This is a genomic window from Aquibium pacificum, assembly GCF_040839445.1.
Taxonomy (GTDB): domain Bacteria; phylum Pseudomonadota; class Alphaproteobacteria; order Rhizobiales; family Rhizobiaceae; genus Aquibium; species Aquibium pacificus.
In genome coordinates this window covers 221,043-310,258 of sequence record NZ_JBDPGJ010000006.1, presented here as the reverse complement: position 1 = coordinate 310,258, position 89,216 = coordinate 221,043, and the positions used below count along the sequence as shown (strand labels likewise).

The 89,216-nt window shown below is 62.9% G+C and carries 85 protein-coding genes and 7 pseudogenes (1 of these 92 only partly in view); 50 read left to right on the top strand and 42 right to left on the bottom strand.

Annotated elements, in window-relative coordinates; genetic code table 11:
• From ABGN05_RS25035 to ABGN05_RS25015, 5 genes and pseudogenes are all read left to right on the top strand, one after another.
• Positions 1 to 297: AtuA-related protein (locus ABGN05_RS25035; protein ID WP_367956737.1), on the top strand; the 297-nt coding region annotated here is incomplete at its 5' end.
• A 12-nt stretch (positions 298 to 309) separates the two neighbouring features.
• A complete protein-coding gene (locus tag ABGN05_RS25030; RefSeq protein ID WP_367956736.1) occupies positions 310 to 1,779 on the top strand; it encodes an acetyl-CoA carboxylase biotin carboxylase subunit in 1,470 nt (489 codons plus the stop codon).
• Positions 1,767 to 2,282, top strand: a complete 516-nt coding sequence (locus tag ABGN05_RS25025) for an acyl-CoA carboxylase biotin carboxyl carrier protein subunit (RefSeq protein ID WP_367956735.1) — start codon at positions 1,767 to 1,769, stop codon at positions 2,280 to 2,282. The genes ABGN05_RS25030 and ABGN05_RS25025 overlap by 13 nt, the downstream gene beginning before the upstream one ends.
• 2 nt (positions 2,283 to 2,284) lie before the next feature.
• On the top strand, positions 2,285 to 3,892 hold the full coding sequence (locus ABGN05_RS25020; protein ID WP_252913168.1) for an acyl-CoA carboxylase subunit beta: 1,608 nt from the start codon (positions 2,285 to 2,287) through the stop codon (positions 3,890 to 3,892).
• Positions 3,893 to 4,172: 280 nt separating this feature from the next.
• Positions 4,173 to 4,456 (top strand): annotated as a pseudogene (locus tag ABGN05_RS25015) (transposase); the annotation flags it as partial.
• Positions 4,457 to 4,802: 346 nt separating this feature from the next.
• On the opposite strand, the gene ABGN05_RS25010 reads toward ABGN05_RS25015, so the two are convergent.
• The 4 genes from ABGN05_RS25010 to ABGN05_RS24995 form a co-directional block, all read right to left on the bottom strand.
• On the bottom strand, positions 4,803 to 5,291 hold the full coding sequence (locus ABGN05_RS25010) for a luciferase domain-containing protein (RefSeq protein ID WP_367956734.1): 489 nt from the start codon (positions 5,289 to 5,291) through the stop codon (positions 4,803 to 4,805).
• A gap of 23 nt (positions 5,292 to 5,314) precedes the next feature.
• Complete coding sequence (locus ABGN05_RS25005; protein ID WP_367956733.1) at positions 5,315 to 6,208, bottom strand: SDR family oxidoreductase; 894 nt, start codon at positions 6,206 to 6,208, stop codon at positions 5,315 to 5,317.
• 26 nt (positions 6,209 to 6,234) lie between these two features.
• On the bottom strand, positions 6,235 to 7,047 hold the full coding sequence (locus tag ABGN05_RS25000; RefSeq protein ID WP_367956732.1) for a DODA-type extradiol aromatic ring-opening family dioxygenase: 813 nt from the start codon (positions 7,045 to 7,047) through the stop codon (positions 6,235 to 6,237).
• 72 nt (positions 7,048 to 7,119) lie between these two features.
• Positions 7,120 to 7,650 (bottom strand): DoxX family protein, encoded by a 531-nt coding sequence (locus ABGN05_RS24995; protein ID WP_367956731.1) that lies wholly within the window; start codon positions 7,648 to 7,650, stop codon positions 7,120 to 7,122.
• Between ABGN05_RS24995 and ABGN05_RS24990 the strand changes: the two genes are divergently transcribed.
• The 23 genes from ABGN05_RS24990 (at position 7,643) to ABGN05_RS24880 (ending at position 32,527) form a co-directional block, all read left to right on the top strand.
• Positions 7,643 to 8,044: a winged helix-turn-helix transcriptional regulator gene (locus tag ABGN05_RS24990; RefSeq protein WP_367956730.1), complete on the top strand. Its 402-nt coding sequence runs from the start codon at positions 7,643 to 7,645 to the stop codon at positions 8,042 to 8,044. The genes ABGN05_RS24995 and ABGN05_RS24990 overlap by 8 nt on opposite strands.
• Positions 8,045 to 8,246: 202 nt before the next feature.
• Positions 8,247 to 9,431, top strand: coding sequence for a lipid-transfer protein (locus ABGN05_RS24985; RefSeq protein WP_173194949.1), 1,185 nt, complete (start codon positions 8,247 to 8,249; stop codon positions 9,429 to 9,431).
• A 24-nt stretch (positions 9,432 to 9,455) separates the two neighbouring features.
• Positions 9,456 to 10,286: an SDR family NAD(P)-dependent oxidoreductase gene (locus ABGN05_RS24980; RefSeq protein WP_367956729.1), complete on the top strand. Its 831-nt coding sequence runs from the start codon at positions 9,456 to 9,458 to the stop codon at positions 10,284 to 10,286.
• 185 nt (positions 10,287 to 10,471) lie between these two features.
• Positions 10,472 to 11,104: a TetR/AcrR family transcriptional regulator gene (locus ABGN05_RS24975; protein WP_367956728.1), complete on the top strand. Its 633-nt coding sequence runs from the start codon at positions 10,472 to 10,474 to the stop codon at positions 11,102 to 11,104.
• A 3-nt stretch (positions 11,105 to 11,107) separates the two neighbouring features.
• Positions 11,108 to 12,706: an acyl-CoA carboxylase subunit beta gene (locus ABGN05_RS24970; RefSeq protein WP_367956727.1), complete on the top strand. Its 1,599-nt coding sequence runs from the start codon at positions 11,108 to 11,110 to the stop codon at positions 12,704 to 12,706.
• A 9-nt stretch (positions 12,707 to 12,715) separates the two neighbouring features.
• On the top strand, positions 12,716 to 13,513 hold the full coding sequence (locus tag ABGN05_RS24965) for a crotonase/enoyl-CoA hydratase family protein (RefSeq protein ID WP_367956726.1): 798 nt from the start codon (positions 12,716 to 12,718) through the stop codon (positions 13,511 to 13,513).
• On the top strand, positions 13,498 to 15,513 hold the full coding sequence (locus tag ABGN05_RS24960) for an acetyl/propionyl/methylcrotonyl-CoA carboxylase subunit alpha (RefSeq protein ID WP_367956725.1): 2,016 nt from the start codon (positions 13,498 to 13,500) through the stop codon (positions 15,511 to 15,513). The genes ABGN05_RS24965 and ABGN05_RS24960 overlap by 16 nt, the downstream gene beginning before the upstream one ends.
• Positions 15,510 to 16,676: an acyl-CoA dehydrogenase family protein gene (locus ABGN05_RS24955; protein ID WP_367956724.1), complete on the top strand. Its 1,167-nt coding sequence runs from the start codon at positions 15,510 to 15,512 to the stop codon at positions 16,674 to 16,676. Before ABGN05_RS24960 ends, ABGN05_RS24955 begins: the two co-directional genes overlap by 4 nt.
• A 62-nt stretch (positions 16,677 to 16,738) precedes the next feature.
• A complete protein-coding gene (locus ABGN05_RS24950; protein WP_367956723.1) occupies positions 16,739 to 17,344 on the top strand; it encodes a biotin transporter BioY in 606 nt (201 codons plus the stop codon).
• A gap of 269 nt (positions 17,345 to 17,613) precedes the next feature.
• On the top strand, positions 17,614 to 18,831 hold the full coding sequence (locus ABGN05_RS24945) for a CaiB/BaiF CoA transferase family protein (protein ID WP_367956722.1): 1,218 nt from the start codon (positions 17,614 to 17,616) through the stop codon (positions 18,829 to 18,831).
• Positions 18,828 to 19,994, top strand: a complete 1,167-nt coding sequence (locus ABGN05_RS24940) for an acyl-CoA dehydrogenase family protein (RefSeq protein ID WP_367956721.1) — start codon at positions 18,828 to 18,830, stop codon at positions 19,992 to 19,994. The genes ABGN05_RS24945 and ABGN05_RS24940 overlap by 4 nt, the downstream gene beginning before the upstream one ends.
• Positions 19,995 to 20,104: 110 nt before the next feature.
• Entirely contained in the window at positions 20,105 to 20,959 is an 855-nt protein-coding gene (locus ABGN05_RS24935; protein WP_367956720.1) for an SDR family oxidoreductase, read from the top strand.
• A gap of 36 nt (positions 20,960 to 20,995) precedes the next feature.
• A complete protein-coding gene (locus ABGN05_RS24930) occupies positions 20,996 to 21,805 on the top strand; it encodes an ABC transporter ATP-binding protein (RefSeq protein ID WP_367956719.1) in 810 nt (269 codons plus the stop codon).
• Positions 21,798 to 23,717, top strand: a complete 1,920-nt coding sequence (locus ABGN05_RS24925; protein ID WP_367956718.1) for an AMP-dependent synthetase/ligase — start codon at positions 21,798 to 21,800, stop codon at positions 23,715 to 23,717. Before ABGN05_RS24930 ends, ABGN05_RS24925 begins: the two co-directional genes overlap by 8 nt.
• Positions 23,718 to 24,605 (top strand): branched-chain amino acid ABC transporter permease, encoded by an 888-nt coding sequence (locus tag ABGN05_RS24920; protein ID WP_367956717.1) that lies wholly within the window; start codon positions 23,718 to 23,720, stop codon positions 24,603 to 24,605.
• Complete coding sequence (locus tag ABGN05_RS24915; RefSeq protein ID WP_367956716.1) at positions 24,577 to 25,683, top strand: branched-chain amino acid ABC transporter permease; 1,107 nt, start codon at positions 24,577 to 24,579, stop codon at positions 25,681 to 25,683. The genes ABGN05_RS24920 and ABGN05_RS24915 overlap by 29 nt, the downstream gene beginning before the upstream one ends.
• A gap of 7 nt (positions 25,684 to 25,690) precedes the next feature.
• Positions 25,691 to 26,509, top strand: coding sequence for an ABC transporter ATP-binding protein (locus tag ABGN05_RS24910; protein WP_367956715.1), 819 nt, complete (start codon positions 25,691 to 25,693; stop codon positions 26,507 to 26,509).
• 33 nt (positions 26,510 to 26,542) lie between these two features.
• Positions 26,543 to 27,790, top strand: coding sequence for an ABC transporter substrate-binding protein (locus ABGN05_RS24905; RefSeq protein WP_367956714.1), 1,248 nt, complete (start codon positions 26,543 to 26,545; stop codon positions 27,788 to 27,790).
• Between the two features lie 97 nt (positions 27,791 to 27,887).
• Positions 27,888 to 29,138, top strand: coding sequence for an ABC transporter substrate-binding protein (locus ABGN05_RS24900; protein ID WP_367956713.1), 1,251 nt, complete (start codon positions 27,888 to 27,890; stop codon positions 29,136 to 29,138).
• Between the two features lie 86 nt (positions 29,139 to 29,224).
• Entirely contained in the window at positions 29,225 to 30,007 is a 783-nt protein-coding gene (locus tag ABGN05_RS24895) for an enoyl-CoA hydratase-related protein (RefSeq protein ID WP_367956712.1), read from the top strand.
• Between the two features lie 11 nt (positions 30,008 to 30,018).
• Complete coding sequence (locus tag ABGN05_RS24890) at positions 30,019 to 30,801, top strand: enoyl-CoA hydratase/isomerase family protein (RefSeq protein ID WP_367956711.1); 783 nt, start codon at positions 30,019 to 30,021, stop codon at positions 30,799 to 30,801.
• 41 nt (positions 30,802 to 30,842) lie between these two features.
• Positions 30,843 to 31,601 (top strand): electron transfer flavoprotein subunit beta/FixA family protein, encoded by a 759-nt coding sequence (locus tag ABGN05_RS24885; protein WP_367956710.1) that lies wholly within the window; start codon positions 30,843 to 30,845, stop codon positions 31,599 to 31,601.
• Entirely contained in the window at positions 31,601 to 32,527 is a 927-nt protein-coding gene (locus ABGN05_RS24880; RefSeq protein WP_367956709.1) for an electron transfer flavoprotein subunit alpha/FixB family protein, read from the top strand. Before ABGN05_RS24885 ends, ABGN05_RS24880 begins: the two co-directional genes overlap by 1 nt.
• A 148-nt stretch (positions 32,528 to 32,675) precedes the next feature.
• Here the strand turns inward: ABGN05_RS24880 and ABGN05_RS24875 are convergent.
• Positions 32,676 to 33,254 (bottom strand): annotated as a pseudogene (locus ABGN05_RS24875) (IS630 family transposase); the annotation flags it as partial.
• Positions 33,255 to 33,327: 73 nt separating this feature from the next.
• Between ABGN05_RS24875 and ABGN05_RS24870 the strand changes: the two are divergent.
• Entirely contained in the window at positions 33,328 to 34,356 is a 1,029-nt protein-coding gene (locus ABGN05_RS24870; protein ID WP_367956708.1) for an IS110 family RNA-guided transposase, read from the top strand.
• Positions 34,357 to 34,612: 256 nt separating this feature from the next.
• Here the strand turns inward: ABGN05_RS24870 and ABGN05_RS24865 are convergent.
• The 4 genes and pseudogenes from ABGN05_RS24865 to ABGN05_RS24850 all read right to left on the bottom strand — a co-directional run.
• A pseudogene (locus ABGN05_RS24865) lies at positions 34,613 to 35,113 on the bottom strand (helix-turn-helix domain-containing protein); the annotation flags it as partial.
• A gap of 277 nt (positions 35,114 to 35,390) precedes the next feature.
• Positions 35,391 to 36,440, bottom strand: a complete 1,050-nt coding sequence (locus ABGN05_RS24860) for a TRAP transporter substrate-binding protein (RefSeq protein ID WP_367956707.1) — start codon at positions 36,438 to 36,440, stop codon at positions 35,391 to 35,393.
• Between the two features lie 58 nt (positions 36,441 to 36,498).
• A complete protein-coding gene (locus ABGN05_RS24855; protein WP_367956706.1) occupies positions 36,499 to 37,785 on the bottom strand; it encodes a TRAP transporter large permease in 1,287 nt (428 codons plus the stop codon).
• Positions 37,782 to 38,339, bottom strand: a complete 558-nt coding sequence (locus ABGN05_RS24850) for a TRAP transporter small permease (protein WP_367956705.1) — start codon at positions 38,337 to 38,339, stop codon at positions 37,782 to 37,784. The genes ABGN05_RS24855 and ABGN05_RS24850 overlap by 4 nt, the downstream gene beginning before the upstream one ends.
• Positions 38,340 to 38,584: 245 nt before the next feature.
• On the opposite strand from ABGN05_RS24850, the gene ABGN05_RS24845 reads away from it, so the two are divergent.
• Genes ABGN05_RS24845 through ABGN05_RS24835 form a run of 3 tightly spaced genes read left to right on the top strand, consistent with a single transcriptional unit; the run spans position 38,585 to position 41,875 of the window.
• A complete protein-coding gene (locus ABGN05_RS24845; RefSeq protein ID WP_367956704.1) occupies positions 38,585 to 39,835 on the top strand; it encodes a CaiB/BaiF CoA transferase family protein in 1,251 nt (416 codons plus the stop codon).
• On the top strand, positions 39,832 to 40,692 hold the full coding sequence (locus tag ABGN05_RS24840) for a GntR family transcriptional regulator (RefSeq protein WP_367956703.1): 861 nt from the start codon (positions 39,832 to 39,834) through the stop codon (positions 40,690 to 40,692). The genes ABGN05_RS24845 and ABGN05_RS24840 overlap by 4 nt, the downstream gene beginning before the upstream one ends.
• Positions 40,693 to 40,711: 19 nt before the next feature.
• On the top strand, positions 40,712 to 41,875 hold the full coding sequence (locus ABGN05_RS24835) for an acyl-CoA dehydrogenase family protein (protein WP_257810493.1): 1,164 nt from the start codon (positions 40,712 to 40,714) through the stop codon (positions 41,873 to 41,875).
• Positions 41,876 to 41,991: 116 nt separating this feature from the next.
• On the opposite strand, the gene ABGN05_RS24830 is transcribed toward ABGN05_RS24835, so the two are convergent.
• From ABGN05_RS24830 to ABGN05_RS24820, 3 genes are all read right to left on the bottom strand, one after another.
• Positions 41,992 to 42,822, bottom strand: a complete 831-nt coding sequence (locus ABGN05_RS24830; RefSeq protein ID WP_367956702.1) for an HpcH/HpaI aldolase/citrate lyase family protein — start codon at positions 42,820 to 42,822, stop codon at positions 41,992 to 41,994.
• Positions 42,823 to 43,019: 197 nt separating this feature from the next.
• Positions 43,020 to 44,186, bottom strand: coding sequence for a CaiB/BaiF CoA transferase family protein (locus tag ABGN05_RS24825; protein WP_367956701.1), 1,167 nt, complete (start codon positions 44,184 to 44,186; stop codon positions 43,020 to 43,022).
• On the bottom strand, positions 44,183 to 45,346 hold the full coding sequence (locus tag ABGN05_RS24820) for a CaiB/BaiF CoA transferase family protein (RefSeq protein WP_367956700.1): 1,164 nt from the start codon (positions 45,344 to 45,346) through the stop codon (positions 44,183 to 44,185). The genes ABGN05_RS24825 and ABGN05_RS24820 overlap by 4 nt, the downstream gene beginning before the upstream one ends.
• A gap of 107 nt (positions 45,347 to 45,453) precedes the next feature.
• Here ABGN05_RS24820 and ABGN05_RS24815 point away from each other — a divergent pair, with 107 nt between their 5' ends.
• From ABGN05_RS24815 to ABGN05_RS24760, 12 genes are all read left to right on the top strand, one after another.
• Complete coding sequence (locus ABGN05_RS24815; protein ID WP_173194934.1) at positions 45,454 to 45,825, top strand: Zn-ribbon domain-containing OB-fold protein; 372 nt, start codon at positions 45,454 to 45,456, stop codon at positions 45,823 to 45,825.
• Entirely contained in the window at positions 45,770 to 46,981 is a 1,212-nt protein-coding gene (locus ABGN05_RS24810; RefSeq protein WP_367956699.1) for a thiolase family protein, read from the top strand. The genes ABGN05_RS24815 and ABGN05_RS24810 overlap by 56 nt, the downstream gene beginning before the upstream one ends.
• A 21-nt stretch (positions 46,982 to 47,002) precedes the next feature.
• Positions 47,003 to 47,860 (top strand): MaoC/PaaZ C-terminal domain-containing protein, encoded by an 858-nt coding sequence (locus tag ABGN05_RS24805; RefSeq protein WP_367956698.1) that lies wholly within the window; start codon positions 47,003 to 47,005, stop codon positions 47,858 to 47,860.
• Positions 47,861 to 47,871: 11 nt separating this feature from the next.
• The gene (locus ABGN05_RS24800; RefSeq protein ID WP_367956697.1) at positions 47,872 to 48,999 is read left to right on the top strand and encodes a CaiB/BaiF CoA transferase family protein; all 1,128 of its coding nucleotides are present in this window, start codon (positions 47,872 to 47,874) and stop codon (positions 48,997 to 48,999) included.
• An 89-nt stretch (positions 49,000 to 49,088) separates the two neighbouring features.
• On the top strand, positions 49,089 to 49,814 hold the full coding sequence (locus ABGN05_RS24795) for a transglutaminase-like domain-containing protein (RefSeq protein ID WP_367956696.1): 726 nt from the start codon (positions 49,089 to 49,091) through the stop codon (positions 49,812 to 49,814).
• Positions 49,811 to 50,260 carry a MaoC/PaaZ C-terminal domain-containing protein gene (locus tag ABGN05_RS24790; RefSeq protein WP_367956695.1) on the top strand — a complete coding sequence of 150 codons (450 nt, stop codon included), beginning with the start codon at positions 49,811 to 49,813 and terminating at the stop codon, positions 50,258 to 50,260. The genes ABGN05_RS24795 and ABGN05_RS24790 overlap by 4 nt, the downstream gene beginning before the upstream one ends.
• On the top strand, positions 50,257 to 51,375 hold the full coding sequence (locus ABGN05_RS24785) for an acyl-CoA dehydrogenase family protein (RefSeq protein WP_367956694.1): 1,119 nt from the start codon (positions 50,257 to 50,259) through the stop codon (positions 51,373 to 51,375). Before ABGN05_RS24790 ends, ABGN05_RS24785 begins: the two co-directional genes overlap by 4 nt.
• Positions 51,376 to 51,389: 14 nt before the next feature.
• Complete coding sequence (locus ABGN05_RS24780) at positions 51,390 to 52,523, top strand: acyl-CoA dehydrogenase family protein (RefSeq protein ID WP_367956693.1); 1,134 nt, start codon at positions 51,390 to 51,392, stop codon at positions 52,521 to 52,523.
• Positions 52,524 to 52,542: 19 nt separating this feature from the next.
• Positions 52,543 to 53,352: an enoyl-CoA hydratase/isomerase family protein gene (locus ABGN05_RS24775; protein ID WP_252913193.1), complete on the top strand. Its 810-nt coding sequence runs from the start codon at positions 52,543 to 52,545 to the stop codon at positions 53,350 to 53,352.
• Positions 53,353 to 53,382: 30 nt separating this feature from the next.
• Positions 53,383 to 54,579, top strand: coding sequence for a phenylacetate--CoA ligase family protein (locus ABGN05_RS24770; protein ID WP_367956692.1), 1,197 nt, complete (start codon positions 53,383 to 53,385; stop codon positions 54,577 to 54,579).
• A 206-nt stretch (positions 54,580 to 54,785) separates the two neighbouring features.
• The gene (locus ABGN05_RS24765) at positions 54,786 to 55,805 is read left to right on the top strand and encodes an MBL fold metallo-hydrolase (RefSeq protein WP_252913195.1); all 1,020 of its coding nucleotides are present in this window, start codon (positions 54,786 to 54,788) and stop codon (positions 55,803 to 55,805) included.
• Positions 55,792 to 56,052, top strand: a complete 261-nt coding sequence (locus ABGN05_RS24760; RefSeq protein WP_367956691.1) for a hypothetical protein — start codon at positions 55,792 to 55,794, stop codon at positions 56,050 to 56,052. The genes ABGN05_RS24765 and ABGN05_RS24760 overlap by 14 nt, the downstream gene beginning before the upstream one ends.
• 475 nt (positions 56,053 to 56,527) lie before the next feature.
• On the opposite strand, the pseudogene ABGN05_RS24755 reads toward ABGN05_RS24760, so the two are convergent.
• The 9 genes and pseudogenes from ABGN05_RS24755 to ABGN05_RS24715 form a co-directional block, all read right to left on the bottom strand.
• A pseudogene (locus ABGN05_RS24755) lies at positions 56,528 to 57,301 on the bottom strand (MFS transporter); the annotation flags it as partial.
• Between the two features lie 7 nt (positions 57,302 to 57,308).
• Entirely contained in the window at positions 57,309 to 59,081 is a 1,773-nt protein-coding gene (locus tag ABGN05_RS24750) for a SulP family inorganic anion transporter (protein WP_367956690.1), read from the bottom strand.
• A gap of 28 nt (positions 59,082 to 59,109) precedes the next feature.
• The gene (locus ABGN05_RS24745; protein WP_367956689.1) at positions 59,110 to 59,541 is read right to left on the bottom strand and encodes a DUF6691 family protein; all 432 of its coding nucleotides are present in this window, start codon (positions 59,539 to 59,541) and stop codon (positions 59,110 to 59,112) included.
• A 2-nt stretch (positions 59,542 to 59,543) separates the two neighbouring features.
• Complete coding sequence (locus ABGN05_RS24740) at positions 59,544 to 59,972, bottom strand: YeeE/YedE family protein (protein WP_367956688.1); 429 nt, start codon at positions 59,970 to 59,972, stop codon at positions 59,544 to 59,546.
• 92 nt (positions 59,973 to 60,064) lie between these two features.
• Positions 60,065 to 60,382 (bottom strand): annotated as a pseudogene (locus ABGN05_RS24735) (ArsR/SmtB family transcription factor); the annotation flags it as partial.
• Between the two features lie 6 nt (positions 60,383 to 60,388).
• Entirely contained in the window at positions 60,389 to 61,276 is an 888-nt protein-coding gene (locus tag ABGN05_RS24730) for an MBL fold metallo-hydrolase (protein WP_367956687.1), read from the bottom strand.
• Between the two features lie 83 nt (positions 61,277 to 61,359).
• Positions 61,360 to 61,779, bottom strand: coding sequence for a protein tyrosine phosphatase family protein (locus ABGN05_RS24725; protein ID WP_367956686.1), 420 nt, complete (start codon positions 61,777 to 61,779; stop codon positions 61,360 to 61,362).
• A gap of 539 nt (positions 61,780 to 62,318) precedes the next feature.
• The gene (locus tag ABGN05_RS24720) at positions 62,319 to 62,846 is read right to left on the bottom strand and encodes a DsbA family protein (RefSeq protein ID WP_367956685.1); all 528 of its coding nucleotides are present in this window, start codon (positions 62,844 to 62,846) and stop codon (positions 62,319 to 62,321) included.
• Between the two features lie 59 nt (positions 62,847 to 62,905).
• The gene (locus tag ABGN05_RS24715) at positions 62,906 to 64,306 is read right to left on the bottom strand and encodes an ISKra4 family transposase (protein ID WP_367956684.1); all 1,401 of its coding nucleotides are present in this window, start codon (positions 64,304 to 64,306) and stop codon (positions 62,906 to 62,908) included.
• A gap of 145 nt (positions 64,307 to 64,451) precedes the next feature.
• Between ABGN05_RS24715 and ABGN05_RS24710 the strand changes: the two genes are divergently transcribed.
• Positions 64,452 to 65,264 carry a tyrosine-type recombinase/integrase gene (locus ABGN05_RS24710; RefSeq protein WP_367956683.1) on the top strand — a complete coding sequence of 271 codons (813 nt, stop codon included), beginning with the start codon at positions 64,452 to 64,454 and terminating at the stop codon, positions 65,262 to 65,264.
• Here the strand turns inward: ABGN05_RS24710 and ABGN05_RS24705 are convergent.
• Positions 65,245 to 65,883, bottom strand: coding sequence for a plasmid pRiA4b ORF-3 family protein (locus tag ABGN05_RS24705; RefSeq protein WP_367956751.1), 639 nt, complete (start codon positions 65,881 to 65,883; stop codon positions 65,245 to 65,247). The two genes, ABGN05_RS24710 and ABGN05_RS24705, sit on opposite strands and share 20 nt — an antisense overlap.
• Before the next feature lie 180 nt (positions 65,884 to 66,063).
• A complete protein-coding gene (locus ABGN05_RS24700) occupies positions 66,064 to 66,564 on the bottom strand; it encodes a transposase (RefSeq protein WP_373695978.1) in 501 nt (166 codons plus the stop codon).
• Between ABGN05_RS24700 and ABGN05_RS24695 the strand changes: the two are divergent.
• Positions 66,563 to 66,661 (top strand): annotated as a pseudogene (locus ABGN05_RS24695) (transposase); the annotation flags it as partial. The gene ABGN05_RS24700 and the pseudogene ABGN05_RS24695 sit on opposite strands and share 2 nt — an antisense overlap.
• A gap of 476 nt (positions 66,662 to 67,137) precedes the next feature.
• Here the strand turns inward: ABGN05_RS24695 and ABGN05_RS24690 are convergent.
• From ABGN05_RS24690 to ABGN05_RS24620, 15 genes and pseudogenes are all read right to left on the bottom strand, one after another.
• Positions 67,138 to 67,329, bottom strand: a complete 192-nt coding sequence (locus ABGN05_RS24690; protein ID WP_367956682.1) for a hypothetical protein — start codon at positions 67,327 to 67,329, stop codon at positions 67,138 to 67,140.
• The gene (locus ABGN05_RS24685) at positions 67,322 to 67,534 is read right to left on the bottom strand and encodes a hypothetical protein (RefSeq protein WP_367956681.1); all 213 of its coding nucleotides are present in this window, start codon (positions 67,532 to 67,534) and stop codon (positions 67,322 to 67,324) included. Before ABGN05_RS24685 ends, ABGN05_RS24690 begins: the two co-directional genes overlap by 8 nt.
• A pseudogene (locus ABGN05_RS24680) lies at positions 67,531 to 67,970 on the bottom strand (YqaA family protein). The gene ABGN05_RS24685 and the pseudogene ABGN05_RS24680 overlap by 4 nt, the downstream one beginning before the upstream one ends.
• Before the next feature lie 29 nt (positions 67,971 to 67,999).
• Positions 68,000 to 69,319 (bottom strand): MFS transporter, encoded by a 1,320-nt coding sequence (locus ABGN05_RS24675; protein WP_367956680.1) that lies wholly within the window; start codon positions 69,317 to 69,319, stop codon positions 68,000 to 68,002.
• A gap of 11 nt (positions 69,320 to 69,330) precedes the next feature.
• On the bottom strand, positions 69,331 to 69,738 hold the full coding sequence (locus ABGN05_RS24670; protein WP_367956679.1) for a YkvA family protein: 408 nt from the start codon (positions 69,736 to 69,738) through the stop codon (positions 69,331 to 69,333).
• The gene (locus tag ABGN05_RS24665) at positions 69,738 to 69,980 is read right to left on the bottom strand and encodes a metal-sensing transcriptional repressor (RefSeq protein ID WP_367956749.1); all 243 of its coding nucleotides are present in this window, start codon (positions 69,978 to 69,980) and stop codon (positions 69,738 to 69,740) included. Before ABGN05_RS24665 ends, ABGN05_RS24670 begins: the two co-directional genes overlap by 1 nt.
• A gap of 179 nt (positions 69,981 to 70,159) precedes the next feature.
• The gene (locus ABGN05_RS24660) at positions 70,160 to 70,447 is read right to left on the bottom strand and encodes a copper-binding protein (protein WP_367956678.1); all 288 of its coding nucleotides are present in this window, start codon (positions 70,445 to 70,447) and stop codon (positions 70,160 to 70,162) included.
• 26 nt (positions 70,448 to 70,473) lie between these two features.
• Positions 70,474 to 70,956 carry a cupredoxin domain-containing protein gene (locus ABGN05_RS24655; RefSeq protein WP_367956677.1) on the bottom strand — a complete coding sequence of 161 codons (483 nt, stop codon included), beginning with the start codon at positions 70,954 to 70,956 and terminating at the stop codon, positions 70,474 to 70,476.
• Positions 70,957 to 70,985: 29 nt separating this feature from the next.
• The gene (locus ABGN05_RS24650) at positions 70,986 to 72,344 is read right to left on the bottom strand and encodes a multicopper oxidase family protein (protein WP_367956676.1); all 1,359 of its coding nucleotides are present in this window, start codon (positions 72,342 to 72,344) and stop codon (positions 70,986 to 70,988) included.
• A gap of 13 nt (positions 72,345 to 72,357) precedes the next feature.
• The gene (locus tag ABGN05_RS24645; RefSeq protein ID WP_367956675.1) at positions 72,358 to 73,818 is read right to left on the bottom strand and encodes a TolC family protein; all 1,461 of its coding nucleotides are present in this window, start codon (positions 73,816 to 73,818) and stop codon (positions 72,358 to 72,360) included.
• The gene (locus ABGN05_RS24640) at positions 73,815 to 74,051 is read right to left on the bottom strand and encodes a hypothetical protein (RefSeq protein ID WP_367956674.1); all 237 of its coding nucleotides are present in this window, start codon (positions 74,049 to 74,051) and stop codon (positions 73,815 to 73,817) included. Before ABGN05_RS24640 ends, ABGN05_RS24645 begins: the two co-directional genes overlap by 4 nt.
• A gap of 93 nt (positions 74,052 to 74,144) precedes the next feature.
• Positions 74,145 to 74,531, bottom strand: coding sequence for a hypothetical protein (locus ABGN05_RS24635; protein ID WP_367956673.1), 387 nt, complete (start codon positions 74,529 to 74,531; stop codon positions 74,145 to 74,147).
• Positions 74,532 to 74,701: 170 nt separating this feature from the next.
• On the bottom strand, positions 74,702 to 75,490 hold the full coding sequence (locus ABGN05_RS24630) for a formyl transferase (protein WP_367956672.1): 789 nt from the start codon (positions 75,488 to 75,490) through the stop codon (positions 74,702 to 74,704).
• A gap of 9 nt (positions 75,491 to 75,499) precedes the next feature.
• On the bottom strand, positions 75,500 to 75,898 hold the full coding sequence (gene cueR / locus ABGN05_RS24625; RefSeq protein ID WP_367956671.1) for a Cu(I)-responsive transcriptional regulator: 399 nt from the start codon (positions 75,896 to 75,898) through the stop codon (positions 75,500 to 75,502).
• A 27-nt stretch (positions 75,899 to 75,925) separates the two neighbouring features.
• A complete protein-coding gene (locus tag ABGN05_RS24620) occupies positions 75,926 to 78,412 on the bottom strand; it encodes a heavy metal translocating P-type ATPase (protein ID WP_367956670.1) in 2,487 nt (828 codons plus the stop codon).
• Positions 78,413 to 78,566: 154 nt separating this feature from the next.
• Between ABGN05_RS24620 and ABGN05_RS24615 the strand changes: the two genes are divergently transcribed.
• A complete protein-coding gene (locus tag ABGN05_RS24615; RefSeq protein WP_367956669.1) occupies positions 78,567 to 78,974 on the top strand; it encodes a DUF305 domain-containing protein in 408 nt (135 codons plus the stop codon).
• 616 nt (positions 78,975 to 79,590) lie between these two features.
• Here the strand turns inward: ABGN05_RS24615 and ABGN05_RS24610 are convergent.
• From ABGN05_RS24610 to ABGN05_RS24600, 3 genes are read right to left on the bottom strand one after another with little or no spacing between them, the layout of a single operon-like run.
• On the bottom strand, positions 79,591 to 82,761 hold the full coding sequence (locus ABGN05_RS24610) for an efflux RND transporter permease subunit (RefSeq protein WP_367956668.1): 3,171 nt from the start codon (positions 82,759 to 82,761) through the stop codon (positions 79,591 to 79,593).
• Positions 82,758 to 84,230 (bottom strand): efflux RND transporter periplasmic adaptor subunit, encoded by a 1,473-nt coding sequence (locus tag ABGN05_RS24605; protein ID WP_367956667.1) that lies wholly within the window; start codon positions 84,228 to 84,230, stop codon positions 82,758 to 82,760. The genes ABGN05_RS24610 and ABGN05_RS24605 overlap by 4 nt, the downstream gene beginning before the upstream one ends.
• Positions 84,227 to 84,625, bottom strand: a complete 399-nt coding sequence (locus tag ABGN05_RS24600; protein ID WP_367956666.1) for a FixH family protein — start codon at positions 84,623 to 84,625, stop codon at positions 84,227 to 84,229. The genes ABGN05_RS24605 and ABGN05_RS24600 overlap by 4 nt, the downstream gene beginning before the upstream one ends.
• A 1,047-nt stretch (positions 84,626 to 85,672) precedes the next feature.
• Here ABGN05_RS24600 and msrP point away from each other — a divergent pair.
• Together msrP and msrQ are read left to right on the top strand one after the other, a co-directional pair.
• Positions 85,673 to 86,623, top strand: a complete 951-nt coding sequence (msrP, locus tag ABGN05_RS24595; protein ID WP_367956665.1) for a protein-methionine-sulfoxide reductase catalytic subunit MsrP — start codon at positions 85,673 to 85,675, stop codon at positions 86,621 to 86,623.
• Positions 86,562 to 87,275 carry a protein-methionine-sulfoxide reductase heme-binding subunit MsrQ gene (gene msrQ, locus ABGN05_RS24590; protein WP_367956664.1) on the top strand — a complete coding sequence of 238 codons (714 nt, stop codon included), beginning with the start codon at positions 86,562 to 86,564 and terminating at the stop codon, positions 87,273 to 87,275. The genes msrP and msrQ overlap by 62 nt, the downstream gene beginning before the upstream one ends.
• 594 nt (positions 87,276 to 87,869) lie before the next feature.
• On the opposite strand, the gene ABGN05_RS24585 is transcribed toward msrQ, so the two are convergent.
• Entirely contained in the window at positions 87,870 to 88,079 is a 210-nt protein-coding gene (locus tag ABGN05_RS24585; protein ID WP_367956663.1) for a hypothetical protein, read from the bottom strand.
• A 175-nt stretch (positions 88,080 to 88,254) separates the two neighbouring features.
• Between ABGN05_RS24585 and ABGN05_RS24580 the strand changes: the two genes are divergently transcribed.
• A protein-coding gene (locus ABGN05_RS24580; protein ID WP_367956662.1) for an SPW repeat domain-containing protein crosses the window boundary here: on the top strand, positions 88,255 to 89,216 show its start. Its footprint extends 1,579 nt past the window's final position; the window shows 962 of its 2,541 coding nt (coding positions 1-962); its start codon is at positions 88,255 to 88,257; its stop codon lies off the right edge, out of view.

The window sequence follows — 89,216 nt, the reverse complement described above, 5'->3', positions numbered from 1 at the left end:
ATCGGCGTGATCGCGCGCAAGCCCGAGTATTTGCCCTATATCCGCTCGGCGCTGACCGAAGAAACCGTGAAGGACTACTTTGCGCATCTCTGCAACGGACCGGTCGAGCGGTTCGAACTGCCCGGCACTCATGCGCTGAACTTCCTGCTGCACGACTCGCTGGGCGGCGGCGGCATCGCATCGGTCAGGATCGACCCGCAGGGCAAGGGCTTCGCACAGATGCTCCTCGATATCCAAATACCTGTGCCGGCCGATCTGGCCGCGCGCGACGGGCTGAACGCCTCGAACCCCAGCTGAGATGACAAGCCCATGACCATTTCAAAACTTCTGGTCGCCAATCGGGGCGAGATCGCGGCGCGCGTCCTGCGCACCGCCAAGGCACGCGGCCTCGAGACCGCCGTGCTGCGCCATGCATCCGAGCAGGAGGGGCCAGCCCATGCCATCGCGGATGAGGTTGTGACCATCGATGGGCCCACGCCCGTGGCCGCCTATCTCGACATCCCGCAGATTGTCGAGGTTGCAAAACGGATCGGCGCGGACGCGGTGCATCCCGGCTACGGTTTTCTGTCGGAAAACGCGGGCTTCGTGGCCGCGCTGGAAAAAACGGGAGTGACCTTCGTCGGCCCGACCTCCGATGTCATCGATCTGATGGGCGACAAGGTACGCGCACGGGCCTTTGTCGAAGAGCGCGGATTTCCCGTCGCCCCGTCGGCCATTGAGGATGACGGCCCCGCGACCTTTCTCGAACGCGCCCGTGCCGTGGGCTATCCACTGCTGATCAAGCCTTCGGCAGGCGGCGGCGGAAAAGGAATGCGCGTGGTGCGCGAGGATGCCGCGCTGGAGGCGGAGATCGAGGCCGCACGGCGCGAGGGCAAGCGCTATTTCGGAGATGGCCGGCTGTTTGTCGAACGGTATATCGAACGCCCGCGCCATATCGAGGTGCAGGTGATGGGGGACGGGAAGGGCAATGTGGTCCACTTCTGGGAGCGCGAATGCTCGATCCAGCGCCGATTCCAGAAGATCATAGAGGAAACGCCGTCTCCGGCGCTTTCGCCCGAACAACGCCTGGACATCTGCGAAACCGCCGCCGGGATTGCCCGCGCCGTCAACTACCGCGGTGCCGGGACGGTCGAGTTCATCTATGCTCAGGACGGTGCCTTCTATTTCCTGGAAATGAACACCCGCCTTCAGGTCGAACATCCCGTGACCGAGATGGTGACGGGCTTCGACCTGGTCGCCGAGCAGCTACGCATTGCGGCGGGAGAGGGGCTGACCGGCACCCAAGCCGACATTCCGCAGACGGGCCACTCCATCGAGCTGCGCATCTGCGCCGAGGATGCAACGGCCGATTTCCGCCCCTCGATCGGGAATATCCTGCTGCTGGACGAACCGCGGGGCGAGGGGGTTCGCGTCGACAGCGGCATCCTGGACGGCGGTAAGGTGACGACCGATTTCGACCCGATGCTGTCCAAGCTGATCGCGCATGGATCGGATCGTGCGCAGGCCATCGCCCGTGCGCGTCACGCGGTGCAAAACTACGTGATCCTCGGTGTAACGACCAACACCGGCTACCTGGATGCGATCCTGGCCCATCCCGATTTCGCGTCGGGCGACGTCTCGACCGGTTTCCTGGCCGAGCAGGCGGATGCATTGACCGCGCCGGGCGAGAATGTGGACGACCTGCTGATGGCGGTCGCGGCCCTGTCGGACGAAAGGCTGGTGGCCGAAGTGATGCAGATATCGGATATGCACCGCAAGATGGGTGGTTGGAGAAACTGATGCGGAGGATATTTCAGATCGGCGGCGAAGAGACCGAATGCTGGCTCGCCCATGACGGCAGCCGATTTGTACTGAATACCCCCGAGGGCGTGCTGCCCTGCCGATTGGACCCGACGACTTCGCCGGGCGGTTTTGTCTTGCGGGCGAGGGGCCTTGTCCGCGACGTCCGTCTAGCCGCTGGCCCCGAGGCGACATTTGTGCACATGGACGGTCGTACCTACGAAGTCGGGCGGGTCGATCCCGCCGAGCGTCTTGCCGGAAGCGATGGCGGCGCGAGCGACGATCGGCTTGTGGCGCCGATGCCGGGGGTCGTCGTCTCGGTGGCGGTCAAACCGGGAGACATCGTTGCCGCGGGCCAGCCGCTTCTGGTCATCGAAAGCATGAAGCTTGAAACCACCCTTGCCGCGCCGCGCGACGGTGTGGTTGCCGAAATCCCGTTTGCCGCGGGCGACAGTTTCGGGCTGAAGGACGTCCTTGCCCAGTTGGCTCCGGAGGAGGACTGACCATGCGCCGGATCGAAAGCCAGATCGACACGAACGCCCCCGACTACAAGGCAAACTTCGCCGCCATGTCCGCACGGCTGAAGGAGTTTCACACCCGCCAGCACGCGGCGCGTTTCGAGCGGCCCCAACGGGACAACGACCGCCTGGCACGCCAGAACAAACTGGGCGTGCGTGAGCGGCTGAAGCTGCTGCTGGACCCCGGCACGCCGTTCCTGGAGTTTTCCACCCTCGCCGCATGTCGCGAATATGACGGGGCGGTGCCCGGTGCCGCCGTGGTGACGGGCATCGGTATCGTACAAGGGCGCGAAGTCGCCATTCATGCCAACGATGCCAGCGTCAAGGGCGGGGCCTGGTATCCGCTGACCGTGAAGAAGATCGTGCGGCTTCTGGATGTCGCGCTGGAGAACCGCCTGCCGGTCATCCACATCTGCGACAGCGCCGGCGGCTTCCTGCCGCTCCAACACGGCGTGTTCCCGGACAGGTATCTGGGCGGTCGGGTGTTTCGCAACCAGGTCAAGCTGAGCCAGGCCAACATCCCCCAGATCGCAGTGGTTGGGGGGCATTGCACCGCAGGCGGCGCCTATGTGCCAACGCTGAGCGATTACAACATCATCATCGAGGGCACAGGCGCCATCTTTCTGGGCGGTCCGCCGCTGGTCAAGGCAGCCACCGGCGAAGTAGTCGGCGTTCAGGAACTTGGCGGGGCAGTCATGCACACCTCGGTCTCGGGCACGGGCGATTATCGCGCTGCAACCGAACAGCACGCCTTTTCTCTGGCACGCGAGATTGTCAGCCAGTGGAAGCGGATGCCCAAGACGATCATCGAGACCGCGCCTTGCGAAGAGCCGTACTACGATCCGAAGGAGCTCTATGGGATCATCCCCAAGGATCGGAAAACCCAGTTCGACATGCGCGAGGTGCTGGCGCGGATCGTGGACGGCTCACGCTTTCACGAATACCAGCCCGATTACGGCACCACGCTTGTCTGCGGCTTTGCCCATATCTGGGGCTACAAGGTGGGAATCCTGGCCAACAACGGGGTGTTGTTCAACGACAGCTCGCTTAAGGCTGCGCATTTCATGCAACTTTGCAACCAGAACCGCACGCCGCTGGTCTTCTTCCAGAACATCACCGGCTACATGGTGGGCCGCGAGTATGAAGAGCGCGGTATCGCCAAGGACGGCGCCAAGATGCTCATGGCGCAGGGCGGCTCGGTCGTGCCGAAATTCACAGTGATCGCCAATGCCTCGTACGGGGCGGGTAATTACGGCATGTGCGGGCGGGCCTGGGATGCGCGTACGCTGTTCATGTGGCCGCAGGCCGAAATCGGCGTGATGGGTGCCGACCAGGCCGCCAACACTATGGCCGACGTCAAGATCCGGCAGCTTCAACGCGAAGGCAAAGAACTGACCGACGAGGAGATCGCCGCGATCCGAGAACCGGTGCTGGAGCGCTACAAGCGCGACGTGGAGGCCTATACCTCGACCTCCGAGATTTGGGATGACGGCATCCTCGATCCCGTCGACACCAGAAATGCTTTGGCGATGTCGATCTCTGCCGCACTTAATGCTCCGATTGACGATCCGCACTACGGGATATTCCGCCTGTGACACGATAGCCGGTGCGATGAAAACCCATCTCGCTCAAATATGCACGCCTGTGGGATGGAACAGCCACCTTCATAAGCGGCCACGCACGAAAATAATCCGATCGGACAGCTGGTTTGTTCCGCCGCTTCAGGATCTGCCAGTACCGCTGCACATTGATTGGTGTCGGGTTGGGAACATCAGCGTAAGATTGATACATCCTCGGGTTCGACGAGCATCTCGATCCTGCGCGCGACGCCGGCGTCCGCCGAATGAGCCGCATCAAAGGATGCCAGCTCGACCCTTAGGGGCCAACCAACTGCGCCTCTCGCTTGCCTCCTTTACCCATGTCCTGATCTGTGCCCTACGCCGCCTCGGCCTTGCCCAGACGCCGCTGGCCCGGGCCACCGAACCATCCTCCTGGAACTCCTAAAGACCGGCGCACAGGTTCGCGTCTCGGAGCCCGCATCAAGGTGGCGATGGCGTCAGCTTGCCCCCTATGCCGACGTATTTGCCCTGGCGCATGCCCGAATACGCACCGCGCCCCCACTGACGTCTCCGGACTCCGGACCTGAACCTTTCCCGTAACCAGAACAGGAGACGTCGCCGAACAAACACCGCCGCTCAACGCGGCGCCGATGGCGCTTGTGCCCGAATGAGGCCAACCCTCCCTCGTCGTCCTGATAAAAACTATAAGGTGCCTGAACTCTCGACGCAGTGAGAGGATCGCGCTAGTGGGTCGAACTCAGCCAAGGCGAGCGCAGCGTGCGAACACACAGCCTTTCTCAGCGGCGGCAAGCATTCGGTCCGTCCGCACAAGCGGCGCAGATCCTACTGGCTACCAACACTGGCGCCGGCGACAAGGAGATCGAAAGGACCGTCGGCGCAAGCGGATCGACGATCTATCTTAGCAAGCGCCGCTCGGTTCTTTCCGTCAAAGAACGACGCTGTCGACCCGCCCGAGCTTGCCACAGGCAAAGTCATAGGACAGGCGCAGGAGTTCGAGAACCGTTTCGATCTCCACCTCGTTTCGGGGGCCGTAGACCATAACTGCGGTTGACGGGATCATGCCGGCCGCCGCCATCGGATGCGGCTCCGCCCAGCCCAGATCGACGATCTGCGGCACGGCCTCCTCCGGCAGCATCATGTGCAGGCTGCCGTCCTGCGGCGGATGGACATGGGCGAACTCATTGCCGATCATGAACGCCTTGCGGCAACCGCGGCCGTGCCCGTGTTTGAGGCACAGCGCCTCGGCGCCCGGGACAGAGATCATCGAAGGCTGGCGCGTGACAAAAGGAAAATCGAAAGCCCTGTCCTTGAACGCCCGATGGAACCGTGCATCCGGGTTCTGGCTGATCTGCGTATGCGGGGCGCAAGGCGTGGTCTTGGGCCTTGGCCCCTCGCGTGGGGGTATCTTCAGCACGACAGAGCCTCCGTAAGTGTCGTTTATCCCTGACCGATCAGAACGGCCTTGTTGGCAAGCAGAAAATCCCGCACCGACTGCCCGCCTTGGCCGGTCAGGTCTTGCACGTCGTTCGAGGTGACGTCCAGGTATCCTTCGGCGATGGCGACGTCGAAGGACGAGAAGACATCCGCTACGGAGTCTGGCATGCCCTTCTCTGTCATGGCGGCGACCAAGGCGTCCCGCGTGATCGGGACATAGGGGATCTCTTTCCCGGTGGCCTCGGACAAGATCACCGCAATTTCGGCCTGGCTGACGGCCGCGGGCCCGGTGATATCGCGGACCGAGGAACCGGTCTCGGTCAATAGGGCCGCGGCAGCCGCGCGGGCGCAATCGGCACGGGTGACATAACCCGCCTTGCCGTCACCCGCCGCAGAATAAAGGGCGCCCGCGCCGACAGCTTGTTGGCCGTTCATCAGCAAGAGATCGGCGTAAAGGCAGTTCCGCAGGATCGTATGGGAGATTCCGGTATCCTTGATTGACACCTCGGTCTCGCGGTGGTCCCTCGCAAATCCGATCGGGTTGCCCTCGTCCGGATTGGTGAGCGAGGTGTAGACGATGTGCGAAACACCTGCCTCTTTGGCGGCGGCTACGGCATTGCTGTGCGCGGCGAAGCGTTTGCCCGGGGCAAGGTCGTCCGTCGAAATGATCAGCAGCCGTCCGCCGCCGGCGAAAGCCGGCCCAAGCGTGGCCGGGTCATTGAAGTCTCCCGCCCGGATCTCGACGCCGCGCGCCCCAAGCGCCTCGAGCTTCTCCGGCGAGCGCGTGACCGCGACAAGGGGTTCGGCTCCTTCCTCAAGAAGGGCTTCGATGACCTGGCTGCCGAGATGACCGGATGCGCCGGTCACGATGAAGGGGCCCTTGATGGTGTTGGACATTTCGTGGTGTTCCTTTCCTTTTCCTGTCAACCGAACCGAAAGGCGCTTTCGACGGCACCAAGAACGTGATCTTCCAGGGTTTTCCGGCCGATATCAGCGCCCGCCGCGCCGGCGATGACATGCAGCGGGATTAGGTGCTCTTCTCTGGGATGTGCATCGCGGCCGCCCGGGGCTTTGGACCAGTACGTCAGCCTGCGGTTTCGTTCCCCGGCATCCGGGCAGGTCACCGCCTTGGTCAGCCAGGCGTCGAACGTGCCGCCGACAGTGTCCCCCCGTGGTCCGCCGCGCAGGCTGCGCATCATCACACCCATGTTGTGATAGGTGTTGCCGCTGCCGATGATCAGCACGCCCTCGTCGCGCAGGGGCGCCAAGGCTTGACCCAGCGCGATGTGGCGTCCGGGATCGAGATCGCTGGCAAGCGACAGTTGAACACAGGGGAAATCGGCATCGGGAAAGGCGACCTTGAGCGGCACGAACGCGCCGTGGTCAAAGCCGCGCGCGGCGTCTTTCGCCGCCGGTAGACCGGCGGCACGGATCAGATGATGAACACGGTCGGCCAGCACAGGATCACCGGGGGCGGGCCAACTCAGTTCATAGGTGTGAGGCGGGAAACCGCCATAGTCGAACAGAAGCGGCGGGGCGGGGTTGGTCTGAACGGTGAACGCACGCTCCTCCCAATGACCCGAGATCACCAAGAGCGCCTTCGGACGCTCGGGCAACGTGCCGGGCAGGCTCTGCAGGAACTGGCGGTGCCGGTCCCATTCATCCGGCGGGTTCCAATCCATGAAAAAGCAGGGACCGCCTCCATGAGGGATGAACACCGTTGGCATGCGAGTCATATCTGATTGTCCCTCCCGGCCTGACGGAAATGCTGAAGTTCGAGGCGCAAGACTGTGCAGCCGGAGCGCCTGTCAGGCCTGTTGTCCTCTCATCACATTGCCATGAGGCGATTTGACCGCGCGGACGCGGTTTTGTGTCAGGAAGGAAACCACAAGCGCGAACAGAGCCAAGAGAGCAGGGGGCCAGCCGGGATCGCCCGCGCTCACATGCGCCGATACCGCCAGAAGAAGGTGCCAGAACATCGCGCCATAAGCGAAGTCAGTCAGAAAAGCCGAGGGACGCCAGAGTATCACGATCGCGGCCACGATCTTCACAGCGGCAAGTGGCCAGATCAGGTAGGTCGGGTAGCCAAGCACGCTCTCGTACATCCCCGTCACCATGTCATTGGCCGTGACGTAGAAGATCGCCCCTCCCAGATAGACCAGGGCGACGAACCCTGTTGCAATCCAATAAGTGATACGCACCGTCCTGTCGCTCATGCCATCTTCCCGTTGCCTGCTTTGAATGTTGCCCGCTTGGTCGAGAATAGTTGAGTTACGGCGGAAATCAAAGTAGGAACGGAAAAGTAACTGCAGCAACAGGGAGTGGACACCGATGTCCAAGACGCCGCCACAGTGCCCGATGGACTCGATCCTGCGTCTGCTCATGGGGCCGTGGACGACCTACATCATCTGGGTTCTGAGTGACAAAGGGCCGCAACGATTCGGAGCGCTGAGACGCTCCGTGCCGGGGATATCGACGCGAATGCTGACCGAACGCCTGCGGATGCTCGAAGGCGCCGGGGTCATATGGCGGGAACAGGCGGAGACGATCCCGCCTGCGGTGACCTATGGCTTGACGCAGCGTGGTGACGACCTGCGAAGCGTTCTGGACTCGCTCGGAGAAATCGCGGATCGGTGGAAGGCTGAAGGGGTCTTTGAAGGGGCAATGGACCGGATGTCGCTTAAAATGGACAAATCCGGCAAGCGAGCCTTGTCTGCAAGCCCCGACGGGTGATGGGAAGCCGGGCAAGAGATCGTTCGTAAGTTAGCGATACCTCCGCTCGCTTGCCGCGATTGATCTCGGATGGGTGCCGGGGACGTCTCCCTCACCAGCGATGTTGACAGGCGTGCGTTCCAGTGTGTTAAAATCTAACAACTGGTAGAAAATGGTCCGGCGTCGGCGTTGGAACGTGGCGGATGGAAAGCGGGAGAGAGACATGAACGGCAAAGCCTATGTCACCGGCGTTGGAATGGTGGCCTTTCAGAAACCGGGCAAGTCTGAAAGCTACGACGTGATGGCTGCGAAGGCGGCGCGCACGGCGCTGGAGGACGCCGGACTCGACTACGACAAGGTTCAGCAGGCCTATGCCGGCTATGTCTATGGCGACAGCACCTGCGGCCAGCGCGCGCTCTACCGGGTTGGGATGACCGGAATACCCGTCATCAACGTCAACAACAACTGCTCGACCGGCTCGACCGCGCTGTTCCTGGCGCGCCAGGCGGTCGAAAGCGGCGCGGTGGACTGTGCTCTGGCGCTGGGTTTCGAACAGATGCAACCCGGCGCCATCGGCGCGATGTTCAGCGATCGGGTCAGCCCTTTTGCAGCTTTTGACGAAGAAACCGACAACCTGGTGGGCAATGCCGGCATCCCGCTTGCGCTACGGTATTTCGGTGGTGCGGGCAAAGCGCATATGGAAGAGTTCGGCACCACACTGGAGACCTTCGCCAAGATCCGCGCCAAGGCCAGTCGGCATGCGGCCAAGAACCCGGTTGCCCTGTTCCGGCAGGAAGTGACGCCGGAAGACGTCATGGCAGCTCAGGTCGTCTGGCCCGGCGTGATGACCAAGCTGATGGCCTGCCCACCGACCTGTGGCGCGGCCGCGGCAATCATCTGTTCCAAGGAATTTGCAGATAAGCACGGTCTCGACAGCTCGGTCCGCATTGCAGCGCAGGCCATGACAACGGACGGCCGGGAAACCTTCAACGCCCATGACATGCGTGAGGTCGTCGGGTACTCGATGGCCAAGCGCGCTGCCGATCAAGTCTACGAGGCCGCCGGCATCGGCCCCGACGATGTGGACGTCGTCGAACTGCACGACTGCTTTGCCCATAACGAGCTGATCACCTACGAAGCGCTTGGCCTCTGCGGGCGCGGTGAGGCTGCGAAGTTTGTCGATGATGGCGACAACACCTATGGCGGCAAATACGTGACCAACCCGTCGGGCGGTCTGTTGTCCAAGGGCCATCCGCTTGGGGCGACCGGCCTTGCCCAATGCACCGAGCTTGTCCAGCAGTTGCGTGGTCAGGCCGAGGCGCGCCAGGTCGACGGCGCGCGCTTGGCGCTTCAGCACAATCTGGGCCTCGGCGGTGCCTGTGTGACAACACTTTATGAAAAGGCCTGAGGCGGGCGAACGGGAGGAGACGACATGGCGCGAAAACTCAGAGGCCGCGTGGCTTTGGTTTCGGGTTCGGGCCGTGGCATCGGACGCGAAATCGCGCTGAAGCTGGCATCAGAAGGCGCGCGCGTTGTGGTGAACGATCTCGACGCCGACCCCGCCAACGAAACCGCCGAGGCGGTCCGCGCCGCCGGGGGCGAGGCCGTGGTCTGCGCCGGAAGCGTGACAGAGGACAGCTTTGCAGAGCGTTTCATCAAGACGGGCATGGACAGCTTTGGCGGGCTGGACATCATCGTGAACAACGCAGGCTACACCTGGGACAGCGTCGTTCAGAAGATGACGGATGAACAGTGGCAGGCGATCATCGACGTTCACCTGACCGCGCCCTTCAGGATCCTGCGCGCCGCCCAGCCGGTGATCAGCGCCAAGGCCAAGGAAGAGGCGGCCGTCGGGCAGGAGGTGTTCCGCAAGGTGGTGAACATCTCCTCGATCGCCGGCACCGGAGGCAATGCCGGCCAGATCAACTATTCCGCCGCCAAGGCCGGAATCCTGGGCATGACCCGGGCAATGGCGAAGGAATGGGGGCGCTACAAAGTGAACGTCAACGCAGTGGTCTTTGGACCGATCCGCACCCGTCTGACCGAGGGCAGCGCCGACGGCGGCAACACGATCACGGTCGGGAACAGGGACATCAAGGTCGGCGTCAACCCGGACCTGCTCAGCCAAATGGAGCGGATGATCCCGCTGGGCCGGGTCGGCACGCCCGAAGAGGCGGCTGGTGCCGTCTATCTTTTCTGCTCGCCCGAATCGAACTTCATCTCGGGCCAGTATGTGATCTGCGGGGGCGGCTTCACCATCTGACCTATGCGGTCGCAAGCCCGCATGGCGGGGTTTGAACACCGCGGACATTGTGGCCGGGCGGTGCGCATATCGGCTATTTCCTTGAAAGGCTGATGCAAAATGAGCCCTTGAAGCGCGGTTGACACTTCCATGGAAGTAACCTAACAAGTGTTAGTTATGCAAGGAGCTTGAGTTGGATTCCTTCCGTGGCCGAGTGCGCTTCAACAACAGCTTCAGCTGCTTCCGTTCGCAGGCCAGTCGGGCGCGACGGCATACTGGATGTCGCGGCGCGGCTTTTCCGCGAACAGGGCTATGGGCCGGTTACGCTCAGAAAGATCGCGGAGGCGGCGGGCATCAAGGCGGGTAGCATCTATTATCATTTCGGCTCGAAGGACGAGATTGTCGTGGCCATTCTGGATGCGGGTATCAGGGCCGTCCACGAAAAGATGCGCCAAGCTGTTTTGGGGCATCCCGATGACTCCGTTGCCGCCGCCATTCTGCGGGCCGCGATCAGGGCACATCTGCGCGCGTTGCTGGATGTCAGTGACTACTCTTCGGCCAATGTGCGGATTTTCGGGCAGGTGCCGCAATCCGTCCGCGATGCCAATCTGCCGACGCGCCGGGCCTACGAGGCCGAGTGGGATAATCTGTTGACCCGGCTCCAGAGGGACGGCGCCTTGCGGCGCAACGTCGATATCCGCCGGCTGCGCCTGATGCTTATCGGCGCGCTGAATGCAACGCTGGAGTGGTTCGACCCCGAACGCGGCAGCGTCGAGGCACTGGCCTCGACGTATGCCGACGTCTTTCTCAATGGAATGCTGGAACAGCGGGAAGTCTGATTCATGGCTGAACTCACGTCGGCCGTATTGGCCGGCTCGGAAACCTTCAGGGGCAATCACGATGCACAGACAGCCCGCGTCGAGACCTTGCGTGCGCGGATCGCCGCAGCAACCGCAGGCGGGCGCCCCGACATGGTCGAACGCCACCGCAGCCGCGGCAAGCTTCTGGTCCGCGAACGAATCGACCTGCTGGTGGATCCCGGCACCGCCTTCATGGAGCTTTCTTCGCTGGCGGCCTACGGACAATACGGCGGAGACGTGCCCGGCGCCGGGATCGTCACGGGCATTGGCATCGTGCACGCTCTGCCCTGCATGATCATCGCCAATGATGCCACGGTGAAAGGTGGATCATTTTACCACGAAACCGTCAAGAAGCACATCCGCGCGCAGGAGATTGCGGCGGAAAACCGCCTGCCCTGTCTTTACCTCGTCGATTGCGGCGGCGCCTATCTGCCCGAGCAGGACAGGGTCTTCCCCGATGCCCGGCATTTCGGCAATTCCTTTTACCGCCAGACCAATATGTCGGCCTCCGGCCTGCCGCAGATCTCGGCCGTCTTCGGCGGCTGCACGGCGGGAGGTGCCTACATTCCGGCGCTCTCGGACGAGGTCATCATGGTGCGCGGCAATGCGCGCATCCATCTTGGCGGCCCTTCCATCGTCAAGGTGGCGATCAATGAAGAGGTGGACGGCGAAACGCTGGGCGGGGCCGAGATGCATACCCGCATCTCGGGCGTCAACGACCATCTGGCCGAAGACGAATATCATGCGCTGGCGCTAATGCGCGACATCGTCGGCAATCTGGGCCTCACGCGACCGATGGCCCCGGATGCACCCGCCGCCGCGCCCCTGCACGATCCCGAAGAGCTGTTGGGGGTTATCAGCGCCGACCGCAAGCAGCCCTATGATGTACGAGAGCTTCTGCTGCGCATGATCGATGCGGGCGAGTTCCGCGAATTCAAGCCGAACTGGGGCGAGACGCTTGTCTGCGGCACCGCCCGCGTCCACGGCTACCGCGTCGGAATCCTCGGCAACAACGGCGCGCTGCTCTCCGACAGCTCGCTCAAGGGCGCGCAGTTCGTGTCGATGTGCGACCAGCGCAACATTCCGCTTCTGTTCCTGCACAACGTTTCCGGCTTCATGGTCGGCACCGAGGCCGAGCGCGGCGGCATCGCCAAGGATAGCGCCAAGCTGGTCTACGCCATGTCGGTGGCCAAGGTGCCCCGGCTGTCGGTAATTGTGGGCGGATCCTACGGGGCCGGCAACTACGGCATGTGCGGCCGGGGGTTTGCGCCGCGCTTTCTCTTCGCCTGGCCCACAGCGGAGTTGGCCACCATGTCGGCCGACATCGCCTCGAATGTGATGCAGGAACTGCGCCGCGGGAAGGGCGGAGACCCGGCGAAGGTGCAGGCCGATCTGGAACGCATCGTGGCCGAGGTGCGCGCGCAATATGCCAAACAGTCCGACCCCTATTACGCCACATCGCGGCTCTGGGACGATGGCCTGATCGAGCCTGGCCAGACTCGCGACATCCTGGGCCTGTGCCTGGCCATAGTGACCTCGGTTCCGGACACGGGGCGTCACACGCCCGTCTTCAGAATGTAAGGATAGGCAATGGCTTACGATCGCTATGAAACGCTGCGGATCGAACTGGACGCGCGCGGCGTCGCCACCGTGATCCTCAATCGCCCCGACAAGCACAATGCGCTCAACGCGGCGCTGATCTCGGAACTCGCCGATGCGGCGGCGGCGCTTGCCGAGGACGGGGCGGTGCGCATCGTGGTGCTGACCGGGGCGGGCAGGAGCTTCTGCGCGGGGGGCGACTTCAACTGGTTCGCCTCGTACGTGCAAAAGAGCCGCGCGGAACGGGTGGAACAGAGCGCCACGCTCGCTCGGCTCTTGCGCCGGCTCGACACACTGCCAAAGCCGCTGATCGGGCGAATCAACGGGGCGGCCTATGGCGGGGGCGTCGGCCTGATATCGGTGTGCGACTACGCCATCGGCGCCGAGGGCGCGACGTTCGGCCTGACCGAGGTGCGGCTCGGCCTCCTGCCCGCCAACATCTCACCCTATGTGGTGGCGCGCATCGGCGAGGCGGCGTCGCGCGAGACGATGCTGTCCGGTGCCCTGTTCGACACGGCGCGGGCCGAACGGATCGGACTGCTGACCGAGGTGGTCGCGCCCGATGCGCTGGACGAGGCGGTGGAGCGCGTCGTCCAGGCCCATCTGCAGGCCGCGCCCGGGGCAGTGGCCGACACCAAGCGGCTGATCGCCTATGTCGCGAGCCACGGGCTCGAAGACAGCATGATCTATACCGCCGACCGCCTGGCCGACGCCTGGGAGACCGAGGAAGGCATCGAGGGGATCAACAGCTTCCTGAACAAGGACACGCCGTCATGGCGGGTGAGTTGAGCTTCACCCGCGTCCTGATCGCCAACCGCGGCGAGATCGCCCGCCGGATCCAGCGCGCCTGCCGGAAGCTGGGGCTGGAAGCCGTGGCCGTCTTCTCCGAGGCTGATCGCGACACACCCTTCGTCGCCGAGGCCGATTACGCCGTCTGCATCGGCCCGGCCGCCCCGGCGGAAAGCTACCTGAAGGTCGACGCCATCCTTGAGGCGGCGCGCGCCACCGGGGCAGGCGCCATCCATCCCGGCTATGGGTTTCTATCGGAGAATGCCGAATTCGCGGCGCGCGTGGAAGAAGCCGGATTGGTCTTCATCGGGCCTTCGCCCGAGGCCATTGCGCGTATGGGATCGAAGATCGAGGCCAAGGCCACGGCCGAGGCCGCCGGCGTGCCGGTGCTGCCCGGCTATCGCGGCGCCGACCAGTCCGACGACCGGCTTCTTGAGGAGGCGCAGGCGCTCGGCGCGCCCTTCCTGGTCAAGGCCAGCGCCGGCGGCGGCGGGCGCGGAATGCGGCTTGTCACCGATCCCGGCGCAGCAGGCGAGGCCATCGCCGCCGCGCGGGCCGAGGCGAAGGGCGCCTTTGGCGATCCGACGGTGTTCCTGGAGCGCTACGCGCCGCGCGCCCGCCACGTCGAGGTGCAGGTGCTGGGCGACGCGTATGGCCATGTGCTGCATCTGGGCGATCGCGACTGCTCGCTCCAGCGCAACCACCAGAAGCTGATCGAGGAAGCGCCCGCCCCGGATATTCCCGACGCTTTGCGCTCGGCCATGCGCGATGCCGCAGTGCGGCTGGCGCGGGCCATTGGCTACCGCTCGGCGGGCACGGTGGAATATCTGTACGACCCCACGCGGGCCGAATTCTACTTTCTGGAGATGAACACCCGCCTCCAGGTGGAGCATCCAGTGACCGAGGCCATCACCGGTATCGACCTGGTGGAGTGGCAGTTGCGTATCGCGCGTGGCGAGGCGCTGGGGTTTGCGCAAGAGGACGTTTCGTTTGACGGCCACGCCATCGAGGTCCGCGTTGCCGCCGAGAACCCGGCCGAGAATTTCCGTCCCGAAACCGGGACGATTACGCTATGGGCGCCGCCGGGGATCGTGCGACTGGACAGCGGGGTGGAAGAAGCATCGGTCGTAGGACATCACTACGATTCGATGCTTGCCAAGTTGATCGTCCACGGTGCGGACCGTGACGAGGCGATCCGCAAGGCGGTCGCGGCGCTCGATGAATTTGCGGTCGGCGGAGTGGGAGTGAACCTGGCGTTTCAGCGAGCGCTGATTACGCATCCCGACTTCGTCGCCATGGCGCACTATACGGCCAGTCTGGCCGAGATGTTCCCCTGCGGCTGGACCGCCCCCGTACCCGACGACGAAACCCGCGCTCTGGCCGCGCTGGCCCTGCACCTGCATCTTGCGCCCGCGCCGGACACGCCTTGGCAGAGCCTCGCCGCCTGGCGGCTGACAGAGGCTGCGGGGCGGGCGGGCGCGGCCTGCTACTGGAGCGATGACGCCGATGCGCCGATCAGGGTCGCGGGGCAGGGCGCGCGGCTAAAGGTGATACTGCCCGACGGCACCGCCCTTGGCGTCGAGGCTGCGCGCCTGACCGCGCAGCGTCTGACCGGGCGGATGGACGGCGCGCCCTTCACCCGCCGGGCCCATGTGCTGCGGTCGGGCGACCGCTGGCAGGTGCATCTTTCCGCGCCGGAAGGCATGACGATGGTGCCACTTCGTACGCTCGAGGACCGGCACCTGCAGCGCGCCTCCGGCGCCGTGGGCGGTGCCGACACCGTGCGCGCGCCCATGCCCGGCGCGGTGGTCGAGATCCGGGTGGCGCCCGGCGAGCGGGTGAGCAAGGGCAAGACGCTGGTGGTGCTCGAAGCGATGAAACTCTTGCAAAGCCTGCCCGCGCCCGTCGCGGGCTTGGTAGCCGAGATCTACTGCGCGCCGGGCGACACGGTCGCCGGCGGCGCGCCCCTGGTGAGGCTCGATCCGGAGGACAGGACGTGACCCGACACGAGACCATCGACGCGGCCACCGGCCCGTTCGGCGAGGATATCCAAATGATCCGAGCTCAGCTGCGGCGCTTCATCGAAACCGAGGTGAAGCCCAAGGGCGAAGCCTGGGAAGAGAAGGGCATGGTTTCGCGTGAGGTGCTACGCCAGATGGGCGCGCTCGGCGTTCTCGGCATGCGCTATGACGAACAGTATGGCGGCGCCGGGCTCGATGTCATGTCGAGCGTGATGCTGGCCGAGGAGGTCGGCCGGTCCACCTTCGGCGGGTTCTCGGCCACGGTGCTGGTGCATACCGATATGGCCTCGCCGCACCTGGAAAACGCCGGCACACCCGAGCAGAAGGCGCGCTGGTTGCCCGGCATCACCGCGGGCGAGACGATCACCGCCGTCGCCGTGACCGAACCGGGCGCGGGCTCGGACGTTGCGGGGATGCGCACCCGCGCCGTGCAGCATGGGTCGGATTGGGTGTTGAACGGCACCAAGATGTTCATCACCAACGGTGTGCATGGCGATCTCTACTTTGTTGGCGCCAAGACCGACCCCGACGCCAAGGGCTCGCGCGGGATCACCATGTTCGCCATCGAAAAGGGCACACCGGGCTTTTCGGTCGGCCGGGCGCTGAACAAGACCGGCTGGCTGTGTTCGGACACGGCCGAGCTGATTTTCGAGGATGTCCGCGTGCCGGCCGAGAACGTCCTGGGCGAGGTGAACAGAGGCTTCTACGCGGTGATGAAAAATTTCCAGAACGAGCGGATCGTGCTGGGCGCGATGGTCTGCGCCGAGGCGCAGACCGCGCTGGACATGACCGTGGACTATGTCAAGCAGCGCAAGGCTTTCGGCGGCGTTTTGTGGAACAAGCAGGTCGTCCGTCAGCGTCTTGCGGACTGCCAGACACAGATCGAGGCGGGCCGGCAGCTCGTCTATTACGCCGCGCGGCTCGACGCGGCTGGCATTGAATGCGTGCGCGAGGTGTCAATAGTGAAGGCTTATTGCGGCGAGCTGGCCAACAGCGTGCTCTATGACTGCGTGCAGTTCCATGGCGGCATGGGCTACATGCGCGAAAACCCGGTCGAGCGCATGTCGCGCGACGTTCGTGTGCAGGCGATCGGCGGGGGCGCGACCGAGGTGATGCTTGAAGAAGTCGCCAAGCGCATGTGAACCCCAACCTCTCAAGAAAACTCTCTAAAGATCTAGCCAAAATCATGAAAGGAGTCAGAAAGATGTATAGCAACAAGGTATTTGCGGGACGGAATATCGGCGCAACATTGCTCGGCGAGGCGCTCATCCTGATCGCCGGTACGATAATTCTGACGGCGTCTGCGAAGGCGCAAGTTCCGTTCTATCCAGTTCCGATGACGTTGCAGACCCTGGTGGTCGTCGCGCTTGGCCTGTTCCTCGGGCCTGTCCGTGGTTCAGGCATCGTCATTGCCTATATCCTGCAGGGGCTGGCAGGCTATCCGATCTTCGCCGGCACGCCACCGGCGCCTTCTGGCCTGGCATATGTTGCCGGGCCGACGGGCGGCTACCTTGCGGGCTTTGCGATATCGGCCTTTGCGGCTGGATGGCTGGCAAGAAAAGGATATGCCAGGACAATCCCGGGGGCGGTCACAGTTGCCGTCGTCGCAAGTGCGCTGATCTACGCTCCAGGGCTTGCGTGGCTGGGTGTCTTCACCGGCTATGGGGAGCGCCTCCTCACGGCCGGCTTCTATCCGTTTCTGTTGGGTGACTTGGTTAAATCGGTTATCGCCGGTCTGCTCTTCATTGGCGCATCCGCGGTCGTTCCGGGACTTGGACACATGTCGGGAGAAAAGCCCGAGAAGAAATAATGGAGTGTCCCTTCTCGAGCGCGAACGATGCGGAGACCAAAGACGGTGTCCGCGTTTCGAGGGCGATGGCTTTCGCCTTGTGGCGTCCTGGCCGAAATGCCGCCGCACGGCTTCATTCAGCCGGCGAGGCGACCTATCGAGCGAACGGGCGATCCGGGACTCGCCCGCTTCGCCCCATCACTTTCTTGCGGCCTTCGCGTAGACTCCCTCCTTCAAATCTAACATATGTTAGATTATGCTTGCTTTCGTGAGTACCAGGGAGGGCTGACATGGCGATGCCGCTCGGCGATATTCGGATCATTGAACTTGGCCATGTGATCGCAGGGCCGCTGGCGGCAGCACTCCTTTCGGATTTCGGTGCCGAGGTGATCAAGATCGAAGCCCCCGGCCGAGGCGACATGATGCGCGAACTGGGCCCGAAGGCGCAGGACGGGGTCGGCGTCTGGTGGAAGACCCTTGCCCGCAACAAGCGAATCCTCGCGCTCGACTGGAAAAGCGATGCGGGACGCGAGGTCCTGGCAAAGCTGGTCGAAGGTGCCGATGTTCTGGTGGAGAATTTTCGTCCCGGCGTGCTCGAGCGGGCCGGGATCGGGCCAGAGGTCCTGCATCAATGGAACCCCGACCTGGTGATCTTGCGGGTGTCGGGCTACGGCCAGGATGGGCCGATGCGCAAGACGCCGGCCTTCGGGCGCGCCGCCGAGGCAATGAGCGGCCTGACGCACCTCACGGGCTTCGCCGATGGCTCGCCCATGCATCCCGGCTTCCCGGCCGCCGATAGCACTACGGGGCTGATGGGAGCCCTGGGCATCATGATCGCCCTTTTCGCCCGCGAGAGGGGCAGGGTTCGCGGTCAGATCGTCGATCTGGCGGTATTCGAAGCCCTGTTGCGGCTAATCGATTATCATATTCCCGCTCTGACCGGAGCAGGTGTCTCGCCGATGCGCAACGGGCTGCGTCAGCCGATGGATTTTGCGCCGGGCGGCACATTCCGCACCAAGGACGGTGTCTGGGTGACCGTCTCGGCCGGGGGCGCGGAGACGGCCAGACGGCTGTTGCGCGCGGTGGGCGGGGACAGTTTTGCCGGGGATCCGCGCTTTGCCACGATGGAGGGAATCTCGGCGCATATGAGCGAGATCTTTGACCGGCTCAACGAATTCGTCACCGCAAGGGAGTTTTCCGAGGTCGAGGCGGAATTCGCGCTCCACGACGCGGTGGCCGCGCCAGTGCTGAGCGCCGAGAACATCGTGGCCCACCCGCAGATCGCCCATCGCGGCGATATCGTATCGGTCGAAGGCGATGCGACGAAGGTGGTCGGCCCAGTGCCGCGTCTGAGTGATACGCCGGGCAGCGTTCGCTGGTTGGGGCGGCGGCCGGGCGCGGACACTGCTGAAATCATGCAGGAGCTCGGCTGCGACCTGGCGACGATCGAAAGGTTGGTGGAGGCAGGCCTGATCGCAGTTAGCCCTGCCGGGGAGGAAACGGCATGAGTTTCAGGCTGACCGAACACCAGCAGGACATCCGCGATACGATCCTGAGGATCTGTGCGGCCTTCGACGACGAATACTGGCTGGAGCGCGACCGCAACGGCGGCTTTCCCCACGACCTGCACAGGGCGATGGCGGACGGCGGCTGGCTGGGAATTGCCATGCCGGAGGAGTTTGGAGGCGCCGGCCTCGGGATCACCGAAGCCACGATCATGATGCAGGCCATTGCCGAGTCTGGCGGCGGTGCCAGCGCGGCCTCGGCCGTTCACATGAACATCTTCGGACTGAACCCGGTCGTGGTCTTCGGCAGCGCGGAGCAAAAGGCACGGATGCTGCCACCTCTGATTGAAGGGCGCGAGAAGGCCTGTTTCGGCGTCACCGAGCCGACGACCGGCCTCGACACGACCAGGCTCAAAACGCGCGCGGTTCGACAGGGGGACCGCTATGTCGTGCATGGCCAGAAAGTTTGGATTTCCACCGCCCAGGTGGCCGACAAGATCTTGCTTCTGGCGCGCACGACGCCGCTCGAAGAGGTGGTAAAACCGACCGAGGGCCTGTCGCTCTTCTATACCGATCTGGACCGGTCCTTCGTCGATGTGCGCGAGATCGAGAAGATGGGCCGCAAGGCGGTCGACTCGAACGAACTGTTCATCGATGGGCTGCCGATCCCGGCGGAGGACCTGATCGGCGAGGAAGGACAGGGTTTCAGACAGATCCTGCACGGGCTCAATCCCGAGCGTATCCTCGTGGCCGGGGAATGCGTGGGCATTGCCCGGATCGCTCTAAAACGCGCCGCCGCCTATGCCAAGGAGCGCCAGGTTTTCGGACGCCCGATCGGACAGAACCAGGGGGTGCAGCACCCGCTCGCCAAGGCCTGGGCGAAGGTCGAGGCTGCGAACCTGATGGTAATGCATGCGGCGTCGCTCTACGACGCGAGAGAGCCGTGCGGGGTCGAGGCGAATGCCGCCAAGTTGCTGGCGGCCGAAGCCGCTGTCGAGGCGACACAAACGGCACAGATGACATTTGGCGGCTTCGGCTACGCCAAGGAATATCACATCGAGAGACTGGTTCGCGAAGCGCTTCTCTTTCACATCGTGCCGGTCACGCCGCAGATGCTGATGTCGTTCATCGCCGAGAAGGCGCTGGGTCTGCCCAAATCGTACTGAAACCGGAGCGAAACCGTTCCAGTGAAGGGGGGGGTTGCGCATTTTTCTAACGTGCGTTAGATTTAGTCAGATCAAGGACAACAGTCCGATCCGCTTTGGGAGGAACGTCAATGCCGGAAGCCGGTTACGGGTTTTCCCGTGAACGCCTGCGCGATCATCCAACGGTCTATGTTGATGGGCTGTTCTCGGGAAAAACCGTTGTCGTGACCGGCGCGGGAGGCGGGCTGGGCCTGGCGATCGCCACCCTGTTCGCCCGTCTCGGGGCCGATCTGGCCATCAACGGGCGGAACGAGGAAAAGCTCGAAGAAGCCGCAAAGTTCCTGCGTGGCTTTGGCGGGCAGGTGCTGGCTCGTCCCATGACCATCCGGGATCCCGAACAGGTACAGAAATTCGTCGATGGCGTGGGCGATCATTTCGGCGGGTTCGACATTCTGGTAAACAATGCGGGTGGACAGTTTCCGCAGCCCGCCCTTGAATATGCGCCGAAGGGCTGGAACGCCGTTATCGACACCAACCTCAACGGCACTTGGTGGATGATGCAGGCTGCAGCCCGAAACTGGGTCAAGGCCAAGCGTCCTGGCGCCATCGTGAGCATTGTCGCGGATATCTGGCGCGGGATGCCTGGTATCGCGCATAGCTGTGCCGCGCGCGCCGGGGTCATCTACCTCTCCAAATCGGTGGCCGTCGAATGGGCGCCGCACAATATCCGCGTTAACTGTGTGGCGCCGGGATGCTGCGAAAGCACCGGGTTCGCGCGATATCCCGAGGAGGGGGCGGCGACGTTTGAGGAGTCGAACCCGATGCGCCACGCCGGCGACGAATGGGATGTCGCCGAGGCGGTAGTCTATTTGGCTGCACCTTCCGGCAAGTTCATTACCGGCGAAGTGTTGACCGTGGACGGCGGGCAGCAGCTGTGGGGCGATCCCTGGCCGACGGGCCGGCCCGACTATTTCCGTATCGCGTGATACCAGAACAAGACCTTCGACGGCGATATGAATGAAATGACAAACAATTACACCCGAGAGCAACAACACGCCAAAGCTCCTCCGGTATTGGAGTGTCGCGGAATCGAGCGTCGATTCGGCGGTATTGTTGCCGTTAGCGGCGTGGACCTCAGTATTCATAAGGGCGAGATATTTGGACTCGTCGGACCGAATGGAAGCGGGAAGACGACGGTGACCAATGCGATCACCGGGTTCTATCCGCCGAACAAAGGCTCGATATGTCTTGATGGCAAGGCCATCACGGGCACCGCGCCTCACAAGGTGGCCAAGCTCGGCGTCGCCCGCACCTTCCAGAACCTTGCGCTTTTCAACGGCATGAGCGTGCTCGAGAACATTCTCTTGGGGCGCCACATCCACATGAAGCCCGGAGTTCTTCCCACTGCGCTGTATTGGTGGGTGGCGCGACCGAGCGAGATCAGGAACCGCGAAGTGGTAGAGGAGGTGATCGAATTCCTCCAGCTCGAAAGCATCCGCAACGAGCTCGTGGACGGGATTCCAATCGGGCTCAAGAAGCGTGTGGAACTGGCACGGGCACTGGTCGCCGAGCCCCATCTTCTCATTCTCGACGAGCCCATGGCCGGCATGAACCAAGAGGAGAAGGGGTACATGGCCCGTTTTATTCTCGACGCGAGAGCTGAACGGGGCATAAGCGTGCTGCTGATCGAGCACCACATGGACGTCATTACCGGTATCTGCGACCGGATGCTGGCGCTCAATTATGGCGAGATGATCGCCAGCGGGATTCCGAAGGAGGTCGTCAAGGATCCCCGGGTCGTTGAGGCGTATATCGGGGGCGCCCATGGCTGAGAACACACAAAGCCCGACGGTCGCGGGTGAAACCATTGCCTCGGTTCTGATGCGGAACGCGTCCGAACACGGCAGCGGCATCGCATTGCGCGAAAAAGAGCGTGGGATCTGGAAGGCAACCACCTGGGCTGAATACACGGAAGAGGTGCTGGCCTGCGCGGCCGGCCTCGACGGGCTCGGCCTGAAGCCGGGGGACGCGGTGCTAATTCTCGGCGACAATCGTGTACGCCTCTATTGCGGAATGCTGGCGCTGGCCACGCTCGGGCTTTACGCAATGCCCGCCTATCCGGGCACCACACTCGAAGAGCTCCAGCATTTCGCGGAGGAGGCGAACGTCGTAGCCGCTCTCGCCGAGGACCAGGAGCAGGTGGACAAGATATTGGAACTGCGTGACGCCGGGGCCGCGCAGTTGAAGTACATCGTGTATGACGACGGCCGGGGCCTCGGCTTCTACGAGGTGCCCCGACTGATGTCATGGGAGCATCTCGTCGAGATCGGCAGCCATCGTCTCAACGGTGAGCCGGGGCTGCGCGAGAATCTGCTCGGCCGGGCCAAGCCCGACGATCCGGCGGTGTTCCTGCATTCGTCGGGCACGACGGGCAAGCCCAAGGGCGTCGTGCTGAGCCAGAAAAACGTGTTGGCGGCGGCGCGGAACGGCCATGCCGCCGGGGCCTTCGATTTCGGAGAGCAGGTGCTGGCCTATCTGCCGATCGCCTGGGTGGGCGATTTTGCGATCACGGTAGCCGCCGCGCTTCTGCTGCGCTTCACCGTCAACGTGCCCGAACGACAGGAAACCGTGCTGCGTGATATGCGAGAAATTGCGCCGACATTCTATCTGGCCGCGCCCCGCAGCTGGGACAACATCCTGACCACCATTCAGGTAGGCATCGAAAATTCGACGCCGCTGAAGAAGCGGCTTTATCACTTGTTCATCGAACGGGCCATGGCAGCCGAGCGTCGCAAGCTCAACGGCATGAGCGCTGGCGCGCTGGAACCCCTAGCCCGTTTCATTGGCGAGATGCTGGTCTTCGGCCCGATCAAGGACCAGTTCGGCATGCACCGTCTGAAGAACGCCTTCACCGGCGGTGAGGCGATCGGAGAGGACACATTCGTGTTCTACCGAGCGCTCGGGATCAAACTGCGCCAACTCTACGGTCAGACGGAAAACAGTGCCATCAACGCGATCCAGGCGCCTGATGAGGTGCGCCTCCACACCGTCGGCAAGGCTGCCCCGGGGGTCGAGGTGAAGATCGCCGACAATGGCGAAATCCTCCTGAAGTCGGACAGCGTTTTCGCAGGATACTATAACAAGCCCGAAGCCTCGGCCGAGACGCTTATTTGTGGCTGGCTGCATACCGGTGATGCCGGCTATCTCGAAGACGATGGCCATCTCGTGGTGCTTGGCCGCGTTTCAGAAGTGATGCACACAAAAGCCGGTGAACGCTATGTGCCCAATTATATCGAGAACCGCCTGAAGTTCAGCCCCTACATAAAGGACGCGGCGGTGATCGGGGCCGGCCGCGACGAGCTGACGGCGATGGTGTGCATCGACTTCGATGCCGTGGGACATTGGGCCGAAGTGAATGGCGTACCCTATGTCTCCTATGCCGATCTGTCTCAGCGCGAAGAGGTGGCCACGCTGCTGCGCGAGGCATTCCTGCGCGTCAATAAAGCCCTCCCGGAGCCTCTACGGCTCAAACGGTTTGTCAGTTTGCACAAGGAATTCGATCCCGACGACGGTGAGATCACGCGGACGCGCAAGCTGCGCCGAACGGTGGTGGAAGACCGCTACCAGAACGTGATCGCGGCGCTTTATGACGGATCAAAGCACGTCCACGTCAGCGCCGTAGTGACCTACGAGACGGGTGAGACGGGAAGGGTCGACCGCACCCTCCCTGTCAGGGAGGTTTAGATGGAACTAGTTTTCTTGGCTGAGCTAGCGGCGAACGGAGCTCTCACAGGGTTGCTCTACTCGTTGTTCGCGATCGGCCTGGTACTGATCTACAAGGCCTCTTCCGTGCCAAACCTCGCGCAGGGCGGGCTCACCATGGTGGGAGCGTACGTTGTGCTGGCGCTAGCTCGCGACATAGGGCTTCCGCTCTGGGTGGCAATCCCCGTGGCTGCCGTCGCCATGTTCGGCCTCGGGGTGGGGATAGAGCGGGTTGCGCTGCGCCGGCTCGCAGGCCGACCGATCGTGATGATCCTCATGATGACGCTCGGTATAGACATCTTTCTGCGCGGCACGACGCTGGCTATCTGGGGCGGTACGTCGCGTTCGGTCGAACTCGGCGTCGGCTATGACCCGCTTTTCATTGGCGACGTTCTGATCAGCCGCATCCATTTGGTTGGCGCTGCTGTAGCCCTCGTTTTGTTTGTGGTCTTTGTCCTGTTCTTCCGCAGCCGACAGGGTATCCGCCTGCGCGCAATAGCCGACGATTACATGGCCTCCTGGTCCGTCGGCATATCTGTCGAGCGTGGGGTTGGCCTGTCCTGGGGACTGGCTTCAATCGTTGCGGTGGCGGCAGGCGTCATATGGGGCGAGATTCAGGGCGTCGACCAATCGCTGTCGCTCCTGCTGCTCAAGGGATTGGCGGTAGCCGTTCTAGGCGGGCTGGACAGCATATTTGGCGCGGTGCTAGCCGGACTGATTTTAGGTATCCTCGAGAATGTGGGGTCAACCTATTTGGATCCGTTTGTTGGCGGTGGCAGCCGAGACCTGATTGTGGCCGCGGTGCTAATCCTCACTGTAATGCTTCGGCCGCACGGTCTGTTTGGCCGCCAAGACATCGAAAGGGTTTGATGCGATGTTTTACCGGCTATCTGGTATCCATCATACCAACTACGTATCCGACGCTCGGCTCTACAAGATCCCAGCCGACAGGAATCTCGCACTGTTCTTCCTGGCGCTCGGCCTGGCAGCGCCATTCCTTGTTGGGTCGCTGTACCTCAACAGCTATATGTTGCCCTGGCTTGTCTGGACGGCAGCGGCGCTCGGGCTCAACCTGGTGACGGGTTGGGCCGGCCAACTGCACCTCGGCTATGCGGCGGTGATGGCCGTGGGCGCGTATTCGGCTGTCCACGCGGCCAAGTTCGGGTTGCCCTGGGAATTCGCGCTCCTGATCGGTGGGATCTCCGCCGCGGCTATCGGCAGCCTGTTCGCCTTCGCGGCCCTGCGGGTGAAGGGCCTCTATCTTGCTTTGACCACGCTGGCGATGCAGTTCGTCATGGACTGGGTGCTGACTCACTCGCCGGCGATCTCGGGCGGCTCGCACGCTTCGCTGCAGGCGCCCACCTTCGCCCTTTTGGGCCAACGGATTACGTCGGATACAGGCCTTTACTATGTCGCCTTCGGCTGGTGTCTGCTTGTCACCATTTTTATGCTGAATCTGCGCCGTACCGGTCTGGGTCGCGCGCTGGTGGCAGTCCGCGAGAAGGACTATGCGGCGGCCATTCTCGGAGTAAACAGCTTCTACTACAAGATTGTTGCGTTCGCGACCTCCTCCTTCATCGGCGGAGTCAGCGGAGCGATCCTTGTCGCTACGTTCTTTTTCCTGGCCGCGCCCGAGCAGTTCTCGGTCGCCGTGTCGATCCAGGTTCTGGCTATGGTAATCGTTGGCGGCCTCGGCAGTATCATCGGCACCTATTTTGGTGTCGCGCTGATCCTGCTGGTGCCGGGCGTCGTCAATGGCCTCGTGGCAGAAGGCGCCGGAGCACTGGGGCTTCAACTGAACGTCGAATCGCTGGCCCACATTCCTAACGCGGTCTACGGAGCGCTCATCATCATCATCCTGATGATCGAGCCGCTGGGATTGGGCAAGCTTTATGGCAACATCCGGGACTACCTGAGGGTGTGGCCCTTTGATCAATTCAAGAAATAGGCCGGAGATGACCCAAGCTCCCGACAAAGAAGCAGCCAACATCCTGTCGATGAACAGTGTAGAGGTCCTGTATGACAACGTCATGTTGGCGATCAAGGGGGTTTCCATCCAGGTACCAAAAGGAGGAATGGTAGCGCTGCTCGGGTCCAACGGGGCCGGAAAGAGCACGACGTTGAAGGCGATCAGCGGTCTTCTCAAGGCCGAGCGCGGCCGCGTCAGTCGGGGCGAGATCAGCTTCGACGGCACGGTCATCACCGGTCTTCCTGCGCAGCGGCGTGTGGAGATGGGGATTTGCCATGTGATCGAAGGCCGTCGTGTTTTCGAACACCTGACGCCCGACGAAAACCTCGAAGCGGCTGCGCCGATGTCGATGAACCGGGCCACGCTCAAAACGGAAAAGCAGAGGATCTATGAGTATTTCCCGCGTCTCGCGGAACGAAAGAATTCTCAGGCGGGATATCTCTCGGGCGGGGAGCAGCAAATGCTGGCGATCGGCCGCGCGTTGATGACCCAGCCCCGTCTTCTGATGCTCGATGAACCGAGTCTAGGATTGGCTCCTTTCCTGGTGGCCGAGATCTTCAGCATCATCAAGAAGATCAACAAAGAAGAGAAGTTGTCTGTTTTGCTAGTCGAGCAAAATGCACTCGCGGCGCTGGAGATCGTCTCGGACGGGTATCTGATCGAGAATGGCCGCGTTGTCATGCATGATACGGCCCAGGCATTGAAAGCGAATTCAGACATTCAGGAATTCTATCTTGGGGGAGGTTCCGGAACGAATTTCCACGACATCAAACATTACAGTCGGCGCAAACGCTGGCTGAGCTGACTCGAATGTTCCAAACGAGACCGGGAGGAGAAAATGCAGTCGATTGGAAGAACACTGGCTTTGGCCTTGCTAGCCACAGGCCTCCTTTCGGCATCCGCCAAGGCGGCGGATCCCGAACCGTTCAGGATAGGGGTTTGCTACGATCTGAGCAAGGCCTACACCTTCGCTACGCCACAGGTCTCGCAGGCGGCGCTCGATCTTGCCGATCTCGTCAACATGAAAGGCGGGATCGATGGGGCGCAGGTCGAGGTGATCGTGCGCGACCACGGCAATGAGCCGCAGCGCGGCATCGAATGCTACAGCAAGCTCAGCCGCGAGGGCGTGTTCGTTTTCGACACGCTGTCCACTCCGGTGTCGCTGGCGATCCTGCCCCGTGCAATGAAGGACCAGCGCATCCTGATGCAATCGCTTGTCGGACGAGGCGACGCCGTCGACGGCACTGTCTTCAACTGGGTCTATCCGGTCGGACCGACCTACTGGGGCCAGGCGGCCAACGACATCGCCTATATCAAGCAGCTGCACGACGGAGATCTTTCGGATGTAAAGGTGGGCTTCGTCTACTTCGATTATCCCTTCGGGCAGGAGCCGATCGAGATCCTTAAAACACTGTCGGGTAAGGAAGGATTCGAGCTGATCCTCTATCCGGTTCCGTTGCCTGGCAGCGACCAGGCGAGCGTCTGGTCCAAAGTGCGCCGAGACAAGCCTGACCACATCATCAGCTGGATGCTTGGCGGTGCGCACGTGGTTGCGTCAAAGGAAATGAAACGTAACGGCCTTCCGATGGAGAAATACATCTCGGTCAACTGGCTCAACGAGGTGGACATCTCCAATATCGGCGCGGAGGCGGCGAAGGGGCTCAAGCGCGGTACGAATGTCGTGGGCGGTCAGGACATCCCACTCTACAAGGAAATCATGACCGAGCTTTATGACAAGGGCAAAGGTAATGGCCCAGTCGAAAAGACCCGGGACGTTTTCTACAATACCGGCCTTGCGATGTATTCGATCGTGTTCGAAGCGGTCCGTCAGGCGGTTTCGCTGCACGGCCATCCGATCACTGCAGAGTCGTACAAAGCCGGGCTAGAGGCGATCGAGAAATTTGACGCAAACGGCCTGATGGCGCCGATCACGGTGACGGCGGAGGATCATGGCGGCGGAGGTCGCACGCGCATCGAAATGTGGGACGGGGCCACTTGGGTGCCGCAGACCGACTGGATTGCCGCCTATCAGGATGTCGTCTGGGAGGTTGTTAAGGAGAGTTCGTCGAAGTTCGACGGCAATTGATGTGAAGCAGGTGCAAGCCGCACCGTGGGGCCTGTGAAGCCGGGCCCCGCGGAGTGGGCAGTCAATGAGGAAGCGATATGCAACAGGGAGGTTCGACATGACTATATTCAATAGAGTGACTGCCGCTGTACTGGCAGCGGCGCTGGGACTGGCAATCCAGACAGCCGCGGCACAAGACAAGGAGCCGATCCGCTTCGGCCTTTGCTTTGATCTGAGCAAATCCTACACCTTCATCTCACCGCAGGTGGCGCAGGCTGCGCAGGATCTGGCCAAATACACAAACGACGACGGCGGCATAGAAGGTCATCCAGTCGAAATTATCGTGCGCGACCACGGCAACGAGCCGCAGCGCGGTGTCGAATGCTACGAACAGCTCAAGCGAGAGGGCGTCTTCATTTTCAACTTCCTCTCGACGCCCGTGACCAATGCCGCTCTGCCACGTGCGATGAAGGACGGCAACATCGTCATGCAATCCTTCGTCGGCCGCGGCGACGCTGTGGATGGCGATGTGTTCAAGTGGATTTTCCCGGTCGGTCCGACCTATTGGCAGCAGGCGGCCAATGACGTGGCCTTCATTAAGGATCAGTTGGGAGGTGATCTGAGCGAAGCCAAGATCGGCTTCATCTATCTAGACTATCCTTTCGGTCAGGAGCCGATCGAGATTCTCAAGACCCTCTCGGAGGAAGAAGGCTTCGAACTCAAACTCTATCCAGTGCCACTGCCCGGCAGCGACCAGGCGAGCGCCTGGACTCAGATTCGGCGTGACAAGCCTGATTACATGATCAGCTGGATCCTAGCTGGCGGTCACGTCGTGGCTTCGAAGGAGATGAAACGGAACGGATTTCCGATTGATCGCTATCTTTCGGTGAACTGGCTGAACGAAGTTGACATCAAGAATATCGGAGCCGATGCAGCCAAAGGCATCTTGCGGGGTACTAACGTGGCGGGTGGCCAAGAAGTTCCTCTGGTCAAGACAATGCTCGAGACCTTGTATGCCAAGGGTGAAGGCAGTGGTCCGGAATCGCTCGTCCGCGACGTCTATTACAACACCGGGTTAGCTATCTATGCCACTGGGTTCGAAGCTGCCCGCATTGCGATCGAAAAACACGGCTGGCCGCTGAATGCCGAAAAGATGAAGGAAGGATATGAGTCCATTGAGAATTTCGACGGAAATGGTGTGATGTCGCCGATCACCGTGACCGCGAAAGACCATGGAGGCGGCGGTAAGACCCGCGTCGAGCAGTGGGATGGTTCGACCTGGGTGCCGCTCACGGATTGGAGCGCGGACTACACCGACGTGGTGTGGGAAGTGATCAAGGAAAGCTCGTCGAAATTTACCGTCGAGTGATTTGACGGCGTGCCTGCGGGTCGGAGTGACCCGCAGGCATAAGCCGGTTCCCAGTCGTGCAAGGTCAGTCTGCGAGGGATCGAGAAATGGAAAGCAGTCCCATCGAAGTATCCGTCGAAGGTGGCGTGGCCACCGTCACTATCAACCGGCCCAGCCGCAAGAACGCGCTCTCGGTCGCCGCCGCCAACGGATTGGTCGATGCATGGGAGCGGATCGGGGCGGACGATACGATCAGCGTTGCGATCCTGACCTCGGCCGATTGCGGCGTCTTTAGCGCCGGGCTAGACCTCAAGGAGGCGGCAGAGATCGCGCGAAACGAGGGCGTCGACATCCTTGGCAAGATGCGCGACCCCTTTCACGACACGATGCGCGCCTGTCGCAAGCCGATCATAGCTGCCATGACCGGCTCTTTGATGGCTGGTGGGATGATGCTGGCGCTAAACTGCGATTTGCGGGTCGGTCTCAAAGGAACCAAGATCGGGATCACCGAAGTCAAGATCGGACGCGGCTCGCCCTGGGCAGCGCCGGCGCTGTGGATGCTGCCGCAGCCTGTCCTGATGGAGATCGTTCTGACCGGCGATCTCATGCCGATCGAGCGGCTGCACGGGTACGGCTTCACCAATTATCTTGAAGACACGCCTGATCTTGTTCGCGAACGGGCCCGCGAACTTGCACGCCGGATCGCCAGTGCCGCACCGCTTTCGGTAGTCGCTGCGAAAGGCAGTGTGCGCGCGACCATGGATCTGGGCTGCGCCGCCGGGCTGGAAGAGGGTAAGCGCCTGCACGAGGTGGTCTATTCCAGCCAGGATGCCATCGAGGGCCCGCGGGCCTTTGCCGAAAAACGCGCGCCCGCCTGGCAGGGCCGATAAGGGAGAGAGGCATGGGCGAATTGATGCGGCTTGATCGTGATGGACCTGTGGGCCTTCTGCGCTTTCTCTGCCCCGAACGGCGCAACCCTTACAGCATTGCATTCGTTGAGGCGCTCATCGCCAATCTGCGGCAGGCCGAGATCGACGACGCGATACGTGCCGTGGTGATGACCGGCGGCGAGCATTTCTCAAGCGGCGGCGATCTTGTCGGCTTCCGCACCGAGATCGCCAAAGGCGCCCGCGCCACCTCGCAGATGGTCGACATGGTCCACGACGGCGGTCGTGCCGCCTATCAATTCAAGAAGCCACTGATTGCTGCGGTGAATGGAATCGCCTATGGCGCGGGGCTGAGCCTGGCGCTGTCGGCCGATATCGTCGTGGCTGCCGAGGATGCGCGCCTCTGCGAGGTCTTTGCCAAGGTCGGCGGCTGCCCCGACACCGGGTCGAGCTGGCTCCTTCAGCAGCGCGCCGGGGCTGGGGTGGCCCGGATGCTGGTGCTTACGGGCCGCGAGATCGACGGACGAACGGCTCGCGAGCTGCGTGTAGTCGAGGAATGCGTCCCGGCCGGCGAGGTCGAAAACCGGGCAATCGAGATCGCGCGAGAGATCGCCGCCCACCCCGCCTTCGGCATGCAGACAACCAAGCGTGTCATGCGGGCGACTGCCGAATGCTCCTACCTCGAGGCTCTGGAGGTTGAGCGCGATGCTCAAAGCGTGCTTCTTTGCGCCCATGATTTTCCCGAGGCCATGAAGGCCTTCCAAGAAAAGCGGCCGCCACGGTTCAAGGACTGCTGATTGCGGCCAAAGACGTTCAAACAGTCATAGGAGAAACGCCGATGAAGGTGCTCGTGCCCGTCAAACGCGTGATCGACTACAACGTGAAGGTTCGCGTGAAGGCGGATGGGAGCGGTGTCGATCTCGAGAATGTGAAGATGTCGATGAACCCTTTCGACGAGATTGCGGTTGAGGAGGCGATCCGTCTGAAGGAAGCGGGTACGGCGGACGAGGTCGTGGCGGTTTCGATCGGGGTGAAGCAGGCGCAGGAGACGCTGAGAACGGCGCTGGCGATGGGGGCGGACCGCGCGATCCTGATTGTGGCGGCCGCAGATGTGCATCAGGACATCGAGCCCCTGGCGGTGGCGAAGATCCTGAAGGCGGTGATCGACGAGGAGCAGCCGAACCTGGTGCTCGCCGGCAAGCAGGCGATCGATAACGATATGAATGCCACCGGGCAGATGCTCTCGGCGCTGCTGGGCTGGAGCCAGGCGACCTTCGCCTCGGAAGTGAAGGTCGAGGGCGGCAGCGCCGTGGTGACGCGCGAGGTCGACGGCGGGCTGCAGACCGTCAAGGTCAAGCTGCCGGCGATCGTGACGGTCGATTTGCGCCTCAACCAACCCCGCTACGCTTCGCTGCCGAACATCATGAAGGCCAAGAAGAAGCCACTCGACGAGAAGACGGCGGCGGATTACGGCGTCGACGTGAGCCCGCGGCTCGAAGTGGTGAAGACGGCCGAGCCGGAAACACGCCAGGCTGGCGAGATCGTGCCGGATGTCGATACGCTGGTGGCGAAACTCAGAGAGAGGGGATTGGTGTGATGGCTGTTCTTCTGCTGGGCGAAGTAAATGACGGCGAACTGGCGCTGGACCCCACCGCCAAGGCGGTGAATGCCGCCAAGGCGCTGGGCGAGGTCACCGTGCTCTGCGCCGGGGCTTCGGCGGCAGCCGCCGGCGAGGCAGCCGCGACGATCGAGGGCGTGGCGAAGGTTCTGGTGGCCGAGCATCCGGCGCTGAGCCACCGCCTGGCCGAGCCGACTGCGGCAATGATCGTAAGCCTCGCGGGCGACTATTCGCATATAATGGCCCCGGCCACCACCGACGCCAAGAACGTGATGCCGCGGGTGGCCGCGCTACTGGACGGGATGGTGATCTCCGATGTCTCGGGCGTTGTCGATGCTGAAACGTTCGAGCGCCCGATCTATGCCGGCAACGCAATCCAGACGGTGAGATCGAAGGACGCCAAGAAGGTCGTGACCCTCCGAACCTCGGCCTTCAAGGCCGCCGGCAAGGGCGGCCCGGCCAAGGTGGAGACCGTAGATGTGCCCGGTGATCCGGGCCTGTCGGAATGGGTAGAGGACAAGGTGGCCGAAAGCGACCGCCCCGAACTGACCTCTGCCGGGGTCGTAGTCTCTGGCGGCCGCGGCGTCGGCTCGCAGGGAGATTTCGCCCTGATCGAGAAGCTGGCCGACAAGCTCGGCGCAGCAGTGGGCGCCTCGCGGGCCGCAGTCGACGCCGGCTTCGCGCCGAACGACTGGCAAGTCGGCCAGACCGGCAAAGTCGTGGCGCCCGAGCTCTATGTTGCAGTGGGCATTTCCGGGGCGATCCAGCACCTTGCAGGGATGAAGGATTCCAAGATCATCGTCGCAGTCAACAAGGATCCGGACGCCCCGATCTTCCAGATCGCCGACTACGGCCTTGTGGCTGACCTCTTCCAAGCCGTACCCGAGCTGATCGAAAAGCTCTGAGACGCGGACTGCCCTCTGTCTTAGTCCAGGAGCTCGCCTGAACTAGCCGGCCGTCTACGCCGCCTCGCGCGAGGTTTCCTCCCGGCGCAGAAGCAGCCTTAGACTAAATCACGCTTCATGAACCGCCGTGTACGGGTGATACCAATGGTCATGATGATTGACCCGTGTAGGCCCAATCGCGCATTCCGATGGATGTGATGGTCTGGGGCTGGGCGAGGAGCCTTCGCCAGGCCTCGCAGGCCGCGTCGACGATAGCTTCGTAGCTTTCGAAGACGCGGTTCGAGAGCCAGTTGGCGCGCAGATATTGCCAGACGTTCTCGACTGGGTTCAGTTTCGGCGCCCGCGATGGCAGGAAGATCGGGATGATATTCTTTGGGATTTTCAGCTTGGTGGTGGTGTGCCAGCCGGCGGGATCCATGAGCAGCACCGCATGCGCGCCCCTGGCGACATGGCGGCTGATCTCCTCGATATGGAGTTGCATGGCCTCGGTATCGGCGAAGGGCAGCGCGAGCGCGGCACCCTTGCCGCGCGCCGGGCAGATGGCCACGAACAGATATACGCTCTTGTAGCGCTGGTCGGCGGGCTGGCGAGGTCGGGTTCCACGCCTCGCCCATTGCCGCACGACGCCGTTCTTCTGGCCGATGCGGGCTTCATCCTGCCACCATATCTCGATCGGCTTGCCCTTCGGCAGCCCGGCAAGATGCGCCTTCAGCGTGCGCGGGAAGTTTATGGAATGGCCAGCCCTCCTCGCCGGCATCAGCTATGATGCCGGTGTCAATCTTGGAGAGAAGGAACGAGCCATGGCAATCATGATCCTCGGAATTGATTTGGGCAAGAACAGCTGCAGCATCGCGGGACTGGACGGAAGCGGGAACGTGGTGCTTCGCCGCCGCATACAGCCGAAGTCGATTGTAAGCTTCGCCTCGAAGCTTGCGCCATGCATGGTTGCAATGGAAGCATGTTGTGGCGCGCATCATCTGGGGCGCCTTTTGGCCGTGCAAGGGCACGAGATTCGGCTGATGTCGCCGGAGTATGTTCGTCCCTATGTGAAAGCCCAGAAGAACGACGACCGGGACGCAGAGGCCGTCGCCGAGGCCGCGACGCGACCGACGATGCGTTTTGTCGAGCTGAAGTCCCAAGAGCAGCTTGATGTTCAATCACTACACCGGGTTCGCTCGCGGCTGGTGGGCGCACGCACGACCCTGACCAATCAATTGCGTGCCATTCTACTTGAGCGCGGCGTCGCCACTGCGCAAGGTCGCAGCAAGCTCGAGCGGGCCGTTGACACGCTGCTGGCGGATCCGGCTTTCCTGCCTGACAGCCGAATCCGCCAGCTTGTTTGCGAAATGCGGGACGAATGGCGCGAACTCGACCAGCGCATCACAGCTCTCGATCAGGAATTTGCCGAACTTGCCCGCTCGCACGAAACCACGCGTCGGCTGCTGTCCGTTCCGGGGATCGGGGCTCTGAACGCCACCGCACTGGTCGCTGCGATCGGTGACGGCACCACCTTTGCCAAGGCCCGTGACCTCAGTGCCTGGCTCGGGCTTGTGCCGCGGCAACATACGACAGGCGGCAAACCGAAGCTGCTTGGCATCAGCAAGCGTGGCAACAAATATCTGCGAACGCTTCTCATACATGGCGCCAGAGCGGCGCTGCCATCCCTTGCCCGGGGTGCAACGCGGCCGGGGGAATGGCTGCGAAGCTTGCTCGCCCGTCGGCATTACAACACGGTGGTCGTGGCGCTGGCCAGCAAGTTGGCCCGCATCGCTTGGGCGACGCTGCATCGTGGCACCGCTTTTGAGGCAGGGCAGTCCGCGGCAGTGTGAAGTGGTTGGTCAGGCGGTAATCCATCCGGCAGAAACCGCCCGGCCCATGATGTCTGCGGGAGGACTTTGAAAGATGGCCTGATGGTCGAACCGACGCTCTGGAAGCCTGGTTTAAAAGATGGCGCATCGACGCCGTGAAGTTTATGAGGCCCAGGACGTGCGGATCTCCATCTTGGCGGCGGCACTTAAGCCGACATGCCGTATACGTTGATGCAGATCAATGATGCCATCAGCAATAAACCTCTTGCCGACGGGCGGGCCATACGTTTTTATATGCCTCGACGATTTCGCCATCCTGTGCTGGATGGCGCGGCCGCGCGCTCATGTGGGAGAAGCCGAGCTCCTTCAGGAGCTTGCCGACATAGCGCTCGTGATAGGAAACCCCGAAGCGCTCCTCTATGACGCGCTTCAGGTCGATGCGTCGCCAGCGCACGATGCCGTCGACCTCGGGGGCCGGTCCCGCCTCCACGATCGCAGCCAGTTCCGCCTTCTGACCAGGCGAGAGCCGCGGCTGAGGGCCGCCATACCAGGCGTCCTTCAGCCCCTCGGGGCCAATTTCGTTGAAGCGATGCACCCAGTCCCGCAAGGTCTGCCGATCCATTCCGCCAATCCTGGCGGCGTCGGTTCGGCTCATGCCATCGAGCACCGCCGCCAGCGAAAGCAAGCGGCTGCTCTGGCGCGCGTCCTGTGAAGTTCGCGCCAACCGGCGAAGCCCTGAGGCCGAGTAGTCCGTGCGCAATTGAACTGCTGATCCCATAGGCGAATCTCCTCTCGCGCCAAAGGAATCACAAAACCACGCGCACCGGTATCCCCGGCGAGTCAGACGTCATGGCCTTTGGTATGAGTTCCTGAGAACGGACGCGTCCCCGCCCAGACCGGGCGGGGACGCAAGAGATTTTCGTGAGGCGACTGCCGAGCAATATCCGACGGCTTCGAAATGGAACACGGTAGAAACCGCCAACGCCGGTTTGGGTAAATGCCGCATTAAGCCGCATAGTGACGCCGCGAGTCGCGGGGCCGCGATATAGGCGGCTTCAGTTCTTGGCCAGCGCCGCCCTGAAGGCTTCCAGGATATCGGAGCCGGGCTTGCCCTGGGAATCAAGCTGGGCAGCCCATTCCGAACCGACGGTCGACAGGATTTCGCCCAGTTTCTCGACATCCTCGGGCGGCAGGTCAACAAAGGTCACACCGGCATCCGCGATTTGCTGCTTGACCTCCATGTTCCCGGCGTCCGCGGCTTCGCAGCCCTCCCGGGTCAGCTCCTCGCCGATCTCGGTCATCGCCTGCTGGACATCCTCGGGAAGGCTGTTCCACTTATCGGTGCTGATGACATAGGTCGCCACGAAGGATCCGAAGTTCAGACCCTGGGTGCCCCAGTCCAGGAACGCCTCCATGCCGTAGGGTGTGACGCTTGGATACGGAAACAGCCCTGCGTCGATCGTTCCGCGCGAGAGCGCCTCGCGCACTTCGGGGGCCGGCATCTGAACCGGAACGCCGCCGATCTTCTGCACTGTCAGGTCGAGGGCCCCGCCGGTGCTGCGGATCTTCAGTCCCTTCATGCTGTCCAGACCGGTGATCTCGCGGCTCGAGGTCAGCAGGTTGTAGGGCGGCAGCACCATGGCCATCAGCAGACGCACGCCGTTCGGGGCGAATTCGGCCTCGTCGAGCGGGCCACCGGGTTTGGCGATCTCCCAGTAGGCCATCGTACCCTCGCAGGAGGTCGCAAAGGCTTCGGGCAATTGTCCTACTGCCGACAACGGCATCTTGTCGCTGACATAGGAGGGGCCGACATACCCGATGTCGGTCACGCCGGTCTGTGTGAGGGACAGCAAATCCTTGGCCTTGCCAAGCTGCTCGGCCGGGAAATACGCGAACTCGGTCTTGCCCGTGCGTTCGCTCACGCGCTCCATGAACGGTTCGATCAGGCTCTGGGCGATGTAGTGGCCCGTAGGCAGGCTGTCGGCCGCCCGCAGTTCGACCTCCTGAGCCGCGACCGGCTGCGCGGCCAGCGGCAGGACGGCGAGGGCTAGGGCCCACCCCGCAGCGCCTAGGGGTATTACGGATTGTTTGGGCTTCTTGGACATGTTTCGGTTCTCCTCCTGGTTAATCCGGTTGCGGCCCTGCGCGGTTTCGGGGCCTGCTTCAATTCATCGTCGAGGGCAGCCAAAGAACGAGCGCAGGAAAAGCGGTCAGCAGCGCGATGACCACGAGATGCGCCAGCACATGCGGAAAGGTGCCACGGAAGATTTCGCCCAGTGGCCGCCGGGTATATCGCGCCACCACGAAGACGTTCATGCCGAGCGGCGGCGTCACCATGCCGACCTCCGCCGTCACCACCACGATTACCCCGAACCAGACTGGGTCAAAACCCAGGTTCAGCACCAGCGGTAGAAGCACCGGCACCGTCAGGATGAGGATGGCGATCTGGTCCATGAAGGCGCCGAGGAAGATGTAGATGATCAGGATCACCACCATCACCCCCATCGGCGACATGCCGAGGCCGCCGATCCACTCGGTCACATCGTTGGTCACCCGCGTGAGGGTGAAGAAATAGCCGAAGATGTGCGCGCCGAGGATCACGAACAAGATCATGCAGGTGGTCTGCGCCGCGCGCCTCAGGCACCCCCAGGCTGGGCCGAAACCCAGCTTGCCCTCACGCAGCGCAAGCAGCATCGCGCCGAAAGCGCCAATGCCCGACGCCTCGGTAGGCGTGGCGATTCCGCTGTAGATCGTGCCGGTGACGGACAGGAACAGCACCAGCATCGGCCCCACCCGCGACAGCGACGCGACTTTCTCGCGAAACCGGTAGGGGCGGCCGGCGGGCGCAGCCGAGGGATCGATGCGCACGAGAACGGCAACCGTGGCCATGATGGTGAGGGTGACAAGAATCCCGGGGATGACCCCGGCCACCAGCAACTGCCCGACGGGGACATCGGCGATGATGCCGTAGAGGATCAGTGCCACCGACGGCGGGATCAGCATGGCCAGCGTGCCCGAGATCGCCACCACCCCGCTTGCCAGCCTGGGGTCGTAGCCTTCGTCCATCATCGCCGGAATCGAGGTCGAGGCGAGCGTTGCCGCCGCCGCCGTACTCGATCCCGAGATCGCGCCGAAGCCCGCCCCCGCCACCGCGGTGGCCATGGCGAGGCCGCCCCGCAGGCGGCCGACCCATATGGTGGCGGCCCGGAACAGATCCTGCGCCACGCCAGAGATGATGACGAACTCGGCCATCAGGATGAACATCGGGATGGTGATGATCTCGTAGGAATTCGCGGTGCTCAGCGGCGCGGTCTTCAGGATCCCGCCCAGCACAGCCATGCCGCCGAACATGTAGAGCCCCAGCGCGCCCGAGATCGCCAGGGCCAGTGCCACCGGCAACCCGGTCACAAGCAGCGCGGCCAGGAGGGCGACGACCACGGCCACCATCACAAGGCGTCCTCGCCTTCGGGGCGGGCGGTCTCGGGCGGCGGCGGCATCTCGACCAGATCGTGGCCGGACAGCGACGAAAACCCGTGCCCTGCCGCGCGGTAGGCCAGTCGCAGGGTCAGAAGCGCGGTGCCCACCATCACAATCAGATAGGCGGGCCAGGTCAGCCACGGCACGATTGCGGCGATCCTCTCCTGTCCGTCGAAGGCGGCATTGAAGCGACCCCAGGCCTCGCTCCCGATCAGCGCCATGACCACGGTGCCGCCGGCGTAGCCGAGGGCCAGACCCACATGCCGCAGCCGGCGCGGCAGCGTACCCTGGAACAGGTCGATCGCCACATGACCGTGATTGTGCAGCGTGTCGGGCAGCATCAGGAAGAACACCGCCACCATCAGGTAAAGCCCGATCACGTCGTAGGACCAGCCCAGCGGCATCGACAGCGCATAGCGCATCGCCACGTCCACAACGACGATCAGCATGATCGCCGCCAGGGCGAGACAGGCCAGGGCGGCCAGCGCGGTTTCCATAGCGGCCAGGCCGCGCGACATCGCGGTCATGGCCCGAGCGGTTGGCCCGCCCCTTTCCCGAGACTTGACCGTTACCATGATCCTCCCCCGGCGGCCTTCCTCACTCCTCCCGCGCATGTAGAAAACAGCGCCAGAGAATGCCGCAATCACCTCTACCTTGCGGCGAGCGTAGCAAGGTGCCCTTGCATGTCAACGATCTGCGTGCAAAAAAAGTCCTATAGACTAGTTTTTACAGACCGGGGCGCCGGCGCCAATGATCTGCAAGGGGGAGGGCCATGTTTCATTTGCTCGACGGGGTGCGTGTCGTAGAGCTTGGGCACATTCTGCTGGCGCCTTACGCGACACAGTTTCTGGGCGATTTCGGCGCCGACGTGATCAAGGTGGAGGCCCCGGAGGGGGACTATTACCGACGGCTCGGCGTCTCGCGCGCGCCGGGCATGACTGCCCAGTGGATGGCGGTGAACCGCAACAAGCGCAGCATCGCACTCGATCTCAAGTCAGCAGAGGGGCGCGCGGTTCTGCTGGAGATGCTGGCCCAAGCGGATGTGGTGGTCCACAACATGCGCGTGCCCGCGATCGAGCGGCTGGGCCTTGGCTACGAGAATGTGCGGGCGGTCAATCCGCGCATCGTCTATTGCGCGGCGATCGGGTTCGGGCAGGGTGGGCCGTACGCGGACCTGCCAGCCTTCGACGACCTGATCCAGGCCCGCTCGGGCTTGGCCGAGGCCAACGGGCGAAATGCCGGCGCCCCGGCCTTCGTGCCGATGGTGGCGGCCGACAAGATCACCGGCCTGGTGCTGGGGCAGGCCATGACTGCCGGCCTTTTCCGGCAGCGTGCCACCGGCGAGGGTTGCTATATCGAGACGCCGATGTTCGAGACCATGGTCTCGGTGATGCTGAGCCAGCATCTCAGCGGCGCGTCCTACCGGCCGCCGGAAGGCGGGTTCGGCTACGCCCGCGTGATGAGCCCGTTCCGCAAGCCGGCGCGCACCCGCGACGGTTTCATCGCGCACGGGGTTTACAAGTTCGACCAGTGGCAGCGGTTCCTGCGCGCGGTGGGCCGCGATGACGTGGTCGATGGACCGATGATGACCGACCCCGTTACCGCGCAGCGGCACTTCCCCGAACTCTACGAGATCGCCGTCGCACAGATCCTGCCGCAACGAACCACGGCAGAGTGGCAGGCGCTGTTCGACTCGCTCGACATTCCGAATGCCCCGGTGGTGGCGATGGAGGATCTGCCCGACGATCCGCATATCCGCGCCGTCGGGCTGATCGAGGATTACGATCATCCCCAACAGGGGCCGATGCGCCGGGTCCGCAGCCCCTACACGATGCGCGGCGTGGAGACGGAGCCCGACCTTCCGGCCCCCGCGCTCGGCGCGCAGGGTGCGGCGATCCTGGGCGAGTTCGGCCTTTCGCCCGAGCGGATTGCGCGGCTGATCGAGACCGGGGTTCTTGCGCAGCCTGCGACGGCCGCCGCCACGCCGGCGGGGGCCGCGCGCCATTCCGGCGGTCGGCCTTGACTGGCCTGCGGGTCGCCGGCACGGGTGCGGACAGCGCCGCCGTGGGCGGCCCGGGCGAGGATCCGCTTCGGCAGCGCGACGGCATACCGCTCTATCTCAAGCTCGCCAGCCTGTTGCGCGAGAAGATCCGCCAAGGCCAATGGCCGGCGCAAAGCCAGTTGCCGACCTTGCAGGATCTGCGCGGCGAATATGGCATCGCCCGCGAGACGGTCCGTCAGGCTCTGGGGGTGCTGCGCGGCGAGGGGCTGATCGACAGCGCCCGCGGAAGGGGCACCTTCGTCACCGCGGCGGCCGAGCAGCTGGGGGACCGGGCGCCCTCCTACGATCCGCTGACGCTCGGGGCGCAGGTGCGCATCGAGATCCTGTCACGCACGCCCTGCGCCGAACTTCCCGACCTCGACCGCGACCTGACGGGAATGGAAACCCCGTTGGTCCATGTGCGCAAGCGTCACCATGCCGGGGCGCGGCCCTATTCGCTGGTCGAGCTGTGGCTGCCGCAGCGTTATTTCGATATGCTGCCCGAGGGGGCCGACCAAACGCGGCTCTATTCGCAACTGCTGCGCGATCATACCGGCCTGTCGGGCCTGTCGGGTGACCAAGTCATCACCATCATGAGGGCCGACATCGCGGTCGCGCGGCTGCTGGGGATCGCCCTCAGCGACCCGGTGGCCCATCTGGCCTCGCGGCTGATGGATCCCGACGGGTGCCCGATCATGGCCCACCGTGTGCTGATCCGCAGCGACGTCTTCGCCGCCGAGCGCCGGTTCGGGGATCTCGCCACCGGCGATCCCGGCACCTGGCGTCCGCATATGACACCGCCCCCCGCGCCCGAGGCCGGGGAGGAACCGCAAGCATGACAGCAGGAGGAGCGACGTCATGGATTTCGATCTAAGCCAGGAGCAACGGGCCATCCGCGAGGCGGTGGCCAGAATCTGCGCGCGTTTCGACGATGCCTACTGGCTCGAACGCGAACGCACTGGCACCTTTCCCGACGATTTCGCGGCCGAGATCGCGAAGGGCGGCTTCTACGGCGTGACCATGCCCGAGGAATACGGCGGCTCGGGCCTTGGCATCACCGAGGCGTCTCTGGTGATGCAGGAGATCGGCCGCTACGGCGCGGCAGCCAGTTCCTCGGTGCATATCAACATTTTCGGGCTGCAACCGGTAGTCGGCTTCGGAACCCCCAAGCAGAAGGCCCGGATGCTGCCGCCGCTGATCCGGGGCGAACACCGCACCTGCTTCGGGGTCACCGAACCGGATGCGGGCCTCGACACAACGCACATCTCCACCTTCGCGCGCCGGCGCGAGGGCGGGGGATATGTGGTGAACGGGCGCAAGGTCTGGACCTCGACCGCGCAGCGCGCCGACCACATCCTGCTGGTCACCCGCACCACCCCGATCGAGGAGTGCAAGCGGCCGACCGACGGCATGACGGTGTTCTACACCGATTTCGACCGCAGCAAGATCGACGTGCACGAAATCCACAAGATGGCCCGCAACGCGGTGGATTCGAATGCGATCTTCATCGACGGGCTCGAGGTGCCGGAGGAAGACCGTATCGGGGCCGAGGGCGAGGGCTTCAAGGTGCTGCTACACGGTCTGAACGCCGAGCGGATCGTTGTTGCCGCCGCGGCGGTCGGCTTCGGGATGTATGTCCTGGAAAAGGCGGCGGCCTATGCGCGCGAGCGCATCGTCTTCGGCCGTCCGATCGGCCAGAACCAGGCGATCCAGCATCCGCTCGCCGCGGCGTGGATGCGTCTGCAGGCGGCGGAACTGATGACCTACAAGGCCGCCACGCTTTACGATCAGGGTCGGCCCTGCGGGCTGGAGGCGAACACGGCGCGCAACCTCGCCGGTTCGGCGGCCTACGAGGCGGCGTTCCGGGCGGTTCGCACCCACGGCGGCTTCGGTTTCGCGCAGGAATATCACGTCGAGCGCTACTTCCGCGAAAGCATACTGAACTTCATCGCCCCGGTCAGCGAGGAACTGATCCTTTCGCATGTGGCCGAGAAGGCGCTGGGGATGCCCAAGTCTTACTGAGCCATAGCCAGCTTGAGGTGGTCCCCATTTCCCGGACAGGTTTGCGGCGTTTCTAGGCTTTCCTGTTGATCATGCCGCCGCCTCGAGGCGGGGGCCCTGATGGGCCTCGACCGATCTTACAGTCCTCCACAGTCTGGCGTTTGGGGCACTTGGCCACCGTCTTCAAGAATTCTTTTCGCCCGCTCCACAACTGGGCGGTCGACGAGCTTGCCGTTGACGCGCACCGCGCCCGCATCGCTCGTCCGCGCGGCCTCCACGACCGCCTGCGCCCAGGCGAGCGTCGCCTCGTCGGGTGCAAAGCCTTTGTGCACCGCTGCCAGTTGACGGGGATGGACGCACAGCTTTCCGCCGAACCCCAGGGCGCGCGCCGCCGCGATGTCGGCGCGCAGCCGCTCTTCATCGTCAAGCGCGATCGTCACACCGTCAACAGGTGGCGCGATACGGGCAATCGTCGAGGCGAGCACCAAGCGCGAACGGGCGTAGAGCAGAGCCTCGCCCTCAGCTTCGATGCCCGTGTCGAGCTGGAAATCGATCGACCCGAAGGCAAGTCGCGTCACACCCTTGACACTGGCCAGCTCCCGAGCGTTCCAAATTCCGAGTGCGCTCTCGATCAGTGGCACTATCGGCAGACCTTGAGGCAAAGCGGAGACGAAGGCGTCGAGCGCCGCAGGCTCTTCCGCCTTGGGCAGGAGTGCTGCGGCGACGCCCAGCGTGGCCAGCAGCACCACATCTTCCTCGTGCCATTCCATTCCGATGCCGTTGATCCGGACCGCCGAGCGGCCGCCCATGCGAAGCCAGTTGCGGACCGCCTCGCGCGCGCGGGCCTTGCTCTCGGGAAGCACAGCATCTTCGAGATCGAGCACCACAATGTCGGCGCCCGTCGCAAGCGCCTTGTCGAAGCGGTCCGGGCGGTCGCCGGGGACGAAAAGATAGCTGCGCGGAATCAATGTGACCTCCATTGCTATTTAGCCGCTTAGCCGAGAGCCTCCCCGTCGAGAGCTGGCCTGTACGCAAGGCGGATCAGGGAAAAACTGTTCGACAGCATTGCTACCGATCTGATGCGGCATTCCTAAAGCCTTGCGAAAAACCGCCAGCAGCCTCTAGTCTAAAGGGCGCGTGATCGCCCCCGGAGCTGGAAAGCTATTCAGTCCTCCACCACTCCGCTCAGGATCTCTTCGCTATGTTCACCAAGGCGCGGCGCGGGGCGCAGATCGTGCCGCGCCGACGTGGCCGAAAACTTGACCGGAGGTTTGGTTGTCCAGATGGCGCCTTCGGTGGGATGCGCCACGCGCTGGAAGAAGCCGGTTGCCTTGATGTGGGAATCCTGCGGCAGGTCGGGCAGCATCCGCACCGGCATGACCGGGATGTCGGCTTCCCCCATCAGGTCGATCCATTCCTGTGTCGTCCGCGACGGCGCAAACTGCGCTACCATGTCATAGACCGCGCCGATATTGCGGCTGCGTTCGTCCATGTTCGTCACCCACGGATGACAGAGCATGTCTTCACGTCCGATGGCGCGGAAGAAGCGGGCCCATTGCGCGTTGGAATAGGGAAGGATGGTAATATAGCCGTCCTTCGTCTGGACTGGACGGCGATGCGGCACCAGCATGCGGCTGTAGCCGAAGCTTTGCGGGAGGTTTTCGAATGTGGCGGCGGCCATGTGCTCCACCAGCAGAAACGATGCCAGCGTTTCGAACATCGGCACCTCGACATGTTGCCCCTCGCCGGTTCGTTCCCGGTGGTAGAGCGCGGCCATGACCGCCCAGGCCGCCGTGACTCCGCCCAGCTTGTCGGCCAGAATGGTTGGCGCATAGGAGGGCGGCGCGCCCGGGTCGCGCATCGTGGCCAGCCCCGCCATGCCCGAGGCCGCCTGAACGCTGTCATCATAGGCGGGCTTGTGCCGGTACGGCCCATCCGAGCCGAAACCCACGGTAACCACGGTAATGAGGCGGGGATTTTCGCGGCGCAGAGCGTCTGGTGCCAGAGACAAGCGGGCCAGTGCGGCAGGGCGAATGCTGGATATGAAGACATCGGCGTCGCGTAAAAGCCGGCGCAATGACCGCCGGCCGTCATCGGTCTTGAGATCCAGCACGACGCTGCGTTTGTTGCGATTCACGCCCAGAAAGGCTGCTCCCATGCCGGGGCTTTGAGCGGGTTGTACGTGGCGCAGTATATCGCCCTCGGGGCTTTCTACCTTGATGACGTCGGCCCCCAGATCACCCAGCATCTGCGTGGCCAAGGGACCGAACACGACCGAGGTCATGTCAATGATCCGGACCCCCGACAGAAGTGCGGGTCTTGCCTCGCTCATGTCTGGTCCTCGCCTGCGACGGGCGCGGCGAATTCCCGCCGGATCGCCGCATTATGCACCCCCAGCGCAGGCGAGGCGGCCAGCGGCATATTTTCGCCCGACCTGCGAATCGGTGGTGTCGGTAGACCAATTTCGCCCGAAGGGCACTGAATGAGCGTCCGGTCGAGCTGCGGGTGGCTGGAAAGCGTCGCAACGTCGTTGACCGCGCCCGAGGCGATGTCGGCTTCACTCAGGAGCGCCAGCATCTGCGCCCTGTCGAGCGCAGCGAAAGCGGATTCGATCATCGGCTGCAGCACATCCCGGTTGCGGTTGCGGTTGTCATTGCCGTCGAAACGCAGATCCTCAACGAGTTCGGGCCGCTTCAGAACCGCGTTGCAAAAGCGCGCCCATTCGCGCTCGTTCTGCACCGACAGTACGATCTGGCCGCCATCGCGGCAGGTATAGGCGCCATAGGGGCAGATCACCGGATGACTGAGGCCCACCCGAGGCGTTGGACGTCCGGCACAATCGTGAAAGATAAGCGGCACCGCCATCCAATCGGCCATGGTGTCGAACATCGCCACGCTGACGCCGCGGGCGCGCCCGGTGCGCTGGCGTTCGATCAGCGCTTCGCAAATCCCCGCATGGGCGGTCATGCCCGTGGCGATGTCGCACACCGAAATGCCGACCCGTCCCGGTCCGTCCGGCGTACCGGTGATCGATGCCAGTCCGCTCTCGCATTGCACAAGCAGGTCATAGGCCTTGGCATTACGCATCGGCCCATCATCGCCGTAGCCTGTGATATCGCAGGTGACGAGCTGCGGGAAACGCGCGCGCAGCGATGCCGAATCCAGTTCCAGCTTTTCGAGCGAGCCGGGGGCGAGGTTCTGCAGGAACACATCGGCGCGGGCGAGAATCCGTTCCAGCAGCGCACGATCGTCTGGGTCCTTGATATCAAGCTCCAGAGATTCCTTGCCCCGGTTAAGCCAGACGAAATAGGCGCTTTCCCCGTTCGCCGCTCTATCGTATCCGCGAGCAAAATCGCCCGATCCCTTGCGCTCCACCTTGATGATCCGGGCACCCGCATCGGCAAGGCGCGACGAGCAGAACGGCGCGGCAACCGCCTGTTCCAGCGCGACCACAAGCAGCCCATGCAGCGGGCCCTTTTCGTCGATGTTCATATTCTTCTCGAACGCGTGAATTTTGAGCTTGCCAGAAATCTAACATCTGTTAGAAATATCGTCAACTCAGATGACCTGGAAGCGCAGTTAGGGAAGGGTGGTTGAGAATGCACGAAGGCCCGGATGTAGCCTTTCGAAGGGGGCTGGCAGAAGGCAAGGTGGTTCTTCCCAAGTGCAACGCGTGCGGACGTTTCCACTTTTTCCCGCGCGTGGTCTGTCCGCATTGTTACGCAACCTCGTTCACGTCACACGAGATTTCGGGCAGGGGCGAGATCCATACCACAACGGTCGTCAGGCGCGCGCCCGATAGGGGCGGCGATTACAATGTCTGCATCGTCGAACTGGAGGAACGGGTTCGGATGATGAGCCGCGTTGAGGGCGTTGCGCCTCCTGACGTGGAGATCGGCATGGCGGTGATCGCCTATGCGGGAGAGATCGACGGCACCCCCGCCGTGCTGTGCAGGCCGGAAGGGGGCTGAAGAGGTGGAGAACAAGCTGCGCGGCAAATCTGCGATCGTGGGCACCGGACACGCCGGCTTCGGCGAGGCGCCCGGACTGACGGCCTACGACATCATGGCGCAGGCGGGCTTGGCGGCACTGGCGGATGCGCAGCTGAAACTGTCCGATGTGGACGGACTCTTTTGCACGATGATGGAAGACAGCATGCCAGCGTTGATGGCGGCGGAATATCTTGGCATCCGCCCGCGTTTCGTCGAGGGGACGATGACCGGCGGCTCTTCGTTCGTCAACTACATCACCGCGGCCACCATGGCGCTCACAGCGGGGTTGTGCGATGTGGCGCTGATCGTCTACGGCTCGAACCAGCGCAGTGGGTCGGGCAAGCTCGTTACGGCCTCGCGGCCGCCGCCTTACGAACAGATCTATCGCCCGCGCTATCCGATCTCCGCCTATGCTCTTGCGGCGGCGCGGCACATGCACGAATTTGGCACCACGCGCGAACAGCTGGCCGATGTGGCGGTTGCCGCGCGGGCCTGGGCGCAGCACAATCCCGAGGCCTTCGCGCGCGGCGACCTGACACGCGAGGATGTGCTCGCCGCCCGCATGGTGAGCGATCCGCTGACGGTGCGCGACTGCTGCCTCGTCACCGATGGCGGCGGGGCGATCGTGATGGTTCGATCCGAGCGGGCGAGGGATTTCCCCAAGCCGCCAGTTTACGTTCTTGGCTCCGCCGCCGAGAGCACGCATCGACAGATTTCTCAGATGCCGGATTTCACCGTCACGGCGGCCAGGGAGTCGGGTGCGCGCGCCTTTGCCGCAGCAGGGGTGACTCCGTCCGACATCGACGTGGTCGAACTTTACGACGCCTTCACCATCAACACGATCCTCTTTCTGGAGGATTTGGGCTTTTGCGAGAAGGGCGAGGGCGGGGCCTTCGTCGAGGGCGGGCGGATCGCGCCGGGGGGTGAGTTGCCGGTCAACACCAACGGCGGCGGGCTCTCCTGCGTGCATCCGGGCATGTACGGCATCTTCACGGTGATCGAGGCGACCCGCCAGATCCGGGGCGATGCGCCGGGACTTCAGATCGCAAATATTGATCTGGCGCTCGCCCACGGCAACGGCGGCACGTTGTCGAGCCAGGTCACTGCAATTCTGGGCTCGGAGAACACGTTGTGAAACGACTGGGGAGGCGAAGCGATGCCGCTCAATTATGAGGCTCTCTCCAACTGGGAGTTTGAAGATGTAGCGCAAACCCTCACCGAGCGCGACACCATGCTCTATGCGCTTGGCTTGGGCTTTGGCGAGAATCCGGCCGACGAAAAAGAACTAGCCTATGTCTATGAGGACGGGCTGATGGTCGTGCCGTCAATGGCCGTCACGCTTGGCTACCCCGGTTTCTGGCTGCGCGATCCGCGCACCGGGATCGATTGGAAGAAGGTCTTGCACGGCGAGCAGTGGCTGGATGTCTACAAGCCATTGCCGGTCAAAGGTGATCTGATCGGCCGTACCAGGATCGATCAGATCTCCGATAAGGGCGAAGAGCGCGGCGCGGTCATCTATCTGAGCCGTGACATCATCAATGCGGCCAGTGGCGAGACGCTGGCCAAGGTCTCGATGTCGACCTTCTGCCGCGGCGACGGCGGGTTTGGCGGCGAAAACAAACCGGGACCGACGCCTGCGTCCATCCCCGAGCGTGAGCCCGACCATGTTTGCGATCTTGCGACGCTGCCACGCCAGGCGCTGATCTATCGCCTGTCGGGCGATTACAACCCGCTGCACGCTGATCCCAAGGTCGCCCGTGCGGCAGGGTTCGAGCGCCCTATCCTGCATGGCCTGGCGACCTACGGGCTGGCGGCCCGCGCCATTCTCAAGACGCTCTGCGACTATGACGCGAGCCGGCTGACCGGACTGGATGTGCGCTTTTCCGCCCCGGTCTATCCGGGCGAGACGGTGCGGTTTCATATCTGGCGGGAAGGCGACGAAGCCCGGTTCAAAGCCTCGATCCCCGAGCGTCAGGTCGTGGTGCTGAACAACGGCGCAGCCCGCTTCGCCTGAGGACAGCGACCATGGCTCAGCCGCTCAGCGATATTCTCGTGCTGGATTTCAGCACGCTTCTGCCTGGCCCCTTGGCGACCCTGATGCTAGCCGAGGCCGGGGCGGAAGTTGTCAAGCTGGAGCGCTCCGGCACGGGCGAGGACGCGCGCCATACGGCGCCGAAAATCGACGGCTTCAGCATCGGTTACGCGATCCTGAACCGCGGCAAGAAATCGATTGCGCTGGATTTGAAGGCTGAAGGTGCGGTGGAGAGCCTCCGTCCGCTGATCGAGAAGGCCGATGTCCTGGTCGAGCAGTTTCGCCCCGGCGTGATGGATCGGCTGGGCTTGGGATATGAGGCGGTGCGTGCCATCAATCCGGGCATCGTCTATTGCTCGATCACCGGCTACGGACAGACCGGGCCGAAACGGGACTTTGCCGGCCACGACCTGAACTATGTCGGCGACGCCGGAATCCTGTCGCTCAGTCGAGGTCCGGACGAGCAGCCGACAATGCCGTTCGCGCTGGTGGCTGACATTGGGGGCGGCAGCTACCCGGCGGTGTTCAATATCCTGCTCGCCCTGCGCGAGCGCGACCGTACGGGGCAGGGCGCCCATCTCGATATCGCCATGGCCGAAGGTGCTTTCGTTTTCGCCTATTGGGCTCATGCCAAGGGCGTTGTCGCCGGAGAGCCGATTGGCAATGGCGCCGACCGGTTGACGGGCGGACTGGCGCGTTACCGGCTCTATTCCGCAGCCGACGGGCGGCAGATCGCCGTGGCGGCACTGGAAGAGAAGTTCTGGCAGGCCTTCTGCCAGGTGATCGGACTCAGGACGGAGCTGCGCGACGACCTCGCCGATCCGCAAGCAAGCACCGCCGAAGTTGCCCGCCTCTTGGCGGCACATCCGGCCTCGCACTGGGAATCGCTTCTGGCCGAGGCCGATTGCTGCTGCACGGTGGTCAAGACCCCGGCCGAGGCGGCATCCGACGACCATTTTGCCAAGCGTGGCATATACGGTCGGCAAGTGCGAATCGGGGAACGGCGCGTACCCGCTCTGCCGCTTCCGATCGCGCCGGCTTTTCGCGCGCCGCCCTCCCGCGACGAGGCCGCGCCCGATCTCGCACGTGACAACCGCTATTTCGGGCTGCCCGACTCATGAGACACCGCCAAGAACGCCGAACCATTGACGGTGGCATCGTGGTCCACTAATCTAACAGATGTTAGAATTGCTTCTCCCAGAAGGTGGATATGATGACGACCTCCCAAGAAGAGCTCCCGGAAGAGGCCGCGAGGTACGTCGTGCCCACGTATTTCGTGAACAGCGACAATCCCGAGGTCCAGCAGTTCGTCGCCCGGGCTCTGCGCGATCTACCCAACGATGCATCGCTGACCGAAAAGGCGATCCGCCTGTTCGAGGCGGTGCGGGACAGTATCCGCTATGATCCCTACACCTTCGCCTTGACGGCCGATGCTTACCGGGCGAGCGCCATCGCCGGAGCGGAGGCCGCCTTCTGTGTGCCCAAAGCGATCCTCTTGGCGGCCTGCCTGCGCGCGGTCGACATTCCCGCAGCGCTGGGATTCGCCGATGTGCGCAACCATCTGAACACGCCCAAGCTGCGGGAGCTGATGGGCACCGATCTCTTCGTCTATCACGGCTACGTGCAGCTCTGGCTCGACGGCAATACCTATAAGATCACGCCTGCGTTCAACATGGAGCTGTGCGAGCGGTTCGGGGTCAGGCCGCTAATCTTCGATGGCAACAGCGACGCGCTGTTTCACGAATTCGACGTCAAAGACCAGCGGCACATGGAATATGTGAACGATCGGGGGCTCTACGTCGACGCACCGATGGAGGAATTCCTGCGCGTTTTCAAAAGGACCTATCCCAAACTCGAGCAGTTCAATCGCGAGCGCATCTCGCACAGCGCCGAAGGGGTGGACGCCGGGTTTGCGGCAGCGGGCAAGGTCTCATGAAATATCTGGAAGACTTCCAGCCAGGTCAGATCTACAGGTTCCGCGCAGAGCCGCTGAGCAAGGAGGAGATCATTGCGTTCGCGCATGAATGGGATCCGCAGCGGCTGCACACCGATGAGAACTATGCCGTGTCCGTCCACGGCAGCCTGATCGCCTCGGGCTTTCAGACGATGCTGCAGGTGTTCAAGCCAGTCATGCATGGAATGATGCCGGAGATCGCCAATATCGGCGGGCTGGGTTTCGATTCGCTGAGATGGCCTCGGCCAATTCGGCCTGGCGAGGCGCTGGAAATCGAACTGGAAGTCTCTTCGGTCACACCTTCGAAGAGCAAACCGGACAGGGGCGTGCTGGCCTACACGCTCAGGGCCATGAATCCCGCAGGACAGGTCGTGTTCACTGCCGATACTCCGGTGATGATCAAGCGCCGGCCCTCGGAGGAACAATGAGCAACGCTGCACATCACGATCAGGACGATCTCCGCCTGCTGCGCGAAAGCGTCCGCACGTTGTTGGAGCGCGCGGGCGGCGTGGCGCGAGCGCGCAAGATCAGGGACGAAGGCGGCGGCTGGGATGCGCCCGTGATGACGGAACTGGCCGAGGCCGGCGTGTTCGGCGCCGTGGTTCCCGAAGAGGCCGGCGGCCTCGGCATGGGGCTGGCCGCCGCCGGCATCATCGCCGAAGAAGTAGGCCGGGTGATCGCGCCCGAGCCTGTCGTCGCCTCGGTCGGGCTCGCAATTGGCCTTTTACGCCGGCTCTGCCCCGAGCATGCGCTTCTGACCGAGGCGCTGGCCGGCACGACGGCCCTGGCAACAGCATGGCAGGAGCGTAACTCCAAAGGTCTCTCCAACACCCTGTCATGTCGATTCGAGAACGGCGCTCTGACCGGGATGAAATCATGGGTCGCGGGGGTGGCTGCTGCAAGTGGCATCCTCGTCGTGGCGGAGGCCGGCGGCGGCCCGGCTCTCGCTTTGGTTGAACCCGGCGGCAAGGGCATAGCCATCGACAAACGGCGTCAGTCCGATGGCAGTATACTGGCCGAGCTACACCTGTCGGGCGCACCAGCCGAATTGCTCGCAAAGGGCCCGGCCGTCGCAAAGGCTCTGGAAGCTGCCGTCAGCGACACGACAGCGCTGACGGCGGCCGAGCTTGTCGGGGTCAGCGCCAAGGCGCTGGAGATCACGCTCGACTACATCAAGACGCGCGAGCAGTTCGACAAGCCAATCGGTTCGTTCCAGGTCATTCAGCATCGCGCGGTGGACATGCATGTCATGCAGGAAGTGGCCGAAGCGGGCGTGCGCGACGCGCTAGGCCTGATGGACGCGACAGAAGCCCCGCGCCTGCGTGCCCGCCAGGCCAGCCGCGCCAAGGCCCGGGCTTGCACCACGGCCAGGAAGATCACGCGCGAGGCCATCCAGCTTCATGGCGCGGTCGGCTACACCGACGAGTTCGACATCGGGCTTTACCTGAACAGGGCGCTGGTGCTCTCGGCTTGGCTGGGCGACGACGTCCATCACCGGCGGCTCTGGCTGAACGCCCGCAACGCAGAGGAGACCGCCGAGTGATCGACTACAACGCCATGAGCGACGCCGACTTCCGCAGGCAGGTCCAGCAGTTCTTCGAAACCGAGTATCCCGAAGAGCTGCGCAATCTTTCGCATCGCCCGAAGTTCGCCGAAATCGAGCACTGGCACCGCAAGCTCCATGCCCAGGGCTGGGTCGCGCCGGCCTGGCCTGCGGAGTACGGCGGCATGGGGCTGAACGCGGCCAAGCTTCTCATCTTCTACGAGGAACAGCAGCGTTGGGGGGTCGTACGCGGCCGCGACATGGGCGTTCAGATGGTCGGCCCGCTCATCATCAAGTTCGGCACCGATGCTCAGAAGGCATACCGGCTGCCCCGCATCCTGAGCTGCGAGGACATCTGGTGCCAGGGCTATTCCGAGCCGGGCGCAGGGTCCGATCTGGCGAACCTGCGCACGAACGCCGTGATCGACGGGGACGAGTTCGTGATCAACGGACAGAAGATCTGGACGACGATGGCGCATGACTCGACGCACATTTTCATGCTGGTGCGCACCGATCCGAAGGCCCCAAAGAAGCAGCAAGGAATCAGCTTCATTCTCGTGCCGATGGATCAGCCGGGGGTCGAGGTCCGAACTATCACCACGCTGGCGGGCGAAACCGAATTCTGCGAGGTCTTCTTCGACGATGCCCGCACCCCGTGCGAAAACCTCGTGGGCGAACTGAACAAGGGCTGGACGATGGCCAAGTCCCTGCTCAGCTTCGAGCGGGTGTTTATCGGCGCACCGAATCTGGCCCAGAACGCGATTGGCCAGCTTGAAACCTACGCCCGCGGTGCCGGCCGCTTCGACGACCCGGTCTTTTGCGACCGCTTCGCCGAGGTTGCGCTCGATGTCGAGGATCATGCGGCACTTTACGCGCGCTTCGCCGATCAACTCAAGCGGGGCGAACCGCTGGGCGCGGATGTCTCGATGCTCAAGATCTGGGTGACCGAGACGTTTCAGAAGATCACCGAACTCATGATCGAGGCGGCAGGATCCGACGGCGGCACCCTCGGCCCATTGCAGGTCGGCAATGTTGGTGTCGATGTTCTGGCGACCTTCTACAAGGCCCGGCCGACCACGATCTACGGCGGGTCGAACGAAATCCAACGCAACATTCTATCGAAAGCTGTCCTGGGCCTGCCGGGCTGATCACGAGGGAGGATTTATGATGTCCGATCGTTACGCGAAATACGACAAGCTGAAATTCGATTATCCGGCCGAGCGCGTGCTGCGCATCACTTTCGACCGGCCCGAGACCTTCAACTCGGTGGACGCCGAGACCCACACGCAGATGACCGATATGTGGATCGACATCGATCGCGATCCCGACATCAATGCGGTGATCGTCACCGGTGCAGGCAAAGCGTTTTCGGCGGGCGGCGATTTCAGTCTGATCGAGAGCATGATCGGCAATTCGCACGAGATCATGAAGACGTGGAAAGAGGCCAGGAACCTCGTCTACAACATCATCAACTGCAACAAGCCGATCATCTCGGCGATTAACGGTCCCGCGGCCGGCGCCGGCCTGGTCGTCGGCATCCTGGCCGACGTATCGATCGCCGGCAAGAAGGCCAGAATCGTTGACGGCCATCCTCGTCTCGGCGTCGCCGCCGGTGACGTCGCCGCGATCATCTGGCCACTGCTGTGCGGCATGGCCAAGGCAAAATACTATCTGATGACCTGCAAGCCGGTCTCGGGTGAGGAGGCTGACCGGATCGGGCTAGTGTCGATGTGTGTCGAGGATGAGGTTCTACAGCAGACCGCGCTCGACATCGCCACCGAGCTGGCAAATGGCTCGCAGAGCGCGATCCGCTGGACCAAATACTCGCTCAACAACTGGCTGCGTCAAGCCGGTCCGATCTTCGACGCATCCACTGCTCTCGAAATGCTCGGCTTCATGAGCGAGGACGTCAAGGAAGGCGTCCTGTCACATCGCGAGAAGCGCGCGCCAAACTTCCGCAAGGATTGTCCGATCTGAGCCGAGCGTAGGAGGGAGAATAGGAAAACAATGTCCATCGACATCTATCAGGATATCGCGACCGCCTACAACGCGGCCGCAACGAAGGCACCGGGATTGAAGGCGCGGTTCGAAGCGGCCGGGTTCGACCCTGGCAAGGTGTCATCACTGGCCGAGCTCTCCCGCCTGCCGGTGATGAAGAAAGAGGAGCTGCTGAAGCTCCAAAGAGAGAACCCGCCTTTTGGCGGGTTCCTTGCCGCTGATCTGAAGGAGATCGCGCACATTTATGTCTCCCCAGGCCCGATCTTTGAACCGGCGCTGCCAGGCGGCGGCGGCCACGGACTGGATCTGCTGTTCAAAGCGGCAGGCATAGGCGCGGGCGACATCATCCTGAACACATGGATGTATCACCTCGTGCCGGCTGGACTTCTTTTTGACGAGGCAGCGCAGGCCGCAGGCGCCACCATTATTCCCGGCGGCGTCGGCAACACCGAATTGCAAGCCCAGATCGTCGTCGAGACCGGCGTCACTGCCATCTGCGCGTCGACGGCTTTCTTCCTAACGCTGGCCGACAAAGTGATCGAGACCTATGGCCGCGGCGCCTGGAAAGTGAGGACCGCCCTTCTGGGCGGAGAAATGGGCGACTGGATGTCCAAGCGCCGGCGGATCGAGGCCGAGTATGGGGTCGCTACATGGGCGGCCTATGCCACCGCTGATCTTGGCCTTGTCGCGTATGAGGATGGCGGCGAAGGTTACGTCGTGCATCCCAACCGGGTGGTACAGATTTGCGATCCTGTCCGCGGCGGCCAACTCCCCCACGGCGAGACGGGCGAGGTCGTGGTAACCGCACGCGATGCTACCTGGCCGATGATCCGCTTCGGCACTGGTGACAGCGCCTTTGCACTGGAGAGCAACCAGGACGGCAGTGTGCGCCGGCTATCGGCGCTGCAGGGCCGGGTGGGCGCGGCGGTGAAGGTGCGCGAGATCTTCGTCTATCCACGCGTGATCGAGGAGGTGGTGATTGCCACACCCGGGGCAATAGCGGCTCAGGCCGTGGCGACGCGCGAAAACGACCGAGACCTTATCAGCATCTCGATCGTTCTGCAGGAGAGCGCCGACCGCATTGCCGCCGAAGCGGCGGCCAAAGAAGCGTTCCAGCGACATGCCCGCATCCGTGCAGACGAGATCATCTTCATTGATGCGCTTCCCGAGAACGCGCCCCTTATCGTCAATGGCAAGGACATCTGAAGCCACAGCTCAAACTTCAGCGACGGTTAAGCGAGCGCCACCAAGGCATGTGTGAGCCTCACCGTCGACGAACCCATACTCACTACGAATAGGAGAAGGTTTCATGAAAGTTCTCGTCCCGGTGAGGCGGTGCTCGAGGCGAACGTGAAGCCGCGCGTAGCCTGCCGGTAGACAAAGCTCTCGAATGCCTCCATCTGTTGGAAATTATGCCTCAGTTTCCCTTCCATTCGCCACCGGCGGCGGGGCAAGTTATCTCGGTTGCGCCAGGGGTTCTCTGGGCCCGCATTCCGCTGCCGTACCGTCTTGATCACGTGAACGTCTATCTTGTCCAGGATGGCGAGAGCTGGACGCTGATCGACACCGGTATCAATACGGACGAGGCGAAGGCAGCTTGGCAGGCTCTCCTGGGGGGACCGCTATCGCATGTCTCCATTTCGCGCGTCGTCGTCACCCATCATCATCCGGACCACATCGGGCTTGCAGGATGGCTTTGCGGCAAGTTTGGCGCCGAAATGCTGACGAGCCAGACTGCCTACATGACCAGCAGGGTCATCTCCCTAGCCCCGCACGAGACGGGGCTTCGCCACTATTTCGATTTCTATGTTAACCACGGCATGAGCGAGGAAGGCGCCGGACTCGTCGCCATTCACGGCAGCGAATATCTGATGCTGGTTTCGGAACTGCCTCCCACCTTTCTCAGGCTCGTTCTGGCCGACAGAATCACGATCGGACGCCGGGAATTCAGGGTAATCACTGCGGACGGGCATGCCCCCGAGCAGATCCTTCTTTACTGCGAGCAGGATAGGCTGTTGTTCGCTGCTGATCAGATCATCGAGAGGATCTCGCCCAATGTCAGCGTCTTCGCCGGCGAACCTAATGGCGACCCGCTCGGACATTTTCTCAGGACGCTGCGCTTTATGCGTCAGGAACTGCCGGACGATGTCCTGGTGCTGTCGGGACACGGCCGCCCGTTCTACGGGCTGCATGAACGATGTCTCGAACTTGAGGCACATCACGAAGGACGCTGCCAACGGATCCGGGAAGCATGCGCAAAAGCGCCGCACTCAGTGGCGGATCTCGTTCCTATCCTCTTCACCCGCAAGCTCGACGCCCACCAGATGAGTTTCGCGTTCACGGAAACGCTGGCTCATATCAACCGGCTGGTACGAAGATCGGAACTGATCGCAGTCAAAACTGCGGAGAAGGTCCGCTATGTCACCACCTGATATCCCCCATGCACGTGAGAACGATGACGTGTTCGTGCTTGTAATGCTTGTTCTCGTTGCCGGAGCGGATGCGGTATTCTCAGAGGGCTTGGCTTTCGCGACAGCCGCGGCGCTGGCGCTGGCGAACGTAGCCCACGAGGGGATCGTACAAGGCGCAATGACCTTACAGTTGTTGAAAAGCGACGATGAAGGGAAGCTTGCAGCAACTACGGCCTTCGCGCTCGGTATGGTGTTGTTGGGGAATTGAACGGAGGCGCTCCGATGGACCGGATTGGGAACTAAACGGAGCCTGCGGAACATTGGAGGCTTCGATTTGAAGAACTCGCGCTCGGGGAAGCTAAATCTGAACCTTTGCGGCTTGGCTTTGCGGCGCAGCTGAAGTCGCAAGTTGATCAGGCGGTTTCCGGCATCGGCGGCGGAGATGCCCGATTGGCTTGGCGCTACCTTCGCGATCCAGATCGGACGCGTGTCGCCTGATTGGCTCGAACGGGGCAAAGCACCATTGTGCGGGCGATCAACGGCCCTTCTGCTGGAAAGCCGCGGCTCGGTCAATGGGACGGCAAGTCGATCCAATCGCTTTTCCGCGCCGATGTGCACACGGCGCGGATCGCCCCGGTGCCGGAAGCGCGGCTGCTGTTCCCGGATCCACGGGTCGACTATCTGAGGAACGAGGCTCAAGAACCTTGGGGGCACCTCCACAAACTGAAATTAGCACGAGCTGATATCCCCCAGCTCATCCCGTCGTTGAGGTTGTTGACCAGCCCTGCCTGCGATGCCGCGAAGAGGTTGCGGTCGCGGAAAGAGGTCAGCGCGAATACCTCCCGGAAGCCGATCGAAGCCGTCTCGCGAGGGCTGTTGTCCATCTCGAGGCGGACATGGTCGCGCGTGTCGCGCACGAGCAGAACGGATAGCGCCGTTCCGATGACGGCATATCCGATGCCGAGGTAGATCGGCACGGGGCGCAGTCCATACTGGCCGGCGAGATAGCCCGTTAGGAAGGCCGTCAGGCCGACCGCGAGATAGCCGGCGAACTCGTTCAGACCTACGGCAAGGCCGCGCGACTTCGGCCCAACGAGATCGACCTTCATAATCACGGTCATCGACCAGGCGAGGCCTTGGCTGAGGCCGAGTAGGGCGTTGGCGGCGATCACCCAGTTCCAGCTCGGCGCCCACAGGATTATGAAGGGGACGGGAAGGCCGAACAACCAGCCCAGGATCAGCACGCGCTTCCGGCCCCAGGTGTCGGCCAGTTGGCCCGAGACGAGATTGGCGAACGCCTTGACCACGCCGAAGCTGACGATGAAGGAGACGATAAGGGTCGTCGACGCGATCCCGAACTCCTGCGACCCGATCAGCGGCGCCACCGTCCGCTCGATCCCGACCATGCCGACGACGAAGGCATTGATCAGCACCAGCAGCGCGAACTGCCGCCAGTTGGCTTTGAGACCAAGAACGATGCCGCTTTGCCCGCGCCCGTCCGGCAACTCGGTCGTCATATCCCAGTTACTGCCGCACGCCAGGAATCACGGACGGAACCTGCGCGGCCGAATCTGCAATTCCGTCACTATCGCCTCCCAGGTCCTGCATGGCTTCGTATTGAGACAGGTAGATTCGTCCACTCAGTTTCTCCAGAAAATCCGAGCACTTGAGCCGATCCATGACGGGGCCTTTCACTTCGCTGAGATGCAGCGTAATTCCGGCGTCGTGAAGCCGGTGATTGATCTCTTCCAGGCTTTCGAGCGCGCTCGCGTCGATCGCGTTGACGGCCGAGCACATGAGAACGACGTGACGGACGGCAGGCCGCTCAGCGACAAGTTCGGCGATACGGTCTTCGAGGTAGCGACTGTTGGCGAAATAGAGGCTCTCATCGACGCGAATAGATAGGATTTCAGGCGTGGTGGCGACCGTGTGACGATCGATGTTTCGAAAGTGTTCCGTTCCAGAGACGTTACCGACGACCGCCATATGCGGACGGCTGGTCCGGTAGAGGTGAAGGACCAGCGAAAGCACCACACCGAGGACCACGCCCGGCTCGACGCCCCAGAAGAGCGTGCCGAGGATGGTCGCCGCCATCGCGGAAAAATCGGCCTTGGAATAGATCCAGACCCTGCGGATGATCGAGAAATCAACGAGTGAAAGGACGGCGACGATGATTGTCGCGGCAAGTGTCGCCTGCGGAAGGTTCGCCAGATATGGAGTGAGGAACAACGTCGCCAGCGAGATGCCCGCAGACGTGAATACGCCGGCTGCGGGCGTTACCGCGCCGGCGTCGAAATTGACGACCGAGCGAGCGAACCCCCCGGTGACCGGATATCCGGAAGAGATCCCCGCGGCGATATTCGCCGCGCCGAGACCGATCAGCTCCTGGTCCGGAACGATGCGTTGACGTCGCTTGGCGGCGAGTGTTTGCGCCACGGAAACCGATTCCACGAAGCCGATCAGGCTGATGAGAAGGGCGGGGACCGCGAGCGTCCTGACCAGTTCCAGGTCGATGGCTGGAAGTCCCGGCACAGGGAGTCCCTGGGGAATCGTGCCGACGAGCGCGACGCCTTTTGCGCCCAGGTCGAACATGACGGCGATTGCGATGGTTGCCGCTACCGCCAGGACAGGACCAGCCTTCGTGATCATGTCGGCGGGCCTAAGTCCAAGGCCTCGCGACATCAGGAGGGTCTTCAGGCGAAGCCGGACAAAATAAAGGAAGGCGAGGACGCCAGATCCGATCCCCAAGGCATAAAGGTTGGTTTCGCCGGCGCGGAGACCAAGCTCGGCGATGATCTCATAGAAAGTATCCCCGCCGATCTTTACGCCCAGGAAATATTTGAGCTGGCTCGCGGCGATCAGGATGCCGGAAGCGGTGATGAAACCAGAAATGACCGGGTGGCTCAGAAAATTCGCGAGGAATCCAAGTCGCAGAAGGCCCATGGCAAGGAGCATGACGCCCGAGATGAGTGCGAGCAGAACCGCCGCTTCGAGATAGCCGGCGGTGCCTTGCGCCGCCACCTCGCCGATGGCGGACGCCGTCATCAGGGAGACGACCGCGACCGGTCCGACAGAAAGTGTGCGGCTGGTGCCGAAGATCGCGTAGGCGACGAGCGGCAGGATCGAAGCATAGAGCCCGACCTCTGGTGGCAGGCCTGCGAGCATCGCATAAGCGAGCGACTGCGGGATAAGCATGATGGTGACGATCAGCGCCGCCAACAGGTCGTTCGTCAGCACCGAACGATCATAACGCCGACCCCAGTCGAGTATCGGAAAGTAAGTTGCGGCCCAGCGCATAGGCGTCGCCCTTTTGTTTGAGGCTCGGTCAGGCGGACCGAGGAAGGACAGGCCGCTCGCTAGCGGCGCGCGCCGCCCACATGCCGAGGAACATGGCAGGAAGGAATGCGAGCGTGCCCGGCTCCCCAAGCCCGAGCGCCGTCAGCGCCGGGCCAGGACAGAAGCCGCCAAGACCCCAGCCGATGCCGAACACCGCTGGGCCGACGAGAATACGACTGTCGATGTCATTTTTGCCTGGCAGATGGAATGTGCCGCCCATGATCGGCGCATCACGCCGCAGCACCAGCCGGAAGCCGATGAAGGCGACGATCACAGCGCTGCCCATAACGAAGGCTAGAGACGGATCCCATGTGCCGAAGAGGTCGAGAAAGTTGAGGACCTTGGCCGGATCGGACATGCCCGAGATCACCAGGCCGAGACCAAAAAGCAGGCCGAGCGCGAGATTGACGAGGAAGGACATGATCAGGCTCCGATGAGATGACGCACGACGAAGACGGTGACGACGGCGGTTGTCATGAACGTCAGCGTCGCCACCAACGAGCGAACGGAAAGGCGCGAGAGGCCGCAGACACCGTGGCCGCTGGTGCAGCCATTGCCGTAGACGGAACCGAATCCGACCAGAAGACCGGCTGCAGCCATGAGCGGCAGATTTGCCGAGACGGTCTGCATGATCGGGTTTCCGGTTGCGGCCATCACAAGGAGCGGCGCCGCGACGAGGCCGATGACGAAGCCGAAACGCGAACGGAATGCGCTGTCGCGGTAGGGCGGCAGTAGCCTGCCAGCGATGCCGCTGATCCCGGCGATCCGGCCTTCCCAGGCCATCAGGAGGACGGCCGACAGGCCGATCATCGCGCCGCCAATCGACGAGGCGAGGGGGGTGAATTCAGTCATCAGGGTTTCCTCGGTTCGATGCCGGCCATTTTTCGACCAGGCATTTTTGTTGTCTCAAGCATTGGGTGCTCGGTGTCCCGAGATGGCTCATCCGCTGATGGCTCGCAGAACATGCGGTGCATCAGGCTTACGAACTCGGCCACGCGCTCATCCGCGAGGCTGTAGAAGACGGACTTCGATTCCTTGCGCCCGGAGACGAGGCCTGCTTCCCGCAGCTCGGCGAGTTGCTGGGACAGGCCGGGCTGGCGGATGCCGAGCGTATCTTCCAGGTCGCGGACCGACCGCTCGCCGTCGACGAGCGCGCAAACGATCATCAGCCTATTCGGATTTGCCAGCTTCTTCAGAAACTCGGATGCCTCGGCGACGTTTTCGAGCATCTCGGAGACGGCGGTTGTTGGATCGATCTTCATCTTGCCTCACTCCCAGGCTGCGCCGTCGAGCGCGTCGAGCGGAAACTTGAGATAGCGTTTGCCGTTCGCCTCCGGGTGGGGAAGGCGCCCGCCGTTGATGTTGACCTGAAGCGCATGCAGGATCAGCTTCGGCATCGGCAGGGTCCGGTCGCGCGCCTCGCGTACCTTCACGAACTCCGCTTCCGTTTTGCATTTCGCGATGTGCGTGTTCTCGGCCTTCTGTTCGGCGACCGTGCTCTCCCAGAGCGGCTTGCGACCGCTAGGCTGATAGTCGTGACCGGTGAAGATGCGGGTTTCGTCCGGCAGCGCGAGGATTTCCTTGATCGATTGCCAAAGGCGCCTTGCGCTGCCGCCCGGAAAGTCTGCCCGCGCCGTACCGCTGTCCGGCATGAAGAGCGTGTCGTGGACGAAGGCCGCGTCGCCGATCACATAGGTGATCGAAGCCAGTGTGTGGCCGGGCGAAAATAGCACCTTTGCGGAAATCTCGCCGACCTTGAACGTCTCGCCCTCAGCAAAGAGCTTGTCCCACTGCGAGCCGTCCGCGGGGAAATCCGGCCAGTGGTAGATGCCTTTCCAGAGCTCCTGGACCTCGATCACCTTTTCGCCGATCGCGGTCGGCGCGCCTGTCTTGGCCTTCAGGTGCCGGGCGGCCGACAAATGGTCGGCATGGGGGTGGGTGTCGAGAATCCGCTCGACGGTCAGTCCCTGATCGCGCACGAATTCCAGGATTCGGTCAGCGTTCCTCGTGGCTGTCGCGCCGGACTTCTCGTCGAAATCGAGAACCGGATCGACAATCGCGCATTTCTTCGTCGCCGGATCGGCAACGACATACTGGATCGAGAAGGTGCGCTTGTCGAAGAAGCCTGTCACTTCGGGCTTTGCTGTGGCGTTCATTGTCGGTCCTCGTGTTGTGCTTGTCTTGGGGGGTGGCGGGGCGGCGCGTGGCTGACGCCTCGGTGCGGAAGATTCGTCGCGGGTCAGATGTTCGCCTTCAGCCAGTTCTTTGCTCCGGCGAGATCGACTCCCATCCGGCTGCCCAGTTCGTTGACATCGGCGACCGTCATACGGCCGTCCAGCACCTCGCCAATGGTCCACAGCGTCAAGGAGCGCGTACCCGTCTTGCAATGGGCGAGAACCGGACCCTCCGCTTCCGACAGGGCCTTTTGGAATGCCTGAACCTTTTCCGCGGAGAGCTTGCCGGGGACGACCGGGATGTGAACGTAGCTCAAGCCGAGTTCGGCGGCTTCCGCGGCTGACTCTGCCGCTGTCGGCTGAACGGGTTCCTCGCCGTCCGAGCGGTTGTTGACGACACGTTTGATGCCCATGGCTCTCGCCTCCGCGAGATCCGCCGCCGTCGGCTGCGGTGCGATCCAGAGTTTTTCTGTGACCTGTTTCATCGGTAGTCCTTCCAGTTCCAGGGTGGCAGGTTGCAACCTGCCGTTCCAATTCTCGGGGCTTGGTGATGCAGCGTGTAAGATGAGCGCGTCTCCATTAATTAGAAATGATTGCGAAAAAATGCAACTAAATAAGCGCACGTGCTAGATGCGACGCGGTGGGCCCAAAGCCGCGCCGGCAAATTGCTTGACTAGGAAGCGAATTTGGGGCCCGGAGGAGTGGCGCAAGTCCCGCGCCCAAAGGCGGTATCCGCGGCACGAATTCAGAATAGGCTCACCGCCTCGTCACCTCGATGCAATGCATCGCCTGCCATTCGACCGCCATCATCAAACAGCAGAGAATTTCAGATGCCCGCTGGGAATATCTCTGGGACTGGATGGTCGACGATCAGGGAATGCCCGAAACGGACGCCGAAACGAAGGAGACGATCCTCACTTACCTGAAGACGCACTTTTCGTCGGAGCGGTAACGGTCGGCGTTCCACAGATCTTCCGCTCAGTTACCAAATTAGGCAGCCGCACCTTTTTTGCGTTCCTCACCCTCATCCCGCGCGCGCTTCAGCCACGGCGTCGGTGAGCGCCTTCGCGTCCATCGCGCCATGGAATATCTTCGTGCCGATGATGAACGAAGGCGTGCCGTTGAAGCCGAAGGCGTTGGCCTGATCCATGTTGCGGGCGACAATAGCGTCGACGCGGGCGGAATCCTTCCTGTAGGCTTCCACCAGCGCGGCCGGGTCGAATCCTGCCTTCGCCAGCACCGAATCCACCTCGCTCTTTTCAAGCCGCCCCTTTGTGGCCATCAGGGCGTGCAGCGCGTCTGAGTACTTCCCCTGCCCCGCCAAAGCCAGCACCAAGCTGGAAGCGTAGACGGACGGCGCGCCAAAAATGGGCCAGTCCTTCATGACCAGCCGAATTTTTCCATCCTTTTCGACCACGTCCACCAGTTCCGAATGGCCACTTTTGCAGAACGGGCACTGGTAGTCGAAAAACTCGGCGATGGTGATGTCGCCGTCCGGATTGCCGAGCACAGGAATGTCGGGATCGAACAGGACTTGCTCGACCGTCGGCATGGATTGCGCGAGAGCCAAGCGGGCGGGCATTAGGGAGAGCATGAGGAATCGTGTGGCAGCTACGCCGCCGCCTGGTTGGCGGAACTTCGGTGATTGTCATTTGCCATGCCCGGATACCATGTCTCGAAGGTCGAGCGCAGCGAGCCGTCGAGGGTCTGAGTTCGAGTTTGCAGCAGGAGATGCGCGCCTGTCCGGCTCCATTGCATCTGCTGCTTCTTGGCGAAGCGCTTGCTGACGACGGCGTTGACGGTGGCCTCGACGAAGGCGGAGGATATCCGCTCTCCGGACCGGTATCGTTCGCCGTAGTTGATCAGGCTGGCGTGGTTTGACCCGATATAGGATTGGAATTCGCCGATCGCCGTCAGGAACTTTCTCGTGTTCGGATAGTCGGTTTCCGTAGCTTCAGCATCGTCGAGCAGCCAATCGATCTCCTCGCGCGCCCGGAAAGCGTTGCCGTGCCACAGATACCATTTGATCCGGGACAGCATACCCAGCATGCCATTGCCGGCTTCCTTGTCATGATGGCGGAGGCCTTGTGCGAATTGGCGAAGCACGGTGATGCGCATTGTGATGTGGAACCAGTCCAGCACATGCTCGCTGGCCGGGGCGATCATTTCGGCGAGTGAACGGACTTCCTCGCCGCCGTCCGTGATGAAGGTAATATCCTGGTTGGCCTGCACGCCCTGTTTCTTGAGGTGGTCGAGGACCCGGCGCTGCGGCTTGCGGTCGTAACCGTGAACAAAGCCGACGTAGCGCGGTTCGCCATCCGCGGGCAGGGAGCGCCCGACGATCAGCTCGAAGTTCTTCTTTCGGTCGTCACGATCCCGGATGTATCCGCCATCGAGGCCGATGACGATGCGACCGTCAGGAATGGGCAGGCCTATCCAGTCCTGAGGACACGAATCCTGCATGAAGGAAACGCGTTCTTCCGTCAGCTCCCGCTCGATCCGGGTGGCCGTTTTCAACGCATGCTGCCGCACCGTCGTGGCGTTGGCCCCGCAGTCGATCGGCAACACATCGGCCAGCAGCTCGGCCGCGGCAGCATAAGGCACGAGCGAGGCCCATCGCGTTTCGAGATACAGCCGCTCGGGTGCGACATGGTCAGGGATCAGTTGCGGTAACGGCGACACCGTGCCCGGCCCGTTGTGTCCTTTGCTCTCCGGCAGGGCGTATCGGGGGCTCCTGAGCCGGACATCGCCGAATAGGGTGTGGAAGGTGACGGGATAATATCCCTTGTGCCGCAAGCGGCGGCCGTCCGTCTCGCGGTTTTCCCTGAGCCAGAGGTCCACCTGCGTCTCCACCATCTTCTGCTGAAGCCTGGCAAGCAGCGCCTTGCCCTCGGCAAGCGACAGGCCGAGATCCTCCGCACCTGTCGTGACCTTCGCCATGTCGGCGACGATCTCCCGACAAATCTCCTCACCGTCGTTGCCGGTGAGTTCCATGACGATCCGAACCTGCATGCCTGCGCCTCCTTGCCGGGTTTTCCAGAACGGGCGGAGTGGAAAGCTGGTCACGCCCGACCCGCGTATTTCCGCCCTCCGCTTTCCCCGGCAACGGTGATATCTCTTTCCAGTTAGCAATCCGGAAACCATTTGGTAAATCGCCATGAGTTCGATCGATCGTGCCGCAAACGCCATCGCCACCATCCTGATCCGGGAAGGGATTGACTATCTGCAGAGCAAGGCGGTGATCAAACGCGCCCGCACGCAGGCAGGCCTGTCGGCGCCACCGGAAAAGCGAGCGTCGATCGACAGGCTGACGATCGAGGACGAACTGGTCTTTATCGACGACGCCTATGAGACGAGTGGGGCGACGGGTCTGCTCCTCCAGACTTTGCTGGAAACGGGCTTGCGCGTTTCCGAATTTACCCGCTTGCGCGTCGAGGATGTCAGCCTGGCGGAGCGCGTGATTGTCGTCATGCATGGCAAGGGATCGAAGCACCGCGAGGTGCCGATACGGCGGGAATTGGCGCAGATGCTGAGGCTTCACATCGGCACAAGACGCGCCGGCCCCCTGTTCCAGAGCCGGGAACGTGGCAACGGATCGCTGCCCTATACCTACAGCCGCCAGCGTATCGGCCAGATCGTCCGGCAAATCGCCCGCAAGGCCGGGATCACAAAGCGGGTCTATCCGCATCTTTTGCGCCACACGATGGCGACGAAGCTGCTGGCGCTCGGCATGGACATTACCGACGTGCAGCGCTTCCTTGGCCACGAAAGCATCACCACGACACGACAGTACGCGGAAACGACCGCGGCGACCCTGCGCCGGAAATTCGATCGGGTTACCGCTCCAGCGGCACGATCTTTGCTCATCGGCATCCAGCATGAGCGTGGCGACGACGCGGCGCTTCTGGCCGCCGCTCTGCTCACGAACGATCGAGGTTCAAACGGGGAGATCACATCTGCTGATGCATGAGGGTGAGATGCTCATTCTGCCGCAGGCGCTCGTTCACCTTCCGCCGCTTGAACGTCCTGTCCAAAAGGGCGTTTCGCCTGTCGATGCGGAAAAGCAGCTCCCGAAATTCGTCAGCCCGATCGGGATCGTCGAGGATCGCGAAAGACCGGGTTTCGCTGATATCCTTGATGAACTCCAGCGCGCTGGCGAGATCCTCATCCAGCCCAAGCCCGAGCGCTTCATCTTCCTGCCGGATCCAGGCATCAGGCCCGCCGCTATCCTCCGGCGGGCAATTGCCGGCACCGCCAATGCAGCAGGGGTAATGCGTGTGCGGCTTGGCGGCGAGCCAATCTTCCAGCCGCACCTCATGTTCCCACGGGACATTGAGATCATATTCGTACAGGAACCGGCTTCCCGTTCGCAGCTTCAATGCTTCAATTCCGATGTCTGGCGATTCCGCAGTCAGTTGCCATGAGCCATAGCGGACCGTGTGCACGACAAACTGGTAGAGGTGGATACCTTGCCAGCCCATCGCGACCTGAAGAACGCCGTGAAACTCGCGCAGGGTCATGGTCGCTGGCACCTGCACCCGCCGCCATACCATCGGGCTCAGTCCCTTCAGCCAGACCCGGAATTGCAGGACCGCTGGCGTCGTGTCCGGCGTCGGGGCACTCTCGGGACTTGATGACGAACGCCGGGGTGGTTTCAAGAATGGTTGGCCTCGGTGAAAATCGCCGTCCCCCATACCGCATTCACCCCAGGAGCGGTACTGCCACACAAATCCTCATGCTCTCCTGCTAGGCCGTGTGGACGAATTGTATCAAGCATAGTCCCGCTGCGAAGCTGACGATGTTTCGATAGTTGCGGGCCGTTTTCTCGAACCGCAGGGCGACACGCTTGAAGCGTTTACGACGCCGATGCCCTGTTCTATACGGGCGTGAGCCTTGTAGAGGACTTTTGCGAAGAACGCGGGCTTGTCCTTCTCGTTGGCCTTGTAGGGAATGACCGGGGCGATGCCTCTGGCTCGTGCGGCGGCCCGGTTCGCCTTGCTGGCATAGCCCTTGTCGCCGATGGCGGCACCAGGCGCGATATCCGGTCCGATGTCGAGGAGGATGGAGAAGTGTGGTGCGTTGGCTTTCTCGCCGCCAGTCAGGTCGAAACCAATCATGGCTCCCGATGCGTCTGATTTGGCATGGATTTTCGTCGTGAACCCGCCGCGCGAGCGGCCGAGCGCCTGACTGACGTGCCCCCTGTGAATCGGACCGTTTCTGGCTGGAATTTTCCACTTATGATCCCTGGATGGGGAGAAGGAGAGTTCCATGAAGGCGTCGAAGTTCTCGGAGGCGCAGATCGCCTTCGTTTTGAAGCAGGCTGAGGACGGTACGGCGGTCGGCGAGGTCTGCCGGAAGGCCGGGATACCGTAGGCCCGATAGATGCGATACCGGACAGGGCCACCGACGAAGACGTGGAATCCGATTGCGTTCGAAACCGCGTAGCCGATGGCGCCAGCCATTGCGGCGACCCGATCAGGCACGCGCCGTGACGCGATACGACGCACCGCAAGCACATCGTATAGGGAAAGCGTGCAAAAGCTGACTGCGGTGAAAAAGGCGCTGAGAAGCACCTGGGACGTCGAGGCGGATCGGATCGCGGCCGTGACCGCATCGAGGTGGATCTGACCGCTAAGGCGGTGCAGCACGTAGGCCGCGAGTGCGACGAGGACCACGCCGAGGAGCGGGCCGATCCAGCGGGTTTCCGGCGGGAGAGCCGAGCCAGCTTCGCATGCTTCGAATGAGGGGGAGGTCAGGCTCGACAAAGCGGCTTGCTCCTGCATGACGGACACCGTGGCGGACGTGCTTTCCGTCACGGTGCTGACGGCGAACAGTCCAGTCCCTCAGACTCCTTGCAAGAGCATCCAGAGGCCGATCGCGCCGAGCAGGCCCCGACTGATGTCTTCGAGGAGCGGCGCCCGACCGACGCTTCCCAGTGCCACCGATACGAGCGGCAGGGACAGCAGCGCGATCAGGACGGACGTCCCGACGTGAACGAACGACAGCACCAGCGATACCGCCAGTCCGCTAGGCACGCTCGCGATCGTTCCCGTAAGTGGCAAACACCGCCTTGCTGTGTCCCGGCGTCAGCGCGTGCACCGCGCCGAACAGGATCCCCATGGGCAGGTAGGCGACGAGCAGCGACCAGTTCCCGGTCTTCGCGAAATCGCCGATGCGGTCCGCGAAGGCGAGGTAGATTTCGCGCTGGATCGCGACGAGTTCTTGGAACAACCCCATCATGCCAAGACACCGACAGTCGCGGCAGAGAGCACGATGTAGCGCGCCGTCTTGGCGATCGTGACGAGCACGACGAAGCTCCAGAGTGGCTCGCGCAAGACGCCGGCGGCGACGGTCAGCGCATCCCCGCCGATCGGCGCCCATGAGAGAAGCAGGCTCCAGCGTCCCCAGCGCCGGTACACCCCGTCGCCCGGTCGAGGGCGGCGGGACCGACCGGGAACCACTTCCGGTCTCGGAAGCTTTCGACGCCGTGCCCGAGCGTCCAGTTGACTACCGCGCCGAGCACGTTGCCGAGACTTGCGACAGCGACGAGCAGCACGGGTGAGTGCGTGCCGGCAACAAGGAGGCCGACCAGCGCCGCTTCCGACTGGGCCGGAAGGATCGTCGCGGCAACGAAGGCGATCGCAAACAAGCCGCCGAGAACGGCGAGGTCACTCATGGCAAGAGCAGGGAGCTGTTCCGCCGGTCTCACTTCGCATGCGGCCATGCCGAATGGAGATCGTCGATGACATAGGCGTGGGTATGTCTGTCGCGTCCGTCGGCAACGCCCTCGTTCCAATGCGGATGGCTGGCGGATAAGTCGTCATGAGTATGCTCGACCACCTCCGGATCGATGGCGGGCCAAAGCCACACGGCCGCCGCCACGGCAGACCCTGAAATGACGGCAAGAACGACAGCGGTTGCGGGAAGCCCGAATGTCGCGCCCGCCCAACCTGCCAACGGATAGGTGATGAGCCAGCAGGCATGTGAAAGCGCAAACTGGGCGGCGAACAGTGCCGGGCGATCCTCGGCATGCGATGAACGCCGCAGCAGCCGCCCCGAGGGGGTCTGCGCCATCGAGTAACCGGCGCCGATGACGAACCAGAGCGGGAGCAGCCAGCCACAGGAGGGGATCGTCGCCGCCGCGAATGTCGCGACAGCTAAGACCGACGCACCGGCGAGCATCGCCGTCCGGTCGGGGATGGTGTCGAGGAGACGCGGCAACGCGAGCGCGACCAGCATCGAGCCGCCGCCGAATGCCGCCAGCGCCAGCGCGGTCTCGCTCTGGCCAAGGCCGAAGACGGCCTGGACGTAGACCACGGTATTCACGATCACCAGCGCGCCGGCTGCCGCGACCGCCATGCTGATCGCCAGCAGGCCACGCAGGCGCGGCGTGGCGAGATAGATGCGGATGCCGCGGGTCGTCCGGTCGTAGATGCCGCGCGGCTTGGCGGGCTTGGGGCTGGGCAGGACGACCGAGACCACCAGCGCCGCCGAGACCAGGAAGCCGACGACCGTTCCGGCGAACAGATTGTGGTAGGAGATCAGGGTCAAGAGTGCGGCCGCCAGCATTGGGCTGACGAGACTTTCGAGATCGTAGGCAAGGCGGGAAAGCGACAGCGCGCGAGTGTATTCCTTCTCGTCCGGCAGCACGTCCGGGATCGTCGCCTGGAAGGTCGGCGTGAAAGCGGCGGATGCCGACTGCAGCACGAAGATCAAAACGTAGATGTGCCAGATCTCGGTCACGAACGGCAGGAACAGCGCCACGCCCGCGCGAACGAGATCGAGCGCCACCAGCATCGCTCGGCGCGGAACGCGCTCCGCGAAGGCCGACGCGACAGGTGCGACGCCGACATAGGCGATCATCTTGATGGCGAGCGCCGTACCCAGCACCGCCCCGGCGTTCTCGCCCGCGAGATCGAAGGCGAGTAAGCCGAGCGCGACGGTCAGGAGCCCGGTGCCGAGCAGCGCAATCACCTGCGCGGCAAACAGGTGGCGGTAGGTGCGGTTGGCGAGGACGGACAGCATCACAGAACCCCTCAGGCCGGCCGGCCTGGTCCCGCCGGATGCGGCCAGACCATCCACAGAACGACGCCCACCGCGAGAAGCCAGACGGATATCACCATGACGGGTCCCAGTCGGCTGATGGGCTTTGCGCGCCGCGCCGCTTCAGTGCGCAGTTCCCGCATGACGTCCGCCGGGATGAGGCGGACCGCGAGCAAAATTCCAAGGGGCACGATGACCAGGTCGTCCAGATAGCCCAGGATAGGTATGAAGTCGGGAATGAGGTCGACCGGACTCAGGGCGTAGGCTGCGATCATGCCCGCCACCAGCTTGGCGAGCCATGGGACCCTCGGATCGCGTGCCGCCAGCCAGAGGGCGATCACGTCAACCTTGATTGCGGCCGCCCAGCGTTTGAGCGCGGCGATGGAAAGCGTTGCTGGCATCACAGGTACTTCGCGATTTCCTTGAACTCGTTGACCGAACCGCGCTTGTCGCGGGGCAGAGGGCCAAGCGTCTCTTCCAGGCAATGGTCGAGGTGATCGTGGATCAGCGTGCGCTTGGCCTGCGCGACCGCCTTCTCCACCGCATGAAGCTGCTGGGCGATATCGAGGCAAGGCTTGCGGCCCTCGATCATGGCGATGACGCTGCGCAAATGGCCTTCGGCCCGTTTCAGGCGCTTGACGATGGCGGGATGGGAGGCGTGGCGGGGATCGCGCCACGGAACCGCAAATCTTCCACGAGGCCTTGTTCCCGGACGCCTACGGCCGTCGACCAGCGACAGTGTCTCGTCGTCGATGACGCACGGTACGGCCTCTGGCGAAGGGGGCTGGCGGGCCCATTAACGCTGGACCCGCCTGATTGGACCTATTTCTTGATTTCGGTCACCGTGATGCGCCCGTTGACGCGATCGGCGATGAATTCGATCGCCTGCCCTTCCTTGACCTTTTCCAACATGGCCTCGTCGGCCACGACGAACACCATGGTCATTGCAGGCATTTCGAGGTTCTTGAGCTCGCCATGTTTGATGGTCAACTTTTTCTGAGCGGCATCGACCTTCTGGATTTGACCCTTTGTATATTCCTGGGCGAAAGCGGCGCTGCCGAAGGACAGTGCAATGGCGAAGGACGTCAGTATCGTTGTGGAAGATTTCATAGCGAAGATCCTTTGTTTTGTGAAGATTACTGCGAAACTTGGATGTTGCCCTTCATGCCGGATTCGTAGTGACCCGGAATCAGGCAGGCGAATACGTAGTCTCCGGCGTTCGAGAACGTCCAAACGATCTCGCCAGTCTTGCCGGGAGCCAGACGTATGGAGTTTGCGTCGGCATGTTCCATGTCGGGGAACTTCTCCATGACAGCCTTGTGCTTCATGACGGCGGGTTCTTGATCCATGACGTATTCGTGGTCGGCCTCGCCTTTGTTTGAGAAGCGCAGCCGAAGCGTTTCCCCGGCCTTGACCTTGATCGCCGCCGGCTCGAAGACCATCGCGCCATCGTCCTTTTCGAGCATGGAGATGTTGATGGTTCGCTTCACCTTGCCTTTCTGGCCCGGTTCGCCAATCGCCATTTTCTCGGTGTCATGGCCGCCTGAGTGAGTTCCTGCTGCGAAGACAACTCCGGTCGTCAAGGTGAGAATGGTTGTCGCGATGAGTAGTTTGTTCATGTTCGAATTCCTTTCGGTTGTTGGCGAAGTTATCCTGGAGTGTGTCCGCCGTGCGTCGCCGCCGGGGGCATCGTTTTTGCGTCACCTGATTTGACGGGAACGGGAGTATCACCTGTCCACTCGTAGGAGACGGTTCCTTCGGGGTGCTCGAACCAGCCCGGGTCGGCATAGTCGGTTGCCGCAAGCCCCTCCCTAACTTTGACGACAGAGAACATCGAACCCATCTCGATCGGACCGAATTGGCCCCAGCCATCCATCATCTTGACAGTATTGTCAGGAAGCGGCATTTCCATCTCGCCCATGTCTGCCATGCCGCGATTGCCCATTGGCATGTATTCAGGCTGGACGCGTCTGATCTTCCGGGCGACCTCGGTCTTGTCGACGCCGATGAAGGTGGGCACGTCGTGGCCCATCGCGTTCATCGTGTGATGCGATTTGTGGCAATGGATCGCCCAGTCGCCGGGATACTTGGCGTCGAACTCGTAGGCGCGCATGGCGCCGACCGGGATATCGATCGACACTTCCGGCCAACGCGCCTCGGGTCGCGTCCAGCCGCCATCCGTGCAAGTCACCTCGAAGTCGTAACCGTGCATGTGCACCGGATGGTTGGTCATCGTGAGATTGCCGACGCGGACCCTGACGCGATCGTTGAGAGCCACCGGCAGCGGGCTGATCGCCGGGAAAAGCCGGCTGTTGAAGCACCACAGATTGAAGTCGGTCATGGTCATGACCTTGGGCACGTAGGAACCCGGGGCGATGTCGAAGGCGTTCAGGAGGAAGACGAAATCGCGGTCGACCCGCATAAACGCAGGATCCTTGGGATGGATGATGAACATGCCCATCATGCCCATCGCCATCTGCACCATTTCGTCGGCGTGCGGGTGGTACATGAAGGTCCCGCTCTTCACGAGATCGAATTCGTAGACGAAGGTTTTTCCGGGCGGAATGCCTGGCTGGGTCAGTCCGGTGACGCCGTCCATGCCGTTGGGCAGGATCATGCCGTGCCAGTGGACCGTCGTGTGCTCCGGCAGCCGGTTGGTGACGTAGATTCGGACGCGGTCGCCTTCGACCGCCTCGATCGTCGGCCCCGGCGACTGGCCGTTATAGCCCCAGAGGTAGGCCGTCATCCCTGGCGAAAGTTCGCGTTCGACCGGTTCCGCAACGAGGTGGAACTCCTTCACCCCGCCGACGACACGATGCGGCAGCGTCCAGCCGTTCAAGGTTGCGACCGGCTGGTAGTCCGGGCCGCTTGAGGGGAAGATCGGCGTCTGCATGTCGGGCGACTCCATCACCGGAGCCTCCGGCAGGCCCATCGCCGAGGTCTTGGTCCATGTCGCGGCGGCGGCAAGGAATGCGCCTCCGCCCAGTATCTGGCGTCTCGTGACCATGATGCGATCTCCTTCAGTGAGCCGCCGCGCCGCCGGCGGCGGCAGCGGTTACAGTTTCTCCCGCGCTCGACGAAGAACCCCCGCCGCCGAAGATTGCGGTTCCGAGATTCACATCTGCGAGCCAGAACTGGCGCTTGGCGTTGAGCGAAAGCATGATCGAATCGATCTTCGCGCGGGTGTCCGCGAGAAGCTCGAACGTGTTGGTGATCATGCCGTTGTAGGTGAGGAGCGACTCGTCCTCGATGGTCGTGCGAAGCGGCACGACGTTGGCACGGTAGTGGCGGGCGATGTCGTAGGTCGAGCGGTACGCGTCGTAGGCGCCGCGCGCTTCGGAGCGGATGTTGACCGCCCTTTCGGCAAGCAGGTTCGCGGCCTGCATGTAGGAGAGTTCGGCCTTGCGCATGCGCGCCTTGCCGCTGTCGAAGATCGGGATGACGAAGTCGATCTCGGCGATGCCGATGACTTCGGTCTTCGTGCTTCCGTCCTCCTCTTCTTCCCGCTCTATCTCGATCCCGGAGCGCAATCCGAGATCGGAGACGTAGCGGGTCGCCTCCGTCAGCCCGTAGGACCGCGCGAGGGCGTCGAGTTCGAGCCGGGCGATCTCCAGATCGACGCGGTTCTTCAGCGCCTCCGCTTCGATCGCCCGCTTCGCCTTCGTCCCCTTCGGCAATGCGGGAAGCGCGTTCGGCACCTGGTAGTCGACGTCGTAGCCCCACAGCCCCATCAGGCGCGTGAGTTCTTCCTTCGCGCCGCGCGCGGCCAGCCTGGCCTCGGCCGTCTGCCCGGTCAGCTCCGCGTAGAAGACGTGCTCGCGCGCCTGGCCCGTCTTGGTGAAGGCTCCGGTCTCGCCGAGCTTCTGCGCCAGCGCGGATGCGGCATCGGCCGCCGCCTGAGCACGGTTGAGGTAGGCGACCCGCTCCCACGCCGCCACCGCCTCGATCCAGGCCCGGCGCGTGTCGGCGGCGAGACGCAAGGTCTCCTCCGCCGCCCGCAGCTGCGCCTGCCGGAACCGCGCATCGGCGACGGCCACCCTGCGCGGCCGGGTGATGAGCGCGAGGATGTTGGTGACGACGGCTGCTTCGACCGTCCGCACCGGATCGACGCCGATCACCCCGATCGAGACGGCTGGATTTACGAGCATCGTCTCCTGCCAGACGTCGGCGGCGGACAATCCGATATCCGCATAGGCCGCTTGGAGGCCCTTGTTGTTCAGGAGGGCGACCTGGACAGCCACGTCCGGTCCGATCGTCCTTTTGCGGACCAATCCCGTAACCCTGTTGGACAGAGCTTGGGACTCGGCCGCCGACTGGATCCACACAGTCTCCTTTCCTGTGACGGACGCAGTCCGCGACGCGACCGTCTGGAACCCGGCGCCCGGCTCCGAGATGCCATCGACCAGTCCTGTTGTCGTGCAGCCGGCCGCCACGAGCGGAACAAGGCCCGTGACCAGAAACGCCTTCGCAAGCCTGTTCATGACCCGCTCCTCCGATTGGCCGGGGACAGATCGTCGTTCTGCTGACGCCAGTTCTTCGGGTCGACCGGAGCGCGGTGCTGGTAGTTGGTGACGACCGGGCTGTAGGTTGCGTCCCGAAGTCCCATCATGGGATCGGCGGCGTTGAAAGCGGGCAGAATGTCAGGCGGAGCGCTGGATGCGCATCCGGCCGCCGACAGCGATGCGGCGAGCATCGCAAGCGATATGAACTTCATTTTTGGACCTTGAACATGATGTGAGACGTGGACCGCGCATGCCAATAGCGGGCACGAACGGATCGCGGCGTCCTAAAGGACGCGAACATCAGTTCAGGTTCGAGGAGGTCTAATGAAGTCGGATACCTCACCGGGCATCAACGCTGCCGAAATTGCCAGCGCGAGCGCGCCGGACGAAGGCTGCGGGAGCGGTGGACCATCGTCCGGCACCACCTGAGCGGAGGTACAGTGTGTGTCGCAGCAAACGTCGGCGGTTTTGGAATCGCCGTGATGACCTGCGTCGCCCGTCTCGTCATCCTGGGCCGCGGAATTCAATCCGTGCTCGTGACGGTCGCTTTCGTGCGACTGATCGGTTCCGGCCGCGATGACAACGACGACAGTGTCGGAATGCATCGCTGATTTTGCCATCGCTACCATGGCCGGCTGAAGCGACGTCATGGCCAACAGGACAAGCGCGAGCGCAGCACGAAGCCACACCATGCAAACAAGTCCAATTTGACCAGAGACTACCATCGAGTCAGCTTCGACACATGTTCGGGCGCGAAGTCAAGTTGCGCGACGGAAGAATTGTTCGTGGAAACCGAGACGTGATCGGGAACGATCCGCCACGCGCGGGCGTCGATGCCGGTCCTGACAAAGTCCGCTGCTCATTACCAGACTCCCTTTGCGACGCCGGTCCACAGATAGGACCAGATCGTCGGGTGGAACCATTGCCGCGACTCGCCGCCCGGTTGACGCGGTTCGATCCGGCTGACCAGGGCGTCTTCAATTACATTGACGCACATCCGGCGCGATAGGGCAGCGAGCCGGTAGGCGTAGGTCACAATGTTGTCGTTGGCAGCCGGCTCCCCACGGACCTGTGCGACGATCGCGCCCGTGTCGATGCCCGCATCGACCAGATGGACCGTTGCCCCGAAATTCGCGCGGTCGCCGCTAACGAGAGCCCAGTAGCCGCCGTTCATGCCGCGAAACTGTGGCGTGATCCCGGCATGGTAGTTTAGGACGGGGCATGAGATCCCGGCCAGCGTATCCGGTCTCAGGATTCGGCAGCCCGCGAGGAGAACGACGGAAGGCCGAATTTCGTCAATTGCCCGCAGGAAATCGCCTGAATTGACCGAGGCGATTCTCCAAAGGGGCAGACCCGCCCGCGGCTCCACGCGGAGGCTCTCGGATGAGATGATGCGGACGATACGCCGCCGGAAGAGGGCTTTCCCGACGCCGATCAAGCACATCGTGCCGAACTGACCGGCGACCGAAACCCATCCCTGCAGCCGGGCGCGGCGCGCCAGAAAGGCGCCGCGCCTCACGGGGTCTTCGACGATGACTTGCACGTCCCCAAAATGGTCGGCCAGCGCATTGATGATGATCCAGGGATGCGGACCGCCCGCCGTGACCACGCAGACGCGCCCTTCGGCATACGACGATGGCGGCTCTGTCATTGCGACACCTTACTGCAGCGAGACTTTGCCCGAGAGCCCGTCGATGATCGGGCACTGAGGACGGCCGTCGCCATGGCAGTTCGCGACGAGGTGGCTCAACATGTCGCGCAGCCCCTGGAGTTCAGCGAGCTTGCGGTCGATCTCGGTAAGCTTTGCCTCCGCGATCGCCTTGACCTCGGCACTCTCCCGATGCGTGTCGCCATAGAGCGACAGCAACTGCCGGCACTCTTCAACGGAGAAGCCGAGGCCGCGCGAGCGCTGAAGGAAGCGCAGGCGATGCACGTCCTCTGTAGAATAGTCGCGGTAGCCATTGTCGCGACGGTCGGGCGAAATCAGCCCGATATCCTCATAGTAGCGGATCGTCTTGGGCGGGAGGCCCGACTTTTCGGACACGGTTCCAATGTTCATGTCAGCTCCTTTCGATTGCTTGCCGGTTCAGCCGAGTCGCACGGTGCGCAGCCTGAGCGCGTTGGCGATGACGGAGACGGACGAGAGGCTCATCGCGGCCGCCGCGATCATGGGCGACAGCAGCGTGCCGAACACCGGGTAGAGCATGCCTGCCGCCACGGGCACGCCGAGCGCGTTGTACACGAAGGCGAAGAAGAGGTTCTGCCTGATGTTGCGGATCGTCGCCTGGGCGAGCGTGCGCGCCCTGACGATACCGTTGAGGTCGCCCTTCACCAGCGTGATCCCCGCGCTCTCGACCGCGACGTCCGCGCCCGTGCCCATGGCTATGCCCACGTCGGCGGCTGCGAGCGCGGGCGCGTCGTTGACGCCGTCTCCCGCCATCGCGACCTTCGCTCCCTTGGCCTGCAGCTCTTCGATGAGCTGTTGCTTGCCGTCCGGCAGCATGTCGGCGCGCACCTCGTCGATGCCGAGCTTCGACGCCACGGCCCTCGCGGTCCGTTCGTTGTCGCCCGTGGCCATGATAACGCGGAGGCCTGTGTCATGCAGGGCACGGATCGCCTCCAAAGTGGTCGCCTTGACCGGATCGGCGACCGCGACGAATCCGGCGGCCTCTCCATCGACCGCGACGAACATCGCCGTCTTGCCTTCGGCGCGCAGGGCGTCGACCTGTTCGGCAAGGCGGTCGATGCCTATGCCAAGCTCCGCCATCATGGCGGCATTCCCGAGCGCCACCTTCCGGCCCTCCACGGTGCCGCTGACGCCCTTGCCCGTGACCGCCTCGAAATTGGATGCCGCAAAAAGCGTCGCTCCACGTTCCGCCGCGCCTTCGACGATCGCCTCGGCCAGCGGATGCTCCGAGCCTCTCTCGAGCGAGGCGGCAAGTGACAGAAGCTGGCCTGCATCGAAGCCTTCGGCCGGAACGACGTCCGTCAGCTTCGGGCGGCCTTCGGTCAGCGTGCCCGTCTTGTCGACGATGAGCGTATCGACGCTGGCGAAGCGTTCCAGGGCCTCCGCTTCCTTGATCAGCACGCCCGCCTGGGCGCCGCGCCCGGTTGCAGTCATGATCGACATCGGTGTGGCGAGACCGAGCGCGCAGGGACACGCAATGATGAGAACCGACACCGCCGACACGATGGCGAATACCATGCTGGGTTCGGGACCGAACAGTGCCCAGACGACGAAGGCAAGGATGGCGACCAGCACCACGGTCGGCACGAAATAGTACGAGACGCGATCGGCGAGCCCCTGGATCGGCGCACGCGAGCGCTGGGCCTTGGCGACCATCTCGACGATCCGCGACAGCATCGTCTCGGACCCGACGCGCTCGGCGGTGATCACGAGCGTGCCGTTGCGATTGAGCGTTCCTCCGGTAACCGCGTCGCCCGGCGCCTTCTCCACTGGCACGGGTTCACCCGTAATCATGGATTCGTCGATCGACGTGCGGCCCTCGATGACCTTGCCGTCGACGGGAACGCTATCGCCAGGACGTACACGAAGGCGGTCTCCCTGCTTGACCTCGTCCAGCGGCACGTCGGCTTCGGAGCCGTCATCAGTGATCCGGCGCGCGGTCTTCGGCGCGAGATCGAGCAGCGCGCGGATCGCCGACCCGGTTCGCTCGCGTGCCCTCAGTTCAAGCACCTGGCCGAGGAAGACGAGCGCGACGATTACGGCGGCCGCCTCGAAATAAACCGGAACCGAGCCACCATGTCCGCGGAACTGGTGCGGGAAGAGATCGGGAAAGAAGGTCGCGATGACGCTGTAGATATAGGCTGTGCCGACGCCGATCGAGATCAGGGTCCACATGTTCGGGCTGCGGTTAACGAGGGATTCGTAGCCCCGATGGAAGAAGGGGATCGCCGCCCACAGCACGACGGGCGTCGCAAGCACCAGCTCCAGCCACGCGGCCAGCGGCTCGCCGATCCAGTCGCGAACGGGAATGCCCAGCATGGGCCCCATGGCTATGGCGAGCAGCGGCAGCGAGAGGACAGCGGAGACCCAGAACCTGCGCGTGAAGTCGATCAGCTCCGGGTTCGGACCCTCGTCGCCTGTCGGCACGCCCATCGGTTCGAGCGCCATGCCGCAGATCGGACAGGAGCCGGGCTTGTCGCGCACGATCTCCGGGTGCATCGGGCAGGTGTACTGGGTGCCCTTGGGCATCGGCGCCGCGGCCGGCCGATCACCGAGATAACGCGCCGGCGCTGCCTCGAACTTGCCCTTGCAGCCCGTCGAGCAGAAATAGAACTTGTCACCTTCGTGGCGGTGGAAGTGCTTTGCGGAGGCACGATCCACGTCCATCCCGCAGACCGGATCGGTAGCGGTCAGGTAGGCGTCCGGTTTGGCAACGAACTTTGTTCGGCAGCCGTCGCTGCAGAAATGAAACATGCGTCCGCCGTGCTCGGCGCTCGGCTTGCCTGTCCCCGGGTCGACCGTCATCCCGCATACCGGATCGCGCACGATCTCTCCTTCGGCGTGCGGCGCAGCTGCGTGATGGTCATGGTGATCGTGAGGAGTCATCCTGGTCGCCTCCGGTTCCGGGTGCGTATCGTTCGCACTTCCAGTCACTGGAAGGTCAAGTGGATTTTTTTGCGCCCACGCGTTCTCTTTACCTTCCCCCTCCTCGAAGGCGCAGCATGTTTACTCATATCCAAGTCCATTCAGGAGAAACGTTTTGAACAGAACTGCAACGATCTTCGCCGTCATCGCAATCAGCGTCGCCAGTGCCGGCGCCGGCGTCGCCTACGCCCAGATGAAACAGGACGGCGGCATGATGAAAATGGACGGCATGAACCATGGCGGAATGGCCATGGGCGAGATGACCGGGGCGTCCAAGGCCTACATGGACGCAATGCAGAAGATGGACGCGGAGATGGGCGCGATGAAGATGACGGGTAAGCCCGGCGTCGATTTCGCGATGATGATGATTCCGCATCACCAGAGCGCCATCGACATGGCGAAGGCGTATCTTGCCAGCGACGACAAGGATTCCGAACTGGAGGAGTTTGCCAAGGAGATCGTTGCCGGCCAGGAGCCCGAAATCGCGTTCCTGAAGCGTTGGTTGGAAAAGAATGGGGGCTGAGCGACCCGCACCGGCTCGCGGGCGCGTCATTCCCGCACGCCTGCGGCCGCCACGCTGATCGGCGTCTCGGAACGCCGCCTCTGGAAGGGGTGAGGGTTCCTGCTACGGCATCCTTCGCGTATGGCCGCGCAGCATGCCGTCGCGCTCGATCTGCGTCGGGGTAAGCGACTTCCACCATAGTGATGTTGTGCTTCAAACAGGCGCCTAGGAGCGCGCCGTGGTCCGACCTGATCCGTGCGGTGGCCGCCGAGAGGCGGGCGCGATCGATCCGCCTCTCGGCAAAAAGACGATTCAGTTCCCGTTCGGCCGGGATGATGCGTTGGCCGATCGCGATCGTCTCGGTCAGGGAGCGGCTCGACGCTTGGATCGCGTTCAACGCGACGCGATGCCGCGCAAGGGAGGCTGGCGCGGCGTGGCGCCCTAAATCGGCGTTCGCCCGAGACCCTCTATCGCGAGATGGCGCGTCGTCGCTGAGTGTCTTTTCCTCAGCGGAAGAAGACGAATTTCACCAGCGCCGCGACGGCAAGGACAGCGATCGCCAGCACGATCAGGCCGCCGATTCCCATGCCCCACATCATTCCGCTAGACATCATGTCGTTCATCATCACATCTCTCCTTATTCAGCCGGAACGCCGACTGAGCTTCGCGGTTCGATCGTCAACCCGGTCGTCGCCTCGCGCGGCAACCGCCATCCCTTGACAATCCCGTACACCGCGGGGATGACCACCAGCGTTAGGATTGTGGACGACAGCATGCCGCCGATCATCGGCACGGCGATGCGCTGCATCACTTCCGAGCCGGCTCCCGTGCTCCACAGGATCGGCAGCAGCCCGGCAATGATGGCGACTACCGTCATCATCTTCGGCCTCACCCGCTCGACCGCGCCCACCATGATCGCAGTGTGCAGGTCGGCGCGACTGAACGGGCGGCCTTCCGCCACGCACCTCGCCTTCGCCTCGGCCAGCGCATGATCGAGATAGATCAGCATGATGACCCCGGTCTCGGCGGCGACGCCGGCAAGCGCGATGAAGCCGACGGCGACAGCGACGGAGGTGTTGAAGCCCAGCCACCACATCAGCCAGATGCCGCCGACCAGCGCGAAGGGCAGCGACAGCATGACGATCAGGGTTTCGGTCAGGCGACGGAAATTGAGGAAGAGCAGCAGGAAGATCAGCGCCAGCGTCAGCGGCACGACGATCTTCAGCCTCGCCTCGGCGCGTTCGAGATATTCGAACTGGCCGCTCCAGCCAAGCGAGTAGCCGGGCGGCAGCTTGACCCCGGCAGCGACCGCGGCCTGCGCGTCGGCGACATAGCCGCCGAGATCGCGCCCGGCGATGTCGACGAAGATATAGACGGCAAGTTGAGCGTTTTCCGTGCGGATCGAGGTCGCGCCCCGCGTCAGCTCGATTTTCGCCACTTCGCCGAGCGGCACCGCGCCGCCGCCGGGCAACGCCACCTGCACCTCGCGGGCGATCGCCCGCGGATCGCTTCTGAGCGCGCGCGGGTAGCGAATCGCGACCCCGTAGCGCTCACGGCCTTCGACTGTCGTGGTGATAACCTCCGCGCCGAGCGCCATCGAAATCACGTCCTGCACGTCGCTGACGGAAAGCCCGTAACGTCCGAGTGAGGACCGATCCGGCGCGATGTCGAGGAAATAGCCGCCGATGACCCGCTCGGCGTAGGCGCTCGACGTGCCTGGCACATTGCGCAACACCGCCTCCACCTGCCGCGCCACCTGTTCCATCTCGCCCAGATCGGTCCCATAGACCTTTACGCCGACCGGCGTGCGGATTCCGGTAGACAGCATGTCGATGCGGGCGCGGATCGGCATTGTCCAGGCGTTGGAGACGCCCGGAAACTGCAGGGCCGCGTCCATTTCCGTCTTGAGGCTCTCGGACGTGACGCCCGGTCGCCACTCGGATTTGGGTTTCAGGTTGATGATCGTCTCGAACATCTCGGTCGGCGCCGGATCGGTCGCGGTTTGCGCACGGCCAGCCTTGCCGAACACGGATTCCACCTCCGGGAAGGACTTGATGATCCGATCCTGCACCTGCATCAATTCCGCCGCCTTGGTCACCGACAGGCCGGGCAAGGTGGTCGGCATATACATCAGCGTGCCTTCATCCAGCGGCGGCATGAACTCGGAGCCCAGTTGCCGCGCCGGCCACACGGTGACCGCAAGGGCTGCGATGGCGAGCAGGATGGTGATGGTCTTGGCCCTGAGCACGCCCTTGATGACCGGCCGATAGAGCGCAATCAGCAGCCGGTTCAGCGGGTTCCTGTGTTCGGGCACGATGCGGCCGCGCACGAGCAGCACCATCAGCGCCGGCACCAGCGTCACCGACAGGAGTGCGGCCGCAGCCATCGCGAACGTCTTGGTGAAGGCGAGCGGTCCGAACAGCCGGCCCTCCTGGCTCTCCAGCGTGAAGATCGGCAGGAACGACACGGTGATGATCAGTAGGCTGAAGAACAGCGCCGGGCCGACCTCGCTGGCGGCCTCGGTCAGAACCTCGATGCGGAGCTTTTCCGGCGGGGCGCGTTCGAGATGCTTGTGGGCGTTCTCGATCATCACGATCGCCGCGTCGATCATCGCGCCGATGGCAATCGCAATGCCGCCGAGGCTCATGATGTTGGCGCCGATGCCGAGCAGTTTCATCGCGCCGAAGGCCATCAGGATGCCGACCGGCAGCATGATGATGGCGACCAGAGCGCTGCGCACATGCAGGAGAAACACGATAGTCACCAGCGCCACGACGATGCTTTCCTCGATCAGCGTCGATTTGAGCGTCTCGATCGCCGCGTCGATCAGCCTCGACCGGTCATAGACCGGTATGATCTCGGCGCCGCCGGGAAGGCTTTTCCCGATGTCGGCCAATTGCGTCTTGGCGTTGTCGATGACCGTCAGCGCGTTGGAGCCGACGCGCTGCAGGACGATGCCGCTTGCGACTTCGCCTTCGCCATTCAGTTCGGCGATGCCGCGCCGTTCGTCGGGAACGATTTCGACGCGGGCCACGTCGCTCAGTCTCAGCGGGACGCCGCCCGCGGTCTTCAGTGTGATGCTCTCGATGTCGGCGATGCTTTTCAGATAGCCGCGGCCGCGCACCATGAACTCGAACTCGGAGATCTCGACCGTCCGCCCTCCGGCATCCATGTTGCTCGACCGCACCGCTTCGCCGATTTCCGAGAGCGTCACGCCCTGCGCCCGCATCCGGGCCGGATCGACGATGATCGAATACTGCTTGACGAAACCGCCGACGCTGGCGACGTCGGAGACGCCTTCGCCCTTGGAGGCGGCAAAACGCACCACCCAATCCTGCAGCGATCGCAGTTCGGCCAGCGACAGTTCCTTGGCGACGACGGCATATTGATAGACCCAGCCGACGCCGGTGGCGTCGGGGCCGAGCGCCGGCGAGACCCCATCGGGAAGCCGGCTTGCCGCAGCGTTCAGATATTCCAGCACCCGGCTTCGCGCCCAATACGGGTCGACGCCGTCCTCGAAGATGACATAGACGAAGGACACGCCGAAGAAGGAAAAGCCGCGCACCACTTTCGAGCGTGGAACGGTGAGCATCGCGGTCGTCAGCGGGTAGGTGACCTGGTCCTCGACAACCTGCGGGGCCTGGCCCGGATAGTCGGTGAAGACGATGACCTGTACGTCCGAAAGATCGGGAATGGCGTCGAGCGGCAGGGTTCTGAACGCATAGACGCCGCCGGCGACCGCGAGCATGGTCGCAAAGGAGACGAGGACGAGATTGCGCGCCGACCAGGCGATGAGCTTCGCGATCATGGCTTCGCCTCCGCCGGCGTAAGCGCGGACAGGGCCGCCTTGAGATTGCTTTCGGCGTCGATCAGGAAATTCGCCGCGACCACGACCCGGTCGCCCTCCGCGACGCCTTGCGTGATCTCCGTCATGCCGTCGCCGCGCATGCCGAGCTTGACGTCGCGCGGCTCGAACGCGCCTTCCCCCTTGTCGACGATCACCACCTGACGCTCGCCGGTGTCGATGACGGCGCTGTCCGGCACAGTGACGACGGCGTCGGTTCCGCCGGCGGCGATCTCGACATCGGCATACATGTTGGCGAACAGGACGCCGTCGGGATTGGCAAGCTCGATCCGCACCTTGGCGGTGCGCGTCTGCTGCTCGACCGCCGGAAAAATGAGCTGCACCTTGCCTTTGAAGACCCGGCCCGGTAAGCTACGGATGCGGATCGTCGCCTCCGCGCCCATTCGCACCGAACTCAGTTCGTATTCGGGCACGTTCGCCTCGACCCAGACGGTCGACACGTCGGCGATCCTGAACAAGGTCTCACCGGCCTCGCTCATCATGCCGTCGACCGCCATGCGCTCGAGCACTACGCCTCCGCGCGGGGCCGTCAGCGTCACCGAGATCGGAACTTTTCCGGTCGCCTCGATTTCCGCGATGGCTTCTGTCGGCACACCGAGATTGACCAATCTTTGCAGGCTACCCCGGGCGGCGGTCTTACCGGCACCGGTCTTGATATCCGCCGCATAGAGCGCGCCCGCCGCTGCGATCTCCTTGGCGTAAAACGTCACGAGCGGCTGGCCTTTTTCGATTACCGCACCACTGGTGATATCGGCAACTTTCTCGACAAAGGCCTCCGTACGGATCGATACGACGCTGACCAGACGTTCGTCGAGCGTTACGCTTCCGGGCACATTGACGGGACGCAATATCGCGGCCTTTGTAGCCAGCGCCGTCTTGACCCCGGTACGCTGGAGCTTGCCGGTCGAGACCCTCACCGTCGAACCGTCATCGGCCTCGCCATAGTAGACGGGAATATAGGCCATCCCCATTGAATCGTTCTTCGGCGTTGGCGAGGTGTCGGGCAGACCCATCGGGTTGCGGTAGTAGAGCACGGTTCGTTGACCGGCCTCATTGATCGCGGCGGGGTCGATCGCAGCGGTTGCCTCTTTCGAAGGCGGCGCGGCGGCGGGATCGAAATTGACGTCCTCGCTGGCGCGAACAGCGACGAAATCGCGACCGTCGCCGGTCTTGCGCGGTTGTGCGGAATAGACCGCATCGCCGTCCGGATGACGGTAATAGGCGATTGCGCCCGATGGCGGCGCACCCGCCGCCATCGCCTTTGGCTCTCCGCCAAGGATCCTTAACGTCAGCGTGTCGATCATTGGCATGACAGTCGCGGCGGTGAGGTCGTTTTGTCCAGCCCAGTATCCGCCCGCCGCCATTCCCGCTGCGAAGACGACGAGGGTGCAGCCGGTTGGAAGCCTGCTCATTCGATCGCCTCGATCACCAGCCTGCTCTCGACGGTCTCGGCCTCGCCCTGAATTTTGGCGGCGATCGAAAAGCGCCAGCCGCCCGCCATCACGAGCCTGGTCCTGAAATTGTAGGTTCCGGGCTCCGTGGACGGCATCGCCTCGACGAGCGTCGTCATCGTTTCCATGCCGTCAGGCGCCATGTCCATGCGCGTGGCGAATATGACCGCGTCGGCAACCGGATTTCCGGTTCGCTTGTCGGTCAGCGTGACCGCGACGGTCGCGTCGCCGCCCTGCCGGATTTTAGGCTCCACAAGCTGGAACTCGTAATCCTGGGGTCCGGCCAGCGCCGTTCGGGAATTGCCGGCAAGTGCCAGCGTCAGCGCCATGGCGCCCAATGCAAGTTTCGGTGTCATCGTGTCAGAATCCGACTGTCGGTGTCCCGTGCACAAGCACGGTGAGAAGGCATGGCGGTCGCCATGCGGCTCGATAGCCCGGTGAAACCGGGCGGTTACGGCGCACGCGGCGCCGCCGACAGGTCAGTTTTGGGGCGGTCTCGGAGGTGGGGCCCGGACGAGTGACGATAGAACGATCGCGTTGCCGGCAAAAACATCTTTCCCGGCCAACGGCCGAACGAAGGATGCGTTTGCGTCGGAAGTCTGGATGCTGACGGTCACGGCAGCACAAGCGACGGCGAACGGACATGCCTTGGAGCACTCGGGCGCGAAGCTCTTGCCGTCGGGACAGCATGCCATGTCGCCAGGCATCGAAACAACCGACTGCATCGTAACCGCCGATACGGCGAAGGCAGGCGCCGCCGGCGCGAAGATCAGGCCGATCAGCGCGAGAACCGCAATCAAGCCGGGCAGGGACCGAATCCGTTTCATTGCATGCGATCTCGCATGTTCGCATCACAACGCATAGCCAAATTTGCGTGAATGCCCGCGGCGATTTGTCAGGAGCAACAACGCGAATGCAGTATAGCGATCGCATTTTTCGACGGCGCGGCGTTGCCAATCAAATCCGGTTCGGATAGGGAACGAACCACACGATCGTCTGAGTTTTCGCCAAAGCGCGGGCTTCGAATTCGCTCGCCTCATTCTGGGCTACTGCGAGTCCGGCATGAAGCCGACGCAGCCAGCGAGTTCCGTCAAAAAAGTACACGAACCATTAAGCCTATCGTTGAGCCTATTGCTGCCGTGGGACGCGCCGTGACGGAATGGTGACCAGATTGCAAGGCGTTCCGACGGACGCATGACGAGGCGCTCTCGCGCCAATTTATCCATGGACGGGAACACACCGAAAGCGGCACACGCTCAATGGTCTCGTGAACTGGTCGCCGCGTCGGTTCAGTCGCGGAGACACGGAGTTGTGTCCAAATTTGAGTTTTTCGCAAGGGGGATCGACAGTAGGATTTTCCGCCTACTTAGCATGCGCGCGCGAATGATTCAGAAAGCAGCTTCATGCCCAACTCTAGTTATCGACCGATCGCTCCATCGGAAATCACGCCGAGCAAAATCTACTTCAACAGACGCGACGTGCTTCTTGGAGCAGCCGCAATGGGATTTGCGCCTGCGCTTCCCAACCGGCGTGCCGCGGCCGCCCCGCTGAAAACAGTCAGTAGCAAGTTTTCCACCTCGATCAATCCGACCTCGCTTCAAGACATCACCAGCTACAATAACTTCTACGAATTTGGCGTTGGAAAGGAGGACCCGGCGGCGAACGCCCATACGCTGACGACCAAACCGTGGTCGATCACTGTCGACGGTTTGGTCGCAAAGCCGCAGGAACTGGGCCTAGAGGACCTGCTGAAAGCCATGACGCTGGAAGATCGCACCTATCGGATGCGCTGCGTAGAGGGCTGGTCGATGGTCATCCCGTGGGTAGGGTTCCCGCTCGCAGACCTCCTCAAGCGCGTCGAACCGATGGGAAGCGCCAAATACGTGGCCTTCGAAACTCTGGTACGCCCGGAGGAAATGCCCGGTCAGGGCGGATATTTCCCCGTGTTGGATTGGCCCTATGTCGAAGGATTGCGGCTCGACGAGGCCACGCATCCGCTGACCATACTCGCGGTAGGTTTATATGGCGAGACTCTGCCCAACCAGAACGGCGCGCCGATCCGTCTTGTGGTTCCGTGGAAATATGGCTTCAAGGGGATCAAGTCGATCGTTAGGATAAGCCTCGTCGAAGAGCAGCCGCCGACCTCATGGAACATCCAGGCCCCCGGCGAATACGGTTTCTATTCCAACGTCAATCCGGAAGTAGACCATCCACGTTGGAGCCAGGCGACGGAACGGCCGATTGGCGAAGGCGGCGGCCTGTTCGCCAATCGCGTTCCGACGCTGCCCTTCAATGGATATGCTGATCAGGTTGCCGGACTTTATGCCGGCATGGATCTGCGGGCGAATTTCTGAAGCAGCTATGGCGCTGCGGGCGAGAGAGACGCAAGGCCGGCGGAACGGGATAACATGGCCGCGTATTCCGCCGCTGGCGGTCTATGCGGTCGGATTCATTCCCGCTGTCTGGACTTTCTATCTCGGGATCGTCGACCAGCTCGGCGCCGATCCGATGCGGGTTCTCGAACAGACGCTCGGACTATGGGCGCTGCGGTTCCTCATCGTCACTCTGGCGATTACCCCGCTGCGCGACTTGTTGGGATACAATTTCGTGCGCTATCGCCGCGCCGCCGGTTTGCTATGCTTCTACTATGCGTTCCTGCACCTTACGACCTATATCGTTCTCGACCAGAACTTGAATTTCGCGGCGATCTGGAACGACATCCTCAAGCGCCCGTACATCACCGTCGGCATGTTGAGTTTTGTGGTGCTGACGCCGCTGGCGATCACCTCCAATAACATGATGATCCGCAGAATGGGCGGGGCATCATGGAACAAGCTACATCGCCTGGTCTATCTCGCGGCCGCCGCCGCCGCGTTGCATTTCGTCCTGCTGGTCAAATCATGGCCGATGGAGCCGCTGGTCTATTTTGCGATTGTGATGACACTGTTGGCCTACCGTCTGTTCAAGCGCGTTCGCAAGCGTCGCAGCAAGCTGGCGGCCGCCTGAAGCAACAAAGCGCCGTCCGACCACGAGCCCAACAATTTTGTGGGGGAGCAGGACTCAGTCCTCGCCACGATCGGCTGGAGTCGAGAGCCGATGCTTCGACCTCTCCGTAGCCGCGAGCCTGCTTTGACGGTTTTCTCGACGCGCGAGGGATAGAGTGAATCCTGTGCCTCTTCGCGCGGATCAGGAGTGTTTTGGCGCATTCTTCCGTGTGCATTCGGTTTCCGGCCTTCCGTCCTCGCGACCGCTCCCGCAAGAGATCATCCGATAAGCCTCACCGGCGGCGCTTCCCTCCACAGCCGGTCCGCAAAGGCACTCCAGCGCGCACAGGAGATGCTCGGCGACATCGAGCCTGCCAGCGTCATGCGCATACTTGAACGCTGCGAGAATGGAACAGTCGAGAGGTTGGCTTGCCTGTCGCATCGCTCTGCCTTTCTTCTTCGCGGGCATCGTGCTGCTTCCTGCAGGTGGAAGGTCAAGGGGCAGAGGCCTGACTGGCAGTCACTGTCGGGCCTACGTGCGCTCACTGAGGCGCGGTTCATTTCGTCGTGGCGTTGGCGCACCCTCGTTCTGTCAAGGCCACTCATCTCGATTTCGTCAAACGGTTTGGGCGCTGAATGTCATCTTCTCGGTGGGCTGTTCGTCATCGCCTTCGTCGCCGGTGCAGGGAGGCCCGGCCGGAACCATCTCCCCAAAGACAAGTTTACCGGAAACCGTTGCGACGAAACCGGTTTCGCGCATCACCGGGATTTGAGACGGCGCCTTGGACCGCCGGCGGTAGCGCCGCGTCGGCAGAAGAGTGTTCAAATGGCCAAAAGGATTCAATTGTCATGATGATGGATTCCATGGGCATGGGTTGGATGATGGGTGGAATGGCGCTCGTCTGGATACTGGTGCTCGTCGTTCTCGGGCTCACGATCGCCGCGCTCGTGAAGTTCCTCGGGAAGTGACCGCAAACAGAAAAGCGGAGGGGTAAGCAGGTATGGCCGGCGAGAAGGAAATTGTCGTCGTTACCGGAAGCAGCGGCTTCATCGGTTCGGCGGTCATCGAAAAGCTCGCCAGGCGTTTCACACTTGTCGGTTTTGATCGCGAAACCTCGCCCCATCCGCCCGCCGCGGCCGAATGCATCTGCATCGATCTCACCTCGGACGACAGCGTCGAGGCGGCGCTGAAACGATTGCGCACAGGCTATGGCAACCGCATTGCATCGGTGATCCATCTCGCCGCCTATTTCGATCTCACAGGCGAAGCGAACCCTAAATACGAGCAGGTGACCGTCCGCGGCACGGAACGGCTGCTGCGAGGGCTTCAGAAATTCGAGGTCGAACAGTTCGTTTTCGCCAGCACGATGCTGGTGCATGCGCCCGGGAGGAAGGGAGAACCGATTGACGAGGACTGGCCGCTCGACCCGAAGCTGCCCTATAGGGAATCGAAGATTCGCACCGAGGCGCTGATCCGGGAACAGCGGAAGTCCATCCCCACTGTCATGATCCGTCCGTCCGGCGTCTACGATGACATGTGCCATTCGGCGTTCTTGTCCCGGCAGATCGCGAGGATATACGAGCGCCAACTCGTCAGCCACGTCTATCCGGGCGATCTCGACGCAGGGCAGCCTTTTCTGCATCTGGACGACCTGACCGACGCGCTGCTCGCGATCGTGCAGCGGCGCAAGGATCTGCCGCCGAAGCTGCCGCTGCTTCTGGGAGAGACGGAGACACTCAGCTTTGACGAGATTCAGCGCGAGGTGGCGCGGCTCATTCACGACGAGGATTGGGAGACGCGGGCGATTCCGAAGGCGTTGGCCAGGACCGGAGCTTGGGTCGAGGGCGAGATCCTCGACGAGGATCCCTTCATCAAGCCGTGGATGGTTGACATTTCGGACGACCACTACGAACTCGACATCTCGCGCGCCCGGAGCCTCGTTGGCTGGGAGCCAAAGCATTC

What these genes read in the sequence shown, in the direction of transcription:
- ABGN05_RS25030 (WP_367956736.1), top strand. Translation starts at nt 310, where the DNA reads ATGACCATTTCAAAACTTCTGGTCGCCAATCGGGGCGAGATCGCGGCG.
- ABGN05_RS25020 (WP_252913168.1), top strand. Translation starts at nt 2,285, where the DNA reads ATGCGCCGGATCGAAAGCCAGATCGACACGAACGCCCCCGACTACAAG.
- ABGN05_RS25005 (WP_367956733.1), bottom strand. Translation starts at nt 6,208, where the DNA reads ATGTCCAACACCATCAAGGGCCCCTTCATCGTGACCGGCGCATCCGGT.
- ABGN05_RS25000 (WP_367956732.1), bottom strand. Translation starts at nt 7,047, where the DNA reads ATGACTCGCATGCCAACGGTGTTCATCCCTCATGGAGGCGGTCCCTGC.
- ABGN05_RS24990 (WP_367956730.1), top strand. Translation starts at nt 7,643, where the DNA reads ATGTCCAAGACGCCGCCACAGTGCCCGATGGACTCGATCCTGCGTCTG.
- ABGN05_RS24985 (WP_173194949.1), top strand. Translation starts at nt 8,247, where the DNA reads ATGAACGGCAAAGCCTATGTCACCGGCGTTGGAATGGTGGCCTTTCAG.
- ABGN05_RS24980 (WP_367956729.1), top strand. Translation starts at nt 9,456, where the DNA reads ATGGCGCGAAAACTCAGAGGCCGCGTGGCTTTGGTTTCGGGTTCGGGC.
- ABGN05_RS24970 (WP_367956727.1), top strand. Translation starts at nt 11,108, where the DNA reads ATGGCTGAACTCACGTCGGCCGTATTGGCCGGCTCGGAAACCTTCAGG.
- ABGN05_RS24965 (WP_367956726.1), top strand. Translation starts at nt 12,716, where the DNA reads ATGGCTTACGATCGCTATGAAACGCTGCGGATCGAACTGGACGCGCGC.
- ABGN05_RS24960 (WP_367956725.1), top strand. Translation starts at nt 13,498, where the DNA reads ATGGCGGGTGAGTTGAGCTTCACCCGCGTCCTGATCGCCAACCGCGGC.
- ABGN05_RS24950 (WP_367956723.1), top strand. Translation starts at nt 16,739, where the DNA reads ATGTATAGCAACAAGGTATTTGCGGGACGGAATATCGGCGCAACATTG.
- ABGN05_RS24945 (WP_367956722.1), top strand. Translation starts at nt 17,614, where the DNA reads ATGGCGATGCCGCTCGGCGATATTCGGATCATTGAACTTGGCCATGTG.
- ABGN05_RS24940 (WP_367956721.1), top strand. Translation starts at nt 18,828, where the DNA reads ATGAGTTTCAGGCTGACCGAACACCAGCAGGACATCCGCGATACGATC.
- ABGN05_RS24935 (WP_367956720.1), top strand. Translation starts at nt 20,105, where the DNA reads ATGCCGGAAGCCGGTTACGGGTTTTCCCGTGAACGCCTGCGCGATCAT.
- ABGN05_RS24930 (WP_367956719.1), top strand. Translation starts at nt 20,996, where the DNA reads ATGACAAACAATTACACCCGAGAGCAACAACACGCCAAAGCTCCTCCG.
- ABGN05_RS24925 (WP_367956718.1), top strand. Translation starts at nt 21,798, where the DNA reads ATGGCTGAGAACACACAAAGCCCGACGGTCGCGGGTGAAACCATTGCC.
- ABGN05_RS24920 (WP_367956717.1), top strand. Translation starts at nt 23,718, where the DNA reads ATGGAACTAGTTTTCTTGGCTGAGCTAGCGGCGAACGGAGCTCTCACA.
- ABGN05_RS24910 (WP_367956715.1), top strand. Translation starts at nt 25,691, where the DNA reads ATGACCCAAGCTCCCGACAAAGAAGCAGCCAACATCCTGTCGATGAAC.
- ABGN05_RS24905 (WP_367956714.1), top strand. Translation starts at nt 26,543, where the DNA reads ATGCAGTCGATTGGAAGAACACTGGCTTTGGCCTTGCTAGCCACAGGC.
- ABGN05_RS24900 (WP_367956713.1), top strand. Translation starts at nt 27,888, where the DNA reads ATGACTATATTCAATAGAGTGACTGCCGCTGTACTGGCAGCGGCGCTG.
- ABGN05_RS24895 (WP_367956712.1), top strand. Translation starts at nt 29,225, where the DNA reads ATGGAAAGCAGTCCCATCGAAGTATCCGTCGAAGGTGGCGTGGCCACC.
- ABGN05_RS24890 (WP_367956711.1), top strand. Translation starts at nt 30,019, where the DNA reads ATGGGCGAATTGATGCGGCTTGATCGTGATGGACCTGTGGGCCTTCTG.
- ABGN05_RS24885 (WP_367956710.1), top strand. Translation starts at nt 30,843, where the DNA reads ATGAAGGTGCTCGTGCCCGTCAAACGCGTGATCGACTACAACGTGAAG.
- ABGN05_RS24880 (WP_367956709.1), top strand. Translation starts at nt 31,601, where the DNA reads ATGGCTGTTCTTCTGCTGGGCGAAGTAAATGACGGCGAACTGGCGCTG.
- ABGN05_RS24870 (WP_367956708.1), top strand. Translation starts at nt 33,328, where the DNA reads ATGGCAATCATGATCCTCGGAATTGATTTGGGCAAGAACAGCTGCAGC.
- ABGN05_RS24860 (WP_367956707.1), bottom strand. Translation starts at nt 36,440, where the DNA reads ATGTCCAAGAAGCCCAAACAATCCGTAATACCCCTAGGCGCTGCGGGG.
- ABGN05_RS24850 (WP_367956705.1), bottom strand. Translation starts at nt 38,339, where the DNA reads ATGACCGCGATGTCGCGCGGCCTGGCCGCTATGGAAACCGCGCTGGCC.
- ABGN05_RS24845 (WP_367956704.1), top strand. Translation starts at nt 38,585, where the DNA reads ATGTTTCATTTGCTCGACGGGGTGCGTGTCGTAGAGCTTGGGCACATT.
- ABGN05_RS24835 (WP_257810493.1), top strand. Translation starts at nt 40,712, where the DNA reads ATGGATTTCGATCTAAGCCAGGAGCAACGGGCCATCCGCGAGGCGGTG.
- ABGN05_RS24825 (WP_367956701.1), bottom strand. Translation starts at nt 44,186, where the DNA reads ATGAGCGAGGCAAGACCCGCACTTCTGTCGGGGGTCCGGATCATTGAC.
- ABGN05_RS24820 (WP_367956700.1), bottom strand. Translation starts at nt 45,346, where the DNA reads ATGAACATCGACGAAAAGGGCCCGCTGCATGGGCTGCTTGTGGTCGCG.
- ABGN05_RS24815 (WP_173194934.1), top strand. Translation starts at nt 45,454, where the DNA reads ATGCACGAAGGCCCGGATGTAGCCTTTCGAAGGGGGCTGGCAGAAGGC.
- ABGN05_RS24810 (WP_367956699.1), top strand. Translation starts at nt 45,770, where the DNA reads ATGCGGGAGAGATCGACGGCACCCCCGCCGTGCTGTGCAGGCCGGAAG.
- ABGN05_RS24805 (WP_367956698.1), top strand. Translation starts at nt 47,003, where the DNA reads ATGCCGCTCAATTATGAGGCTCTCTCCAACTGGGAGTTTGAAGATGTA.
- ABGN05_RS24800 (WP_367956697.1), top strand. Translation starts at nt 47,872, where the DNA reads ATGGCTCAGCCGCTCAGCGATATTCTCGTGCTGGATTTCAGCACGCTT.
- ABGN05_RS24795 (WP_367956696.1), top strand. Translation starts at nt 49,089, where the DNA reads ATGATGACGACCTCCCAAGAAGAGCTCCCGGAAGAGGCCGCGAGGTAC.
- ABGN05_RS24790 (WP_367956695.1), top strand. Translation starts at nt 49,811, where the DNA reads ATGAAATATCTGGAAGACTTCCAGCCAGGTCAGATCTACAGGTTCCGC.
- ABGN05_RS24785 (WP_367956694.1), top strand. Translation starts at nt 50,257, where the DNA reads ATGAGCAACGCTGCACATCACGATCAGGACGATCTCCGCCTGCTGCGC.
- ABGN05_RS24780 (WP_367956693.1), top strand. Translation starts at nt 51,390, where the DNA reads ATGAGCGACGCCGACTTCCGCAGGCAGGTCCAGCAGTTCTTCGAAACC.
- ABGN05_RS24775 (WP_252913193.1), top strand. Translation starts at nt 52,543, where the DNA reads ATGTCCGATCGTTACGCGAAATACGACAAGCTGAAATTCGATTATCCG.
- ABGN05_RS24770 (WP_367956692.1), top strand. Translation starts at nt 53,383, where the DNA reads ATGTCCATCGACATCTATCAGGATATCGCGACCGCCTACAACGCGGCC.
- ABGN05_RS24765 (WP_252913195.1), top strand. Translation starts at nt 54,786, where the DNA reads ATGCCTCAGTTTCCCTTCCATTCGCCACCGGCGGCGGGGCAAGTTATC.
- ABGN05_RS24760 (WP_367956691.1), top strand. Translation starts at nt 55,792, where the DNA reads ATGTCACCACCTGATATCCCCCATGCACGTGAGAACGATGACGTGTTC.
- ABGN05_RS24750 (WP_367956690.1), bottom strand. Translation starts at nt 59,081, where the DNA reads ATGCGCTGGGCCGCAACTTACTTTCCGATACTCGACTGGGGTCGGCGT.
- ABGN05_RS24745 (WP_367956689.1), bottom strand. Translation starts at nt 59,541, where the DNA reads ATGTCCTTCCTCGTCAATCTCGCGCTCGGCCTGCTTTTTGGTCTCGGC.
- ABGN05_RS24740 (WP_367956688.1), bottom strand. Translation starts at nt 59,972, where the DNA reads ATGACTGAATTCACCCCCCTCGCCTCGTCGATTGGCGGCGCGATGATC.
- ABGN05_RS24730 (WP_367956687.1), bottom strand. Translation starts at nt 61,276, where the DNA reads ATGAACGCCACAGCAAAGCCCGAAGTGACAGGCTTCTTCGACAAGCGC.
- ABGN05_RS24725 (WP_367956686.1), bottom strand. Translation starts at nt 61,779, where the DNA reads ATGAAACAGGTCACAGAAAAACTCTGGATCGCACCGCAGCCGACGGCG.
- ABGN05_RS24720 (WP_367956685.1), bottom strand. Translation starts at nt 62,846, where the DNA reads ATGCCGACGGTCGAGCAAGTCCTGTTCGATCCCGACATTCCTGTGCTC.
- ABGN05_RS24715 (WP_367956684.1), bottom strand. Translation starts at nt 64,306, where the DNA reads ATGCAGGTTCGGATCGTCATGGAACTCACCGGCAACGACGGTGAGGAG.
- ABGN05_RS24710 (WP_367956683.1), top strand. Translation starts at nt 64,452, where the DNA reads ATGAGTTCGATCGATCGTGCCGCAAACGCCATCGCCACCATCCTGATC.
- ABGN05_RS24700 (WP_373695978.1), bottom strand. Translation starts at nt 66,564, where the DNA reads ATGGAACTCTCCTTCTCCCCATCCAGGGATCATAAGTGGAAAATTCCA.
- ABGN05_RS24685 (WP_367956681.1), bottom strand. Translation starts at nt 67,534, where the DNA reads ATGATGGGGTTGTTCCAAGAACTCGTCGCGATCCAGCGCGAAATCTAC.
- ABGN05_RS24675 (WP_367956680.1), bottom strand. Translation starts at nt 69,319, where the DNA reads ATGCTGTCCGTCCTCGCCAACCGCACCTACCGCCACCTGTTTGCCGCG.
- ABGN05_RS24670 (WP_367956679.1), bottom strand. Translation starts at nt 69,738, where the DNA reads ATGCCAGCAACGCTTTCCATCGCCGCGCTCAAACGCTGGGCGGCCGCA.
- ABGN05_RS24660 (WP_367956678.1), bottom strand. Translation starts at nt 70,447, where the DNA reads ATGAAATCTTCCACAACGATACTGACGTCCTTCGCCATTGCACTGTCC.
- ABGN05_RS24655 (WP_367956677.1), bottom strand. Translation starts at nt 70,956, where the DNA reads ATGAACAAACTACTCATCGCGACAACCATTCTCACCTTGACGACCGGA.
- ABGN05_RS24650 (WP_367956676.1), bottom strand. Translation starts at nt 72,344, where the DNA reads ATGGTCACGAGACGCCAGATACTGGGCGGAGGCGCATTCCTTGCCGCC.
- ABGN05_RS24645 (WP_367956675.1), bottom strand. Translation starts at nt 73,818, where the DNA reads ATGAACAGGCTTGCGAAGGCGTTTCTGGTCACGGGCCTTGTTCCGCTC.
- ABGN05_RS24640 (WP_367956674.1), bottom strand. Translation starts at nt 74,051, where the DNA reads ATGAAGTTCATATCGCTTGCGATGCTCGCCGCATCGCTGTCGGCGGCC.
- ABGN05_RS24635 (WP_367956673.1), bottom strand. Translation starts at nt 74,531, where the DNA reads ATGGTGTGGCTTCGTGCTGCGCTCGCGCTTGTCCTGTTGGCCATGACG.
- ABGN05_RS24630 (WP_367956672.1), bottom strand. Translation starts at nt 75,490, where the DNA reads ATGACAGAGCCGCCATCGTCGTATGCCGAAGGGCGCGTCTGCGTGGTC.
- cueR (WP_367956671.1), bottom strand. Translation starts at nt 75,898, where the DNA reads ATGAACATTGGAACCGTGTCCGAAAAGTCGGGCCTCCCGCCCAAGACG.
- ABGN05_RS24620 (WP_367956670.1), bottom strand. Translation starts at nt 78,412, where the DNA reads ATGACTCCTCACGATCACCATGACCATCACGCAGCTGCGCCGCACGCC.
- ABGN05_RS24610 (WP_367956668.1), bottom strand. Translation starts at nt 82,761, where the DNA reads ATGATCGCGAAGCTCATCGCCTGGTCGGCGCGCAATCTCGTCCTCGTC.
- ABGN05_RS24605 (WP_367956667.1), bottom strand. Translation starts at nt 84,230, where the DNA reads ATGAGCAGGCTTCCAACCGGCTGCACCCTCGTCGTCTTCGCAGCGGGA.
- ABGN05_RS24600 (WP_367956666.1), bottom strand. Translation starts at nt 84,625, where the DNA reads ATGACACCGAAACTTGCATTGGGCGCCATGGCGCTGACGCTGGCACTT.
- msrP (WP_367956665.1), top strand. Translation starts at nt 85,673, where the DNA reads ATGCCCAACTCTAGTTATCGACCGATCGCTCCATCGGAAATCACGCCG.
- msrQ (WP_367956664.1), top strand. Translation starts at nt 86,562, where the DNA reads ATGGATATGCTGATCAGGTTGCCGGACTTTATGCCGGCATGGATCTGC.